Origin of the sequence: Streptomyces sp. CB01881 (assembly GCF_002953255.1) — a bacterium.
Lineage (GTDB): Bacteria > Actinomycetota > Actinomycetes > Streptomycetales > Streptomycetaceae > Kitasatospora.
The window spans coordinates 1653455-1768797 of record NZ_CP026498.1; the positions used below are offsets into that span (position 1 = coordinate 1653455).

Here is a 115343-nt window from a genome sequence, read left to right on the forward strand (position 1 = left end):
AGCGACTCGACCAGGGTGCCGAGCACCCACGGCCCGACCAGCCCCGCGACGGTGGCCACCGAGTGCAGCGCCACCACCGAGGAGAACCCTGCCCGGTGCCGGCGGGCGAGCAGCCCCAGGTAGGCGCGGACGGCGGTCGGGGAGCCGACCGGAAGGGTGGTGGCCGGCCCCTGTTCCCGTTGGACGGGGGGCTTCATGCGGTGCTCCTCGGATGGTCTGGTTGCCGGCGGTGCGGGTGCGGGTTCCGGCGGTGCGGGTGCGGGTGGTGCGGGTTCCGACGGTGCGGGTGGTGCGGGTGGTGCGCCTGCCGCCCGGCCGCAGCGTTCCTCCGCGGTGTCGCCCGGTTCGGGGCACGGCCGTTCGGCTGCCGGTCCGGGTACGGGGTCGGGCCGTTCACACGCCCTCCCCGACCGGGGCCGACTCCTCGTCGCGGGTGACCACGGCGCGGTAGGCGGGCTCGGTGTGCATCAGTTCCCGGTGCCGGCCGGCCGCGGCGGCCCGGCCGTCCTGGAGCAGCACCACCCGGTCCGCCTGGTCGAGCAGCAGCGGGCTGGTCGCGAACACCACGGTGGTACGCCCCTCCCTGTTCTTGCGGAGCCCGGCCGCGATCCGCGACTCGGTGTGCGCGTCGACCGCGCTGGTGGGCTCGTCCAGGACGAGCACCGGCGGGTCGGCCAGCAGCGAGCGGGCCAGCGCCAGCCGCTGGCGCTGTCCGCCGGAGAGCGAGCGGCCGCGCTCGGTGATCCCGGCCCGCATCGGATCACCTCCGCAGTCGGGCGAGCCGTCCACCAGGGCGTCCAGCACGTCCTCCGCGCGGGCGGCGGCCAGCGCCTCGGCGGGCGTGACCCGCCCAGAGGCGGGGACGTCGAGCAGGGCGGCCAGGGTGCCGGAGAGCAGCACCGGCTCCTTGTCGTGGACCAACACCGCCGCCCGCGCCTCGGCCAACGGGACGGCGTCCAGTTCGGTGCCGCCGAGCCGGGCCGACGGCCGCGGCTGCTCGCCGTCGGCCAGCGGGACGTGCCCGCCGAGCCGCTCGGCCAGCTCCCCGGCGAAGTCCGGGTCACCGCACACCACCGCGGTCAGCTCGCCGGCCCGGACGGTCAGCCCGGAGGCCGGGTCGTACAGGTCGGACTGCGCGGGCCTGGTCAGCTCCGCGTCGGGCGTGCCGGTGGTCCGGCTGAGCGAGAGCACCCGGACGGCCCGCCCGGCGGAGACCCGGGCGACGCTCCAGGCGTGCGCGGCCTCGCCGAGGATGCGCAGCGGCGCCGCCAGGAACGCGGTGGCGCCGTAGACGGCGATCAGCGCGCCGATGCCGATCCGCCCGGCAGCGGCCAGGTGGGCGCCATACCACGTGACGCCGACCACGAACAGGCCTGGCAGCAGCACCTGTTGGGCCTGCATCAGCGACCAGATCCGGGCCGAGCGGACGGCGGCGGAACGGACCTTCTGGGAGGCCACCCGGTAGCGGGCGAGGAACAGCTCCTCACCCCCGATGCCGCGCAGCACCCGGAGCCCGGCGACGGTGTCGGCGGCCAGCTCGGTGGCCTTGCCGCCCAGCGCCCGCTGCTCGGTGTAGCGCCGCTCGAACGGGCCGAGCAGCGGCCAGACCGCGGCGGCCAGCACCGGGACGCCGAGCAGCACGACGAGGCCGAGCACCGGCTCGGCGATCAGCACCGCGGTGCTGACGGCCAGCCAGACGATCACCGCGCCGCGGACCCGGGCGACCAGCTCGACGTACCAGCCGATCTTCTCGACGTCGCCGCTGCCGACCGCGACGATCTCGCCGGTGGCGATCCGCCGGGAGAGCCCGGTGCCGAGGTGCGAGGCCTGGCGGGCCACCAGCTGGCGGACCTGGGTCGCGGCGTGGATCCAGTTCCACACCGCCTGCCGGTGCAGCAGGACGGCGCCGAGCGCGGCGACGGCGGAGAGGGCGAGCGCGGCGGCGCCGGCCCGCCAGACGCCGGCGGCATCACCGTCGACGGCGGCCTGGACGCCCAGGCCGAGCGGCACCGGCAGGGCCGCCTGGCAGCCCATCTCCAGCAGTGCCCAGCAGGTGGCGAGCACCTGGCCGCGCCGCTGGCTGCGCTGGAGCCAGCGCAGGAAGGCGAGGGGGGAGGAGAGGTCTGGGCCGCCGGGATCGGCCAGCGGCAGGGTCTTGAGCGGCATGACGCTCCGTTGCGGGTGGGACGGGCGGGTGGCACAGAAGGCGCGGGTCGCGCGCCGATCGGAAGAGCGGGGATGCGGCCGGCATGGTCACGGCCGGGGCTGTTCAGGAGGTCATGGCAGCGAGCCTGCCAACCCGAATGTGACCTACGCAACAGGTTTTCGGCGCCGCGCGCCCCCGCTCACGCCCCTCCCAATCCAGCCGGGGCGCCCGGCCGGACCCCGCGACAGGCCACTGCGTGCGCCGGTACACCGCGCCGGAAAATTCTTTTCCGCTCCGGGAACAAACCCGGCCGCCCCGCCGGTTGCCCCTGTGGAAGCAGATGGACGACCAGGAGGGCACCCCGTCCCGTGAGCAGCATCCCCACCGTCACCCTCAACAACGGCTCGCAGATCCCGCAGCTCGGCTTCGGCGTCTGGCAGGTCCCGGACGCGGAGGCCACCGCGGCCGTCCGCAACGCCATCGGGGCGGGCTACCGCTCGATCGACACCGCGGCCATCTACGAGAACGAGGCCGGCACCGGCCAGGCCGTCGCCGAGGCCCTCGCCGGCGGAGTGGCCCGCGAGGACCTCTACATCACCACGAAGCTGTGGAACTCGGGCACCCGTGACTGGTCCGGCGACCAGGGCCGCGACGCCGTGCTGCGCGAGTTCGACGCCTCGCTCGCCAAGCTCGGCCTCGACTACGTGGACCTCTACCTGATCCACTGGCCGCGCCCGATGCACGGCAGCTACCTCAACGTCTGGAAGGCCTTCGAGCAGCTGCTCGCCGACGGCCGGGTGAAGTCGGTCGGCGTCTCCAACTTCGGCACCCAGCAGCTGACCCGCCTGCTCGACGAGGCCTCGGTCAAGCCGGTGCTGAACCAGGTCGAGCTGCACCCCTACTTCCCGCAGGACGAGCTGCGCGCCTTCCACGCCGAGCACGACATCGCCACCGAGGCCTGGAGCCCGCTGGGCCAGGGCAAGGAGCTGCTCTCCGAGCCGGCCCTGGCGAAGATCGCCGAGAAGCACGGCCGCACCGTCGCCCAGGTGGTGCTCCGCTGGCACCTGCAGAGCGGCATCATCGCGATCCCGAAGTCGGTCACCCCGTCGCGGATCAAGGAGAACCTGGACGTCACCGGCTTCGAGCTGGACGCGGCCGACCTCGCCGCGATCGCGGGCATCGCCACCGGCAAGCGGATCGGTCCGGACCCGCAGGAGTTCGACTGGAACTGACGCGTCCCGGCCCGGGTGTGCCCGGCGACCCCGCCGGGCACACCCGGGCCGGAACCGGGGCCGGCTCGTCGTCCGGGCGCGAAGCGGCCGTCATACCCGGCATGCCCCTCACGCGCGGCACGCCCCTCACACCTGGCGCGGCCGTCAGGGGCGAAACGGCCGTCACACGCGGCGCGGCCGTGACACGCGATGCGGCCACCACCCCCGAAGCAGTCGTCACACACAGGAACGGCCCTCGCACCCGGGCCGGCCGTCAAGCCTGAAGGCCGCTCTCCCTCTGACGGGTCGGCGGCCTTCAGTGCGTTGGCGAATCGTTTTGGCTGGAGCTCAAAGGGCGAAGCCTAGAGCCGACCCGCCTTGGCGATCAGCGCGAGCGCGGGCTCGTGCTCGTGCTCGTCGAGCGGCGACAGCAGCAGCCGCTGGACCTGGGCGACGCCCGCGGCCGAGCGGTGCAGCAGGTCCTGACCCGCCGGCGAGAGCGACAGCAGGTTGCGCCGCCCGTCCGAGGGGTCGCGCCGACGCTGGACCAGGCCGCGCCGGACCAGCCGGCTGACCATCTCGGCCATCGTGGCCTTGTCCAGCGAGGCCAGCTCGCCGACCGTGCGCTGGTCGGCGCCCGGCTCCAGTTCGAGCGCGTCGAGCACCGCGTACTGCGGCGCCGTCAGCTCCGAACCGACGTGCTCCGACCAGAGCTTGGTGTGCACCTGCTGGCTCACCCTGATCAGGTAGCCGATCGCCCGCTGGGCGTCCAGCATCGGCCGCGCGTCGGTGAGGACGGCGACCGCAGCGGGTTCCAGCCTGGCTATCTTGGCCATCACCCGCACGATCTCCAGCTGCTCCTCCGCCGTGAGCGGCTCGAAGAGCGTGCGCTGCACGCGGACCACGCCACCCGTGGCCTCGCGCACCGCCTGTGCGCCGCTCTGCGAGAGAGCGAGCAGTTTGCGCCGGCCGTCGGCCGGGTCGCGGCGTCGCAGCACCAGGCCACGCCGGACCAGCCGGGCGACCATCTCGGCCATCGTGGCCTTGTCCAGCGACGCGCGCTCGCCGACCGTCCGCTGGTCAGCACCCGGTTCGAGGGCGAGGACCAGCAGTACGGCGAACTGCGGAGCCGTGAGATCGGCTCCGACATGTTCTGACCACAGCCTGGTGTGAACCTGCTGTGCAACGCGGATGAGGTGACCGGGCGACTGCTGCAGTCGCGCGGACACGCGGGTCGTCGGGATCTCCCCCAGCACCATGTATCCGTCCCGATGTCACACCCGGTGTGTGTGGGACACCCGGGTGGGGCAGTAACGGCGAGTGGGCGTCCCGCTATGAGGGAGGGCGCTCCAGCCGTGCAGCCGGTGGCTGCTGGCGGACACTATACAAACGGCGGGCCCTCGCTGGCAGGCGGGGGCGGATAGTAGACGCAGGTTCGGCAACATTGGCATATTTACGCGCCGTGCCGACCCGTCAGTAACCCGTTTGCAGGAGAAAGCCGACCGGTCGGTCCTTACCCTCGGTCACCTGCGACTTCCGCCCTGGCCGCGGACCTTACTCGCCGGTAGGGTATGGCCCACCCGGCGGTCCGCCCCGGGGACGGGCCCCCCGGCCCCGCGATCGGCTCCACCCACGGATCCGGTCGCGAGCGAACGACGGACGGACCGGAAGCCGCGAACGGCACCGGACCATCCATCGGGCCGGCACCGGCGAGCATCAGACCGGCACCGGAACAGCATCAGGCCGGCACCGGGCGCTCCCCGGAGCGCCACCCGAGCCACACCCGAGCCAGATCCGAGAGAGACGAGAGCGAGCATGACCGAGCAGACCACCGCCCCCAGGGTCGCCGTCGTCACCGGCGCCGCACGTGGACTGGGCGCCGCCACCGCCGAGCGCCTGGCGGCCGACGGCTACGCCGTCGCCGTCCTCGACCTGGACGAGGCGGCCGGCAAGGACACCGTCGACCGGATCACCGCCGCGGGCGGGCGGGCCGTCGCGGTCGGCGCCGACGTCTCGGACGCCACCCAGGTGCAGGCCGCGGTCGACCGGATCGTGGCCGAGCTCGGCGCCCCGGTCGTCCTCGTCAACAACGCGGGCGTACTCCGCGACAACCTGCTCTTCAAGATGTCCGAGTCCGACTGGGACACGGTCATGAACGTGCACCTGCGCGGCGCCTTCCTGATGACCCGCGCCGTCCAGAAGCACATGGTGGACGCCGGGTTCGGCCGGATCGTCAACCTGTCCTCCTCCTCCGCCCAGGGCAACCGCGGCCAGGCCAACTACTCCGCCGCCAAGGCCGGCCTGCAGGGCTTCACCAAGACGCTGGCCATCGAGCTGGGCAAGTTCGGCGTCACCGCCAACGCCGTCGCCCCCGGATTCATCGCCACCGACATGACCGCCGCCACCGCCGCGCGGGTCGGTATGGAGTTCGAGGACTTCAAGCGCGCCGCCGCCTCGCAGATCCCCGTCCAGCGGGTCGGCCTGCCCGAGGACGTCGCGCACACCATCTCGTTCCTGGCGAGCGAGGGCGCCGGATTCGTCTCCGGCCAGGTGATCTACGTGGCCGGCGGCCCCCTCGACTGAGGCACCGAACCTACACAGGGTTACCACGGAGTGGGAACCGGCCCGGCCGGTCTCCCACTCCGTTCGCTTTACCCGCCCTTTGGAAAAGATTCCTGAAGACTGTACTGATATTCGACGTAAGAATATCGGAAAAACGACCCCGAGCGAGCCGGTTCCGGTCACATAGGCACTTTACCGGAGAATTCCGAATTCCCCGGAGAATGCCGCGGACCTGCTGGGTAGGGTCACCGGCGTGCAAGCGCCGAGTGAATTGCCGGAAAACCTGACCACCCGCCGCGAGCGCCCGCGCCGCACCCCGGGGGACGTCGCCGGAGAGCCCGGCCGGCCCCCGCTGAACCGGCGGCAGGCCGGCCTGCTGGCCGCCACCTTCCTCGGCTACCTGCTGGTGGTGGCCGGTGTGCTGCTCAACAGCGCGCTGGTCGACCTCGACTGGTCGGTGCGGCTGGCCCGCCCGTACGAGCGGTGGCCCAGCCTGGAGCCGCTGCTGGACAACTGGGTGGTGGCCGGCCAGCGGGGCCCGTCCGCCATGGCCGCCTTCGCCTGGCTCGGCTGGCGCGCCCACCGGCTGCGGCGGCTGCGCCCGCTGCTGGTGATGGGCGCCGCCCTGCTGCTGCTCAACGTCACGGTCGGCGGCGTCAAGATCGTCACCGGCCGGCTCGGCCCGCACTACGCGCACTACGTCGGGTCGCCCGAGCTCTTCTCGGGCGGCACCATATTCCCGTCCGGCCACACCGCCAACGCCGTGGTCACCTGGGGCGTGCTCGCCTACCTGGCGGTCCGCTGGCGGCGCACCGGCGCGGTGCTCGCCGCCGCCACCGCCTGCTCGGTCGGGCTCACCACCGTCTACCTGGGCACCCACTGGGTCACCGACGTCCTGGCCGGCTGGGCCGCCGGGCTGCTGGTGCTGCTCTCACTGCCGCTGCTGGAGCCCGTGGTGACCGCCGCCGAGCAGCGGCTGACCGCCCGCCGGGCCCGCCGGCGCGACACCGTGAAGCCCGCCGCCCCACCACCGGCCACCCCTCAACCGGCCCCAGCCCGCTCCGGCAGAGCACGGCCGGGCAGAACACAGCCGGACGCGGCCCGGCCGCACAGAACACGGCCCGACAGGGCACGGCCGGACGCGGCCAGGCCCGCCACTCCGCGGCCGGCCGCTACCCCTCCCAGCTCCGTTCCACCACCCCGTCGCGCACCGCGAGGTTGAGCCGCCCCTCCCGGTGGTCCAAGGTCATCATCGCCCCCGGGGGCAGCACCCGGACCGATGCCCAGCCGTGCTGCCGGGCCAGTTCCTCGGCCCGGTCCACCCGCAGCCCCGCGTAGCCCTCCGCGTCCGCCTCCGTCATGGCCCCTCCCCGCCTCGTTCCCCGGACGTACGCTGGAATCGTAGACCGGAACGCCCGGGTGACCGCGGCGGAAGCAGGGCTTCAGGAGGAGGTGACCGGGCGTGCGCGCCACCACCCCCCGCCGCTGGCGGAGCGGCACCGAACCCGCCACCGCCCGCAGCGATCTCAAGCTGCGCTACCTGCTCGCCCTGACCTTCACCCCGCTGTTCGCCCTCACCACCGTGGCCTTCGCGGTCTGGGCCGCGAACGCCCCGGCCTTCGGTGCCCCCAGCCGGGGCACCCTCACCGGGTTCGCCGTGGCCTGCGGGCTCCTCACCCTGTTCGCCGCCGTCGATCTCGTCATCGTCATCCGGCGCCGCCGGACCGAGCTCTGACGCGGTATCTCCCACAGAGTGGGAAGCCGGCCTGGCCCGGCCTCCCACTCCGCCCGCGAGCGCGGCTCAGCGGTTGCCGACCGCCTGTTTCACCAGCGTGCGGCCGAAGTCCCACATCAGGCCGCTGCCCCGGTGCGCGTCGTCCATCACGTCGGTGAAGGCGTCGACGAACCGGTCGACGTCCCGCTCGGTGATGATCAGCGGCGGGATCAACTTGATCACTTCCAGGTGGTCGCCGGACACCTGGGTGAGGATCCGGTGCCGCTGAAGCAGCGGGACGACCACCATCTGCGCGAACAGCCCCTTGCGCGCCGCCTGGAGCGCCGTCCAGCCGGTCCGCAGCTTGAGCGACTTCGGGCGGCCGAACTCGATGCCGATCATCAGACCGCGGCCCCGGACCTCGGCCAGCAGCTCGTACTTGTCGACGAGCGCGGTCAGCCGCTCCCGGAAGAGGTCACCGACCCGGCGGGCGTTCTCCACCACCTTCTCGTCCCGCATCACCTCCAGGGTCGCGAGCCCGGCCGCCATCGCCTGCGCGTTGGAGCCGAAGCTGGCCGAGTGCACCAGCACCCGGTCCATCGAGGAGTAGACCTTCTCGAAGATCCAGCTCTTGCCGAGGGTCGCCCCGACCGGCACGTAGCCGCCGGAGAGCGCCTTGGCCGCACAGACCAGGTCGGGCAGCACGCCCTCCTCGTGCTGGTAGGCGAAGAACTCGCCGGTCCGGCCGATGCCGGTCTGCACCTCGTCGCAGATCAGCAGCGCCTTGTGCTCGTGCAGCAGCGCCTGCGCCGCGCGCAGCCAGCCCGGCGGCGGCGCCTGCACGCCCTTGCCCTGGATCGGCTCGACGATCAGTGCCGCGACGTCGCCCCGCTTCAGCTCCTTGGCCAGCGCCCCGAGATCGCCGAGCGGGATGGCGGTGTCCGGCAGCAGCGGGTCGAAGCCCTTGCGGAAGCCGCTCTCGCCGTTGACCGAGAGCGAACCGGTGGTCAGCCCGTGGAACGCGTGGTCCGCGTAGAGCACCCGCTTGCGCCCGGTGGCGTAGCGGGCGAACTTCAGCGCCGTCTCGACCGCCTCGGTGCCGCTGTTGCCGAAGAAGACGCGGTCCAGCCCGGGTGCGTGGGCGAGCAGCCGCTCGGCCAGCAGGCCGGGCAGCGGCGAACAGTCGAAGCGGACGAGGTCGGGCAGGTCGAGGTCCATCACCTGCTGGATCGCCGAGCGCACCACCGGATGGTGCCGGCCCAGCGCGAAGATGCCGAAGCCGGCCAGCATGTCGAGGTACTCGTTGCCCTCGGCGTCGTAGAAGTACGGGCCCTGGGCGCGCTCGTAGTACTTGTCGAAGCCGATGGTGTGCAGCATCCGCGGCAGCTGCGGGTTGAGGTAGCGGCTGTGCAGCTCGTAGCGTTCCGCACCGCGTTCGGCGATCAGGGCGGCGAGGTCGAAGCGGGCTCCGGCACGGGCCTCGGTGCCGGCCTCGAAGCGGGCCCCGGTACGGGCGTCGGGTGCGTCTGGGTCAGCCGGCATGGCGCTGGTTCGCTCCTCGGGTCGGTAGCAGGTTCTTGGCGAAGGCGGCGGTCTGGGCGGCGACCCCGGTGCCGGTCAGGCCGGTCTCCTCCAGGATCTCGCCGCGGGCGGCGTGCCCGAGGAACTCCTGCGGCAGGCCGAGCACCCGGACGGGGACGTCCACGTCGGCGTCCCGCAGCGCCTGGGCGACGGCGGCGCCGACACCGCCCGTCCGGCCGTTGTCCTCGACCGTGACGACCAGCCGGTGTGCGGCGGCCAGCGCGGGCAGCGCCGGATCGACCGGCTTGACCCAGCGCGGGTCGACGACGGTCGCGGTGAAGCCCTCGGCGAGCAGCAGTCGCGCCGCGTCCAGCCCGGCGGCCGCGGTCGTGCCGACGGCGACCAGCAGGATCTCGGGCAGCTCCCCGGTGCGCAGCAGCACGTCCACGCCGCCGATCCGCTCGACGGCCGGGACGGCCGGGCCGATGTCGGCCTTCGGGAAGCGCACCACGGTCGGCGCGTCCGCCACCTCCACCGCCTCGCGCAGCTGCGCGCGCAGCTGGTCGGCGTCGCGCGGGGCGGCCAGCCGGAGGCCGGGGACGACCTGGAGGATCGACATGTCCCACATGCCGTTGTGCGAGGCGCCGTCCGGGCCGGTCACCCCGGAGCGGTCCAGCACGAAGGTGACGCCGAGCCGGTGCAGGGCGACGTCCATCAGCACCTGGTCGAAGGCCCGGTTGAGGAAGGTGGCGTACACGGCGACCACCGGGTGCAGCCCGCCGGTGGCCAGCCCGGCCGCGCTGGTGACGGCGTGCTGTTCGGCGATCCCGACGTCGAAGATCCGCTCGGGGTACGCCTTGGCGAACTTGGCCAGTCCCACCGGCTGGAGCATCGCCGCGGTGATCGCCACCACGTCCGGCCGGTCCGCGCCGAGCGCGAGCATCTCGTCGCCGAAGACGGACGTCCAGGAGACGCCGCCGCTGGGCGAGACGGGCAGGCAGGTGTACGGGTCGATCGGCCCCACGGCGTGGAACCGGTCCGCCTCGTCCTGCTCGGCCGGCCGGTAGCCGCGGCCCTTGACGGTCAGGCAGTGCACGATCACCGGCCCGCCGAAGCCGCGCGCCTGCCGCAGGGCCTGCTCCACGGCGGCGAGGTCGTGGCCGTCGATCGGGCCGAGGTACTTCAGCCCGAGGTCCTCGAACATGCCCTGCGGGGCGAAGGCGTCCTTGAACCCCTTCTTGGCGCCGTGCAACGCGTCGAAGATCGGCTGCCCGACCAGCGGGGTGCGCTGGAGCGCCCCCTTGCCGAGGGCGAGGAAGCGCTCGTAGCCCTGGGTGGTGCGCAGCGTGGCGAGGTGGTTGGCGAGGCCACCGATGGTCCTGGCGTACGAGCGCTCGTTGTCGTTGACGACGATGACCAGCGGCCGGTCCCGCGCCTCGGCGATGTTGTTGAGCGCTTCCCAGGCGAGCCCTCCGGTGAGCGCGCCGTCGCCGATGACCGCGACGGTCTGCCGGTCGTGCTGGCCGAGCAGCCGGGCCGCCTTGGCGAGGCCGTCGGCGTAGGAGAGGGCGGTGGAGGCGTGCGAGTTCTCGACCAGGTCGTGTTCGGACTCGGCGCGCGACGGGTAGCCGGAGAGCCCTCCCCTGCTGCGCAGTCCGGAGAAGTCCTGGCGGCCGGTGAGCAGTTTGTGGACGTAGCTCTGGTGGCCGGTGTCCCAGACGATCCGGTCGTAGGGCGAGTCGAAGACCCGGTGCAGGGCGATGGTCAGCTCGACCACGCCGAGGTTCGGGCCGAGGTGGCCGCCGGTCCTGGTGACGGCGTCGATCAGGAACTCGCGGATCTCGTCCGCGAGGAGCGGGAGGTCGGCGGCCGGGAGCTTCCGCAGGTCGGCCGGGGACTTGACGCTGGAGAGCAGTGACATGTGTTCACCTCACGACTCGGAGCGGTGCGGTGGCCCCCCTGGGCGGGACCGCCCGGCACGGGAGGCTGCTCCCGTGCCGGGCGGGGTGCGGTCAGTGGCCGCGGTTGGCGCCGATGGTCTCGGTGACGGCGCGCAGCGACTCCTTGAGGGAGCCCATGGTGGCGAGGACGGCGGTCGGCTCGTAGCCGCAGTGCGCCATGCAGTTGGCGCAGCGGGCGTCCTTGCCGCGGCCGTACTTCGACCAGTCGGTCTTCTCGATCAGCTCGCGGTACGTGGGCACGTACCCGTCGGCCATCAGGTAGCAGGGGCGCTGCCAGCCGAACAGCGAGTAGTTGGGGATGCCCCAGGCGGTGCACTCGAAGTCGACCTTGCCCTCCAGGAAGTCAAGGAAGAGCGGGCTGTGGTTGAGGCGCCAGCGCCGCCGGTTGCCGCCGGCGAAGGTCTTGCGGAAGAGCTCCCTGGTCTGCTCGACGCCGAGGAAGTGCTCCTGGTCGGGGGCCTTCTCGTAGGCGAACGCCGGGGAGATCATCATCTCGTCGACCTTGAGCTCGTCGTTGAGGTAGTCGAGCACGTCGATGATGGTCTGCGGGGTGTCGGTGTTGAAGAAGGTGCTGTTGGTGGTGACCCGGAAGCCCCGCCGCTTGGCCTCCCTGATCGCCTCGACCGCCTCGTCGAAGGTGCCCTCCTTGGCCACCGAGGCGTCGTGCCGCTCGCGCAGCCCGTCGATGTGCACGGTGAAGGTGAAGTAGGGCGAGGGCTTGAACTTGTCCAGCTTCTTGCGCAGCAGCAGCGCGTTGGTGCAGAGGAAGACGTACTTGCGGCGCTCGACGAGCTGCCGGACGATCTCGTCGATCTGCGGGTGCATCAGCGGCTCGCCGCCTGCGATCGAGACCATCGGGGCACCTGACTCCAGCACCGCGCCGACCGCCTGGGCGACCGGCATCCGCTGCTTCAGCACGCCCGCCGGGTGCTGGATCTTGCCGCACCCCTCACAGGCCAGGTTGCAGGCGAAGAGCGGTTCCAGTTCGACGATCAGCGGGAACTTGTCCCGCCGCTTGAGCTTCTGCTGCATGAGATAGGTGCCGACTCGCACGGTCTGGCGCAGCGGCATGGCCATGGCTAGCTCGCCTCCTGAGGGAGCGTCGAGGATGTGGGTTGGTTGGTGCTGCCGGGTGCCGGACGGCTCCGGGCCGGGCGGTGCTGTTCGTGCCAGTCGACCAGTGCGGGCACGGTGGCCCGCAGGGTGCGCCAGGCCCGGACGCCGGCCGGCAGGGTGCCCGGGCGCAGCAGTTCGTGCTCGGGGGTGTCGACCACCACCCGCAGGACGGCCGCGGGCATGGCCGGGCGGAGCTCCTGGAGGGCGGCGAGGACGGCGGCGGCCTCCATGTCGACGGCGAGCGCCCCCTGGAGGTGCAGGGCTCGCCGCTCCAGGCCGCGCACCACGTGGTCGGCGGTGTGGTGCACGCCGGTGTGGGCGGTCAGCCCGCGGACCTTGAGGGCGCGGGTGAGCTCCGGGCCGGAGTCGACCGCGAAGAGGTTCCCCTCGGCATTGCGCACCCCGTCCGCGACGATGACGTCTCCGGGCGCCATCCCCGGTGCGACGGCCGCGCCGAAGCCGGCCACCACGACGGCCCCGTAGCCGCCGGGGGCCGAGGTGAGCAGCCGTCGGACGGCGTGCGAGGCCCTTCGGCGGCCCACGCCGGTGCGCACCAGCACCGGCGGACCGCCGGCCGCGCCGCGCCAGTCCCCTCCGCGCAGGGCCCAGACCTCGGGGCCGAGCGCGCAGAGCACCAGCAGGGGGGCACGGTTCACCGGGGCACCCCGATCGCCGGGGTGCCCGCGGCAGGAGTGGCCTTGCCGGTGGCGGGGCTGCCGTGCAGGTAGCGGCCGAGCGCGGTGACCGGGAAGACCAGCCGGTACAGGTGGTAGTTGATGGAGAAGTCCCACGGGAAGCCCGTCCCGGTGAACTGCGGCTCGTCCCACGTCCCTTCGGGCAGCTGGGTGCGGACCAGCCAGTCGACCCCGCGCTCGACCGCCGGGTTGGCCCGGCCGTCCGGGCCCTCGCCGGCCGCGAGCAGCGCCATCAGCGCCCAGGCGGTCTGCGAGGCGGTGGAGTCGCCGCGCCCGGCCCAGCGGGCCGGGTCCTCGTAGGAGCGCATGTCCTCGCCCCAGCCGCCGTCGGTGTTCTGCCGGTCCTCCAGCCAGCGGACGGCGCGGCGGATCGCGGGGTGCTCGTCCGGCACGCCGGCCGCGACAAGGGCGGGCAGCACCGAGCCGGTGCCGTAGATGTAGTTGGTGCCCCAGCGGCCGAACCAGGAGCCGTCGGCCTCCTGGTTGCGCAGCAGCCACTCCACTCCGCGGCGGGTGCGCGGGTCCCTGCCCTTGCCGACCTCGGCGAGCATCTCCACCACGTGGGCGGTGACGTCCGCGGACGGCGGGTCGACCACCTCGCCGAAGTCGCAGAACGGCAGCTTGTTCGGCAGGGTGCTGGTGTTGTCGACGTCGAAGGCGCCCCAGGCGCCGTTCTTGGACTGCATGCCGAGGTTCCAGCCGACGCCCCGATCGACCGCGCCGGTCACCTTGGCGGGGTCGGGGTGGTCGACCCGGCGGAGTGCGAGCACCACCTCGGCGGTGTCGTCGATGTCGGGGTAGGTGTCGTTCTCGAACTCGAAGGCCCACCCGCCGGGGGCCAGCGAGGGCCGCTGGACGGACCAGTCGCCGCGGCGGGTGATCTCCTCGGCGAGCATCCAGTCGACGGCGGAGACCAGTGCGGGGTGGTCGGCCGGCACGCCGGCGTCGGCCAGCGCGATGGTGGCCAGGCAGGTGTCCCAGACCGGGGACTGGCAGGCCTCCAGCCAGCGCCGGCCGTCCTCGGTGTGCACCGTGAACCGGTCGAAGGAGGAGAGCCCGGCCTGCATCACCGGGTGGTCGAGCTCGTAGCCCTCCAGGTGCAGGGCGATCAGCGAGTAGACCGCGGGCGGCTGGATGCCGCCCCAGCAGCCGTCCGCCTCCTGCCGCTCGACGATCCAGCGGCAGGCCTGGGAGAGGGCGAGCCGGCGCACCGGGCGCAGCGCCCGGTGGTGGTAGGCGTGCAGCACCTTGTCCAGGCGTTCGAAGAGGCCGTCCCAGGTGGTGGCGCGGGCGAGCGGGCGCTCGGGGAAGGGCTGGTCCGGGTCGGTGTGCAGCTCGGTGAGCGGGAAGGGCGCGGGGCGAACCGGGCGGTGGGCCGAGACGATGGTCAGCGGCACGATGGTCTGCCGGGCCCAGCAGCCGAAGGCGTAGATGTTCAGCGGGAGCCACTTGGGCACGAAGATGATCTCGGGCGGCATCTCCGGCAGCCGCTCCCAGGGCCACCAGCCGAAGAGGGCGAGCCAGATCCGGGTGAAGACCCGGGCCGCCGCGATGCCGCCGGCGGACCGCACGTAGCGGGCGGCGGCCGCCATGTGCGGGGCGTTGGGGTCGTCGCCGGCCAGTTTGAGGGCGACGTAGGCCTCGACGGTCGTGGAGAGCTCGGCCGGTCCGCCGTGAAAGGTGGACCAGGTGCCGTCCTCCCGTTGTTGGGAGCGGATCCACTCGGCGGTGGCCTTGGTCTGCTCCTCCGTCCGGATCCCGAGGAACTGTCGGAGCAGTAAGTCCTCGGCGTCCATGGTGACGTTGGTTTCGAGGTCACCCTTCCACCAGCCCTCGGAGCTCTGGAGTGAGAGCAGGTGGGTGGTGGCGCGGGCCAGTGCCTCCTCGGCGGAGGCCGGTCCGTGCTGTTGCTCGTCGGGGTGGTCGGGGTGGTCGGCCGGGCCGTCCGGGTCGGCCCCCGCGGGCTGCCACCGCCCGGCACTCAGCAGCGCCGGGGGGCGGTCGCCCACCGCGACCGGCTCGGAATCGTACTCAGGGTCGAGCCGGCCGTCCGCGGTTGCTGTCAACGTAACGTCACCTCTCTCGTACCACCACGAATTCGGCGAGCGCGACGAAGTGCTCGCGCACCACGTCGGGCATGGGCACCTCGTCCAGGGCGGCGAGGGCAGTCGTGTGCTGGCGGCGGGCCTCCTCCTGTGTCCAGGCGCGGCCTCCGGCCTGCTCGATCAGGGCGGCGCGGGCGGCCAGCTCGGGCTCGCTCTCCTCGCCGCGGCCCTTCGGGTCGGCCAGTTCCTCGGCGAGCCGGCGGGACGCGGCGCCGCCCTCGGCGAGGGCGGCGGCGACCGGCAGGGACTTCTTGCGCTGGCGCAGGTCGCCCCAGTGCGGCTTGCCGGTGACCTCGGTGGCGCCCCAGATGCCGAGCAGGTCGTCCACCGCCTGGAAGGCCAGGCCCAGGTGGTGGCCGTAGCGCTGGAGGGCGTCCGAGACGCGGTCGTCGGCGCCGGCCAGGACGGCGCCGATGGCGGAGGCGGCGGCGAGCAGGGCCGCGGTCTTGCCGCCCTCCATCTCCAGGCACTCGGCGACGGTGACGCTGTCGCGCTGCTCGAAGGCGACGTCCCTGGCCTGCCCGTCGATGAGCCCGCGGGTGGCGGTGGTGAGCAGCCGGACGGCGCGCGCGGCGTCGGCGGCGCTCGCCCCGCCGCTCACACCGGCGTCGAGCAGCACCTCCGTACCGAGTGTCGCCAGGGCGTCGCCGACCAGGATCGCCTGGGCCGGTCCGAAGACCGTCCAGGCGGTGGCCCGGTGCCGTCTGGTCTCGTCACCGTCCATCAGATCATCATGGAGCAGGGAGAAGTTGTGCACCAGTTCAACGGCCACTCCCCCGGGCACACCGGCCTCGGCCGGAGCGCCGACGGCCTGGGCGGAGAGCAGCGCCAGGGCCGGGCGGACGGCCTTGCCGCCGTCCCCGGCGGCGGGCGTGCCGTCCCGGTCGATCCAGCCGAAGTGGTAGGCGGCGACGGTGTCCATCGGTGCGGCCAGGCGCGCGGCGGCGGCCTTCAGCGGCGGGGTGCAGAGCTCGCGGCTGAAGGCGAGCAGCTCCGGCACCGAAACCGGTTCGGCGTGCGCCGTGCCTCCGACGGCAGTGCCGGTGCGTGACTCCACGTGCGTTCCCTCTCCCTGGTGGTGCCGGGCCGCACGGGACGGCCGGGCGCTGGCGATGTCGATGAGACCGGTGCGGACGGCGGGGCCGGCGGCTCTCGCGGGGTCACCGGCGGCGGGGCCCCGCGTCACCTGGGCCACCTCCCGTCGCCGCGGTCCACGGGAAGGTGGGTGCCGGCGGCGGCGAGCGCGGCATCGGCCGCGGCGTGGCCGCTGCGGACGGCGCCCTCCATGGTCGCGGGCCACCCGGTGGCCGTCCACGCGCCGGCCAGCAGCAGGCCGGGGACCTTCGTCCGGGCGGTCGGGCGCAGGGCCGCGGTGCCCGGCGCCGGGTCGAACGTGGCGGTGCGCTCGCGGGTGACGAAGAAGTCCAGTACCCCGGCCCCGCCGGCGGCGGGAAGCAGCCGGGCCAGCTCCGGCAGGTAGCGGCGGCGCAGCTCCGCGACGGGCAGGTCGATCTCGTCCTGGACGGCGGACTGCGAGAGCGCCAGGTACTGGGCGCCGGGGTGGGCCCGGCCCAGCTCGGTGCCGGCCAGGCCGGAGTGCGCGGTGCGGTCGAAGACCCACTGCACCGGCGAGCCGAGCGCGGCGAAGAAGGGGCGGCGCAGCACCTTGCGGTCGTAGACGACGTGCACGTTGAGGATCGGTGCGGTGCCGAAGCCGGCGAGCCGGTCCTGGCCGTCGACGGCGTCCGGCGGCAGCAGGGCGGCCGCGGTGTCCTGGGCGCCGGCCAGCACCACGGTGTCGGCGGTGAGGAGCTCGCCGCCCTCCAGCCGGACGGCGTGCTGCGGGCTGGCGGGCTTGAGCTCGGCGACGCGGGCGCGCAGCAGCACCTTGACCCCGGCGCGCTCCAGCTCGGCGAGCGCCCGGTCGTGGTGGATCGTGCCGAGCGGGACGGCGGCCGTGCCGATGTCGGAGGCCCCCGGGTCGGAGAGCAGGCCGGTCTTGAAGACCATCGCGGCCAGCGCCAGCGACACCTGGTCGGCGCGGGCGTTCAGGGTGGCGACGCCGACGAGGTCCCAGAGGGCGGCGATGGTCCGCGCGTTCTGGCCGTTGCCGCGCAGCCAGTCGCCGAACGAGACGGCGTCCAGTGCCGGGTCGGCGAGGTCGAGGCTCTGGAGGGCCAGTGCGCCGCGGACCACCCGGGCCCGGTCGGCCGGGCCCAGGTGCGGGTAGCGGGCCAGGCTGCCCGCCAGGTGCAGCGGGACGGGCAGGCCGGCCCGGCGGAGCCGGCCGAGCGTGCGCACCGGCGCCCCGGCGGGCCCGGAGACCCCGAGCACCGGGACGTCGAGCCGGTCCTGGAGGTGGACCAGCCGGGCCGCGCCGAGCCGGTCGAGCAGGCCGCGGTAGGCGGTGCAGCAGCGCAGGTAGACGTGCTGGCCGTTGTCGACGGTCAGCTCGCCGCGTTGGAAGGAGAAGGCCAGCCCGCCCAGCCGGGGGCGGCCCTCGACCAGGGTGACCCGGTGGTCGGCCTCGGCCAGCCGCAGCGCGGCGGTGATGCCCGCCAGGCCGCCGCCGACCACAACGGCGGCCGGGCGCGCGGCATCGGCTCGCCCGGTCATCGGCCCTCCCCCTCGTGTCCGGCGCCCGGCCTCGTCCCGGCCGGGGCGCTCGTGGTCGACTTCGTGTCCGTCGCGGTGGACAACACCGGCCCACCCATCAGTGATTCCCCGCTGACACAGCGTGACAGAACTGCCGTGAGAATCAAGAACGCCCCCCGGCGAGCCCGGAAAGGGCGACGTACGCCTTCTCCCAGCCCGGCAGTGAGACCCGGCCGCGCAGGACCGACTCCGGGTCGGCGGCGATCCGGCCGAGCAGCCGGTGGTAGATGCCGGCCATCGCCGCGGTGCAGGCCCGGCTGCGGCGGTCCAGCATCGGCAGCAGCCGCAGGCCCTCCTCGAAGGCCGCCTGGGCCCGCGCGGCCTCGAACGCCACCAGACCGGTGAAGTCCGCGCCGACCGGCGGTTTGGGCAGCGCGAAGCCCTGCTCGCAGCCGAACCGGACGAGGTCCTCGGCGGGCAGGTACGTCCGGCCGTTCAGGGCGTCCTCACGCAGGTCGCGCAGGATGTTGGTGAGCTGGAGGGCCAGGCCCAGGGTGTCGGCGTACTGCGCGCCGCGCTCCGGGTCGTCGCAGCCGTACACGCCGAGCGAGAGCCGGCCGATCGCGCCCGCGACGCAGCGGCAGTAGACCTGGAGCTCCTCGTACGTCTGGTACTCGGCGCCCTTGAGGTCCATCTCGACGCCGTCGATCAGCTCGTCGAAGCCGCCGAGCGGGATCGGGAAGCGCCGGGCGGCGTCCGCCAGGGCGACCTTGATCGGGTCGGTGTCGTCCTCGGCGACCCGTCCGGTGCGGACCTCGTCCAGCAGCTCGCGGGTGCGCAGCAGTGCCTCGGCCTTGCGGTCGGCGGGGAGGTCCCCGTCGCCGATGTCGTCGACCCGGCGGGCCAGGGCGTACAGGGCGGACATGGCCAGCCGCTTCGGCTCCGGCAGCAGGCGGATGCCGTAGCTGAAGTTGCGGGCCTGCAGTCCGGTGACCGCCTCGCAGTACCGGTACGCCGCCATGACCTGTGCCGACGCCAGTGGTGATGCCGCCACTCGGGCGTTCACCTTCCCTTCGCGAAGATTGCCGCCGCCTTCGCTGCGAGGCGGCGCTTGTCCGGCTTCGCCTGCTGGGCGAGCACGTCGTACCCGGCGTCCTCGATGGCTGCCAGGGCCGCGTACCCGCCGGCGGTGAATCCCGCCAGGAGCAGTCGGAGCCTCCCCCGAACCGTACCTACCAATGGCGCGCCGCGGTCGAGCAGGGTGCGGGCCCGAGCGGCCTCGAAGGCGATCAGCTCCCGGACGGCGCCGTCGGCGCTCGGGGCGGCGAGGTCCTCCTCGGTGACGCCGAACCGGGCCAGGTCCTCGGCCGGGAGGTAGATCCGGCCGCAGGCGAGGTCCTCGGCGACGTCCTGGAGGTGCTCGACCACCTGGAGGGCGGTGCAGACGGCGTCGGAGAGTTCGATCCGCTCCGGGGTGGAGACGCCCGCGATGGACAGCACCAGGCGGCCCACCGGGTCGGCGGAGAGCGTGCAGTAGCCGAGCAGGTCCTGGTAGGTGGCGTAGCGGGCGGTGGTCTGGTCCACCCGGTTGGCCTCGATCAGCCGGCGGAACGGCTCCGGGGTCAGCCCGTGCCGGTCCACCAGCGGGACGAGGGGGCGCAGCAAGGGGTGCCTGGGGGCCTCGGCGGTGCCGGGGTGCAGGGCGGCCTCGAACACCCGGTCGAGGTCCCGCTCCAGCCCGTCGAGCAGCGCGAGGCGGAAGGCCGTCTCGGCCGGACCCGGCGGGCCCGGCTGGGCCGAAGGAGTGGTCGCGGGGGCGTCCCCGGGGGTGCCGGGGGGCCGCTCGTCGATCCCGAGCAGGCGGGCGGCGCCGGCCGGGTCGGCCAGGTCGCCGTCGCCGACGTCGTCCACCAGGCGGGCGAAGCCGTAGACGGCCATCAGGTCGCCGCGCCAGGCCGCGGGCAGGAAGAAGGGGGCGACCGGGAAGTTCTCCGCGCTCGCCTTGTCCAGCGTCACCCCCGCTGAACGGTCCACTGGCTCACTACTGGGCTGGGCCGAAGCCGACACTGATGTCACTCCCCCGTTCTACACCGCTCGGTACGACCGGCCCGAGTCGGACACGCGTCCGATACCGGGAGTCCCGTCCGGCACACCACCCCCGCGACTTACAGCCTTGCACCACCGACCGCGCCGGGAAAGAGCGCCCCACCCGGCGCGCGGGGCGCTCACCCGCCCGGCGGCGGGCCACCCGGGGCGCTCCGGGGGTGCGCAGGGGCGCACGAGGGGGGCGCTCCGGCAGCCTCCGGGGCCGTTCACGGGGGCACCACAGGGGCACCACGGGGGGCGGGGCCGGGGAGGCGGGGTCCGGGCCTCCGGAGGGCCGGGGAGACGGCACGGAGCCCGCGGCGCGGGGCAGGGAGGGGCGGGCCGGGCACGACGGAGGGCCGGCGGCCGGGCTGCCCCGGGCCACCGGCCCTCCGTCGCGGGTCAAAAAGGCGCTACGGCCGCTCGCCGCGCTCGTAGCGGCCCACGACCTCGTCGGTCGGGCCGTCCATCACCAGCTCGCCGGCCTCGATCCAGATGGTCCGCTCGCAGACCTCGCGGATCGAGTTGTTGTCGTGGCTGACCAGGAAGACCGTACCGGCGGACCCGCGCAGCTCGTCGATCCGCTTCTTGCTGCGCTGCTGGAACGCCTGGTCGCCGGTGGCCAGCGCCTCGTCGATCAACAGCACGTCGTGGGTCTTCGCCGCCGCGATGGAGAACCGCAGGCGGGCGCCCATGCCGGAGGAGTAGGTGCGCATCGGCAGGGAGATGAAGTCGCCCTTGTCGTTGATGCCGGAGAAGTCGACGATCTCCTGGTAGCGCGCCTTCACCTGGGCGGGCGTCATGCCCATCGCCAGGCAGCCGAGGATGACGTTGCGCTCACCGGTGAGCTCGTTCATCAGGGCCGCGTTGACGCCCAGCAGCGAGGGCTGGCCGTTGGTGTAGATGCCGCCCTTCTCGGTCGGCAGCAGACCGGCGATGGCGGCGAGCATGGTCGACTTGCCCGAGCCGTTGGAGCCGATCAGGCCGATCGCCTCGCCCTTGTAGGCGGTGAAGCTGATGCCCTTGACCGCGTGCACCTCGCGCACGCCGGCGCCGCGCTTGCGGCTGAGGATGCGGCTCACCGCGGAGGTGGCGCTGCCCTTGCCGGAGCCGGCGCCGTGCACCCGGTAGACGATGTGCACGTCGTCGACGACGACGGTGGGTTCGCGGGCCACGTCGGTGTCCTGCACGGCCCGGCCCTTTCGCAGATCGGTGTCAGCCACGGCCGTACTCCTCCTCGGCCTTCCAGAAGAAGACGTATCCGATCACGAACATCGCGATGGCCCAGCCGATGCCGTAGAGCCACTGGTGCGGCGGGAGCACCTGGTGCTGGGGGATGTGCTTGTTGTAGATGACGGGCGCGAAGGCGTGCCGGACCAGGTCCATGTAGACCGACGCCGGGTTGAGCTGCATCACCTTCTGCCAGACCGGCGGCCAGCCGTTGATCTTGTCCTGGATGCTGAACATCACGCCGGACAGGAACATCCAGGCCCGCATCGCGAACGGGATCAGCTGCGAGATGTCGCTGGTCTTGGCACCGATCCGCGCCATGACCAGGGCCACGCCGGTGTTGAACATCGACTGCAGGAGCAGCGCCGGGAGCACCGCCAGCCAGGTCCGGCCCGGGGAGATCCCGCTGGCCAGCACCACACCGACCAGCACCACCATCGAGATCATCAGCTGCTGGAGCTGGATCACGGTGAAGGCGATGGGCAGCGAGGCCCGCGGGAAGTGCAGCGCGCGGATCAGGCCGAGGTTGTCGGAGATCGCCCGGGTGCCGGACTGGACCGCGTTCTGGGTGAACTGGAAGACGAAGACGCCGATGCAGAGCCAGGCGGTGTAGGTTCCGGCCGGGAAGCCGTCCTTGCTCTTCAGGATCACACCGAAGACCAGGTAGAACACCGCGCAGTTGAGCAGCGGGGTCACCACCTGCCAGAGCTGGCCGAGCTTGGCGTCGGTGTACTGGGCCACCAGGCGGGCGGTGGCGAAAGCCCAGATGAAGTGCCGCCGGGCCCAGAGCTGCTTGGTGTAGGCGATGAGGCCCGGCCGTCTGCCGCTCACTGCCAGACCGTACTTGTCCGCAAGCTGCTTGGGGGTCAGGCCCGCGTCTGCCCCCCTCGGGGCTGAGAGGCTGACGGGTTCACTCACTGTCGACACATTCGTCCTTCGCGCGGGATCGGGTCGGGGCGGGCCGGTCGGCGGGGGTCCGCCGGCCTTGCGCCGAGGGGGATCCACTGGGATCACGGGGGGAATCCGGCCGGTGTGTGGCCACCGGCCGCAGCGATCGGCCGACCGCACGGCTGTGCAACCGTGCGGTCGGCCGGCCGTATGGTCATCGGACAGGTCAGATGACCGGTGGCCGGCCCAGCCTGGTCAGTCGCCAAACGGTACGCCATCGCATGGGCCGCCGCGTACCGCAGGGTTCGCGCCAGCCCGCCCGGAACCCGCCCCACCAGGCCTTGAGCGCCTCCGGGGAGGGGCGGCGGGCCAGGGTGAGCAGGAACCAGGTTCCCAGGTAGAGAGGCATGAACAGGGCCGGAAGGTTCCGTCGGGCAAGCCAAACCCTGTTGCGGGCCACGTTGTGGAAGTACGAGGCGTGCCGGGCGGGCGAGGTGGTCGGGTGGTGCAGGACCACGTCCGCCCGGTAGTCGATGGCCCAGCCGGCGTCCAGCGCGCGCCAGGCGAGGTCGGTCTCCTCGTGCGCGTAGAAGAACTCGGCGGGCAGCTGGCCGGCCTGCTCGAACACCGCGCAGCGCACGGCGCTGGCACCGCCCAGGAAGGTGGTCACCCGGGAGGAGCGCAGCGGGTCGCTGGCGCGCAGCCGGGGGACGTGCCGGCGCTGGGTGACACCGGTGTCCGGGTCGGCGATCCGGAAGCTGACGATGCCGAGCTCCGGGTCGCCGGTGAACGCCTCGCGCAGCAGCCGGGCGGAGTCGGTGCCCGGCAGCCGGCCGTCATCGTCCAGGAAGAGGACGGCGTCGACGTCCCGGCCGTCCTTGCCGAACAGCTCGATGCCGACGTTGCGGCCGCCCGGGATGCCGAGGTTCTCCGGCAGCTCGACGGCCCGCACGTCCGCCGGGAGCGCCGGCAGCGGGGCGCCGTTGGCGACCACGGCCAGCTCCACCGCGGGGCCCTCCTGGGCGCGGACGGACTCGATCAGGGCGTTCAGCTCGTCCGGGCGGTTGCCCATGGTGATGATGACCGCGCCCAGCCGGAAGGTGTCGGGGGCGCCCGCCCGGGTGGGCTCCGTCACGGCGCTCACCGGAGCCTGCTGGACAGGACGATGCTCAGCAGGTGCAGCACGGTCTGCAGCATGGCGATCGCGGCCAGGACGACCACCGCGATCCGGGTGAAGAAGAGGCCGCCGTGCACCGCGTCCGCGACGCCCGCGGCGAGGATGAACAGCGAGGCCTCGACCGCGCCGACCAGCCGGTGGAACTTGAGCAGGGACGCCGCCCGGCGGGCCTTGGCCACGCCGGCCGAGCGCGGCACCGAGGCGCTGTCCTCGACCGCCGTCATCCCGCTGCGGGCACGGGCCACGTCGACCAGGTCGGTCTCGGACTTGATCAGGATGGCGCCGAGCGCGGCCAGCGTGCCGAGGAAGGCCCACTCCCAGTGGGAGCCGCCGCCCTCGCGGTGCAGCAGGTCGGTGGCGCGCAGGCCGAGACCGGTCAGCAGCGCCGCCTCGGACATGTAGTGGCCGACCCGGTCCAGGTAGACGCCGGTGAGCGAGGTCTGCCGGCGCCAGCGCGCCACCTCGCCGTCGACGCAGTCCAGCAGCAGGTAGACCTGGATGAGCAGGGCGCCGAGGACCGCACCGGCCAGACCGGGGACGACCAGCGCAGCACCGGCCAGAATGCCGGTGAACATCATCAGGTAGGTCAGGCCGTTGGGCGTGATCGCCGTGACGGTGGAGAGCACGCGGGTGATCCGCAGCGAGATCTTCCGCATGTAGAGGCGGCCGGCCCAGTGCTCGGCGCTGCGGCGCTGGAGCATGCCCTCCGGGTGGATCACCGCGCGCAGCTCCTCGATGGAGGGGCGGCGGGTCAGGTCCACCGGGGCCGGGGAGGAGCCCTTCGTGGAAGGCTCAGCTGTTGACGGCTTGGACATAGTCGGCGTACGCGTCCCTGATTGCGGAAGGGGAGAGGTCGAGGTGTTCAAGGATGGTGAAGCGGCCCGGACGGGTGTTCGGAGCGTAGTGCACCGCCTCGGTGAACTCCGCTTCGGTGAAACCGATCTGAGCTGCGGTCACCGGCAGTCCGTGGCGCGCCAGGCGCTCCACGATCAGGCCGGTCAGCTCCTGTTCGCCCCGCAGGAAGCTGGCGAAGGCCGCCCCGAGGCCGACCTGTTCGCCGTGCTGGGCGGACCGCTTCGGATACAGCACGTCCAGGGCATGCGAGATCTCGTGGCAGGCACCCGAGGAGGGCCGGGTGCTGCCCGCGATGTTCATCGCGATGCCGGACAGTACCAGGGCTTCCGCGAGCGCCGTGAGGAGGTCCTGATCCTGAAGGTTTCCTGGGTGGCGCAGCAGGTTCTCGCCCGCCGAGCGGGCCATCGCCACGGCCAGTCCGTCCACCGGCTCGCCGGTCTCGGCGTGCGACAGCTCCCAGTCGGCGCAGGCCGAGATGTTGGAGACGACGTCGCCGATGCCGGCCGCCACGAAGCGCGGCGGGGCCTGCCGGATCACGTCCAGGTCGACCACGATGCCGATCGGGCCGGGCACGCCGTAGGAGCCCCGGCCGGCGTCGTTGTCGAGGGTCGAGACGGGCGAGCAGATGCCGTCGTGGGCGAGGTTGGTGGCGACCGCGACCAACGGCAGGCCGACCCGGGCGGCGGCGTACTTGGCGGCGTCGATGATCTTGCCGCCGCCGAGGCCGACGATCGCGTCGTAGTGCCCGCCGCGCATCGCCTCGGCCAGCCTGACCGCGCTGTCCAGACTGCCGTCGTCCACGTTGTACCAGTCGGCGCCGGGCAGGGCCGGCTCCAGCCGCTCCCGCAGCACCGCGCCCGAGCCGTTGCTGATCGCCACCGCGATCCGGCCCGAGGCGGACAGCCGCTGGTCGGCGAGGATGCCGCCGAGCGAGTCCAGTGCCCCGGAGCGGATCTCGACGAAGACCGGCGACGGCACCAGCCGGGTCAGTACTGGCACGCGATCTCCCGCGCCTTCGCCAGGTCCTCGTGGTTGTCGACCTCGACCCAGGAGACCTCACCGATCGGCTGCACGTCGATCCGCAGGCCGCGGTCGACCATCTCCTGGTAGCCGTCCTCGTAGTACAGCTGCGGGTCGCGCTCGTAGGTGGCGCGCAGCGCGTCGGTGAGGTCGGCGGCGGCGGCCGGGTTGATCACGGTGACGCCGATGTACTCGCCGGTCGCCTCGGCCGGGTCCATCAGCTTGGTGATGCGGCGCATGCCGGCGGCCGGGTCGACGACGACCTTCATCTCCTCGTCGGCGAGCTTCTTCACCGTGTCGAGGGCGAGCAGGATGCCGGGCTCACGACCCTCGGCGGCCAGCCGGGCGTTGCCCTCCAGCATGGTGCGCTGGACGGAGGCCGGGTGCACGGTGTCGCCGTTGGCGAGCAGCAGGCCCTCCGTGAAGAGCTCGCGGGCGCACCAGAGGGAGTAGGCGTTGTTCCACTCCTCGGCCTTGTCGTTCTCGACCAGGGTGAGCTTGACGCCGTACTTCTGCTCCAGTGCCGCCTTGCGGTCGTACACCGCCTCCTTGCGGTAGCCGACGACGACCGCCGCCTCGCGCAGGCCGACCTCGGCGAAGTTGCCGAGGGTGAGGTCCAGGACGGTCCGCTCCCCGTCGACCGGCACCAGCGCCTTCGGCAGGGTGTCGGTGTACGGGCGCAGCCGGCGGCCGGCGCCGGCTGCCAGAACGAGGCCGATCATGCGGGGGTCTCCTGATCCGTCGTGCTGTGCTGATCCGGGACTGTGCCGGTCCGCGGGGCTGTGCGCTGCCGCCAGCCGTCCGGGTGGCACGCCGATGCCGGTGAGGATGCGGGCACCGTGTCGTATGTGATGGTAGGCGACCGCGGCGACCGGCCCGAACGCGGCCGGGGGCTGCGTCCGGGCCCGCGACGACCGCGGGCGCGGCGCTCGTGGAGAAGCGGTGCCGCCGAGGTGTCGGTTCTCCGTCCGTACACCGCCGATTCGAACACCCGACGAACGAATCCCGAACGGATCTGCTATTCCGGCGCCCATTCCGACGCCAGGAATGGGCCGGGAACGGTCATGATCCGCCCGGTTGTGCGTGGGACCCCTGCGGACCGCCACCCGTACGGCAGACTGGGGCCCGACGCCACCGGTGCTCCCATTGCCCCCGAAAGAGGCCTCATGCCCCAGAGTCTGCCGACCAACCCGACGCACTTCACCTCCGAGATCGACACCGGTCTCGACGTGGAGACCGACGTGACGGCCGACGCGACGTCCACCCCCGGGGCCGCGGCCGGGGCGTCCGCGGGGACCGGGATCCTGCTGGAGCTCGTCGACGACGAGGGCGTCACGATCGGCACCGCCGAGAAGCTCTGGGCCCACCAGCAGCCGGGCCGGCTGCACCGGGCGTTCTCCGTGTTCCTCTTCGACCGGCAGGGCCGGCTGCTGCTGCAGCGCCGCGCCCTGGGCAAGTACCACTCCCCCGGCGTCTGGTCGAACACCTGCTGCGGCCACCCGTACCCCGACGAGGCCCCGTTCGTCGCCGCCGCCCGGCGCACCGCGGAGGAGCTGGGCGTCGCACCGGCACTGCTGTGCGAGGCCGGCACCGTCCGGTACGACCTGCCGGACGAGGCCTCCGGCCTGATCGAGCGGGAGTGGAACCACCTGTTCGTCGGCCTGGTCACCGCACCGGCCGAGCCGGACCCGGAGGAGGTGGACGACGTCGCCTTCGTCACCGCGCAGGAGCTGCGGGAGCTCCAGGCGGAGCGGCCGTTCTCGGTCTGGTTCCAGACGGTCTTCGAGGCGGCGCTGCCCGGTATCCGCGAGATCGCCGGCCGGGACTGGTAGCCCGGCCGGGACCGGTAGCCGGTCGGGACCGGTAGCCAGCCGGGTGTCCGCCCGGCGCTACTGCGCGTCCTTCCGGGGGATGGGCAGCGAGGCCCAGATGACCTTGCCGCCCTCCCCCGTCCGCTCCACGTCACAGACTCCGCCGGCCTGCAGCGTCACGCTCTTCACCAGCAGCAGCCCGCGCCCGCCGGTCCGCCCGGTGTCCGTCTCCAGCGCCTTCGGCCGGTACGGGTCACCGTCCTCGACCGACACCCGCACCCAGCCGCCGCGGACCGTCAGTTCGGTGGTCACCTCCGGCGAGAGCTCGGCGGCGTGCGTCACGGCGTTGCTCACCAGCTCGGAGACGATCAGCAGGACGTCGTCCACCAGCTCCTGGTAGCGCACCCCGGCCATGCCCTGGGCCAGCAGCCGGTCCCGCACCGCGTGCCTGGTCCGGGGCACCGAGGCCTCCGCCGCCGGCACCGCGAACCGCCACACCCCCTCGGCCGGCCCGGCCGCCACCCGTCTCGGTCCGGCCTCCGCCGCCCCGCTGATCTGCTCCAGCTCCACGTCCAGCCGCCCTTCGTCCGCGACCCCGGGAATCAGGCGTTCCGCTCATGGCGCCCTCGGTCCACAGAGGCTAGGAGAGCCGCCCCCGGGACCGCGGCAGCGTCGACAACTTGGCCGTGTCGGATCACTCCCGGCCGATTCCGACCGCTGACCGGTCGCAACTCGATCGCTTCTCGCCCCCTGAAGCACCGCTTCGCTCACCCTCGCGATCCATCCCTGCCACCCCGGCGATCCCCACCGGGGAAACGCAGGTGAGAAGCACTCCAGAACCCTGGTAATGTTCTCTCTGTCGCCGAGGGGGCGAGAGAAAAACCCCCGAAGCACACACCCTGTCCGGGTGGCGGAATGGCAGACGCGCTAGCTTGAGGTGCTAGTGCCCTTTATCGGGCGTGGGGGTTCAAGTCCCCCCTCGGACACCAGCGATTCCCCGCGGGAACTCGAAAGAGCTCCCGCGGGGAATTTCTTTTTTCCCCCGATGGCGTCGGCGACGCGCGCCCGGGAGTTCTCCGCGTACGCCCGGGGAGTTCCGGGGGAGTTCTGGGGAAGTTCTGCGCGCACACCCAGGGGGACTCTCCGCGCCTGCCCGGGGATCTCCGCGCTCGCCCGTGGAAGGCATACGCCCCCCTCGGCGCTCCGCATGGCCGCTGACCTGCGGACATGCGGATTCGATAATCGGACACGAGATGGCAACGATCGAACGATCTGAGCTTTAACTGAGGCTTTGGTCCGATTTCGCACCATAGTCTGCTGTGCGTTTGTCCGGGCCCTATGCCAGGGTCCCGGACCCGGACAAGAGGTCCGGACCCGGACGAGAGGTCCGGAGCCGGACGAGAAGCCCGACGAGACCCCGACGAGACAGAGGACCGATACGTTGAGCGCGCCTGAGCCGACGACGGCATCCCATCAGCACTACCGCCGCTCGCTCGGCACCATCAGCCTGACGGCTGTCGGGCTGGGCTCGATCATCGGGTCGGGGTGGCTGTTCGGCGCGGAGCGGGCGGCCAGGCTCGCCGGCCCGGCGTCCATCGTCGCCTGGGTGATCGGCGCGGCCGTGGCGCTCACCATCGCACTGACCTACAGCGAGCTGGGCTCGATGTTCCCCAAGGCCGGCGGGATGGTGCGGTACGGGCAGTACTCGCACGGCTCGCTGGCGGGCTACCTCGCCGCCTGGGCCAACTGGATCGCGATCGTCTCGGTGATCCCGGGCGAGGCGACCGCCTCGGTGCAGTACATGAGCTCCTGGCACTTCGGCTGGGCGAAGGGCCTGTACGACGGACAGGAGCTGACCCTCAGCGGGGTCGCACTGGCCAGCGTGCTGCTGGTCGGGTACTTCGCGCTGAACTGGTTCGCGATCACGCTGTTCGCCAAGACCAACACCGCGATCACCGTCTTCAAGCTCGTCGTCCCGACGCTGACCGCAGGCGCCCTGCTGCTGGCGCACTTCGACACCGCCCACTTCACCGACCACGGCGGCTTCGCCCCGAACGGCTGGAGCGCGGTGTTCACCGCCGTCGCCGTCTCCGGCATCGTCTGGGCGTTCAACGGGTTCCAGTCCCCGCTCAACCTGGCCGGCGAGGCGCGCAACCCCGGCAAGTCGCTGCCCAAGGCGGTCATCAGCTCGATCCTGATCGCCCTGGTGATCTACGTCGCGCTGCAGATCGCCTTCCTCGGCGCCGTCCCGACCGCCGACCTGTCGGGCGGCTGGAGCGGCCTCGGCTACACCTCCCCGCTGGCCGACCTGTCGATCGCCTGGGGAATGAACTGGCTGGCCCTGCTGCTCTACGCGGACGCCTTCGTCTCCCCCAGCGGCACCGGCATGATCTACGCCGCCACGACCTCGCGCATGATCCACGGCGTGCAGGAGAACGGCCACCTGCCCAAGCTCTTCGGCCGGGTGGACCCCAAGACCGGCATCCCGCGCCCCGCGCTGCTGCTCAACCTGCTGATCGCCTTCCTCTTCCTCGCCGTCTTCCGCGGCTGGGGCTCGCTCGCCGAGATCGTCTCGGTCGCCACCGTGATCTCGTACATCACCGGCCCCGTCGCCGTGATGGCGCTGCGCCGCCTGGCTCCCGAGCTGCCGCGCCCCGTCCGGCTGCGCGCGATGCCGGTGATCGCCCCCGTCGCCATGGTCTTCGGCTCCCTGGTGCTCTACTGGGCCCGCTGGCCGCTGACCGGCAAGGTCATCCTGCTGATGGCCGCCGGCCTGCCGATCTGGGCCTGGTACGAGCTGCGCAAGCCGTGGGCCGAGCTCAAGCCGCACCTGCGGGCCGGCGCCTGGATGATCGCCTACCTCTTCGTGATGGCCGCCGTGTCCTGGGCCGGGTCCACCGACTTCGGCGGCCAGGGCTACCTGCCGGAGGGCTGGGACCTGCTGGTCGTCGCCGCGATCGGCCTGGCCTTCTACCACTGGGGCGTCGCCAGCGCCTGGGCCAACCCGTCCCTCGCCGCCGTCAAGCACGAGCTGGCCGCCGACGCCACGGCCGACGAGACGACCACCGTCCCCCAGCAGGGCGGCGAGCCCTCGCGGGTCTGAGGCTGCCGACATCCACTGTGCACAGTGCCGGCCGGGTTCACCCGGCCGGCACCGCTCTTGGCAGGCGCGGCGACGCGGGCCTGAGAACACCCGCACCACACTTTGCAAAGTGCCGGTCGAGACCACTCGGCCGGCACTTTGTCGCACCGGCGCGTTCTCCCACCGGTTGCAAGCAGGGTGGGGTCGGCCAGGCCATTCGGGTCGCCGAGGCCGCCCGGTGCTCAGGCCGGGCCGGCCTGAGGTGTGGCTGTCAGGGTGCGGCCCGGGCGGGCGAGGCGGGCGGCGAGGCCGAGGTGCAGCAGGGCGAGCAGGGTTCCGCCCGCGGCCATGCCGGGGTTGTGGGCGGAGACGCCGATGGCCGCGTCGGCCGCCTGGACCACGCCCGAGACCAGGAGCAGCGGGCCGAGGCCGCGGCCCGTCCGGCTGATCAGCAACTGGTGCAGCACGGCGGCGCCGAGCGGGAGGGCGCGGGCCGCGTACGCCTGGGCGTAGAGCTCGGCGAGCGGGCCCGCCGGAGCGGCGGAGCCGGGCAGGGCCAGCTCCGGGGAGACCAGGCCGATGACACTGGAGGCCATGGAGAGCGTGGCGCCGGCCGCATTGGCGATCACCAGGGCGCGCATGCCCCGGCCGGTGGCCGAGACGGAGGAGGGGGCGAAGGAGGGGACGGAGCGACGCAACATCGAATCGGACCTCGAATCATTCGATCCTTGAATGGTTTCCGCATGCTAGCGTTCCATGCGTGAACGATGTCAACCCCTCTCCACTGACGGCCTCCGTCGTCTTCCGGCTCGGCACGCTCGGCAGCGTCGTCACGGCGCGGTTCACCGAGGCGCTGGCCGTGCTCGGGCTCAAGCCCAAGCACGTCGGCCTGATGGTTGCGCTGGAGTCCGGCGCACCGCCGTCCCAACTGGAGCTGGCACGGACCATGGCGGTCGCGCCCAGCCTGGTGGTCTCACTGGCCGACCACCTGGAGCAGATCGGCGCACTCGACCGCGTCCGGGACCCGGCGGACCGGCGGCGGCAGGTGCTCGCGCTCACGGACGCCGGGCGGGCCCTGCTCGCCGACTGCACGGCGCTCGCGCACCGGCTGGACGCGGAGCTCACCGCCTCGCTGGACGGGCCCGAGCGGGAGGCGCTGCGGCGCGCGCTCGGAGTGCTCGGCGCGGAGGCGGGCCTGCCGACGCAGGACTGAGCTCGGCGCCCGGGACGTGCCGGAACGCCGAAAGCCGCGCAGCCCGGGAGGCTGCGCGGCTTTCGGCGCCGATACGTGCGGGGTGGGTGTCAGCCCCGGCGGGCGCGGCGGATGGCGGAGGTGACCACGGGCGGGAGGAGGTCCCCCGCGACGCGCTTGGCCACGTTGGTCGGGCGGCGGCGCTCGGCGGCGCGGGCCCGGCGGACGGCGAGGTCGTCGGCGGCCTCCTCCTGGACGCGCAGCGCCTCGCGGCGGGCCTCCTCGACCTCGCGACGGCCGGCTTCGGCGGCGAGCCGGTCGTAGTGCCGCGAAGGACGGAACGGCGCGATGCCCTCGGAGCCGCCGCCGAGCCGCAGCACCTGCTGCCCGTTCAGGCTCTCCGTGGAGAGGTGACAGCCCTCGGCCAGGCCCACCCGGTCCAGCAAATCGCGCTGGGCGGGCTCGGGGTCGCCCCAGGTGCCGTAGAACTTGCACTCGGTGAGCACGATCGGCTTGAGGCCGTGGTTGAACACCGCCTCCCAGGTGGCGGCGGCGACACCGGGGGTGTGGGCGGAGCGGTAGTCGTCCATCACCACGACGCCCTGCGGCTCAAGCGCCACCCGGGCCACCTGGAGGTCGCCCACCACGTGCTCGTACAGGTGCGAGGCGTCTATGTGGATGAAGCGGAAGGCGCCCGCCGGGACCCGGCCGCCGGCCAGCGTGGAGGTGGGCGCCTGGATGATCTCCGGCAGCGACTTGTGGAAGGAGAGGTAGTTGGACTCGAACGCGGACCGGGTCAGCGTCTTGCGGTAGGACATGTCCATCTCGGCGGCGTTCTCGTCGTCGGGAGCGTCCGAGTCGAACAGGTCGCAGACCGTGAACGTCTCGGCGGGCTGCAGGTGGCCGCCGATCACGATCGCGCTGCGCCCCAGGTAGGCACCCATCTCCATCAGGTCCCCGGTGATCCCCGCCTTCTCCTGGCGGGCGAGGAACCACTCGAAGAGGTGGCGGTCGTGGTCCCAGAACCAGCCGGGGACGTCATCGAGCACAGCAGGCTCGGCGGGCCGGTGCTGCTCGGCGCTCAACGCGGCGTCGCTCACGAGGTTGCTCCTTACACGCTACGGACGACCATGGGGAACGTTCCCCGGGCACGGAAACGCTGGGGGGAGGCGGAGGCCTCCCTCCCATCATCCGGAGCAGCCGTCGGCCCGGCACGGCGAGAACCCGCTCGGTCTCGTTGCCAACGGTGGTCCCGCGCGCCCGATTGCGCTGCAATCTACCTCCCGCCGGGCGGAGTTGAGGAGGCTTTGCGCCGAAAAATTCGCGGCGCCCGTGCGGGCCGCAAGCGGAGGCGCGGCGCCCGGAGCGGCGCGGCGACGACCGGCCTGTGCGGCGGTCAGGGCCGGGGGCCGCACGGGAATCCGGCGCGGCCCGCCCGGCGACGAGCGCCACCGGGGGCGCCCGGGCACCCGGTTCGACGGCGGGGCGCCCCGCCCGGTTCCGACCCTTGCGCCGGGCGGTCCCGGCGGCCTTGACTGGCCTTCTGACGAGCATTGCTCAACCCGGTCAATGGGCCGATCGGACGATCGGCCGTTCGGACGAGAGGACCAACGGTGCAGCAGGACGCGACGTACGACGTCCCGTACGCGGAGCACGGTGACCAGTACATCGACGGCGCTTGGCGGCCCGCCCTGGACAGCGGGTCGATCCCGGTGCTGAACCCGGCCACCGAGCAGGTGCTCGCCACCGTCCCGGCCGGCGGCGCGGCCGACGTCGACGCGGCCGTGGCCGCCGCCCGGAGGGCCGCCCGGGCCTGGGCCGCCACCACCCGCGAGGAGCGGCTGGCGCTGCTCACCCGGCTCCGGGACGGCCTGGCCGGGGCCCAGGAGGAGATCGCCGCCACGGTGGTCGCCGAACTCGGCGCGCCGGTCGGCTTCGCCACCGCCGTGCACGCGGGCCTGCCGCTGGCGGTCGCCGGCTCCTACCTGCCGCTGCTCGCCGACCACCCGTTCGAGGAGCGGATCGGGAACTCGGTGGTGCTCGCCGAGCCGGCCGGGGTGGTCGCGGCGATCACGCCGTGGAACTACCCGCTGCACCAGATCGTGGCCAAGGTGGTGCCGGCACTGGCCGCCGGCTGCCCGGTCGTCCTCAAGCCGGCCGAGGACACCCCGCTGGTGGCCCGGCTGTTCGCCCGGCTGGTCCACGAGGCGGGCTTCCCGGCCGGGGTGTTCAACCTGGTGACCGGCGCCGGCCCGGTGGCGGGCGCGGCACTGGCCGCCCACCCGGGGGTGGACGTGATCTCGTTCACCGGCTCCACCGCCGTCGGGCAGACGGTCGCGGAGACGGCCGGGCGCGGGATCAAGCGGGTGGCGCTGGAGCTGGGCGGCAAGTCCGCCAACGTGGTGCTGCCCGGTGCCGACCTGGCCCGGGCCGTCGCCGTCAACGTGGCCAACGTCTTCGCCAACTCCGGCCAGACGTGCAGCGCCTGGACCAGGCTGCTGGTGCACGAGGACCAGTACGAGGAGGCGGTGGCACTCGCCGCGAAGGCCGCCGCCAAGTACCTCCCGGGTGATCCGACGGACCCGCAGACCCGGGTCGGGCCGCTGGTCAACGCGCGCCAACGGGAGCGGGTCCGCGGCTACGTCACCGGCGCGCTCGCCGAGGGCGCCCGCCTGGTCGTCGGCGGTGCGGAGGCCCCGGACGGCCTCGACACCGGCTTCTACGTGCTGCCGACCGTGCTCGCCGACGTCACCGCCGACATGACGGTGGCCCAGGAGGAGGTCTTCGGGCCGGTGCTGGCCGTCCTCGCCTACCGCGACGAGGACCACGCCGCCGAACTCGCCAACGCCACCCCGTACGGGCTGGCCGGCGGCGTCTGGGCGGCCGACACCGCCACCGCCGCCGCGTTCGCCCGCCGGCTCGACGCCGGCCAGGTCGACCTCAACGGCGGCCGCTTCAACCCGCTGGCGCCGTTCGGCGGTTACAAGAACTCCGGCCTCGGCCGCGAGCTGGGCCGGCACGGCCTGGAGGAGTTCCTGCAGTACAAGTCGCTGCAGTATTGAGCCCGTTGGGGACACCCGGCCGGCCGGGCCCCACCGGGAAGCCCGACCGTACGGGCGAGGGCCCGGGCGCACGGCCGAGGAAGCCCGACCGTACGGGCGAGGGGGCCCGGGTCGGCCGGGCCCCCTCGGGTGAGCGTCAGGCCAGGTCCACGCCCGGGTAGAGCGGGAAGCCGGCGAGGAGGTCGGCGGCGCGCTTGGCGACGCCCTCGCTCAGGGCGGCGTCCAGGGTGTACTGGGCCTTGGAGGGGGCGCCGCCGGAGGTGGTGACGGGCGTGGTGCCGCGCAGCACGGTGTCGATGAGGGCGGCGACCTCGTCCATCTCGGCGGTGCCGAGGCCACGAGTGGTGAGCGCGGGGGTGCCGAGGCGGACGCCGGAGGTGTACCAGGCCCCGTTCGGGTCCTGCGGCACGGAGTTGCGGTTGGTGACGATGCCGGAGTCCAGCAGCGCGGCCTCGGCCTGGCGGCCGGTCAGGCCGTAGCCGGAGACGTCGGCGAGGACGAGGTGGTTGTCGGTGCCGCCGGTGACCAGCGTGCCGCCGCGCCGCAGCAGGCCCTCGGCCAGCGCCTGCGCGTTGTCGACGACCTGGCGGGCGTACGCCTGGAACTCGGGGCGCCGGGCCTCGGCGAAGGCGACCGCCTTGGCGGCCATCACGTGGGAGAGCGGGCCGCCGAGCACCAGCGGGCAGCCGCGGTCGACGTGCTCGGCCAGCTCGGAGGTGCAGAGCACCATGCCGCCGCGGGGGCCGCGCAGGGACTTGTGGGTGGTGGTGGTGACGATGTCGGCGTGCGGCACCGGGTCGAAGTCGCCGGTCAGCACCTTGCCCGCGACCAGGCCGGCGAAGTGCGCCATGTCGACCATCAGGGTCGCGCCGACCTCGTCCGCGATCTCGCGCATCTTGCGGAAGTTGACCAGCCGCGGGTAGGCCGAGTAGCCGGCCACCAGGATCAGCGGGCGGAACTCGCGGGCGGTCTCGCGCAGCGCGTCGTAGTCGATCAGGCCGGTGGCCGGGTCGGTGCCGTAGCTGCGCTGCTCGAACATCTTGCCGGAGATGTTGGGCCGGAAGCCGTGGGTGAGGTGGCCGCCGGCGTCCAGGGACATGCCGAGCATCCGCTGGTTGCCGAGGTCGTGGCGCAGCTCGGCCCAGTCCTGCTCGGTGAGGTCGTTGACGTTGCGGACACCGGCGCGCTGGAGCGCCGGGCTCTCGACCCGCTGGGAGAGGACGGCCCAGAAGGCGGTCAGGTTGGCGTCGATGCCGGAGTGCGGCTGGACGTAGGCGTGGTCGGCGCCGAAGAGGGCGCGCGCGTGCTCGGCGGCGATGGTCTCGACGGTGTCGACGTTGCGGCAGCCGGCGTAGAAGCGGCGGCCGGCGGTGCCCTCGGCGTACTTGTCGCTGAGCCAGTTGCCCATGGTGAGCAGGACGGCCGGGGAGGCGTAGTTCTCGCTGGCGATCAGCTTGAGCGAGGCGCGCTGGTCCTCGATCTCCTGGCCGATGGCGGCGGCGATCCGCGGCTCGACCTCGCGGACGGAGTCCAGGGCGCTGCGGAAGGCGGTGTTGGCGGTTGCGCTGGCAGTCGTGTGCGGGGCCAAGGCGGTCTCCTCGTGACGAGTTCGGACGGCCCAGGCGCTCGGCAACTTTGACGTGAGGATCCACGGAGCCGCTTCCCGATGGTTGATTCCATCCGTGCGCGCCAGTCGCGGCTCACCGGGATCGTACCAACACCGGACGGGGTGTGGCGGAGATCTCAGAATGCGGGACAAACCCTGACTTTGCCCCACTATGTCCGTTCTTCTGCAACGACAGCATTGCGGCGGAATGAAGCCGTCACATTTCCCGAAACACTGCGCATGAGTTCGGGCCGGAATGATTTGCGGAAGTCCGGCGATGTCCGGTCTGATGGCGCTCGGCCGTCCACCGGGAAACCCCCGGAGGACGGTCCGGAAATGCACACCAGCGCACCCTCACCCACAGGGCGGCGGAGAATTCGGGGAGTACGCCTCTCATGGCAGTGGTCGAGACAGCCGCAGAGCCGGCCGGGGCAACGCGCCCGGCCGCACCCGCCCCGCAGGGCCTCCTGCGCCGGATCCGCCGCGACCGGGTCGGAACCGCCGCCCTCGCCGTCGTCCTGCTCTTCCTCCTGCTCGCGCTCGCCGCGCCGCTGATCGCCGCCCTGTACGGCAGGAACCCGGTCGAGCACTACGGCCAGAACACGCCCGGCCTGCTCGGCGACGGCGGACTACCGATCGCCCCGAACGGCGGGATCTCCGGCGACTTCTGGTTCGGCCTGGAGCCCGGGCTCGGCCGGGACGTCCTCACCCAGCTGCTCTACGGCATCCGCACCTCGCTGCTGATCGCCTTCGCCGCCGCAACCGTCACCACCACCCTCGGGGTGCTGGCCGGCGTCGCGGTGGGCTACCTCGGCGGGATCACCGACCGGCTCTTCGGCTTCCTCTCCAACGTCCTGCTGGCCTTTCCGACGCTGCTCCTGCTGCTCGCGCTCAGCCCGGTCATCCAGTCCCGGCTGGTCGGCCCGGGCCGTGCGGAACCCGAGTGGATGCAGTTCCTGGTGCTGATCCTGGTGTTCTCCGCATTCGGCTGGATTCCGCTCGCGCTTTCCCTGCGCGCCTCCGTCCGGTCACTTCGGGAAAGGGATTTCGTGCAGTCCGCACGGGCCCTCGGCGCGAGCGGTTTCCATATCGTTTTCCGCGAACTCCTGCCGAATGTCCGGGCGCAGCTGCTGGTGCACGCCACGATGGCGGTGCCGACGTTCGTCGCCACCGAGGCGGTGCTCTCGTTCCTCGGGGTCGGCATCAACGAGCCCGTCCCGGACTGGGGCCGGATGATCGCCCGCGGCTCCGAGGTCTTCCAGGCCGACCCGACGTACATGTTCTTCCCGGGTGTGGCACTGCTGCTGTTCGTGCTCGCCTTCAACCTGCTCGGCGACGCCGTCCGGGACGCGTTGGACCCGCGCGCCACCCGCTGACCCTTCGCCGTCCCGTCCTCCCCCTCCCCTTCCTTTCCCCCGCCCTTTCACCCAACCGCCCCGTGTCCCGGGGCAAGGAGAGATTCGCCATGCGCTGGATCAAACCGTCCCTCGCCGTCGTCGCCACCGCGCTGCTGGCGACCTCCTGCTCGGCCGGCGCGGGCTCCACCTCCGGCCCGGGCGCCGCCACCAAGGACACCTCGCCGCTGACCGCCGCGCTCGGCACCGAGAAGGAGAGCGCCGGCCCGGCCCCCGCCGTCCCCGGCGCCCGCCCGGGCGGCACGGTGAACGTCTACAACACCACCGACTTCCGCCACCTCGACCCGCAGAAGGTCTACGCGGGCGCCGCGTACAACACCTCGCTGCTCTGGGGCCGCCAGCTGACCCAGTACCAGGTGGTGGACGGCAAGGCCAGGCTGGTCGGCGATCTCGCCACCGACACCGGCACCTCCACCGACGGCGGCCGCACCTGGACGTACCGGCTCAAGGAGGGCGTGAGCTGGGAGGACGGCCAGCCGATCACCTCCCAGCAGGTCAAGTACGGCATCGAGCGCAGCTTCGGCAAGGGCTACGAGGTCGGCCCGCCGTACTGGCCGCAGTGGCTCACCGGCGAGGCCAGCTACGACGACGCCCGGAAGAAGTACGGCGGCCCGCAGGACGGCGACCTCGCCGCGATCGGGACGCCGGACGAGCGCACCATCGTCTTCCACTTCCCGCAGCCGCAGGCCGACGTGCCGTACATGGCCGCGCAGTCCTCCTCCTCGCCTGTGCGCCAGGACAAGGACACCGGGACGGAGTACGACCGGCTGCCGTTCGCCAGCGGCCCGTACCGGATCGCCGAGCACGTCCAGAACACCCGGCTGGTGCTGGAGCGCAACCCGCACTGGAAGGCGGCGACCGACCCGATCCGCAGCCAGTACCCGGAGAGGTTCGTCTTCACCTTCGGCAAGGAGGCGCTCAACATCAACCAGGAGATCCTCTCCGGCCGCGACGGCGGCGCCGACGCCACCACGGTGTCCACGCAGCTCTCCCCCGAGCTCTACCAGACCGTGGACACCGACCCGAAGGCCAAGGAGCTGGTGGTCTCCGGCCGGCAGGGTGCCTTCGTCACCCAGCTGATGATCAACAACGAGCGGGTGCCGGACGTCGAGGTCCGCAAGGCGCTCCACCTCGCCTACCCCCGCCAGCAGGCCCGCCAGGTCCAGGGCGGTACCCGGGTCGGTGAGCTCGCGACCACGCTCAGCTCGCCCGCGCTGGTCGACTGGCAGAAGTACGACCTGTACCCCGCGAAGCCGGAGGGGGATCCGGAGGCGGCCAGGGCCGCCCTCGCCAAGGCCAAGCAGCCGCCCGCCCCGCTCACCTACGCGTACGCCAACACGCCGGTCGGGCAGCGCGTGGCCCAGGTGCTGGTCGAGGGCTTCGGCAAGGCCGGCATCACCATCGTGCCCAAGCCGATCGACCCCAAGGCGCTGCTGGACGAGGCACACCGCGCCGACTCCCCGTACGACCTGTTCGAGGAGACCTCCTCGGTCGACTGGCCGACCCCGTCCACGCTGATCCCGTTCTCCTTCGACGGCCGTGCCAACAGCGACCTCAACGCCGCCCGCTACCGCAACGGCGAGGTGGACAAGGAGATCGACCGGATCAACCAGATCGGCGAGCCGCGCGCCAAGGCCAAGGAGCTGTACGGGCTGGAGCAGACCGTCATGAAGGACGTGCCGGTGCTGCCCTTCGCCTACCCGAACATGAACCAGCTGCGGGGCGCCAACGTCGGCGGCGCGTTCGTCCACCCGATCTACGGGTCGGTGAGCCTCTCCTGGCTGTACCTGAAGTCCTGAACCTGAAGTTCTGACCCCGACTTCCTGACCCCGGGGTCCTGATCCCCGAGGCCCCGACCCCGGGGCCCGACGCCCCGAAGTCCCTTGGCGGCCCCTCCTGTTGCCCGCAGGCGGGGCCGCCACCCCGACGCACCCTGATTCGGACCGGCCATGCTCTCCTTCGCCCTGCGGCGGACCCTCCAGGCCCTCGCCGTCCTGGTCGCAGTCTCCGCCGCCGCCTTCGCCCTCTTCTACGCCGCCCCCGCCGACCCGGCCCGTGCCGCCTGCAGCCCGCGCTGCGACTCCGGCCAGGTCGCGTCGGTCCGCCAGAGCATGGGCCTGGACCAGCCGCTGCTCACCCAGTACACCGACTACCTCGCCGGAGTGGTCGCCGGGCGCGACGTCAACGACGTGGACGGCTCGGTGATCCACTGCGATGCGCCCTGCCTCGGCTACTCCTACCGGCTGCACCAGCCCGTCACCGAGGCGCTGGTCGACCACCTGCCGGTCACCTTCTCGCTGACCGCCGGCGCACTCGCCGTGCTGGTGCTGCTCGGCCTCGGCACCGGCTTCGCCTCCGCGCTGCGCCACGGGACCCGGACGGACCGGCTGCTCTCCGGCTTCACCCTGGTCGGCGCCAGTGTGCAGATCTACTTCCTCGGCTACGTCGCCCAGTGGGCGCTGGTCTACACCACAGGACTGCTGCCGCTGCCCTCCTACACCCCGCCGGCCAAGGACCCGGCCGCCTGGGCGGGCGGGATGCTGCTGCCCTGGCTCGTCCTCGGATTCGTCAACTCGGCGGTCTTCGCGCGCCTTTCGCGGTCCCAGCTGCTGGAGACGATGAACGAGGAGTACGTCCGGACCGCACGCGGCAAGGGCCTCGGCCGGCTGCGCGCCCACCTCAAATACACCTCCCGCGGCGCCGCCGGACCGCTGGTGCAGCTGCTCGGCCTGGAGGCCGGCGCGCTGCTCGGCGGCGCGGTGATCACCGAGACCGTGTTCGGGCTGAACGGCGTCGGGCGGTTCGCCGCCGACGCCGTCGAGGGGCAGGACCTGCCGGCGGTGGTCGGCGCGGTGCTGCTGGCCGCCTGCTTCGTGGTGCTCTTCGTGGCACTGGCCGACCTGGTGGTGGCCTGGCTCGACCCGCGCATCCGCCTCGGCTGACCCGCCCCCCGGCCCCGTCGGCCCACCACAGCCCCCTGACGGCCGTCCTGCCCAGCCGTCCTGCCCTGCCGTCCTGCCGCCCCCGCCGCCCGCACCGGCCGCACCGGCCGCACCAGCCCCGACTGGAGCTCACCATGACACCCGTGCTCAGCGTCCGCGACCTGTCCGTCACCTTCGCCGACCCGCGCGGCGGCGCACCCGTGCACGCCGTCCGCGGCCTCTCCTTCGACCTGGCCCGTGGTGAGGTCCTCGGCCTGGTGGGCGAGTCCGGCTCCGGCAAGTCCGCGACCGGACTCGCCGTCCTCGGCCTGCACGACCCGCGCACCACCACCGTCACCGGCTCGATCCGGCTGGCGGCGCCAGGGCCGGGGCCCTCGGAAGCCGGGCGGGGGCCGTCGGAATCCGGGCGGGGGCCGGGCGGGCAGGAGCTCGTCGGCGCGGACGAGTCCGTGCTGCGCGAGGTGCGCGGCGGCCGGGTCGCCCTGGTCTTCCAGGACGCGCTCACCTCGCTCAGCCCGTTCCACGGCGTGGGCGCGCAGCTGGCCGAGATGTACCGGCTGCACCACCCCGGCGCCGGCCGCGGCGAGGCCCGGCGGCGGGCCGCCGCGATGCTGGACCGGGTCGGCATCCCGGCCGCCCGGGTCCGCGACTACCCGCACCAGTTCTCCGGGGGCATGCGCCAGCGGGTGATGATCGCGATGGCCCTGATGAACGAAGCCGACGTCCTCATCGCCGACGAGCCCACCACCGCGCTCGACGCCCGCGTCCAGCGGCAGGTGCTCGACCTGCTGGGCGAGTTGCAGCGCGAACACGGCACGGCGGTCCTGCTGGTCAGCCACGACCTGGGCGTGGTCGCCGGGACGACCGACCGGACGCTGGTGCTGCGCGACGGGAGGCGGGTGGAGTCCGCACCCACGACCTCGCTCCTGGCCGCGCCGCAACACCCGTACACCCGGGCCCTGGTGGGCGCCGCCCTCACCCGGGAGAGCGTCCCGGGAACGCCGCTGCCGACGATTGACGACCCGTCACCCTCCTTCGCCTTCCGGGACCGGACGGCTCCGCCGGCGGACCGGTGGCTGGTCGAGGCCGAGGACCTCGCCGTCCGCTTCCCCGGCCGGCGGCGGTTCCCCGGGCGGCCCGGCGAACCCGTCCGGGCGGTGGAGGGCGTCACCCTGCGGATCGCCCCCGGCGAGACCCTGGGCCTGGTCGGGGAGTCCGGCTCCGGCAAGTCCACCACCTCCCGCGTGCTGGCCGGCCTCCAGCCCGCCACCGCCGGCCGGATCCGGTACGGCGGCGTCGACATCACCACCCCCGACCGGGCCCTGCGGCGGCGGCTCAGCCGCGAGGTCCAGCTCGTCTTCCAGGACCCGTACGCCTCGCTCAACCCCCGCCGCACCGTCGCCCAGACGCTCGACACGCCGCTGCGCCTGCACACCGCGCTCTCCGCCGAAGGGCGACGCGAGCGGTCCGCCGAGCTGCTGGAGCAGGTCGGCCTGTCCGCCGGCCACCTCGACCGCTACCCGCACGAGTTCTCCGGCGGCCAGCGCCAGCGGATCGGCATCGCCCGCGCGCTCGCCCCGTCACCCCGGCTGATCATCGCGGACGAGCCGGTCTCCGCACTGGACGTCTCGGTACAGGCCCAGGTGCTCAATCTGCTGATGGAGCTGCGCGAACGGCTCGGCGTCGCCTTCCTCTTCGTCTCGCACGACCTCGCGGTGGTCCGGCACTTCTGCGACCGGGTCGCCGTGATGCACCGCGGGCGCCTGGTGGAGTCCACCGACCGCGACCGGCTGTTCGCCGCCCCGCACACCGACTACACCCGGGAGCTGCTGGCCGCCGCGCACTGAGGGTGTGTCGCCGCCTCCCTCCGGGCCGCTGCGCATACGATCGGCTACCGACAGTGAGCGCCTCAGTCCCAGAGAAGGGGTTCCCGATGACCCTCGTCCGCCAAGCCGCCACCCTGATCCAGCTGTTGGGCCGCCTCCACCCCGAGGCCCTGGACGGCATCCGCCCGCACCTGCCCGTCCTCGGCCCCACCCGCCACGTCCACCTGGCCACCAGCGGCCAGGCCGCCCCGCTCAACCCGCAACCGCTCCCGCCCGGGGCGCCCGAACTGCGGCTCGCCGTCTCCGGCACCGTCAACGCGGTGGCCAACACGGCCATCACCGCCCGCCTCTCCGGCGGCGACGTGCGCGCCATCCTCGGCGAGGTCGGCGACGACTGGTGCGGGACGGGACACCAGGTCAAGATCCCCTGGCCCAAGCACTGGCCACTCCCCTGGCCCCCCGGCGAGCCCTACCCGATCGACCCCGACTACGCCACGCCCGCCGTCCAGGCCCAGGCCGCCCTCGGGTTCGAGGCCTACGCCGGCAGCATCGCCGACAAGGAACTCGGTGCGGCCTTCAGCGAGTTGGCCGAGCGACTCGCCGACGCGGCGATCCGGAACGCGGGCTGACCCGGAGCGCCGACGAGGACACCTGGTCCCGGCCCGCCACCTGAGTGGCGGGCCGGACTCATCCTGCGGCGCCGGAGGGAACGGGCGTCGTGAGGTGGCGGCGTGGACCCGACAGGGCCCGGATCACCCCACGGCCCTCCTCCGGCTTCCAGTCCACCGGGTCGGTGGCGAGCAGCGCGTACACGTCCATGTCGCGCCGCTCGCCGCCGACCGTCTGCCACTGACGCAGCCGGCCCTCACGGCGGAAACCCGCCTGCTCGGCGGTGCGGACCGAACCGGTGTTCCACGGCTCGATGTACAGCTCCGGCCGGGCCAGCCGCAGCTCCTCGAACGCCCAGCGGGACACCGCCCGCAGGCCGTTCCCGGCCACCCCGCGACCACGCGCCGACCCGGCCGTCCAGTAGCCGAGCGAGGCCCTGCCGTCCTCCTTCGGCCAGAGACCGAGGAAGCCGACGGACCGCTGCTCCGCCGCGTCCACGATCACGAACGGGTAGCCGGTGCCGCGGCCCGCAACGCCGACGGGCGGATCGTCACCGCGCTCAACGCGTTTCACTTCACCGGCGGGCCCTGTGCCGAACTCGTGCTCATCGGTGCCGCCGCCGGGCAGGGCGCCTACGACCTCACCGCCATCGTCGCCGTGGCCGACCGGGGCCGCGGGGAGACCGGCACAGCCGGGGAAACAGGGGGCGCCGTTCGCAGCCTCCCCGTCCTCGACCTGCTCCCCGAGGCCTACGTGTGGGCGGTCCACCGGCCGGGGGAGACGTAGCAGGTCACCCCGCCCGTACCCTGAGCCCGCACCCGGTTCGGCCGGGCGCCGGCAAACCCGTGTTCCGCCACGCCACGGCCGGTGGACGCGCTACCGTGCCGATGACGAGGGAGATCACCGACCTATGGGGGCACGTTGTCCGACGAACTGCTGATGGCAAAGATCAACCACGGGTTCGACCACCTCGACGCCGACGGCGACGGACTGCTGACCGAGCGGGACCACGTACTGATGGGGCACTCGGTGGCCCGCTCGCTCGGACACGCCGAGGGCTCGGAGGCCGAGGCCTGGATCGTCCGCGCCTACCTCACGATCTGGCACGACCTGCACCTGGCCCACCTGCCGATCGGCACGGAGGCGATCACCCGCGAGCAGTTCACCGCATCCACCGCGTCGCTCGCCGACGACCCGGAGGCCGCCCGGGCCAGCCTCGGGGCGCTGGCCGAGGCCTTCCTGGCCGTGGCCGACACCAGCAGGAGCGGCACGGTGGACGCGGGCGAGTTCTTCGTCTTCCAGCGCGGCCACTTCGCCGGCCTCTCCCGCGACGACGCCGACGAGGCCTTCCGCCGGCTCGACCTGGACGGCGACGGCAGGCTGTCGGCCGCCGAGTTCACCAACGCGATCATCGAGTACTGGACCAGCCGCGAACCGGAGGCTCCCGGCAACTGGTGGACGGGCCGGGCCTCGTTCGTGTAGCCGCCGGGCGTGCGGGGCCCGCCCCGTCCTCAGTCGGCCGCCGCGGCCGGGAAGTCGCGCAGGGTCCGGACGTCGCGGGTCAGCAGCAACGGCACGCAGGAGAACAGGCTGACCCGCCGCCACCAGCCAGAGCCCGGGCGCAGACCGATCGTCGAGCCGAGGAGCCCCCTGGCCGCCGCGCCGATCGGGAGCGTGCCCCAGATGACGAAGCGGACCGAGGCGTTCATCCGGGCCTGCATGGCCGTCGGGGTGACGGCCTGGCGAAGGCCGACCTGGGCGATGTTGTAGACCGTGATGCCGCAGGCGGTGATCCCGGCGGCCCCGGCCAGGGCGGGGACGGCACGATCCGGGGTCGCCGTGGCGAGCAACAGCACGCCCAGCCCCGGCAGGCACTTGGCCGCGACCAGCAGCCGCCCGAGACCGAACAGCCGGATCAGGCGGCCGGTGAGCAGGGCGCCGATCAGGGCGCCGATCAGGGCGCCGATCAGGGCGCAGACGTTGCCGACGGTCAGCGCGAGGCCGAGCCGGCCCGGGGAGAGCCCCAGGTCACGCAGGGCGAAGGCGGGCAGCAGGGCGCTCAGCGCGCCGCCCGGGCCGGCCAGGTTGCCGATCGCGGTGGCGAGGGCGAGCACCGGGAACACGAAGAAGCTGATCTGGGTGCCGAACTGGCTGACCGTGTGCGCGGACCAGAGCGCGGGCGAGAGAGGGGCGCAGGAGATGCGCAGGGCGTACGGGACGTGCGGGGCGGGAGGGACAGGAACGACAGGAGGCGACACGAGACGACAGACGAAGGAAGGTGACGCTCCGCACGTACACAACATCAGCCAGTTACGGTCGGCCGGGATTGGCCCCGCCCGGCCCGGGTAATCCGGGTACGCTCCGGTCGCACGTGGCGGCCGGGCACACCGCCGGGAGGGCCGGTCCGGCGCTGTGCCGACCGTACCGACCGGCCCCCTTGAGGAGCCCCCATGCCGACCCTGGTCGAAACCGGCTACGGACCGGTGTCCGGGACCACCGAGAACGGGATCACCCGCTTCCTCGGCATCCCCTACGCCGCCGCCCCCGGCAGCGAGGCCAACCGGTTCGGGCCGCCGGCCCCGCCGGAACCCTGGGACGAGGTACGGGAGGCCACCGCGTACGGGCCGACCCCGCCCAAGCCCCCGATCAAGGGGCAGCTGGGCGAGCTGATGCCCGATCCGGTGATCGAGGGCGACGGCTGGCTGAGCGTCAACGTCTGGACCCCCGAGACCGAGGGCCGGGATCCGCTGCCGGTCATGGTCTGGATCCACGGGGGCGGCTTCACGACCGGCTCGTCCGCGGTGACCGCCTACGACGGCGCCACCTTCGCCCGCGACGGCGTCGTCTGCGTCACGCTCAACTACCGCCTCGGGGTGGAGGGCTTCGCCTACATCGAGGGCGCTCCGGCCCCGGCCAACCGCGGGTTGCTCGACCAGCTGTTCGCGCTGGAGTGGGTACGCGACAACATCGCGAACTTCGGCGGCGATCCGGACAACGTCACACTGTTCGGCGAGTCCGCCGGCGCGATGAGCGTGCTCGCCCTGATGTCGGCCGGTGTGGACCTCTTCCACAAGGCGATCGTCCAGAGCGGCACCGCCCACCTCGGCCAGACCGTTGCCGACGCCTCGCTGGTCGTCAAGGCCGTTGCCGACCGGCTCGGTGTCACCCCCGACTTCGCGGGCCTGTCCACCGTGGCGCCCGGCGACCTCATCGAGGCCCAGAGCCAGGTCGGCGACGACGTCGCCGCCGGCGCCGACGCGGCCAAGTACGGCGAGAGCACCGTCGCCGCCTGCGGCATGGCCTTCATGCCGGTGATCGACGGCGGGCTGCTGTCCGCCACGCCGTTCGAGGCCATCGCCCGCGGTGCCGGGGGGAACATCCCGCTGCTGATCGGCACCACCACCGAGGAGTTCCGGCTCTTCGTGATCCCGACCCCGATGGTCTACTGGCCGGATGCCGAGGCCTTCCGCGCCCGCGCCGAGGTCTACGGCGTCCCGGCCGGCTTCTACGACCAGTACGCGAAGGGCGGTACGGACGTCTACCCGCGCCGCACACCCTCCGGGATCGCCTGCGCCGTCCTGACCGACCGGCTGGTCCGCATCCCGACCTACCGGATCGCCGAGGCCCGCGAGAGCGGGGGCGGCGCGGCGCCCACGTACGTCTTCGAGTTCGGCTGGCGCTCCCCGACGGAGCCGAACACCCTCCGGGTCAGCCTCGGCGCGTGCCACAGCCTGGAGATCCCCTTCGTCTGGGACACCCTCGCCAACCCCGAGAGCCGGAAGTTCACCGGCCCCAACCCGCCGCAGGAGCTCGCCGCCGAACTCCACTCCCGCTGGATCGAGTTCGCCAGGACGGGCCGGCTCGCCGGCTGGGCCGCGTACGACACCGGCGACCGCCCGGTGATGACCTTCCACCGGGACAACGCGCCCCGGAACGAGGTCGTCAACGACCCCCGTGGCGCCGAGCGCAAGCTGTGGGAGGGCGTACTCGACCCCGCCTGACACCGACGCGCCTGCGACACCGCGCGCGGCCCGTCCGGGGTGGCGGGCCGCGCGGGAGGCGACGGAGCAGTCGGGGCGCCGACGCTGCTGCGGCCGGTCCCTCCCGTCGCGGCCGGCGCCGGACCGGGGTGCCCGCTGCACGGGGTGCCCGCCCCGCGAGGTGTCCACCGCATAGGGTGTCCGGCATGCTGATCTGGATCAACGGGCCCTTCGGCGGCGGGAAGACGCAGACGGCCCACGAGTTGCTGCGCAGGCTGCCCGGGAGCGTGATCTGCGACCCGGAGCAGGTCGGGTTCGGCCTGCACCGGATGACGCCGAGGCCACTGCGCGGCGACTTCCAGGACCTCCCGGCCTGGCGGCAGGGCGTGTTCGAGGTGCTCGACCGCACGCTCACCACCCACCGGGGCACGGTGCTCGTGCCGATGACCGTGGTCGAACCGGTCTACTTCGCCGAGACGGTCGGGCGCTTGCGCGAACGCGGCCATGACGTACGGCACTTCGCACTGCTGGCGGAGCGCGAGGAGGTGTTGCGGCGGCTCCGGGAGCGCGGCCTCGGGCACGCCGTGCGGCTGGTCGCCGGCAAGGACGCGCCGCTGCGCCGCGAGAGCTTCGCCGTCTCGAAGCTCGACCACTGCCTGGAGCGGCTGCGCGGAACGGAGTTCGGCGAGCACCTGCACACCGACCACCTCACCGTCGCCCGGGTCGCCGACCGGATCGCCGCCTCCGTGGGGCTGACGCTCGCACCGAACACGGACGGCGAGCTGCGCGGCCGGCTGCGGCGGGCCTGGACCGGTGTCCGACACATCCGGTTCGACTGACGGGCGGACGGACAGAGGGACGGACTGCCGAACAGGCGGACTGGTGGACTGGTGGGCCCGCCCACCGGCGTCCCCGGCGGCCGGCGCCGCCGGGCAGATGACGATGATGGGTGCAACCGTCACACCGTTGGGAGCCCGCCCGTGCCCTTTCTCTACGTCGTCGTCTGCGCCTCCGGACTCGCCCCCGAGACCGGCCGGCTGATCTCGGCCGCCCAGGCCGAGGGTTGGGAAGTCGGCGTCGTCGCCACCCCGCACGCGCTCGGCTTCATCGACGAGGCAGCCGTCGCCGCCCGGACCGGCTACCCGATCCGCTCGGCGTGGCGGAAGCCGGGCGAGCCGAAGCCGCTGCCGCCGCCGGACGCCATCGTCGTGGCACCCGCCACCTTCAACACCGTCAACAAGTGGGCCGCCGGGATCTCCGACACGCTCGCCCTCGGCATCCTCTGCGAGGCGTACGGGCTCGGCGTGCCGACGGCCGTCCGGCCGGTGCTCAGCGCGGCGCAGGCCGCCCACCCCGCGTACGCCGAGAGCCTGGCGCGACTGCGGTCGATGGGCGTGCTGGTCCGCGAGGACGGCGACCTCACGGCCGTGCTCGACGCGGTGCGGCCGGTACTGCGGGCCCGGCCCGGCGCCGAGCAGGGCGCCGAACCCGGCACCGGGCCGGGGCCCGCGGAAGGGTGAACGGTCAGTCCAGGGGGACGATCCGCTCGACCATCGTGTCGATCAGGGCCGTGAGCCCGTCCTCGCCCAACACCCCGGGCAGCGTGAGGTGTTCGATGAGCAGCCCGGTCATCGCGAGATAGAGGACGACCACCGTCTCGCGGTCGCCGGGGAAGCCCTCGCCCAGGTGGTAGGCGATGTTGGCCTCCAGCTGCTCGCGGATCGTGCCGGTGAGCTGGTCGCGCACGCCGGGCCGACGGGTGGCCTCCAGCCGCAGTTCGAGCATGGCCAGGTAGCCGGCCCGTTCGGCGGTGATCCGCCGCAGCAGGTCGTGCATCAGCGCGGTGACCAGGGCGCGGTCGCGCGGGGCGCGGAGCAGCTCGGCGAGGACGGCCGGGTCGGGGGTCAGGCGGTGGTGGATGTGGCGGGCGACCCGGTTGAGCAGGTCGTCGCGGTTGGCGAAGTAGTTGGACGCGGTTCCGGCCGGCACGCCCGCCTGGGCGTCGACCGCGCGGAATGTGAGGCCGCGGGCGCCCTCGCGGGCCAGAACGTCGATGGCGGCGTCGGTGAGGGCGGTGCGGCGGGCGGGGTTCTGGGCCATGACTCTGATCCTCTTTCAGGAAAACTCTTGCAACCACTACACCCGGAGTACTATAACTGTCGTTGTTCAAGGCGCAGAGCCTTCGACCGACCAACCCCAAGGACGTGAATGCGCAAGCTCACCTACTTCGTCGGCGCCTCCATCGACGGCTTCATCGCCGCACCCGACGGCGGTTTCGACTTCCTCATGCCGTACGTCGAGGGCGAGTTCCTGGAGCACCTCACCACCGAGTACGCCGACACCCTGCCCACGCCGGGCCGCGCGGCCTTCGGTGTCGCGGACGTGCCCGTCTCCCGCTTCGACACCGTCCTGATGGGCCGCGGCACCTACGCCGTGGGGCTGCCCCTCGGCCTCACCAACCCGTACGCCCACCTGCGGCAGATCGTCTTCTCCCGCACGCTGACCAGCCCCGACCCGGCGGTCGAGGTCACCGGCGAGGACCCGCTCACCCTGGTGCGCAAGCTCAAGCAGGAGGACGGGCTCGGCATCTGGCTCTGCGGCGGCGCCGAGCTGGCCGGTCAGCTGCTGCCGGAGGTCGACGAGCTGATCGTCAAGCAGGCCCCGGTCGTGGCCGGCCAAGGCGTCCCGCTCTTCCGCGCCGACTTCGCGCCGCACGGCTTCACCCTGGCCGACTGCCGCCCGTTCGAGAACGGCATCGTCGTCCTCACCTACGCGAAGCGGACCGGGCCGGCCGCCGGCTGACGCTCACCACCAGACAGACGCCCCCGACCACGATCGCCCCACCCAGCAGGGTGGGGCCGGTCAACGGCTCGGCCAGGACCAGCCAGCCCAGCAGGACCGCGACCACCGGGTTCACGTAGGCGTAGGTGGCGACCAGGGTCAGCGGGGCGGACTGCAACAGCCAGGCGTACGCGGTGAAGCCGACCAGCGAGCCGACCACCACCAGGTACCCGAGTGCCAGCCAGGACCGCCCGGAGAAGGCGTGCACGTCCAGCCCGTGCTGCTCGCCGCGCGCCAGTCCGATCAGCACGTTGCCCAGGCCGCCCACGAGCATCTGGTAGGCGCTCCCGGCGAAGACGTTGCCCGGCATCGGGATCCGCTTGGCAGCGAACGAGCCCGCCGCCCAGGTCAGCGTCCCGCCGATGACCGCGATCACCCCGGCCGGCGGGATGTCCCCGCTGATCGCGGGCGCGGACAGCACTGCCAGGCCCGCCAGTCCGAGCAGCACGCCCGACAGCTCGACCGGCTTCGGGCGGTCCCCGCCCGCCGCGGTGAGCAGCACCATCCAGAGCGGGACGACCGCCACCAGCAGTGCGGCCAGGCCGGACGGGATGGAGTTCTCGCCCAGCACCACCAGTCCGTTGCCGCCGGTCAGCAGCAGCACGCCGACCAGCGCGGAGGAGCCCAGCTGCCGGACGTTCACCCGGAGCCCGGCCCGCCCCTGGCGGAACAGCACGAAGCCGGCCAGCAGCAGTCCGGCGAAGATGAAGCGCGCCCCGGCGGAGAGGAACGAGGGCATCGTCTCCAGCGCGATCCGGATCGCGAGGTAGGTCGAGCCCCACACCACGTACACCACGCCCAGCGCCACCCACACCGCCCCGCCCAGCCGCGCCGACGGGGCCACCGCATCGGCGGGCGTCGCGGCCGACATGGTGGAGGAGGGCTGGGCGGCCTTCCGCGAGACGGGAGCTGTCATGGGTGTCCCCCTTGGACGGTGCTGGCGGTTCACCCGCCATGACAGCGCATCAGCGGGTCCGCGCGCCAGTGGGTATCACCAGGCGATCGCCGCAGGCGTTACGGTGGGCGCCCCTCGGCCGGTGGAACGGCGCCGGGCCGCCGCGGCCGCTGCCACGACGGCCGGGGACGACCGACCACCGACCGCCGACGACCGCCGACGACCCCGACCACCGACGGATGTCGGATTCCAGGAGGTGCCCAGTGCCCGCCGAACCAGCCGACGGCCCCGCCGACGACGACGCCGACGACGACGCGCTGCCGTTCTTCGTCTACGGCACGCTCCGCACCGGCGGCCACAACCACGCCTTCCACCTCGCCGGGCGCTGCGCCGACGTCCGGCCCGCGGTGCTCCCCGGCGCCGCACTGCACGACGGCCCCGGCTTCCCGTTCGCCGTGCCGGACGCGACGCCCGGACGCCAGGTCGTCGGCGAGCTGATCACCGTGCGCCCCGGCGCGTACGGCCCCGCACTCGCCGCGCTCGACCTGCTGGAGGACTGCCGGGCGGACGGCACCGGCGAGTACGTGCGACAACGGCTGACCGTCCGGACGGCGGGCGGCGGGACGCGCGAGGCCTGGGTCTACCTGGCCGGCCCCGCCGTCGCCGCCCGCCTGCGCGCCCACCCGGCACTCATCCCGTCCGGGGACTGGGTGCACCGGCAGCGGCGAGGACCCGCCGACGGGCCCTGAGCACGGCGGGGCGCCGGGACACCGGTGCGGCGGGGCGCCGGGACACCGGTGCGGAGAGCCGTGAGGACATCGGCCCGGAGGGTCGTGAGGACACCGGAGGGCAGGAGCACCGGCACACCGGCGGACGGCGATATGTCGACACCGCGCCGCTGCGCCGGGGCGCCGCCCGCAGGACGCCGCCCCGGTCCCGCCGGGCGTGCACCCTGGCCAGGAGCCCGCCGCGTACCGCCAGGTAGGCTGCGGCTGCCCGCACGGACGACCGGCGGACTGGCGGTCGTCCACCGCCGCGCGGGCACCGAACCACGCCTTGCCGACCAACGAGGAGCCTCCCGGTGCCCGAGCTGCCACCCCCGATCACCGTCGTCGGGATCGGGGCCGACGGTTGGTCCGGCCTGGCCGGCACCTCGCGGGCGGCCCTGCGCGAGGCCGAGGTGGTGATCGGCGGGCCGCGCCAGCTCGCCCTGCTCCCCGCCGACGAGGTCGCCGCCGCACGGGTGCCCTGGCCGTCCCCGCTGCGCCCGGCCGTCCCCGGGCTGCTCGCCGAACACGCCGGCCGCCGGGTCGCGGTGCTGGCCAGCGGCGACCCGATGTTCTACGGCATCGGCCGCACCCTCGCCGAGGCCCTCACCGGAACGCCCGCCGGGACCCCGACCGGGGCGCCCGCCGAAGACCCCGCCGCCGACCTCGCCGGATCCGCCGACGCCGGGCGCCTGCGCGTGCTGCCGCACCCCTCCTCCGTCTCCTACGCCTGCGCCCGGCTCGGCTGGCCCCTGGAGACCACCGAGGTGGTGAGCCTGGTCGGCCGCCCCCTCGACACCCTGGCGCTCGCCCTGCACCCCGGCCGCCGGCTGCTCGTCCTCAGCGCCGGCGCCGCGACACCCTCAGCCGTCGCCGCGCTGCTCACCGCCCGCGGCTTCGGCGCCGCCCGGCTCCGGGTGCTGGAACAGCTCGGCGGCCCCGGCGAACGGCACCTGGAGGGCCCGGCGGACGGCTGGCCGCACCCGGCCGGCGACCCGCTCAACGTCATCGCGGCCGAGCTCGGCCCCGGCCCGCGGACCTCGCTCGTCCCTGGCCTGCCGGACGACGCGTACGAGAGCGACGGCCAGCTGACCAAGCGCCACGTCCGCGCCGCCACCCTCGCCACCCTCGCCCCCGCGCCCGGCGAACTGCTCTGGGACATCGGCGGCGGCTCCGGCTCGATCGCGATCGAGTGGCTGCGCGCGCACCGCGAGAACCGGGCCGTCACCGTCGAGCGCGACCCCGTCCGGGCCGCCCGCATCTCCCGCAACGCCGCCGCACTCGGCGTGCCCCGGCTGGACGTGGTCACCGGAGCGGCGCCCGCCGCGCTGGCCGGACTCCCGGTCCCCGACGCGGTGTTCATCGGCGGCGGCCTCACCGCGCCCGGCCTGCTGGACACCTGCTGGGCGGCGCTGCCGCCGGGCGGCCGGCTGGTCGCCAACACCGTGACCCTGGAGTCCGAGGCCCTGCTCACCGAGTGGTACCGGCGGCACGGCGGCGAACTGCTGCGCCTGGCCGTCGCCCACGCCGTCCCGGTCGGCGGCTTCACCGGCTGGCGCCAGGCGATGCCGGTCACCCAGTGGTCCGCCGTCAAACCCCCCGCCGAAGCCGCCAGGCCCACCACCGCCGCCCTCGTCGAACAGGAACCCTCGTGACCGTCCACTTCATCGGAGCCGGCCCGGGCGCCGCCGACCTGATCACCCTGCGCGGCGCGCGCATCCTGGCCCGCGCCGAGGTCTGCCTCTACGCCGGCAGCCTGGTGCCGCGCGAGCTGCTGGACGAGTGCCCGCCCGGCGCCCGGCTGGTCGACACCGCCCGGCTCACCCTGGACCAGATCGTCGCCGAGCTGGTCGCCGCGCACGAGGCCGGCCAGGACGTGGCCCGGCTGCACTCCGGCGACCCGTCCGTGTTCAGCGCCGTCGCCGAGCAGATGCGCCGCCTCGACGCGGCCGGTGTCCCGTACGAGGTCGTCCCGGGCGTCCCCGCCTTCGCCGCCGCCGCGGCCGCGCTCAAGCGGGAGCTGACCGTGCCGACCGTCGGCCAGACCGTCATCCTCACCCGGATCGCCAAGCGCGCCACCCCGATGCCCGAGGGCGAGGACCTCGCCACCCTCGGCCGCAGCGGCGCCCTGCTGGTGCTGCACCTGGCCGCCGGATACGTGGACGACGTCGTCGAGCAGTTGCTCCCGCACTACGGCGCCGACTGCCCGGCCGCGGTGGTGGCGATGGCCAGCCGCCCGGACGAGCTGGTGCTGCGCGGCACCGTCGGCACCATCGCCGGGCAGCTCAAGGCCTCGGGCGTGGCCCGCACCGCAGTGATCATCGTGGGCCGGACGCTGGCCGCCGAGCAGTTCCGCGACAGCCACCTCTACTCGGCGGACCGCGAGCGCCCGCACGAGCCCTGCGGGGCCTGATGGCGCACGTCCTGGTCCTCGGCGGGACGACGGAGGCGCGGACCCTGGCGGCCGCCCTGGCCGGCCGCCCGGGCCTGCGGGTCACCAGCTCGCTGGCCGGGCGGGTCGCCGAGCCGCGGCTGCCGGCGGGCGAGGTCCGGATCGGCGGCTTCGGCGGGCCCGACGGGCTCGCCGCCTGGCTGCGCGACCACGAGGTCGACGCCTTCGTGGACGCCACCCACCCTTTCGCGGCCGTGATGTCGCGCAACGCCGCCCTCGCCGCCGCCGCGACCGGCGTTCCGCTGCTGGCACTGCGCCGCCCCGGCTGGACACCGGTCGACGGGGACCGCTGGCACCCGGTCGCCTCGCTGGACGAGGCGGCCGCCGCGCTGCCCGCCCTGGGCCGCCGGGTCTTCCTCACCACCGGCCGGCAGGGCATCGGCTCCTTCGCCCACCTCGACGGCCTGCACTTCCTGGCCCGCTCGGTCGACCCGCCCGAGCCCCCGGTGCCCGCGGCCCTCGACGTCCTGCTCGACCGCGGCCCGTTCACCCTGGACGGCGAGCGGGCGCTGCTGCGCGAGCACCGGATCGACGTGGTGGTCACCAAGGACAGCGGCGGCGCCGCCACCGCCCCCAAGCTGACCGCCGCCCGCGAACTCGGCCTGCCGGTCGTGGTCGTGGAACGCCCGCCGCTGCCGGCCGGCGTGCCGGCGGCCGGGTCGGTACCGGCGGCGCTGGACTGGCTGGCCGGGTACGGCACCGCCCCTCGGTGATTCCGCGGTGCCGCGCGCCCGGCGCTGCCATCATGGGGCGATGGACAGCAACCAGCGCACCCCGACCCTGCAGACCGCCGACGAACGCGCCACCCTGGTCAGCTTCCTGGACTTCCAGCGCGACACGCTCGCGATGAAGTGCGCCGGCCTGAGCACCGAGCAGCTCCGCAGCCGTGTCCTCCAGCCCTCCGGGCTCTCGCTGCTCGGGCTGGTCCGCCACCTCGCCGAGGTGGAGCGCGGCTGGTTCCGCAACGTCTTCGACGACGAGGGGCGCCCCGGCTTCTGGAAGCACCCGGACGGCAGCTTCGCGGAGTTCGACGTGGAGACCGCCGACCCGGACGAGGCCTTCGCCGTCTGGCGCGGCGAGTGCGACCACGCGCGGGAACTCGTCGCCGCGGCCGAGTCGTTGGACGTTACCGGACACCACGGCGAGGAGGCGTTCTCGCTCCGCTGGATCCTCACCCACATGATCGAGGAGTACGCCCGCCACAACGGCCACGCCGACCTGCTGCGCGAGCACCTCGACGGCGAGACCGGGGAGTAGCCGGTCGCCCAGGCCCTGGTCGAGCTCGGCCACGAGGCCGGTCCCGCCGTCGGGTTGGTCCGCGAGCGGCGCTCGCCGTTCGCACTCGACAACCCGCTGTTCGTGGAGTACCTGACCACCGGGCTGGACGCCGCACGACTACTGGCCGGCCTCGACGGGTGAGGCCGGCCGGCAGTGTGACGATCCGTCAGATGTCGCGGAAGGTCTCGATCTGGGCGCCGATCGAGTTGAGGCGCTCGGCGAGGTCCTCGTAGCCGCGGTTGATGACGTAGACGTTGCGCAGCACCGAGGTGCCCTTGGCGGCGAGCATCGCGAGCAGGATGACGACCGCCGGGCGCAGGGCCGGCGGGCACACCATCTCGGCGGCGCGCCAGCGGGTCGGGCCCTGGACGAGGACGCGGTGCGGGTCGAGGAGCTTGATGTCCGCGCCGAGCCGGGTGAGTTCGGTGAGGTAGATGGCGCGGTTGTCGTAGACCCAGTCGTGGATCATCGTGGTGCCGTGGGCGGCCGCGGCGATCGCGGCGAAGAACGGCACGTTGTCGATGTTGATGCCGGGGAACGGCATCGGGTGGATGGTGTCGATCGGCGCGGTCAGCTTGGAGGGCCGGACGGTGAGGTCGACCAGCCGGGTGTAGCCGTTGTGGGCCCGGTACTCGGGGGTGCGGTCGTAGTCGAGGCCCATCCCCTCCAGCACCGCGAGCTCGATCTCCAGGAACTCGATCGGCACCCGGCGGATCGTCAGCTCGGAGGAGGTGACGACGGCGGCGGCGAGCAGGCTCATCGCCTCGACCGGGTCCTCGGCGGGCGTGTAGTCGACGTCGCAGGTGATCTCGGGAACGCCGTGCACGGTGAGGGTGGTGGTGCCGATGCCCTCGATCTTCACGCCCAGCCGCTCCAGGAAGAAGCAGAGGTCCTGGACCATGTAGTTGGGGGAGGCGTTGCGGATGACGCTGACGCCGTCGTGCCGGGCGGCGGCGAGCAGGGCGTTCTCGGTGACGGTGTCGCCGCGCTCGGTCAGCACGATGGGCCGGTCCATCGGCGCGCCGGGCTGCACGGAGGCGTGGTAGGCGCCGGCGGTGGTGGCGACCTCCAGGCCGAAGCGGCGCAGCGCGGTGAGGTGCGGCTGGACGGTGCGGGTGCCGAGGTCGCAGCCGCCGGCGTACGGGATGGCGAAGCGGTCGGCGCGGTGCATCAGCGGGCCGAGGAACATCAGCACGCTGCGGGTGCGGCGGGCGGCCTCGACGTCCATGGCGGCCAGGTCGAGTTCGGCGGGCGGGGTGAGTTCGAGGTCCCGGCCGTCGTTGGTCCAGCGGCTCTTGACGCCGATGCTGGTGAGCACTTCGAGGATGCGGTAGACCTCTTCGATCCGGGCGACCTGGCGGATCGTGGTGCGGCCGGTGGTCAGCAGCGAGGCGCAGAGGATCGCCACGCAGGCGTTCTTGCTGCTGCGGACGTCGATCGCGCCGGAGAGGCGGGTGCCGCCGGCGACCCGCAGGTGCATCGGGCCGGCGTAGCCGAGGGAGACGATCTCGCTGTCGAGCGCCTCGCCGATGCGGGCGATCATCTCAAGGCTGACGTTCTGCTTGCCCTGTTCGATGCGGTTGACCGCGCTCTGGCTGGTGCCGAGGGCTTCGCCGAGCTGAGCCTGGGACCAACCACGGTGCTGACGCGCGGTACGGATGAGGGTGCCGATACGGGTGAGGTAGTCGCCTGTCACCCGGCAGACCATATCTCATGGTTGAGATAGCACCAGAACCTGGCCCGCACCTTGCACCACTTTTGTCCGATTCTCACCTCGTATGGGCGTCAGATCTTCACATCACAGCAACGGTTCAGGCCTGTTCCGGCCCGGCCGGCTCCGCACGGCCGACGATGGTGCCGGCCCGGTCGATGCAGATGACGTCCACCGCGACCGGTGAGCCGACCAGCACGCCGAGCGCGGTGGCGCGGGCCGCCTCGGCGACCAGGTCGCCGAGCGGGACCCCGGCCGCACGGCAGAGCTGGATCGCCTCCAGCGCCGTGTTGGCCGCCGCCACCGCGTCCGCCAGCTCCGGGCCCGCGCCACCCGTACGGGCCAGCCCGGCCAGGTACCCCTTGTCCACCTGGGAGCGCGCCGAGTGCAGGTCGAGGTGGCCGGCGGCGAGCTTGGAGAGCTTGGCGAAGCCGCCCGCGATGGTCAGGCGCGGCACCGGGTGGCGCTTGAGGTACTTGAGCACGGCCCCGGCGAAGTCGCCCATGTCGAGCAGTGCGTCCTCGGGCAGGCCGTGCACGGCGACGGCGACCTTCTCCGAGGTCGAGCCGGTGCAGCCGGCGACGTGGGTCCGCCCGGCGGCCCGGGCGACGTCCACCCCGCGCCGGATGGAGTCGATCCAGGCGGAACAGGAGTAGGGGACGACGATGCCGGTCGTACCGAGGATGGAGAGGCCCCCGAGGATGCCGAGCCGCGGGTTCCAGGTGGAACGGGCGATCTCCTCCCCGTGGTCGACGGAGATCTCCACCACGACGTCCCCGTCACCGCCGAACTCGGCCGCCACCTCGGCGACCGCGTCGCGGATCATCTGCCGGGGCACCGGGTTGATGGCCGGCTCGCCGACGCCGAGCGGCAGCCCCGCCTTGGTGACCGTACCGACCCCGGGCCCGGCCCGGAACACCACACCGCTGCCGGGCTCCCCCGCCCATACCGTCGAGCGGATCAGCGCGCCGTGCGTGACGTCCGGGTCGTCCCCGGCGTCCTTGACCACCGCGGCCATCGCCCGCCGCGCGGCCGGCCCGGCCTGCGCGTTCGGCCCGGCCGACGCGTTCGCCGCCACACCCGCCGCACCCGGCCCGCCCGCCAACTCCTCCGCGGCCAGGGCGAATCCGGGCTGCTGCCCCTTCGGGAGCGTGATCACCACCGGGTCCGGGAACGCCCCCGTCAGCAGCGCCTGGTACGCCGCCTTGGTCGCCGCCGTGGCGCAGGCGCCGGTCGTCCACCCGTGCCGCAGGCCGCTGCTCTTCAGCTGCCCGGCCCGACCTCCGACCTCACCCACGACCGCTCCCTGCTCCGCACTCCCGCTCCTGGACGCCCCCATCCTCCCCCGCCCGTCAGCCGGCGGCCCACCCGCCCTGCCGGAGCGGGAGGCCGGCCGGCCGGACCGGCTTCCCGCTCCGCGCGGGTTCACGCCTCCGGGTAGCGGCGGGGGGTCCAGACGACCTCGGTGGCGTTGCCGCGCTCGACGGCCTGGGTCTGCGAGGAGCCGATGAGCAGGATCGTGCGCATGTCGACCTGGGTCGGGTCGAGGTCGGCGAGGCGGACGGTCCGGACGCGTTCGGTCGGACCGCCGACGTCGCGGGCCATCACCACCGGGGTCTCCGGCGCGCGGTACTCCAGCAGGAGGTCGCGGGCCAGGCCGACCTGGGTGGTGCGGGACTGCGAGCCCGGGTTGTAGAGGGCGAGCACGAGGTCGGCCTCGGCGGCGAGGCGCAGGCGCTTGGCGACCACGTCCCAGGGCTTGAGCCGGTCGGAGAGCGAGACCACGGCGTAGTCGTGGCCGAGCGGGGCGCCGGCGCGGGAGGCGGCGGCGTGCGCAGCGGTCATACCGGGGACGATCCGGACCGGCACGTCGCGGTACGCCTCCTCGCAGGCCACCTCCAGCACGGCGGTGGCCATCGCGAAGACGCCCGGGTCACCGGAGGAGACGACCGCGACCCGGTGGCCGCGGCGGGCCAGGTCGAGGGCGAACTCCGCGCGCTCGGACTCCACCTTGTTGTCGGAGCCGTGCCGCTGCTGGCCGGGGCGGACGGGCACCCGGTCCAGGTAGGTGGTGTAGCCGACCAGGTCGGTGGCGGCGGCGAGCGCGCCGCGCGCCTCGGGGGTGAGCCAGAGCGGCCCGGCCGGGCCGGTGCCGATCACGGTGACGCTTCCCGCGCCGCCGGCCGCCGGCACGGCCGGCTCCAGCGGCGCGACCTTGCTGGGCAGCACCGCGACGGAGAAGTAGGGGACGGTCTGCGCGTCCACCTCGGCCAGCGGCGCGATGCGCTCGCCGTCCATGAAGGCGCGCTCGACGTACTGGGCGTCGTCCAGCCGGCCGGCCCGCTCCAGTGCGCGGCGCACGGCCGGGAAGGTGCGGCCCAGCTTCATGATCACGGCGGAGTCGGCCGAGGCGATCCGCGCGGTGAGCTCCTCCTCCGGCAGCGTGCCGGGGATGACGGTGAGCGTCTCCTCCGCCTCGGTGAGCGGCTGCCCCAGCCGGGCGGCGGCGGCGCTGACCGACGTCACGCCGGGGACCACCTCGGTCGGGTAGCGGTGCGCGAGGCGCTTGTGCATGTGCTGGTAGGAGCCGTAGAAGAACGGGTCCCCCTCGGCGAGGACGACGACGTCACGGCCGGCGTCCAGGTGGGCGGCCAGCCGGGCGGCGGCCTCCTGGTAGAAGTCGTCGAGCGCGCCGCGGTAGCCGCCGGGGTGGTCGGTGGTCTCGACCGTGACCGGGTAGACCAGCTTCTCCTCGATCTGACCGCCCGTCAGGTACCGCTCGGCGATGGACCGTGCGATCGAGCGGCCGTGCCGGGCGCTGTGATAGGCCACCACGTCGGCCTTGCCGATGAGTTCGGCGGCGCGGACGGTGACCAGGGACGGGTCGCCGGGGCCCAGGCCGACCCCGTAGAGCCGGCCGGTCTGCTGAGTGTCCGTCACTCTTCCTCACTCGCAATCGCGTTGACGGCGGCCGCGGCGATCGCGCTGCCGCCGCGCCGGCCGCGCACCACCAGGTGCTCCAGGCCGGACGGGTGCACGGCCAGGGCCTCCTTGGACTCGGCGGCACCGATGAAGCCGACCGGGACGCCGATCACCGCGGCCGGGCGCGGTGCGCCCGCCTCGATCATCTCCAGCAGCCGGAACAGCGAGGTCGGCGCGTTGCCGACGGCGACCACCGCGCCCTCCAGCCTGGGCAGCCAGAGCTCCATGGCGGCGGCGCTGCGGGTGTTGCCCATCTTCCGGGCCAGTTCGGGCACCGACGGGTCGGTGAGGGTACAGATCACCTCGTTGTCGGCGGGCAGCCGCTTGCGGGTGACGCCGCTGGCGACCATGTTCACGTCGCAGAGGATCGGCGCCCCCGCGTTCAGGGCCGCGCGGGCGGAGGCGACCGCGCCCGGCGAGTACACCAGGTCCTCGACCAGGTCGGTCATGCCGCAGGCGTGGATCATCCGCACCGCGACCTGGGCCACGTCGGCGGGCAGGGCGGCGAGGTCGGCCTCGGCCCGGATGGTGGCAAAGGACTGGCGGTAGATGGACGCGCCGTCCTTCTCGTACTCGATCACTTCGTGGTCCTCCGGGCCTCGGCGACCGCCTCGGCCATCTCCTCGTTCGTCACGTCCACGGTGGCGGCGTCCACCGTCACCCGGTAGCCCTGCCCGGTGGCGAGCACGTCCACCCACGCCCCGGCCGGGTGGCCGCAGCGCCGCTCGCAACCGGACCAGTGCACCCGCAGCCCGCCGCCCGGCACCGGCGCGAGATCCAACGCCCGGGCCGCGTCCGTACGGACGTCGGCCAGGGACTTGGCACAGCCCGGCAGTCCGGTGCAGGCGCTCGCGCCGTCCCAGGCGGTGCCGGGCGCCGTGCGGAAGCCGGCCGCCGCCAGCGCGGGCAGCCGGTCGGCCGCCGCCCCGGGCAGGACGACGCCGCGCCAGGGGGTCAGCCGCAGCTCCCCCGCCGACGCCCCGGCCAGCGCGCGCCACTGGGCGGCGGTGGCCCGGCCGAAGCGCAGGCCGACGGAGAGCCCGCCGGGCAGCGCACCGAGCGGCGGGGGCGTACCGGGCAGGTCGGGCAGCGGGGCGGCGCCGGGTTCCAGCAGGTCGGGCACGTCGCGCAGGTGCCAGGCCTTCCGGCCGCTCGCACGCAGCGCGTCCAGGAACTCCCGGGCGGCGTCCAGTGCGGCGTCCACCGCCCCGGCGGCCGGGACGACGCGCGCGGTGGCGGCCCGGCCGAGGCGCAGCAGCACCGTGCCGTCCGCACGTCCCGAGCCGGGGCCCGCGCCCTCCGCACCGGCGCGCGGAGCGCCGTCCGCGCCCCTGCCCGCGCCCGCGGCCGGGTCCGTCCCCGGGCCGGCGGCCGAGCCTGCGATCAATGTCACATCGGCGTCGAGCGCGGCGACGTCGCCCCGCCCGTCGTCCAGCGCGAAGAGGAACTTGCCGGAGAGCCCGGTGGCCCAGCCGCTCGCGCAGAGCCCGGCGTCCAGCTCGCGCGCCCAGGCCCGGACGTCGGGCCGGCCGTCGGCGGGGCCGGCCGACGGGCCCGGCGAGGCCACGATGTTGCGGACCCGCTCGTGCGTCTCGGAGGGCAGCAGTCCGGCGGCGCGCAGCCGCCCGGCCAGCTCCTGCCCGCAGTCCGAAGCCAGGCCGCGCAGTTGGACGTTGCCGCGTGAGGTGGTCTCCAGCGCGCCGTCGCCCAGCGCCTCGGCGGCCTCGGCCAGCACCAGCGCCTGACGGTCCGTCAGCAGACCGCCGGGCAGGCGGACCCGGGCCAGGGCGCCGTCGTCGGCGGTGTGCAGACGAAGGGCCCCCGGGCAGGCGTCCGCGCGCCCCCGGTCGGGCACCGCGGCGCCCGGCGTGGTGGCGTCGGGTGTCGGTGGCATGGCCGCGAGCATACAGATGATCCGATCGCTTGCCTCCGTACGCCGGGTCACACTCCCCGCCGCCCCACCGGGGCACTCCCCCAGGTCAGCCGCACCCCGTACGATGCTGCCGGGCGGCCCTCGCGGACCGCCCGCACGCCAGCGACGGCGCAGGGGAGGAAACCGGTGCAAGCCCGGTGCGGTCCCGCCACTGTGACCACGGTTCACCGGAGTTCCGGAGACCGTGGGAGCCAGGAACTCCTGCCGTCCTCCACCGGCCCGGGGCGCGGACCCCGAGGAAGGCTCCACGCCATGCGCCCCCGCAGTTCTGTGCCCATGCCCGCCATCGAGGCCGGGAGGGCCTTCGCATGATCCTGCTGCTGTCGACGTCCGACACCGACCTGCTCAGTGCCCGTGCCTCCGAGGGGCCGGTCCGCTACCGCCTCGGCAACCCGGCCCGGCTCTCGTCCGACGACCTGCCCGCCCTGGTCGAGGGCACCGACCTGGTCGTGGTCCGCCTGCTCGGCGGGCGCCGCGCCTGGCAGGAGGGCCTGGACGCGCTGCTGGCCGGCCCCCGCCCGGTGATCGTGCTGACCGGCGAGCAGGCGCCCGACGCCCAGCTGATGGAGCTGTCCACCGTGCCCGCCGGCATCGCCGCCGAGGCGCACGCCTACCTCGCCCACGGCGGCGCGGCCAACCTCGCCGAGCTCGGCGCGTTCCTCTCCGACACCGTGCTGCTCACCGGCCACGGCTTCGCCCCGCCGGCCTCCGCCCCCGCCTGGGGCCCGCTGGTCCGCGAGGCCCGGACGACCGACGGCCCGACCGTCGCCGTGCTCTACTACCGCGCCCACCACATGAGCGGGAACACCGCCTTCGTCGAGACGCTGTGCCGCGCGGTCGAGGACCAGGGCGCGCAGGCCCGGGCGTACTACTGCGCCTCGCTGCGCGGCGCCGAGCCCGAGCTGCTGGCCGCACTCGGCGAGGCCGACGCGATCGTCACGACCGTGCTCGCCGCGGGCGGCACCCGCCCGGCCGACGCGCAGGCCGGCGGCGACGAGGAGGCCTGGGACGCGGGCGCGCTGGCCGCGCTGGACCGGCCGATCCTGCAGGCGCTCTGCCTGACCTGGTCGCGCGCCCAGTGGGAGGCCAGCGACGACGGCCTCTCCCCGCTGGACACCGCCACCCAGATCGCCGTGCCCGAGTTCGACGGCCGCCTGATCTCCGTCCCGTTCTCCTTCAAGGAGCTGGACGAGGACGGCCTCACCGTCTACGCCGCCGACCCCGAGCGCGCCGCCCGGGTCGCCGGCACCGCCGTCAAGCACGCCCGGCTGCGGCACATCCCGGCCGCCGAGCGCCGGCTCGCCCTCGTCCTGTCCGCGTACCCGACCAAGCACGCCCGGGTCGGCAACGCCGTCGGCCTGGACACCCCGGCGAGCGCGATGCGCCTGCTGGAGCGCCTGCGCGCCGAGGGCATGGACCTCGGCACCGACCTGCCCGGCCTGGACACCGCGGCGCAGGACCAGCACGAGGGCGACGCCCTGATCCATGCCCTGATCGCGGCCGGCGGCTACGACCAGGACTGGCTCACCGAGGAGCAGCTCGCCCGCAACCCGGTCCGCATCCCCGCGGCCGACTACCGCCGCTGGTACGCCACGCTGCCCGAGGCGCTGCGCACGCAGGTCGAGGAGCACTGGGGCCCGGCCCCCGGCGAGCTCTACGTCGACCGCTCGCAGAACCCGGACGGCGACATCGTGCTGGCCGCGATCCGCTCCGGGAACCTGCTCGTCCTGATCCAGCCGCCGCGCGGCTTCGGCGAGAACCCGGTCGCGATCTACCACGACCCCGACCTCCCGCCGTCCCACCACTACCTGGCCGCCTACCGCTGGATCGCGGCCGCGCAGGCCGACGGCGGCTTCGGCGCCGACGCGGTGATCCACCTCGGCAAGCACGGCAACCTGGAGTGGCTGCCCGGCAAGACCGCCGCGCTCTCCGCCGAGTGCGGCCCGGACGCCGTCCTCGGCGACCTGCCGCTGGTCTACCCGTTCCTGGTCAACGACCCGGGCGAGGGCACCCAGGCCAAGCGCCGCGCCCACGCCACCCTGGTCGACCACCTGGTGCCGCCGATGGCCCGCGCCGACTCCTACGGCGACATCGCGCGCCTGGAGCAGCTGCTGGACGAGCACTCCAACATCGCCGCGATGGACCCGGCCAAGCTGCCCGCCATCCGCGCCCAGATCTGGACGCTGATCCAGGCCGCCAAGCTGGACCACGACCTCGGCCTCGACGAGCGCCCCGAGGACGACGGCTTCGACGACTTCCTCCTGCACGTCGACGGCTGGCTCTGCGAGATCAAGGACGCCCAGATCCGCGACGGCCTGCACGTCCTCGGCCAGGCGCCGAGCGGGACCGACCGGGTCAACATCGTGCTCGCCATCCTGCGCGCCCGGCAGATCTGGGGCGGCGTCAGCGCCCTGCCCGGGCTGCGCGAGGCGCTCGGCCTGGACGAGGCCGCGCTGAGCCTGGGCGCCACCGACGCCGCCGAGGCGCAGGCGCGCGCCCTGGTCGAGGCGATGGAGGCCGAGGACTGGGCGGTCGAGGCGGTCGAGAAGGTCGCCGCCGGGCTGCCGGAGGCCGTCCACGAGGTGCTGGCCTTCGCCGCGACCCAGGTCGTCCCGCGCCTCGCCGCCACCACCGACGAGCTGGACGCCGTGCTGCACGCGCTCGGCGGCGGCTTCGTCCCGGCCGGGCCGTCCGGCTCGCCGCTGCGCGGCCTGGTCAACGTGCTGCCGACCGGCCGCAACTTCTACTCCGTCGACCCGAAGGCCGTGCCCAGCAAGCTCGCCTGGGAGACCGGCCAGGCGCTCGCCGCCTCGCTGGTCGAGCGCTACACCGCCGACAACGACGGCGCCTTCCCGCCCTCGGTCGGGCTCTCGCTCTGGGGCACCAGCGCGATGCGCACCGCCGGCGACGACATCGCCGAGGCCTTCGCCCTGCTCGGCGTCCGCCCGGTCTGGGACGACGCCTCGCGCCGGGTCACCGGCCTGGAGGCGGTCTCCCTGGAGGAGCTGGGCCGCCCGCGCATCGACGTCACCCTGCGCATCTCCGGCTTCTTCCGCGACGCCTTCCCGCACGTGGTCGCCCTGCTGGACGACGCGGTGCGCCTGGCCGCCGCCCAGGAGGAGACCGCCGAGCAGAACTTCGTCCGCGCGCACGTCCAGGCCGACCTGGCCGTCCACGGCGACGAGCGCAAGGCCACCGTCCGGGTCTTCGGCTCCCGCCCCGGAACGTACGGCGCCGGACTGCTCCAGCTGATCGACAGCCGCGACTGGCGCACCGACGCCGACCTCGCCGAGGTGTACACGGTGTGGGGCGGCTACGCGTACGGGCGCGGCCTGGACGGGCGGCCGGCCCGTGAGGAGATGGAGACCGCGTACAAGCGGATCACCGTCGCCGCGAAGAACACCGACACGCGCGAGCACGACATCGCCGACTCGGACGACTACTTCCAGTACCACGGCGGCATGGTCGCCACCGTCCGCGCGCTCACCGGCAAGGCGCCGACCGCCTACATCGGCGACTCCACCCGCCCGGAGACGGTCCGCACCCGCACCCTCACCGAGGAGGCCGCCCGGGTCTTCCGCGCCCGCGTGGTCAACCCGCGCTGGATCGAGGCGATGCGCCGCCACGGCTACAAGGGCGCCTTCGAGATGGCCGCCACCGTCGACTACCTCTTCGGCTACGACGCCACGACGGGTGTGGTCGCGGACTGGATGTACGAGAAGCTCACCCAGGAGTACGTCCTCGACCCGGTCAACCGCGAGTTCCTGGCCGGCGCCAACCCGTGGGCGCTGCACGGCATCAGCGAGCGCCTGCTGGAGGCGGCCGAGCGCGGCCTCTGGGAGCAGCCCGACCCCCGGCTGATCGAGGAGCTCCAGGCCGCCTTCCTGGAGACCGAGGGCGACCTGGAGGGCGACGAGGGCTGACGACCGGCCCCGTGCGGCCGCCGTCCCCGTTCCGGGGGCGGCGGCCGCACGCGTGAGCGCCGACGGCATTCCCCCCGCCGACGGCGTGCCCGTCGCGTGCGGCGTGCCCGCCACCGGCTGCCTTCCCGCTACCGGTGGCGTTTCGCTTGCCGGTGACGTTTCCTCGCCGGCGGAATTTCCATCGCCCGTTCGGGTGACGCGAATACTGGTGGCATTCCCCGGCCAAGCGGACAATACGGGGCATGTCGCGCCGCCTCGCCCTCAGCCCGCCCGCCCTCGGGACATCCGCCGGCCAGGACCAGGACGTCCATGCCCACCGGTACCGGGCACGGGTGGCCGCGCTGGCGGCCGGGGCGCTGCCGGTGCTCGCCTTTCCGGCGCCCGGGCTCGCCCCGCTGGCGTGGGTCGCGCTGGTGCCGGGCCTGCTGCTGATGCAGCGGGCGCCCGGGGGGCGGGAGGCGGCGGTGCGGGGGTGGTGGTTCGGCGCCGGGTTCATCCTCACGGCGATGTACTGGCTGATCCCGTCGATCGGGCCGGCGCTGCCGGTGCTCGCGGTGCTGTTCGGGGCGTTGCAGGCTGGGGTGGGGTACGCCGTGTGGCGGCTGCTGCACCCGCCGCTGACCACACGCCGGGCGCTCTCGGCCCTGGTGGTCGTCCCCGCGGTCTGGCTGACCACCGAGTACGCGCGGTCCTGGCACGCGCTCGGCGGGCCGTGGGCGCTGCTCGGCGCGACCCAGTGGCAGCACCCGGCTGTCCTGGCGCTGGCCTCGGCGGGCGGGATCTGGCTGGTCAGCGCCGCCGTCGCGGCCGTCAACACCGGGGTGCTGATCGTGCTGACCGCCACCGGCCGGCGCCCGCGCGCCGTGGCGGCACTGGCCACCGTGCTGGTGCTGGCGGCCGGCCCGGTGCTGTTCTCGCTGCGCGCCGCGCCCGTCCGGGACGGGGCGGTGACCGTCGCGCTGGTCCAGCCCGGGATCGTCGAGGATCCGCAGGCCCGGTTCGAGGCGAGCGCCGCCGCGACCGCCGCGCTCGACGGGCGGCCTGTCGACCTGGTCGTCTGGGGCGAGTCCAGCACCACCGCCGACCTCGACCGCGATCCGGCCTCGCTGGCCCGGCTGCGCCAGCTCGCCGCGGTCACCGGCGCCGAGGTCCTGGCCGGCGAGGACGCCCGCAAGGCGGACGGGCGGATCTCCAAGGACGCCGTCCTCGTCTCCCCGGCCGGCATCGTCGACCGCTACCGCAAGATCCGGCTGGTGCCGTTCGGCGAGTACATCCCGCTGCGGCCGCTGCTCGGCTGGATCGCGGGCGTCAGCCGGGCGGCCGGCGAGAACCGGGCGCCGGGAACGGCGTTCCACGTCCTCCCGGTCACCGACCGCGGAGGCGCGCCGCTGCCGGTCGGGGCGCTGATCTGCTTCGAGTCGGCCTTCCCCGACATGTCCCGCACGGCCGCCCGGGACGGCGCCCGGGTGCTGGTCTACCAGTCCTCGACCTCGACCTTCCAGCGCACCTGGGCACCCGAGCAGCACGTCTCGCTGGCCGCGATCCGCGCCGCGGAGTCCGGCCGGCCGTCCGTCCAGGCCTCGCTCACCGGCGTCTCGGCCGCGTTCGACGCCCAGGGCCGGGAACTGGCCCGGCTCGGCACCGACCGCACCGGTGCACTGACCGTGCGCCTGCCGCTGACCGGGCCGACCGAGCTGACCTGGTACGACCGCGTGGGCGACGTGGTGCCGGCGGTGGCGCTGCTGGTCACGGCAGGTGCGGCGGTGACGGCGGTGACGGCGTCGCGCCGGCGCACCCGGACCGGCCTGCGTGACCCGGACCGCCCGGCCTGACTCCGACCTACCGGCGCGACCCGAACCGCCGGCGCGACCCGGACCTGCCGGCGCGCCCCGGACGGACCGACCCGCCCCGGGGCTCAGCCCTCCCCGGAGTCCTGGTAGATGCCGAACGCCGCCCCCAGCGGGTCGCGCAGCACGGCGATCCGGCGGCCGCCCGGCATCGAGACCGGTGCCATCAGGACGCCCGCGCCGAGGTTGCCGGCCCGGAACGCGGTCACCTCCGCGTCCGCGACGGCGAAGTACGGCAGCCAGTGCGGCGGCACCTGCGGCGGGAAGCCGTCGTCCATCGTCAGCATGCCGCCGAAGTCCTCGTCGGCCAGGCCCCACTGGGTGTACCGGTCGGCCGGGCGGACCGTCCAGCCGAACACCGCCGGGTAGAACGCCCGGGCGCCCTCCGGGTCGCGGGTCAGCAGCTCCACCCACCCCAGCGCGCCCGGGTCGTTGAGCACCTCGGCGCCGGTCAGCCGGTTCGCCTGCCAGAGCCCGAACACCGCTCCCGACGGGTCCGCCGCGATCACGAACCGGCCGAAGTCCAGCGCCTCCATCGGCGCGACGATGATGCTCCCGCCCGCCCCGGTGATCAGGTCGGCGGTGGCGTCGGCGTCGGTGACGGCGAAGGAGATGCTCCAGGCCGTCGGCTGGCCCTCCCCGTAGAGTGGGGCGATCGACGCGGCGATCGCGCCGTCCAGCCTCATGAAGGTGTAGCCGCCGGCCTCCGGCCGTTCGTCGCGCTCCGGCTGCCAGCCGAAGAGTTCACCGTAGAACCGCTTGGCCGCCTCCGGGTCCGCGCTGCCGTGCTCCACCCAGCAGGGCCCGCCCGTGGTCACCTTGTTCTGCTTCATCTCGCCCTGCTCTCAGCCGATTTCGAGGATCAGTTTGCCGTGCGCGTGCCCCGACTCGACGAGGGCCAGCGCCTCCGCGGCGTGGGCCAGCGGATGGCGGCCGGTGATGTGCACGTCCAGTTCGCCGGCGGCCACCAGGGCGGCCAGTCCGGCGAGCGTCGCCGGGGTGGTGGAGCGGGTGATGAAGCGGCCGCCCAGCTCCGCGGCGGTGGCCGGGTCGACGGTGGAGACCAGCTTCGAGCGGTCGGACAGGGTCGCGGCGGCGGCGCGCAGGTCGTCCCCGCCGACGAGGTCGAGAATGCCGTCCACCCCGTCCGGTGCGACCGCCCTGATCCGCTCGGCCACACCGTCGCCGTAGCGCACCTGCACCGCGCCCAGCGACTCCACGTACCCGCGGTTGGCGTCGCCCGCCGTTCCCACCACCCGGATTCCGCGGCTGCGGGCGATCTGCGCGGCGACGCTGCCCACGCCGCCCGCGATGCCGAGGATCAGCAGCGTCTGCCCCGAGCCCACCCCGACGTCGCGGACCCCGTCGTCGGCCGTCGCCGCCGCCACCGGCAGCGTCGCCGCCTCGGCGAATCCGACGGCCCCGGGCTTGACGGCACTCATCGACGCCAGCAGCAGCGTCTGCTCGGCGAAGGCCCCGGCCGCCGCGACGCCGAACACCTCGTCCCCCGGCGTGAACCCCGTGACGCCCGGCCCGATCCGCTCGACCACCCCCGCGGCCTCCTGCCCCATGACAGCCGGCAGCTCGCGGTCCTTCCCGAGCCACCCGCGGCGGACCTTCCAGTCCACCGGGTTCACCCCGGCCACCCGTACCGTGATCCCCAGCTGCCCCGGTCCCGGCTCCAGCACCGGCCGGTCCAGGAACTCCTGATTCTCCGGCCCGCCGTACTCGACGAACCCGAACGCCTTGGCCATCCTCGATCCACTCCTTCGCCGCGGCCCCTGCGCGGGGCCCTGCCGGGCCTCCTCCCCCGCCCCAGCATGCGGGCCGGGCCGGGGCACGGCCCGCCGGTGCTGCGCCGAACGGACGCGTGGCGGCGCCGGCGGCCCGCGGACCGGCGGCCGACGGGCTTCACCGTCCGCCAGCGGCCCGCCGTGCGCGTCCGGGGGACGTCCTGCCGGGACCGCCCGCCCCGCTCCCGCCGCTCACCCCCGGCTGTGGTCGCCCGTCCGGCCGTCGAGCAGTTCGCGGAGGATGTCCATGTGCCCGGCGTGACGGGCGGTCTCGGTGGCCATGTGGATGAGGACCCAGCGCAGCGACACCTCATCGCCGAACCAGGCCCGCCCGAGGTCGTCCAGCTCCAGATCCTCGACCACCAGGTCGGCGGCCGCACGGGCGCGGGCGTAGAAGGTGAGGACGTCGGCGGTGGACTCGTCCGGCCGGATCCGCAGGTCGGACTCCTCGTCCTCGTCCAGGTCGAACGGCAGCGGACCGGTCTCGCGGCCGAACGTCTCGCAGAACCAGCCGAGTTCGGCGCCGCCGAGGTGCTTCACCAGGCCCAGCAGGGACGTCCCGGACGGGGTCATCGGCCGCCGGAGCTGCTCGTCGTCGAGCCCTTCGAGCTTCCAGAGCACCGCGTCACGGTGCCGGTCGAGAGCCGTGAACAGGCTTTCCTTCTCCGCCCCTTGGAAGGGCACGCGCTTCATCATGCGCGGACCATAACAGCCCGCCGTTCCGGTGGGGGTGGCCAACTCCCCACCGGAACGGCCTGGTTCACCGTGCAGTGCGCTCCACCTGGATCCAGAGCTGAGCCTCCGCCTCGCCCGCGGGCAGGAAGCGGGTGCGCAGGATCTCCGGGCCCGGGCGGGTCTCGTACGGGTTGGAGGGGAACCACTGGGTGTAGACGTCCCGCCACATCTCCTGGAGGGCCTTCGGGAAGGTCCCGGCGTTGGAGAAGACGGCCCAGGTGCCGGCCGGCACCTCGCGCACGTCCAGGCCGTCCGGGACCACCGCGTCCGTACCGGCCACCACCGCGTGGTAGTAGTCGAGTTCGACGCCCTCCTCACGGCTGTCCGAGAAGAACTCGGTGATCGAGAGGATCCCCTCCGGCTCCTGGTCCGAGAGGGCCGAGATCCGGTCGACGGCCTCCTGGCCGAGCCCCCTGATGAACTCGGCGATGGCCGGGTTCACCCCCTCGTGAACCAGCGGGACCCGGGCCCGCCGTCCGACGATCCGGAACGCGGGCTTCTCGACGATGCGGTATTCCATACTGCTGCTCCCTTCGATGACGAGTCGGAAGGACATCCGGGGCTGGGACTTCAGCGCCGCACCCTCACGGCGGGCCTCCCCGGGCCCGACGCCGTGCATCGCCCGGAACGCCCGGGCGAACGCCTCCCCCGAGGTGTAGCCGTACCGGACCGCCACATCGAGCAACGTCCGCTCGCCGGCGAGCACTTCGGCCCCGGCGATGGTGAGCCGACGGCGCCGCACGTACTCCGACAGCGGCATGCCGGCCAGTGCGGAGAACATCCGCCGGAAGTGGTACTCCGACGTCATCGCGATCCGCGCCAGCTCGGCCACATCGACGGACGCGCCCGCGGACCCGTCGGCCGACGGGCCGACCGACGCGCCCAGGCACTCCTCGATGTGCTCCATCGCCCGGTTGAGGTGCTCCAGCATCCCTGCCCCCGTCCTTCCTCTTACTGATCACCACCGTAGGAAGGACCCAGCCTGCCGCACCCGACATCCTGTGCCCGCTCCGGTCGGGTGCCGCGCGGTGACCGCCTCCGAGGCGGCGGCCGAGCCGACGACCGGGTCGGCGGAGGCGAATCCGTTTGACCGCGTGGCACGTCAGGCCCCAGTGTTCCGACCCGGACGTCCGCCCACCGCGGGGGGACCGTCAGGGAGGGAACCCGAAAGCCGATGCCGCACAACGACACCGAACCCGCCACAACCACCGAGACCGCACCCGGGACCGAGGCCGGCACCAGCACCGGTACCGGCTCCGACAACGACACCGGCACCAACAGCGGCACCAGCACCGCGACCGCCTCCGGCGCCGAAACGGCCGCCGAGCGCCTGCGGGCGCGGTGGGCGGAGCCGGCGGCGGCGGTGCCGCCCTGGTACCGGCGGGTGTCGCGGCGGACGTGGAAGGTGTCGGGGAGCGTGGTCGCGGCGCTGGCGGCCTTCGGCGTGCTGGCCACCGTGTTCGGGCCGGACGACCCGGTGCGCTACCGGCTGGACGCGCCGCAGAGTATCGGCGAGCTGACCCGGGAGTCGGACTCCTCCGGCGCGTACGCCGCCCAGGACGCGGAGATCTTCCCGAACACCCTCGGCTACATCCGGTTCCACGAGCACTTCGTCGCCGGGTACCGCCGGCCGGGCTCCACCGGGACGGACTTCCTCGTCATCGGCGCCACCGGCACGTTCGCCAGCCCGGTCCGCGAGCTGGACGACCTGCTCGGCGGGGTGGATCCGGTGCTCGGACCGGCCCGGATCGGCGCCACCTCACCGCAGGCCTCCCCCAGCGGGTACACCGTCTTCCCGTCCGGCCCGCTCGGCGGCTTCCTCAAGTGCACCGTGCAGGACAACGGGCACAAGGACGCCATCGCCGTCTGCGCCTGGGCCGACGCCACCACCGTCGGCAGCGTCACCGACTACTCCCAGGACGCCGGCAGCCTCGACCTCACCGCGCTCGCCGAGCGCACCCGGGCCATCCGCGCCGCGATGACCAGCCGCGTCGACGGGTGACACCCGGCCCGCCCCAGCCCCGGAAGGACGGCACATGGCCCTCGACTTCGACCTCGAACTCACCGCACCCGTCACGGCCGGACAGCTTGCCGCCGCCGTCTGGCCCGCGGCCGGCCCGCTGCTGCCCGCCGGCCGCTTCACGCCCGGGGACCTGCTGGCGGACGGTGTCCTGACCGTCCGGGAGACATGGCTGAAGGTGGTCGAGTCCCGGCCGGTGGCGTACTGGCAGCCGACCCTGGACGGCCTGCCGTTCACGGCGGCCGCCGGGCTGGCGCTGCGGCTCGGCAAGTTCACCGACCTCTCCGCCCAGCAGGACGACATGACCGGTCTCGCCGCCGCCGTCCTGGCCCGGGTCCCGGCGGATGCGGACGCGGCGCTGCACTTCCAGTCCGAGGTGGTCTGGCTGGTGCGCCGCGGCGGCGTGCTGAGCCTGAGCGAGCGGTCCGACCTCTGGACCCCGCGCCGGCTGGCCGCCTTCCCCGGGCCGTACGCCCGCGCCGCCCACACCCTCGACGGAGTGTGACGCGCGGGAACACCCGCGTCCTCCGTGGTGTTGCGAGCCTGCGCCACCGCAGCGTCGCCCCGATCGGCCGCCTGCCACCCGACGCCCGGCACCCGTCACCCGTCACCCGTCACCCGTCACCGAACGGTGAGCCGGCGCCCCGGGCGCCCGGACGGCAGTTGTTCAAATTGGAACGACCTAGTACGGTCGACAACCGACCACCCCATCGCAATCGGAGGGCCCGTCCATGCCGCAGCCCGTCACGTCGCAGCCCGGCACCGCCACGGTGCGCTCCCGGGTGCGCATCCCGCTGACCTTCCCGGACGGCTACCGCGCCGAGGCCGAGGTCTTCACCTTCCACGGCCTGGCCGACGGCGCCGAGCACCTGGCGCTCGCCTTCGGCGCAGTGGCGCAGGGCCGGACTACGGACGGCGGGACGCCGCTGGTGCGGCTGCACTCGGAGTGCCTGACGGGCGACGTGTTCGGCTCGGACCGCTGCGACTGCGGCCCGCAGCTGCGCGAGTCGGTCGAGCGGATCGCCGAGGCCGGCGGCTACCTGCTCTACCTGCGCCAGGAGGGCCGGGGCATCGGCCTCTACAACAAGCTGGACGCCTACGCCCTCCAGGACTCCGGCCTGGACACCTACGACGCCAACACCGCGCTCGGCCTGCCCGAGGACGGCCGCGACTACACCGCCGCCGCCCAGATGCTCGGCGCACTCGGCGTCACCGGCGTCGACCTGCTCAGCAACAACCCGGACAAGGCGGCGCAGCTGGCCGCGCTCGGCATCACGGTCGAGCAGCGGGTGCCGACCGGCGTGCACCTGAACGACAGCAACGTGCGGTACCTGCGGGCGAAGGTGGAGCGGACCGGGCACTCGATCGAGCTCTCCCGGCTCGTGGGCTGAGCCGGCGGCGCCCGTCCGGCACACCCGGCTCCCACCGCCCCGGCACCGGCCACGGCCCGCCGGCACGGCACGGCCTGCCGCGGCCCGTCGGCCGGAAACATCGGCCAGACACGTCGGTCCGGCACCGCGGAGTGGCTCCGCGGTGCCGGACCGATGGTGCCGGACCGGTGGGGTCAGTGCTGCCAGACCCGCACGTAGTCGACCTGCATGTCGCCCGGGACGGAGGTCGGACCCGGGGTGTAGACCGCGTTGTTGAGGATCAGGTACATCGGCGAGGAGGTGACGCCGCTGGTGATCTGACCGACCTTCACCCCGTCGTAGTAGTAGGTCACCGAGCCCGGCTGCCAGTCGGCGCCGAAGGTGTGCCAACCGCTGTAGTTGCCCGAGGCGCAGCCGCCGGGGCCGCCGGACGGGGAGTGGAAGTGGTAGCAGGCCTGACCGCTCAGGCCCTCCATCACGTCCAGCTCACCGTCAGCCGGCCAGTTCTGGCCGTCGGTCCAGAAGGCCGGCCAGTTGGCGACCTGCGAACCGGCCGCGGGCAGGTAGATCCGGGACTCGAACGCGCCGTAGGTGAACTGGGCCTTGCCGTTGGTGTTGACCAGCCCCGAGGTGTACGCGAAGTTCTTGCCGTTCACCGTGGCCGGCTTCTGGGCGGCCGTCAGGTGCAGGCTCCCGCCGCTCTCGGACACCTGGGACGGGGCGTAGGCGGCGGACTCGTCGCTGTTCACCGGAGGCGTCGTGCAGGTGGCGCAGCCGAACCAGTTGGGGTTCCACTTCGAGCTGTCGAGCGAGCTGCCGTTGAACTCGTCGGCGAACACCGGACGCCAGCTGCCGGGGATGCCGAGCGGAGCGGCCGAGGAACCGGACGGCTGAGTGGGCGACGCGGTGGCGGACGGCGACGACGGCGACGCGGTGGCCGACGGGGACGCGGTCGGCGAAGCAGTGGCCGACGGGGACGCGGTCGGCGTCGCGGTCGGCGTCGAGGTCGGCGTCGAGGTCGGCGTCGAGGTCGGCGTCGGCGCCGGAGTCGGCGCCGGAGTCGGGGCGGTGCCCGAGGTGAAGGCGCCGACCGGGGCCAGGTTGTGCCAGCTGTTGTTGATCTTGTACGCCACGAAGTACGTGTACTTGCCCGCCGGGAAGACGCGGCCCTGCGGGGTGAACGTCCGCTGCGCCGTGGTCAGGGTGGCCGGGGCGGCGCCGCCGAAGTCGTAGTTCGCGCCGTCGGCGGAGCGGACGGCGATGGTCAGGGCCTGCACCGCGGTCCGCTTGGTGGCGTGCAGCTTGGCGGTGGCGGTGACCGGGGCGCCGGCGCCGGGAGCGGTCGGCGTGACCGACAGCGAGTCGACCACGACCGGCTCGGCCGGGGTGGTCGGCGCGGCCCAGGCGGCCACGCTGGTTCCGCTGGCGGCGAGGGCGAGTGCGAGGACGGCGAGCCGGCGTCTGCCGCTGAACGGGCTGCGGCGGGTCTTCGAGTGCTTGGGCATGTGTGGGAGGACCTTTCGTTCCCCCCCGGCTGTGGACCCGCAGCAGCCTGGACGAGGACGCGGTCCGTACGCAAGCCCGATGCCGCGGCCGGAACCGCGGCATCGATCGTGCACATTCCTAAAACTCCTGGTGGGACGGCCCCTCAAGGTGTCGGGACCGGCCGTCTGTGATATGAGGCACAGGGGCCGGTTCGGCGGCCGGTCAACGCCGTACGGCCGTGGCGATGGCCGTGGCGATCGACCGGCTGATCGTCCGGGCCGCGAAGCCGGTGCCGCAGACGAAACGCATCATCGGCCCGAAGGTGTCGGCGGCGGCCAGGCCGGTGAAGTAGAGCCCGGGTACGGAGGACTCGAAGCCCGGGGAGAGCCGGGGAGCGCCCCCGTTCCGGCGGGCCAGCGCCCGGCGCAGTCCCGGCTCCAGCAGGTCGAGTCGCTCGACGTCCACCCGGTAGCCGGTGGCCACCAGGACCTGGTCGGCCTCCAGGGTGTCGGTCGGGCCCCTCAGCCGGAGCCGCGCCCGGCCGCGGACCTCCTCGGCCGAGACCACCTCGTGCCCGGTGAGCTGCGGGAACCGGCCGAGCGTCCGCTCGCGCAGCCACCATGCCCCGGACGGCCCGAGCACCGTCCGGACCAGGTCCGCCCTGGTGCGGTCCGGCAGGTACCGGAAGGCCTGGGGGGCCCGGCTGAACGCGGTGAACGACCAGCCCGGCCCCAGCGGCGAGGCCGGCTTCGCCAGCCGCACCGGCCACGGCCGGTCGCCCGGCCGGTCGGAGTCGGGCGGGTCGCCGAAGAGCAGGTGCCCGGTCCTCGCGACCAGGACCGGTTCGGAGCCCGCCTCGTGCATCAGCGTGGCGCTCTCCAGCGCCGACTGCCCGGCCCCGATCACCGCCACCCGCTGGCCGGCGAACTTCGCCAGGTCCGCGTGCTCCGAGGTGTGCGAGGCGAGGCCGGCCGCGACCAGCGGCCTCAGCTCGGCGGGAATCCTCGCGTAGGGCGGGAAGCCGTTGGCCAGGACCACCGTCCGGGCGGTGAACGACTCCCCGGTGTCCAGGGAGAGCCGGAAGCCGTGCGGCGCCGGCTCGATCAGGGTCACGGCGGCACGCTCCACCTCGGGGACGCACCGCTGCTGGAACCAGTCGCCGTAGCGGACGAACTCGTCGAGCGGCACCGCGTACCGGTCGCCCACCCACGCGCGGCGTTCGGCCGCGCGGAAGTCGTTCAGACCGTGGCGGCCCCCGGGGTCGCAGATCGAGGAGGCCCGGGGGGTGGACTTCAGGAACATCCCCACCGGCATCCGCGCCCTCCAGCTGCCCATCGGCACGCCGAGGACACGTACGGCCACGCCCCTCGCCTTCAGGTGGGCCGCGACTGACAACCCGTATGGCCCGGCCCCCACGACCGCAACGGGAACTGGACTGGGAGAGATCATGTCGAACCTCCGGGAGTGAGACGAGCGGCGATCCCGTGCCGCACGTGGTCGGCCACGCGCCGTGTCCCCTGGCCGCCGAAGCGGACCGCCATGGCGGCGGCGGGTGCGAGGTCGTCGCCGCAGAGCCAGGCACGCTCGGTCGACCGGCGCGGCCGCAGATCGGGCAGCGGTCGCCGTTCGCGCCAGACCGTGACCGCGGCGGAGAGCGCGTCCAGCTGCCCGACCCCGTAGAAGCGGTTCAGCTGGGGCGCACGCGGGACCGGGCGGCCGGTGAGCGAGAGGTGCAGGGCACGGACGACGTCCAGGCCGTTCTCGGTCTCGAACAACCGGAACTGGGCGCCGGTGCGGGGGTTGAAGTCGAGGAGCTTGTACCTTCCGTCGCGCAGGTCCAGCCGCCAGTCCAGGTCGGCGATGCCGCCGTAGCCGATCGCCCGGCACAGTCCGGCGGCCAGCTCGGCGAGTTCGGGGTTGGGCAGTGCGACGGCCCGGGTGGTGAATCCGCCCGCGGGCGGGTAGGAGCGCAGCTTGCGCCCGGTGAAGACGGCGAGCGGTTCGCCTCCGGGGCCGCAGCACAGGTGGGTGATCCAGTCCTCGGAGCGTTCCGGCGGCAGGTACTCCTGGGCCAGGACCGAGAACCGGGCGTCCGTCGGGCAGTTGGCCAGCAGCTCCCGCTCGTCGTGCACGATCGTGGTGTTCGGGACGACGGGGCGGCTGAGCCGGGTGAACGGCTCCAGGTTCTTCAGCACCAGCGGGTAGCCGCAGGTCCAGGCGGCCTTCAGCAGCTCGTCGTGGTCGCCCGGAGCGACGGTGACGGGTGCCGGGACGCCGTGCTTCTCGCAGATCGCGTGCATGGCGCCCTTGTTGGCCAGTCGCCGCGGGAGCCCGGCGGGCACCGGGGGCAGGACGAAGTACGGGGCGAGCTCCTCGGCGTGCTCGGCGAGCAGGACGGCGGCCTCGTCGTCGGTGGGCAGGGCGATGCACCGGCGGCCGATCGCCCGGCCGACGCCCTGGACGGCCGAGAGCAGCTCGTCGGTGCCCTCGCGCCCGGTGGTGGGCCGGACGAAGGCGCGCGTCAGGTAGCGGGAGAGCGCCGTCGGGGTGAGGCGGTCCTCGACCATCGCGTGGACGGGTACCCCGGCGCGGCCCAGCGACCGCACGACGCCGACCGGACCGTGCGCCAGCGGATACCTCCCCACCTTGACGAGCAGGACTGCGGTCTCCCGGTCCAGGTCCGGCCTGGCCCGGTTGGCGTGACGGGCGCGGTTCATGGTGTCGCACCTCCTCTGATCGTGCGTTTCAGTGCTGCCACACGGCGACCCAGTCGACCTGCACCTGCGTCTTGTCGACGCCGGGCGGGGGCGACTGCTGGTAGCCCACGGCAAGGTTGAGGATCAGTTCCATCGGGGTGGTCGGGATCGCGGCCGGGTCGGTCACCTGGAAGACCTGGACGCCGTCGACGTACCAGGTGACGGCGTCCGGCTCCCAGTCGAGACCGAAGACGTGGTAGCCGAGGGAGTAGTCCAGCGGCCCGTGGGCGTAGTGGGCGTCGATGTCGGTGCCGTCGGGGGCCTCGGCGTGCAGGTTGAGGTCGGCGTACTGGTTGCTGTTGATGAACTCGACGGTGTCCAGCTCCGGCAGCCCGCCCCGGGTGTTGGCGGAGAGCAGCCAGAACGCCGGGAACATGCCGAGCGGCTGGTCGGTGGTCCTGAGGGCGGCGGCGAAGTACCCGTAGGTGAAGGTGTGCCGCGGGGCGCCGTCCCAGCTGTCGCGGCCCGTGGAGACCATCCCGGAGGTCCAGGGGTAGGTCTTCCCGTCGCTGCCCTGGGTGGGTTGGCGTTGGGCGGTGAGCGTGAGCGCGCCGTCCGCCACCGAGACCCGGCCCGGGAGGTACCACTCGTCCTCGTGGTTGCCGGTGTTGCTGCAGCCGCGGACGTTCCAGTCGTAGCAGGTGGTCCACTTGGAGCCGTCCAGTGCGGTGCCGTTGAAGTCGTCCCGGAAGACCTCGTGCCACGGGCCGGTCCCGGGCGGCTGGTCCGCCCCGACCGGCGGCAGGACGGCGGTCGGGCTCGTGGACGCCGCGGTCGGGGGGTGCAGCGCCGCCGCGCCGACGCCGGCGCCGTTGGCCGCGCCGCAGGCGGCGACCAGGAGCAGCGTTCCGGCCGCCGACAGCAGCCGCCACCGGACCGTGGACCGGGCGGACGGCCGGCGCGGGCGCCGGAAGCGGCGGGCGGGCCCGCCGGAGACGGGTGCGGGGGCGGCGGGGAGACGGCGCGGAAGCAGCGTCAGCAGGGTGGTGAGCACGGCGAGGGCCAGGACGGTCCGGCCGACCGTGAAGGAGTGTCTGAGGAACAGCGCCTCCGCCGCCAGCATCGTCAGCGCCAGGCTCAGCGTCACGGTCAGCGCGGCGGCGCTCAGTCGGCCGGGCCCCCGCTCGCGCCAGGACGGGCCCGGCCGGGCCCAGGCCACGGCCGCCGCGCCCGGACCGGCGAGCAGGAAGATGCCGGCGGCGACGGCCCGCAGCGGGTTCCCGGCCGGGAGCAGCAGGGCGGCGAGGGCGATCCAGCCCGACAGTGCGGGCAGCACGCGCGGCAGGGTCCACGGGCGGACGGTCATGGCGTCCTCCCTGCGGCCGGGGCCGTTGCGGCGTTCGCGCCGCCGGGCGGGACGTACTGGTAGACGACGGCGTCCTCGTTGGAGAACACCTGCCGCAGGTCGGGCGAGCTCGCCGCGGCGGCCGCGAAGGCCCTGGTGGCGGTGGCCGGCAGCAGCCCGGTCAGCTCGCACTCGGCGATCTGGGCCCGGGTCAGGATCACGTAGCTCGGTCCGCCGGCCACGTTCGGGCGTTCCAGCGCCATCCGCAGGACGTCGCCGGGGTTGACGGCCAGGCGCTGGAGGTCCTCGCCGGCGGCGTCGCCGAGGACGAGCCGGTCGTGGTCGTCGTAGCGCATCTCGCCTCCCGGCTCGTTGGCGGTGAGCGAGACGACCCGGGAGCCGGGCGGGGTGGTGGCGACGTACCGGAGCGCGGCGGCCTCCTGCGGGGTGAAGTAGTTCATGCTCTCCTTGCCGAAGTAGCCGAAGAGCAGGCCGGCGAGCAGGCCGAGCAGGACGACGGCGGTGGCACCGGTCCGCACCAGGCCGACGGGGCGGGCGGCCGGGGGCGCGGACGACGGGCCGGACGACGGACCTGACGACGGGCCGGGCGGCCTGGCGGCGCGCGGGCTCCACAGCAGGGTCGCGGCGAGGAAGGCGGCGGCGGGAAGGGCGAACAGGTAGGCCCGGAAGAGCATCTCCCCGTCGTAGGCGTTGGCCAGCAGCAGCGCGAGCGGCGCCACCAGCAGGGGCACCAGGCCGACCCGGCGCACCCAGCGGTGGCGGACCAGGGCGGCCAGGGCGAGCAGGAAGACGGCCGCGGTCAGGCACCGGTCGGCCCAGGAGGTCATGACCTGGCCGGGGGCGGCCTGCCCCAGCCGGGCGAGGCCGGCCACCGCGTTGTGGTCCGGCGAGCCCAGGGCGGTGACCAGGCTGGTCAGGTGTTCCGACACGAACGGCCGGGCCACGGTGGCGTCCCAGAGCACGGTCAGCCCGGCCGCCACGGCCAGGACCGGCAGGACGGTTCGCCGGTTGCGGCGGCCCAGCGCCAGCAGGGCCATGCTCACGGTCAGCATGATCGGGGTCAGCTGGTGCGAGGAGACGATCGCGGCGATCAGCACCACGACCAGCGCGAACGGCGCCGCCCGCCAGCCACCGCGGGCCGATGCGTCGTCCGCCGCCGACAGGGCCAGGGCTCCGGGCGGGCCCGGCCTGTGGTCCCGGGGTTCGCGTGCGTCCGCCGCGAGCGAGCGCGCCACCGCCAGCCGGCGCATGACCAGCGCGATCACGGTGAGGGACAGCACGTAGGCGAAGGCCTGCGGGGAGAAGTAGTCCTGACCGACCCAGGCGGTCGCGAAGTAGAGCCAGACCCCGCCCCAGACCAGCCGGTGGTCGGTGGTGATGCTCCGGTACAGCATCAGCAGCGGGCCGACCAGCAGGAGGTTGGTGATCAGCGGGTACCAGGAGGCGTAGCCCAGGACGGAGTCCAGGCCGGTGGCGCGCAGGATCACCGCGTGGAGCTCGAAGAAGCCGGGCCACTGGTTGTAGACGTCCAGCTTGCCCGCTCCCGGCACCGTCCCGCCGTGGCGCAGCATGGCGTCGACGATCGCGACGTGCTTCCAGGCCCAGGCGTACCGCAGGGTCGGGTAGAGCAGGCTGGGCGTCGCGTGGATCACCAGGATCAGCGCCAGGACGTAGGCGGCGGGCCAGCGGTGACGGATCCGCGGGGCGCGCAGCGCGGTGACGAAGCCGAGGGTGAGCAGGCCCAGTGCGGCGAAGTAGGCCGGCGGCAGGGCCTGGAGCAGGCCGAGGTCGCCCATCCGGGAGAGCTCCACCCGGGAGAGGGCCAGCAGCCAGAGCACCAGGGCCGCCGGCAGCGCACTCCGGACGACCCAGCCGGACCAGCCGGCCTCGGCGAGGGCCGCTCGGAGCTCGCGGGTCCGCTGAGCCGTGGTGCGGTGGGTGGTTGAACGGTGGGCCGGTGTCCGCGGGTCGGGTCGAACGTCTTCACGTTCCAGGGCGTCGGTCACTGTGATCACTCCTGACCGCGAGTCCTCGGTGACCCGCCGACCGGGCTGCCGAGGGCCGCGCGCAGGCGGCGGTAGGCCCGCCACACCCGGGTGGCGGCGCTCTCTTGGAAGGGCGCGGTCGGGGCGCCCTGGCGCTTCGTCCAGTCGTCGAACACCTGCGGCGGCGTGTCGGCGCGGACCATCAGGCGGGAGATCCGCAGCGGGTCGTCGGCCGGGGAGCTGAAGGCGTTCCCTACGGCGGCCGCGGAGGTGTAGCCGGCCTGTGCGACCTTGCGGCGGACCTCCGCGCCGGAGTACCCGTGCGGGTAGGCGAAGGAGGCGACCTCGTGGCCGAGGATGTCCTCCAGGGCCGTCTTGCAGCTGGCGATCTCGTCGGTCAGCCGACGGCCGTAGACGGTGTCCATGGGGACGTGGGTCCGGGAGTGGGCGCCGATCTCGATGCCCAGCGCGTCGAGGTTGCCGATCTGGCGCCAGTTCAGCATGGGGGCCGGCGGCAGCAGGCTGCCGGTGCCCTGCCCGCCGGGCGGGTGGATGGCACCGGTGGTGATGTAGAGCGTGGCGGGCAGGCCCTGGTCCGAGAGGATCGGGGCGACCGTCCAGTAGAAGTCGGCGTAGCCGTCGTCGAAGGTCAGGACCGCGGCGCCGGGCGGCAGCGGCGGACCGCCGCGCAGGGCGGCGACCAGCCGGCGCAGCGGCACCAGCGACAGGCCGCTGTCCTTGATCCGGTCCAGCTGCTCGCGGAACACGGCGGGCGTGACGGTGTACGGCGCGAGCCAGGACGGCGGGTCGTCCGAGACCGAGTGGTAGAGGAAGACGGGTATCGCACTCATGGCCCGTCCCTGGTCGGCCGGCCCCCGGCGGGCCGGGCCTTGGCGGGCTCGGCACCGGCGGTCCGGTCACGGGCGGCCGGACGGACCGCGCCGGTCCGGCGGGGCGCGGTCCGTGCGGCCCAGCCGCCGACCAACCCGGTGAGGTAGCCGACGGCGGTCAGGATGACGCCGGCGCAGAGCGCCGCCGCCCTGGCGGGCCGGCGCCGCCGCAGGCTGTCCAGCAGCGCGGCGGGCACGGTGTGCCGCAGGTAGGCGCGTTCGCTGGCGAGGCCGGCGGCGGCGCCGTCGTGCCGCACCACCGCGGCCTTGGAACGGCCCTCGGCGAAGCAGCGTGCGGCGAAGTAGGTGAAGGTGGTGCGGGCCGGCGGCACCCGGTGGAGGACCGCCGCGGCCGGCTCGTAGCGCAGCACGGCGCCGGGGTGGCGGGCGGCGAGGCGGATGCAGAGCTCCGTCTCCTCGCAGCCGAGCGGACGCCGGCCGACCCGGCCGAGGTCGGTCCGGAAGCCACCTGCGTCCAGTGCCTCGGCACGCCGGAAGGACATGTTGGCGCCGATGAAGTTGCGCACCCCGGCCGGCCGGCTCGGCAGTCCCCGGTAGGAACAGCCGACCACCCAGTCGAACTCGGGCGGGAACCAGTCCGGGCGGCCGCTCAGCCACCAGGGCCTGACGTGGCCGCCGACGCCGAGCACCGCGGGTGCCCGGTAGCCGGCCAGGAGCCGCTCGGTCCAGGCGGGGTCGGCGGTGGCGTCGTCGTCGAGGAAGGCGATCAGCTCGCTGTGGGCCGCGGCCAGGGCGGTGTTGCGGGCGCCCGAGAGACCGCGCCGCTGCCGGCTGGGGAGGATCCGCGCGTCGGCCGACAGGTGTTCCCGGGCGAGGTGCAGCAGCTCGGGGCAGTGGTCGACGACGAGCAGCACCTCGGCGGGCGGGTGGTGCTGGCCGCGCACGGAGGCGACGGCGGCGCACAGGTCGTCCCAGCGGTCGACGGTGTAGGCGCAGATCACGACGGTCAGGCTCGGTGTACGGCCGTCGGCGGCGCGTCCGGGAGTCCGGTCGTCGGCCGGGCCGGAGGGCTGGTCAGTGGTCATGGTCCTGGGCTCCTTCCATGGCACTCAGCCAGCGCCGGAGGACGATCAGCAGTGCCGCCGCCATCGTGTACTCGGAGATCACCCAGGCGAGGCCGACGCCGATCAGTCCGTGGCGCGGCAGCAGCAGGGCGACCAGGGTGATGATCATCGTGGCGGAGGCCATCCGCACCCCGACCATCCAGGGCAGCGAGCGGCGGACCCGGGCCACCTGGATGACCACGTTGGTCACCGCGATCGGCAGCGCGCACAGGGCGAGCAGCCGCAGCACCGCCGTGCTGTGCTCGGCGTACTCGGGGCCGAACACGCCCAGGATCCGGCGCGCACCGATCTCGATCACCAGCACGGCGCCGACCAGCAGCAGACCGGTGTGGCGCAGCATGCGCCGGGCGTACTCGGCGAGCCGCTTCGGGTCGCGGGCGCCCTCGACCACCAGCGAGTGGCCCATGCTGAACGTCGCGACGAAGAGGGTGGAGGCGATGACGAAGGCGAGCGAGTAGTAGGCGCTGCCCTCCGGGCCGAGCTGGGCGAGCACGATCAGGGGGACGGCGCTGTAGCTCGCGAAGCTGAAGAGGTTGCCGAGGTAGTCGGCGCCGGCCCAGCGCAGGACCCGTTGGGGCGGTTCGGCGTCGGCGTCGCCGGCCGCCTCGTGGTCCGGCACGGCGCGCCGGAACAGCACCACGTTGGCCAGCGCGATCGCGACGACCATGGCCACCGCCCAGGCGACCAGGATGCCGGTGCCGACGGCCAGGGCCGCGCAGCCGGCGAGCAGCAGTGACTTGGCGACCGCGAAGACGGCGTTCTCGCCGAGGACCCAGCCGGTCCTGCGGGTGCCGGTGAGCGCGCCGTCCTGGAGCACGAAGACCGCGTAGCCGGCGGTGGCCGCGACGAACGCGACCGCGAGCACCGGCGAGTGCAGGAAGCCGAGGTTGGGGGCGACCACCGGGACCAGCAGCAGGAAGCCGACCGCGACCGCGGCGCTGCAACCGGTGCTGATCGCGTAGCACCGCAGCACCAGGTGCCTGGTGTGCCGGCCGGCGGCGGGGACGAAGCGCACCAGGGCGTCCCCGAGGTTGAGGCTGCCGAGCGTGGCCAGGAACATCGCGGCCGACAGGGCCGCGTAGCTGCGCCCCACGGCCTCGACGCTGTAGTAGTGGGTGGCGAGGATCCAGAAGAACGCGCCGAGTCCGGCCGCGACGATCGAACTCGCCGCCAGTACATGGCCGTTGTGCATCAGGGAGTCGGCGCGCAGGCTCTGGGCAGCCGCTCTGACGCGGGCCCGCAGCAGGACCGGGTACGAGCACTCGCAGGGCAGTGCCACCGGGCAGGAGCACGGCCGTGCGGTCTCCGCCCGCCGCTTGGAGCGCGTGTGGTCGAGGATGGACATCACGGCCTCACCGAGGTGTCGGCCCGGCGTTGCAACCGGACGCTGCGCAGGTAGCAGACCGGCCCGTAGAGCAGGCCGAGGAGTTCGAGCCGCCCGAGGTGGACCATCAGCGGGTCGCGGCGGCCGGCGGCCGGGTTGCCCCGGCGCAGGGTCTGCCGGACCCCGTGCGGCACCCGGGCGAGCAGGGCGGCCAGCAGGCGCGGCTGCCGGCGGGTGGCTGCGGCCAGATAGGCGCCGAAGCCGACGCCGAAGCCGAAGACCTGGGTGGTCAGCGCCTCCATGGAACGGCGGTGCGGGTGCCACACCAGCGCGTCCGGCCGGTACACGACCGTGTGGCCGGAGGTCAGGACCTGGAGGAAGGAGAGGAGGTCCTCTCCTCCGCGTGCCGGGGTGCCGGTGCTGGTCGCGGGGTCGAAGCCGCCCAGCGAGCGGAGCAGGCCGGTGCGGAAGGCCATGTTGGCCCCGGTGCCGAGCCGGCCGGTGGCGAAGGGGAAGAGCGGGTCGTCGGACGGTTCGCCGAGGGACCAGCTGCGGACGGTGAAGCCCTTGGCGTAGCCGCAGTACCGTTCCAGCGCGATCTGCGCCCGGGTGTCCAGCTCGGCGGGCAGCACCAGGCCGGTCACGCAGCCCACCTGCGGGTCCGAACGGAACCCGTCGACCAGGGCGGCCACCCAGCCCTCGTCGATCAGGAGGTCGTCGTCGGCGAAGGCGCAGATCTCTCCGCGCGCGACGGCGAGGCCGCGGTTGCGGGCACGGGCCAGGCCGGGCACCGGCTCGCGCAGGTACCGGACCCGGCCGGGGTAGCGGAGCGCGACGAGCAGCTCGGTGGCCCGGTCGGAGGGGGCGTTGTCGACCACGATCACCTCGACGTGCCGGTAGGTGCCGGCCAGGAGGGCGTCCAGGGAGCGCGGCAGCAGGTCGACGCGGTTGTGCGTGCACACGACGACGCTCACGAGCGGGGCGTGGGCCGGCGGTTCCGGCCGTACCGCGGTCCGTGCACGCGGGTCCAGTTGGCGGGCCGCCGCGGCGGCCAGGGCGTGGCAGAGTGCGGCCGGGTCGCCGGACGCGGCCTCGGCGGTCACCAGGCCGAGGGGCTGTCCGCCGCGGCGGATCAGGGCCAGCACCCGGCCGTTCGGGGCGAACACCTCGCCCCGGCCGGGCCGGTGCAGTTCGTCCGGGCGTTCGAGATCCAGCTCGGCGACCTCGACGGGCGCGGGTGGCAGGGCGATCGGGGTGGTCATGGCAGCCGACCTCCAGCCCTGGGATGGCGTTGTTGCCAGACGGTGAACAGGTAGCAGAACGGGCCGTACAGCAGCCCTCGGCGCTCCAGCCTGCGCAGGCCCCGCAGGATGTCGACGTCGGCCGGCCCGGGCCGGGTGCCGACCCGGTGGCTGACGTGCCACCGCCAGACGCCGTAGGGCAGTCGCCGGACGAGCTCGGCGAGCAGGCTCGGCCGGTGGGACACCGCCGCCGCCAGGTACGCGCCGAACCCGACCCCGAACCCGCGGATCTGGTGGGCCAGCGCCTCCATGGTCCGCCGGTGCCGGTGCCAGACGAGCGCGTCGGGCTGGTAGGCCACGGTGTACCCCGCGGCCAGGACCTGCTGGAAGGAGAGCAGGTCCTCCCCGCCGCGCGAGGGCGTCCCGGTGCCGGTGGCCGGGTCGAAGCCGCCGAGGGCCCGGAGCACCGCGGTGCGGAAGGCCATGTTGGCCCCCATCCCGAACCTGCCGACGGAGAACTGGACCAGCGGGTCGTCCACGGAGCCTCGGAGCGACCAGCTCCGGGCCTCGAAGCCCCGGCCGGGAGCGCAGTACTGCTCCACGACGAGCTGTGCCTTGGTGTCGAGCTCCGCGGGCAGCACCAGGCCGGTCACGCAGGCGATCCGGTCGTCCGACTGGAACGCCTCCACCAGGGCGTTCACCCAGCGGGAGTCGGGGATGGCGTCGTCGTCCGTGAAGGCGCAGAGCTCACCGCGCGCGGCCGCGAGACCGCGGTTGCGGGCCCGGGACAGGCCGGGCAGGGGCTCCCTCACGTACCGGATCCGGTCACCGTAACGCGTGCGGACCAGCTTCTCCGTGGCGTCGTCCCTGGGGGCGTTGTCCACCAGGATCACCTCGACGAGGGGCGGGCCGATCCGCACCAGTGAGTCCAGGCAGCGCGGCAGCATCTCGTCCCGGTCCCGGGTGCAGACGATCACGGAGACCGTCGGCCGGCCCGCAGGCACCCGGGCGCGGCCGACCCGACCGGGACGCGCCGCGGGTGTCGCGGTGGACAGGGCGGGAACACACAGTTCCCGGTGAGCGGCATCGACCAGCGCCCGGCGCAGCGCGGCGCTGTCGCCTGCTGTTCCGGTGGCCGTGACCAAGCCGAGCGGGTGTCCGTGCAGCCGCACCAACGCCAACACGCGGCCGTCCGGGTCTGCGGCACCGAGACCTCCGGGGGAGCGCAGCTCGCCCGGTTCGTCCAGGTCCAGGTCGACGACACGGACGGGGGTGTAGAGCGAGTCGCGGGCGGCGGGGCGCGGGCAGGCAGCTGCGGTGCGCCGGTCGGGGCCATTCATCATCGCTCCTCCGCGGGGGCGGCCGCCGAGGCCCGGGCGCCGGGACGCTCGGAGATCAGGGTCCTCAGCACCCGGCGGCCGTCGGAGACGGCGTGGAGGTGCGAGCGACCGCTGCGGCGGGGGAGTTCCAGGCTCGGCACTTCGGCGATCCGCAGTCCGGAGCGCAGCGCGTGCGCGATCATCTCGGCCTCGATCTCGAAGCCGGTGGAGCGCAGGTCGAGAGCGTCCAGGAAGGAACGGCGGAAGGCGCAGTAGCCGTAGCACAGGTCGGTGAGGCTCGCGTCGTACAGGCGGTTCACGACGGCGAGCAGGGCGCGGTTGCCGAGCGAGCGGATCTTGGTGAGGTCCAGCGAGCCGCCGCCGGCGATGCACCGCGATCCCTTGACGAAGTCGAAGCCGTGGTCGAGGAAGTGCAGGAAGTGCGGGATCTCGCCGGGCCACATCGAGCCGTCGGCGTCCATCATGACGATGTACTCGCCGGAGGCGGCGGCGAAGCCGGTGCGCAGGGCGTTGCCCTTGCCCGGGCCGCGCTGCTGGACGCTGCGGACGGTCGGCAGGCAGTGCCGGGCCATCGGGACGGTGGCGTCGTCGGACGAGCCGTCGACCAGGATGACCTCGTCGACGCAGCGCGGGATCTGCTCGAACACCCAGGGGATGTTGCGGGCCTCGTTCTGGGCGGGCACGACCAGCGTGACGGCGTGCTTGCTGGCGACACCGTCCCCGGCCCGGCGCATCGGCCGCCGGGCGGCGACCCGGTCCTCGGCGCGGCGTTGCGGCCGGCCGTCCTGGTTCGGGTACGGGACGACGTTGGGGGGCATGGTGGTGCTCATCGAGGACGGCCTCTCGGGGGGAGGCGGCGGGCGGGCGCCGGGCACGGCGCGGCCCCTGATGTGACGGGGCGGGCCCGGTGCGCGACGGAGGCGCGGGGCGGGCGGGGCCCCGGAGGGAAGTCCCCGGACGGGGACTGCCGAAACGGCGGAGAGCGGGTCGGGCGGCCGGGTGAGGGGTGCGCCGCCGGCTCTCACGGGCGCCGAAGCGCCGGTCTGTCGAACTGGCCGAATGTGCTTCCCGCACCGGGGTGCGGGGTGTGCCAGGGCCTCATCGTGCCCAGGTGACCGGCGTCACGTCAAGAGGTTTGCGGGAATTGAGTTCTTATGCCGGATTCGGAATGAATTGCCCGATGCGGCCGGAGGCCCCGCCACGTCCCCGCACAACGGCCGCGCCCGGTCCGCCGACCAGGGCCGCGGCCGCCGGCCGTCAGCCGTCAGCCGTCAGCCGTCAGCCGCCGACCGGGCGGCCCTCCGGCTCCTCGGCGATCCGGCGGGCGATCTCGGCCGGCCGCACCGGCCGCCCGAAGTGCCAGCCCTGCGCCCAGTCGCAGCCGATGGTGCGCAGCCGTTCGGCGTCCCGCCGGGTCTCCACGCCCTCGGCGGTGACGGTCAGGCCGAGTGCGTGCGCCATCGACACCAGGCCGCTGACGATCCGCCAGCCGGTCTCCTCGTCCTTGGCCGGGTCGTGCAGGTCACCGACGAACGAGCCCGCGATCTTCAGGCCCGAGACCGGAAGGTCGCGCAGGTAGGCCAGGTTGGACCAGCCGGTGCCGAAGTCGTCCACGGCGAGCGAGACGCCCTGGTCGACCAGCCCGTGCAGGGTACGCAGCGCCTCGTCCTCGGGGCCGACCACGGTGGACTCGGTGATCTCCAGCTGGAGCCGGGCCGGGTCCAGGCCGGTGGATTCGAGGATCCGGCCGAGGTCGGTGACGAGGGCGGCGCTGCGGGCCTGACGGACCGCCAGGTTGACGTTCAGCTGCGGCGCGTCGTCGCCGAACCGCTTGATCCAGTCGGCCGCCTGGCCGCAGGCCTGCTCCAGCACCCAGCGGCCGAGCGGCATGATCAGGCCGGTCTCCTCGGCGGTGGTGACGAACTCGTCCGGCCCGAGCACGCCGAGCTGCGGGTGGCGCCAGCGCACCAGCGCCTCCACCGCGGCCAGCCGGCCGTCGGCCAGCGCGTACAGCGGCTGGTAGTCGATGAAGAACTCGCCGCGGTCGAGTGCGGCCGGCATCCGGACGGACACGGCGTACCGGCTGACCGCGCGGGCGTTCTCCTTGGGGTCGAAGAGCGTCCAGCGGCCGCGGCCGGCCTCCTTGGCCCGGTACAGCGTCAGGTCCGCCGCGCGGACGGCGGCGCCCGGGGTCGTCGTCGAGACACGCCGCTCCAGCACGCCCACGCTGGCGCCGACGGCGAGCTTGTGATCGCCGATCAGGACCGGCCCGGCCAGCGCCTTCAGCACGGTCTTGGCGGCGGCGACGGCCTCCTGCTCGCCCCGGCAGTTCTCCAGCAGGACGACGAACTCGTCGCCGCCGAGCCGGGCGACCAGGTGGCCGAGCGGGGTCAGGGCCGCCTTGAGCCGGGCGGCGACGGCGGAGAGCAGCTGGTCGCCGGTGTCGTGGCCGAGGCTGTCGTTGACCACCTTGAAGCCGTCGAGGTCGACGTAGCAGAGGCCGAACCGGGCGCCCGGGTCCGGCTCCTCGAACAGCTTCTCCAGCCGCTCGAAGAACGCCGCCCGGTTGGGCAGGCCGGTCAGCGGGTCGTGGGTGGCCTGGTGGCGCAGCCGCTCCTGGAGCCGGTACCGGTCGGTGATGTCCTCCAGCATCGCCACCTGGTACTGCGGCCGGCCGTCGTCGTCACGGATCAGCGAGACCGTCAGGTGGGTCCAGACCACCTCGCCGTCCTGCCGGTAGTACGGCTTGTCGACCTGGAAGTAGTCCCGTTTGCCGCTGATCAGCTCCTCGTAGGCCTCCCAGACGCCCGGGGTGTCCTCGGGGTGCACGAGGTCGCCGACCCGGCGGCCCTGCATGTCCTCCGGCGCGGCCCCGAACAGCTCCTGGAGCGCCTTGTTGACGGCCAGGATGTTGCCGTCGGTGTCGCCGATGCCGATGCCGATCGCCGCGCTCTCGAACAGCGCGCGGAACCGTGCCTCGGACGCGCGCAGCGCCCGCTCGGCCTCCTTGCGGGCCAGGTCGGCGGCGGTGCGGATGGCCTCCTGCTCGCGCAGGGTGCGCTCGCGCAGCGCGGCCGCCCAGCCGGCCGCGAAGGCCCCGCAGAGCGCGGGCCCGCGGTCGTCGGTGACCGGCTGCTCCTGGAGCAGCTCCACCGCGCGGGCCAGCACCACCGGGTCCGTGAAATGGGCGTCGACGAGCGCCGCGCCGGCCTGGGAGGCCAGGTGCGGCTCGAACGGCTCGTCCTGCTGGGCACGGTGCAGCAGCGCGGCGGTCCGGGAGACCAGCCGGCCGAGCAGACCGGGGTGGACCGCCGTGCCGTGGTCGCCGGAGAGCAGCCGCGCCCAGTCCTCGTGGAACTGTTCGGCGCTGCCCGACACCGGCGAATCACTCACGGGCGGAACCCCACGCCCGCCACCCCGGTCATCCGCTCGGGGTGCTGGCCGACGGCCTCCGGCTGGTCGGGCCGCCACTGCGGCAGGTAGACGACGCCGGGCTCGACCAGCTCGAAGCCGGCGAACATCGTGGTGATCTGCTCGTGCGTGCGCATGGTCAGCGGGGTGGGCGTCATCCGGTAGAGCTTCTGGTGGTTCTCGGCCTGGTCCGGGCGGCCCTCCAGGGAGGCGTGCGAGAGGACCAGCGCGCTGCCCGGCGGGAGGGCGTCGTGCAGCACCTCGACCAGCTTCCACGGGTCCTCGGAGTCGCTGACGAAGTGCAGGACGGCGACCAGCAGCACGGCCACCGGCTCGCCGGCCGCGAGCAGCTTGCGCACCTCCGGGCGGGCCAGCAGGTCGTCGACGTCCCGCAGGTCGGCCTGGACGACGTCGCTCTTCGGGTCGTCCTGCAGCAGCAGCCGGCTGTGTGCGGCGGCCACCGGGTCGCGGTCGATGTAGACGACCTCGGCCTCGGGGTGGATCGCCCGGGCGATCTCGTGCACGGCGCCGAAGGTGGGGATGCCGGAGCCGATGTCCAGGAAGCGGGTGATGCCCCGTTCTTCGGCGACGAACTGCACGGCGCGGCGCAGGAAGGCCCGGTTGGAGCGCATGATCTGGGGCAGCTCCGGCCAGAGGGCGATCGCCTTGCGGGCCATCTCGCGGTCCACCTCGAAGTTGTGCGAACCACCGAGGTAGTAGTCGTAGACCCGAGCGGCGTTCGGTTTGTCCAGGTCCGTGCCCTCCGGTACCCAGTTCGGTCGCCGCATCCTAGGGACTCCTTCACTCCGGTTCCGGGAAGCCAGCTGTCTTAAGGGACGGCTGCGACTGATGAGACTACAAGCACAAAAGATCCTCCCTTGCACGCCGAACGGGTGCAAGCGGAGTTCTCCCATCCTGCCGGAGTCTCCGGTTCCGCTCGACGGGGGCCGGGGCCCGCCGGGGTACGGCGGGGTCCGGCCGGAGCTGCCGCCCCCCGTCGCCGCCGGGGTGCGGCGCCTCGTCCTGCCGGACGGGCGGCGACGGCCGAGAATGGGGTGATGGCCGGACGCATCGAGGACTACGCCCTGATCGGCGACCTGCAGACCGCCGCCCTGGTGGGCCGGGACGGATCGGTCGACTGGCTCTGCCTGCCCCGGTTCGACTCCCCCAGCTGCTTCGCGGGCCTGCTCGGCAACCGGCAGCACGGCGCCTGGCGGCTCGCCCCCGTCGGCGCCACGCGGTGCTCCTCCCGCCGCTACCTCGACGACAGCCTCGTCCTGGAGAGCGAGTGGCACACGCCCGGCGGCACGGTGCGGATCACCGACTTCATGCCCCAGCGCGGGCAGGGCGCCCGCACCCCGCAACTGATCCGGATCGTCGAGGGCGTCGAGGGCACCGTCGCGGTCCGCAGCGAACTGCGGCTGCGGTTCAACTACGGCCGGATCGAGCCCTGGGTCCGCCGCACCGGCCGCCACCGGGTCGCCGTCGCCGGGCCGGACTCCGCCTGGCTGCGCGTCCCGCCCGGGGTGCACACCTACGGCGTGGACGGCATCACCGCCTCCGACTTCACCGTCACCGCCGGCCACCGCGTCGCCTTCCTGCTCACCTGGCAGCCCTCCCACCTGCCCACCACCCCGCGGACCGACCCCGAGGAGGCCCTGCTCACCACCCTGCGCGACTGGCAGCGCTGGGCGTCCGGCTGCCGCTACCGCGGCGAGTGGCGGGACGCCGTGCTGCGCTCGCTGATCACCCTCAAGGCGCTCGCCTACGCCCCCACCGGCGGCATCGTCGCCGCACCGACCGCCTCGCTGCCCGAACGGATCGGCGGGATGCGCAACTGGGACTACCGGTTCTGCTGGCTGCGCGACTCCTCGATGACCCTCTCCGCCCTGCTCCGCGGCGGCTTCCGCGAGGAGGCGACCGCCTGGCGCCGCTGGCTGCTGCGCGCCATCGCCGGCGACCCCGGCGACCTCCAGACCGTCTACGGCGTCGCCGGCGAACGCGTCCTCGGCGAGACCGTCGCCGAGTGGCTGCCCGGGTACGAGGACTCCCGGCCGGTCCGGTTCGGCAACGCCGCCGTCGACCAGCTCCAACTCGACGTCTACGGCGAGGTGGTGGACACCCTGCACCTCGCCCTGCTGGCCGGCCTGCCGATGGAGCGGCACGTCTGGATCCTGCTGCGGACCCTGATGGAGTATCTGGAACACCACTGGCGCGAACCCGACGAGGGCCTCTGGGAGGTCCGCGGCGGGCGGCGGCACTTCGTCCACTCCAAGGTGATGTCCTGGGTCGCCGCCGACCGCGCCGTCCGCCTCGCCGAGGCCACCGGCCTGCCCGCGCCCGTCGACCGCTGGCGGGCCATGCGCGACGCCGTCCACGCCGACGTCTGCGAGCACGGCTACGACCGGCGGCGCGGCGTCTTCGTGCAGCACTACGGCGGGCAGGGGCTGGACGCGGCCACGCTGTTCGTGGTCAAGAGCGGTTTCCTGCCGCCGGACGACCCGCGGGTGGTCCGGACCGTGGACGCCGTCCGGGAGGGCCTCGACCACGGCGGCCTCGTCCGCCGCTACCAGGCCCACCAGCGCACCGACGGCCTTCCCGGCGGCGAGGGCGCCTTCCTGGCCTGCTCCTTCTGGCTCGCCGACGCACTGGCCGCCACCGGGCGGCGGGCCGAGGCACACGAACTCTTCACCCGGGTGGTCGGGCTCGCCAACGACCTCGGCCTGCTCTCCGAGCAGTGGGACCCGCGCGCCCGCCGTCAACTCGGCAACACCCCGCAGGCGTTCAGTCACGTCGCACTGGTCAACACGGCGTTCACGCTGGCCGAACCGGAGTAGCGCACGCGGCGGGCCGCGGCGGCGCGCGGCGGGCGCGCCCACCCGTCGCGGGCGGGTACCGTTCGGCGGATGGACCCGAACCACTACCGGTTCCGCGGCGTCTGGCGGCTGCCCGCGCCGCCCGCCGCCGTGTACGCGGCACTGGAGGACGTCCGGAGCTACCCGCTCTGGTGGCCCGAGATCCGCACCGCCCGGGAGACCGGCCCGGGCTGCGGCGAGGTGGTGGCGCGCGCGCTGCTGCCCTACCGGCTGGTCATCGGCCTGGAGACGGTGCGGTGCGACCCGGCGGCCGGGGTGCTGGAGGCCGCCATGCACGGCGACCTCACCGGCTGGTCCCGCTGGACCGTCACCCCGGACGGCACCGGCAGCCAGGTGGTCTTCGAGGAGGACACCAGGCCGGCCAAGCCCCTGCTGCGCCGTCTCGCCCTCCCCCTGCACCCGGTCTTCCGCGCCAACCACGCCGCGATGATGTGGCGCGGCCGGCGGGGGCTGGCGGGGTACCTGACGGCGGACGGCTGACGGACGACGGACCGGCCCCAGCGGCCGGTCCGCCGCGGGTCCGCGCGTGCCCCGGGGTCACCGCTGCGGCAGGACGCGCCGGGCCGTCTCCAGGGCCCCGGCAGGTGGCCGGTCACCGAGTGGAGGTCGGCCTCGGGCGCGGCGCGCTCCCGCAGGCCGGCAGGTGTCCGGCGGCGCAGTGCGCGTGAGCGGCGGCTCCGGTCGCCCCCGGCCGTCAGCGGCGGAAGAGCCACGGCCGCAGCAGCCGGGTCACCACCGGCAGCGCCGCGTACGTCATCAGCGCGCTGATCAGCGGTGCGGTGACGAGCGGCCGGACCGCCGTCGGCAGGCCCGAGAGGTGCGGGGCGATCAACAGGGCCGAGGTGACGACGATCGGGGCGATCGCGAGCGTCGAGGCGACCGCCATCTTCCAGCGCACGGGCGGGCGTCCCTTCGACGCGGCCGCCTTGGTGGTCGCGAACCAGCCCTCCATGCCGAGGATCTCGTGCCGGTGCACCTCGTGGTGGTGCCCGTCCGCCACGGCGAAGCAGGCCGCCCGCGCCGGGGACGCCTGCCAGGAACGGAACGCCTCGCCGTCGCGGAAGTGCAGCAGCAGGTGCCAGGGGTCGTCCGGCCCGGCCGGCCGCAGCAGCCCGGTGCCGAGGTTGCCCTCGTGCGCCGCGGCCGCGGCCAGGATGTCCTTCGCCCAGACCTCGAAGGCCTCCTCGTACCCCGGCTCCACCCGGCGGGCCACGAAGAGGGTGACCTCCTCGTCCTGTCCGCTGCCGGCCATCGTGTCGCGCGTCGTCGTCGCCATCGGTCTCCCCGTCCTGCCCGAAACGCCGTACCAAGGGCGCAGCGTACGGCGTGCGCCCGCGCTTGCGCGCCCCCGTCCAGCGGGCGGCCGGACGGCCGGACGGCCGGTCATCGTCCAGTCGGCCACCGGCTCCGGGCGGCCCGGTCCGGCGGGATCCGCACGGCACGCCCTACCGTGGCTGCGGACGTCTTCGCCCGCCGCCGTACCGGGAGGCCCCTGCCGTGACCGCCCCACCCGAGGACTTCGGCTTCGGCCGGCCCTTCGACCGCGCCGGCACCGGCAGCAGCAAGTGGGCCCGGGCGGCCGGCCCGCCCGGCGCAGTGATCCCCATGGGCCTCGCCGACATGGACCTGCCCGGGCCGCCCGCCGTCGCCCGCGCGCTGGCGCAGCGGGCCCGGCACCGGGCGTTCGGGTACACCGTCTGCGATCCGTCCGGGCGGTCACTGGTGGCGCGGTGGTACCGGGAGCGGCACGGCGTGACGGTGGACCCGGCCTGGGTGATGCTGCTGCCCTTCGGCCCGCGGACCGCCGTGCGGCTGCTGCTGGAGGCGGTGCGCCCGGCCGGTCCGGTGCTGTTCCCGACACCCGAGTGGGGCGGCTTCGCCCAGCTCTGCCGGGCCGCCGGGCTGCCCTACGAGGAGGTGCCGCTGGAGCGGGACGGCGCCGGGTACCGGCTGCCGGTGGCCGGGCTGGCGCCGCACAGGGGCGGGGCGGTGCTGCTGAGCAGTCCGCACAACCCGTCGGGGCGGGTCTGGACCGGGGCCGAGGTCCGCACGCTCGCCGGGGCGGTGGCGGAGGCCGGCGCGGTGCTGGTCTCGGACGAGGTGCACGGCGACCTCACCCACCCGGGCCACCGGCATCCGGTGGCCGTGGCCGAGGCAGGCCCGTACCGGGAGCGGACCGTCACGCTCAACTCGGTCGGCAAGACCTTCAACACCTCCGGCCTGCCGAGCTGCTTCGCGCTCGTCCCGGACGGCGCGCTGCGCGAGCGGCTCACCGCGGTGATGGCCGGGTTCGGCTTCTGGGAGGGCGGGCTGCTGGAGCAGGAGGTGCAGCAGGCGGCGCTGCGGCACGGCGGCCCGTGGCTGGACGCGCTGCTGGCGCACCTGGCGAGCGCGCGGGACCGGCTGACCGGCCTGCTCGGCGGCGCCGTCCTGTCCGCACCCGAGGCCTCGTACCTGCTCTGGGTGGACGCCGCCGCGCTCGGCCTGCCGCCGGCCGGGGCGCGGGCGGCGCTGCTGGAGCGGTGCGGCCTGGAGGCCTCCGACGGGGCGGACTTCGGGCCCGGCGGGCGCGGCGCGCTGCGGCTCGACTACGCGTTGCCGGGCCCGGTCCTGGAGGCTGTCCTGGAACGGCTGGCACGGCTCCGCTGAGCCTTCGGGGGCTTCCGGGGAGGGGCCTCCGGGAAGGCCGCCCCGAGGCTTCCAGGAGGCTTCGAGGAGGCCTCCGGGCGGACCGGGAAAGGCCTCGCACGGGGCCCCGGAAAGGCCGGAATCACCCGATTGCACCACCTCTGACCTGCGACGACATCTCTTCACGAGATGTTTGCGGAGCGCCTTCGCATGGTCCGTAGCAGACTGGGCAGGGTAGACCGGGCCGCAATCGTGATCCCGAGGATGGTGAGTCCGGTGATACCCGTTCGCCCGACCAGCCCGACCGCCCGACCGACCACCGACCCGCCCCCGGACGGGGTGACGCCGCTGACCGAGTCGGCCGCGCGCAGCCACATGGCCGGGGTCTGTTTCAAGATCGGGCCTCCCCGGCTGGTCGGCGTCGAGGTCGAGTGGTTCGTCCACGACGACCGATGTCCCGCCAGCCCCGTCCTACCGGAGCGGCTTCACGCCGCACTGGACGCACTGCCGATCGGCGGCCCCGACGGGATGTCGCTCCCCTCGGGAGCCCGCCTCACCCTCGAACCCGGCGGACAGGTCGAGCTCAGCTCCCCGCCCGCCGACAGCCTCACCGCCTGCGTCGACGACACCCGACGCGACCTCGCCGCCCTGCGGGCCGCCTTCGCCGCCCAGGGCCTGCGCCTCACCGGCACCGGGACCGATCCCCTGGCCCGTCCGCGGGAGATGGTGCTGGATCACCCCCGTTACCTGGCGATGGAACGGTTCTTCAACTCGGCCGGGCCCTGGGGCCGGATCATGATGACCGGCACCGCCTCCGTCCAGGTCTGCCTGGACGCGGGCGCCGCGGACGGCCCGCACGCGCTGGACCGGCGCTGGCGCCTCGCCCACCGGCTCGGCCCGGTGCTGGTCGCCGCCTTCGCCAACTCCCCGCTGCTGGACGGCAAACCGACCGGTCACCGGTCCACCCGCCAGACCGTCTGGTCCCGGATGGACCCCACCCGCACGCTCGCCCCGGGCCCCGACCACGGAGATCCGCGCGAGGCCTGGGCCCGGTACGTGCTGGACGCCGAGGTGCTCTGCATCCGCCGCCCCGACGGGCTGCCCTGGACCGCGCCGGCCGGGCTGACCTTCGCCGACTGGCTGCGCGGCGCCGGCGAGCGCCCGCCCACCCTGGCCGACCTGGACTACCACCGCACCACGCTGTTCCCGCCGGTCCGCCCGCGCGGCCACCTGGAGCTGCGGATGATCGACGCCCAGCCCGGCGACGGCTGGATCGTCCCCGCCGCCCTGGTCACCGCGCTGCTGGACGACCCGGTGGCCGCCGAGGCCGCGCTCGCCGCACTGGAGCCGCTGGAGCGCGCCGACGGCCCGCGCCCGCCGCGCAGCGACGCCTGGCGCCGGGCCGCCACCCTGGCCGTCGCCGACCCCGGGCTGCGCCGCGCCACCCTCGCCTGCTTCGCCGCCGCCGACGCCGCGCTGGGCCGCCTGCCCGGTGCCGAGCGGCTGCGCACCGCCGTCGCCCAGTACGCCGAGCGCTATCCCGCGCGCGGCCGCTGCCCGGCCGACGACCAGCTGGACGCGCTGCGCTCCGGCGCCCGACGCACTCCCCTGGAGGAGGCCGCACCATGATCGACGACGCCCGCCCGACCGGCGCCCCCGGCGCAGGCCCCGACGCCCGCCCGCCGCTGGAGACGCCGGCCTCGCTGGAGGCGCTGCGCGAGACGATCGCCGCCGAGCTGCTGGCCGCCCGCGCCCGCACCGCCGCGCTCACCGACTGCGTCGAGGACCGCGACCTGACCGCCCAGCACTCGCCGTTGATGTCCCCGCTGGTGTGGGACCTCGCGCACATCGGCAACCAGGAGGAACTCTGGCTGCTGCGCAACGTCGGCCACCGGGACCCGATGCACCCGGAGATCGACCCGCTCTACGACGCGTTCGAACACCCGCGCGCCGAACGCCCCAGCCTGCCGCTGCTGCCGCCGCACGAGGCCCGCGCGTACGCGCACGAGGTGCGCGGCCGGGTGCTCGACCTGCTGGGCGAAAGCCCACTGGAGGGCGCACCGCTGCTGGACGCCGGCTTCGCCTTCGGCATGATCGCCCAGCACGAACAGCAGCACGACGAGACGATGCTGATCACCCATCAGCTCCGTGCGGGCGAGCCCGCACTGGCCGCTCCCCCGCCGCCGCCCGCCCCGGCGGACGCGGCCGCCCTGCCGGCCGACGTGCTGGTCCCGGCGGGCCCGTTCACCATGGGCACCGACACCGAGCCGTGGGCCCTGGACAACGAGCGCCCGGCCCACCGGGTCGAGCTGCCCGCCTTCCGGCTGGACACCACGCCCGTCACCAACGGCGCCTACCTGCGGTTCATCGCCGACGGCGGGTACGACGACCCGCACTGGTGGACCCCCGAGGGGTGGGACCACCGCCGGAGCGCCCGGCTCAGCGCCCCGCTGTTCTGGCGCCACGAGGACGGCCAGTGGCTCCGCCGCCGGTTCGGCGTGCTGGAGCCCGTGCCCCTCGACGAACCGGTGCTGCACGTCAGCTGGTACGAGGCCGACGCGTACGCGCGATGGGCGGGGCGGCGACTGCCGACCGAGGCCGAGTGGGAGAAGGCCGCCCGGTACGACCCGGCCACCGACCGCTCCCGCCGCTACCCGTGGGGGGACGCCCCGCCCGCGCCCGGGAACGCCAACCTCGGCCAGCGCCACCTCCGCCCGGCCCCGGCCGGCAGCTACCCGGACGGCGAATCACCCTACGGGGTACGGCAGTTGATGGGTGACGTGTGGGAGTGGACGGCCAGTGACTTCCGCCCCTACCCGGGATTCCGGGCCTGGCCGTACAAGGAGTACTCGGAGGTCTTCTTCGGCCCCGAGTACAAGGTGCTGCGCGGCGGCTGCTTCGCCGTCGCGCCGGTCGCCTGCCGGGGCACCTTCCGCAACTGGGACTACCCGATCCGGCGGCAGATCTTCGCCGGGTTCCGCACCGCCGCCGACGTGGAGACCGACTGATGTGCCGTCACCTCGCCTACCTGGGCGAGCCGTTGGCGCCGCAGGAGCTGCTGGTGGAGCCCCCGTTCGGGCTCTACCGGCAGTCCTGGGCGCCCCGGGCGCAGCAGTACGGCACGGTCAACGCGGACGGCTTCGGCCTCGGCTGGTACGCGGACGGCGACGAGGTGCCGGCCCGCCACCGGCGGGCCGGGCCGGTCTGGGCGGACGCCACGTTCGCCGACCTCGCCCGGGTGATCCGCACCCGGGCGCTGCTGGCGGCCGTCCGCTCGGCCACCCAGGGCTGCGCGGCGGGCGAGGAGGCGGCCGCGCCGTTCGCCGCGGAGCGCTGGCTGTTCAGCCACAACGGCGCGGTGGCGGGCTGGCCCGCGAAGCTCGACGCCCTGGCCGGGCTGCTGCCGCCGTCCGAACTGCTGGAGCTGGTGGCGCGCACCGACTCCGCACTCGTCTGGGGCCTGGCGCTGCACCGGTTGCGGGCGGGCGCCGGCCTCGGTGAGGCACTGGCCGGCACCGTCGCGGACGTGGCCGCGCACACCACCGCGCGGCTCAACCTGCTGCTCACGGACGGCCGCGCGCTCGCCGCGACCGCCTGGGGTGACACCCTGCACCACCGGACGCTGCCCGGGCTCGGCGTGGTGGTGGCCTCCGAGCCGTACGACGACCACCCGGACTGGACGGCCGTGCCGGACGCCTCGCTGCTCCTGGCCGGCCCGGACGGCGTCACCGTCCGGCCGCTCGGCACCGTCCGGCCACTCTGAGCACCCACCTCCCCCACCGCTCTTCCTTCACCTTTTGAACCGAGGACCCGTCTGCCATGAGCACCTTTGACCTCACCCGACTGCTGCCCGCCGACCACTTCAGCACCGCGTTGCGGCACGACGTGCAGCACGGTCTGACCTCCGAACCGAAGTGGCTGCCGCCGAAGTGGTTCTACGACGCCCGGGGCAGCGAGCTGTTCGAGGAGATCACCCGACTGCCCGAGTACTACCCGACCCGCGCCGAGCGGGCGATCCTCACCGCCCGGGCCGGCGAGATCGCCGCCGCCACCCGGGCCCGCACCCTGGTCGAGCTGGGCTCGGGCTCCTCCGAGAAGACCCGGCTGCTGCTGGACGCCCTGCGCGACCTCGGCACGCTGCACACCTACGTCCCGGTGGACGTCAGCGAGAGCGCGCTGACCGCCGCCGGCGGGGCGCTCGCCGGGGAGTACCCGGAGCTGGCGGTGCACGGCGTGCTGGCCGACTTCACCGCCCGGCTCGGCCTGCCCCCGGACGGCGGCCCGCGCCTGGTCGCCTTCCTCGGCGGCACCCTCGGCAACCTGCTCCCCGCCGAGCGGGCCGCCTTCCTGCGCGGCCTGCGCGCCGCGCTCGACCCGGGCGACTTCCTGCTGCTCGGCACCGACCTGGTGAAGGACCCGGGCATGCTGGTCGCCGCCTACGACGACGCGGCCGGGGTGACCGCCGAGTTCAACCGGAACGTGCTCAACGTGCTGAACCGCGAACTGTCCGCCGACTTCGACCCGGACGCGTTCGAGCACGTGGCGCTCTGGGACCCGGAGCAGGAGTGGATCGAGATGCGGCTGCGCTCGCTGCGCACCCAGACCGTGAAGATCCCGGCGCTCGACCTGCCCGTCCACTTCGAGGCGGGCGAGGAGCTGCGCACCGAGGTGTCGGCGAAGTTCCGCCGGGAGCGGGTCGCCGGGGAGCTGGCGGCGGCCGGCCTGCGGCTCGCCCACTGGTGGACGGACGACGAGGGGCGATTCGGGCTGTCGCTGGCCTCCCCTCGGGTTTGACAATTCACTTTACTAATAGAGAAAGGGACTTGGCGGGCATCCCACGTACAACACTTGAACATTGACGGGTTACGATCGCGGCTACCAAGCTCAGCGTTGAGTACCAGGAGTCAAGATCGTGAGCGTCACCCAGAAGCCCACGGAGCCGACGGAGCCGACGGCGGCGGAGGCCCGATCCTCCGACCGCCTCGGCTTCGTCGTCTTCATCACCGCCGCCGCGGCCCTCGGCGGGTTCCTGTTCGGCTACGACAGCTCCGTGATCAACGGCGCCGTCTCCGGCATCCAGGAGAAGTTCGGCGTCGGCGACGGCGTGACCGGCCTGATCGTCTCCTCGGCGCTGCTCGGTTCGGCGGTCGGCGCCGCGCTGGCCGGCCGGTTCGCCGACCGCTACGGCCGGATCAAGGTGATGAAGGCGGGCGCGCTGCTCTTCGCGGTGAGCGCGGTCGGCTCGATGCTGCCCTTCTCCGCCTGGGACCTCGCCTGCTGGCGGGTCCTCGGCGGAGCGGCCATCGGCATCGCCTCGGTGATCGCCCCGACCTACATCGCCGAGGTCGCGCCGACCAAGTACCGCGGGCGCCTGGCCTCCTTCCAGCAGGCCGCGATCGTGCTCGGCATCGCGATCTCCCAGCTGGTCAACTGGGTGCTGGCGGACGCCGCGGGCGGCGACACTCGCGGCCGGCTGCTCGGGCTGGAGGCCTGGCAGTGGATGCTCGGCATCTGCGTGCTGCCCGCCGCCCTCTACTTCGTACTCTCCTCGATGATCCCCGAGTCGCCGCGCTACCTGATCGCGGCCGGCCGCCTGGACGAGGCCCGCGCCGTGCTCGCCGAGGTCGAGGGCCGGGGCGCCGACACCGACGCCCGGATCACCGAGATCCAGGGCCTGATCGACTCCGACCACCGCCCGCGCTTCCGCGACCTGCTCGGCGGGCGCTTCGGCCTGCTGCCGATCGTCTGGGTCGGGATCGGCCTCTCGGTCTTCCAGCAGCTGGTCGGCATCAACGTGATCTTCTACTACTCGTCGATCCTCTGGCAGTCGGTCGGCATCGACCAGAGCAACTCGCTGCTGATCAGCTTCATCGGCTCGGTCATCAACATCCTCGGCACCGTGGTCGCGATCCTGCTGGTCGACCGGATCGGCCGCAAGCCGCTCGCCCTGATCGGCTCGGCCGGCATGGCCGTCGCACTGGCCGCCTGCGGCTGGGCGTTCTCCTCCGCCACCGGCAGCGGCGACAACGTGACCCTCCCCGACCTCCAGGGCACCGTGGCGCTGGTCGCCGCCAACGCGTTCGTGCTCTTCTTCGCGATGTCCTGGGGCGTGGTGGTCTGGGTGATGCTCGGCGAGATGTTCCCCAACCGGATCCGCGCCGCCGCGCTCTCCGTCGCCGCCTCCGCCCAGTGGATCGCCAACTGGGCGATCACCGTCTCGTTCCCCTCGCTCTCGCGCTGGAACCTCTCGGCGACCTACCTCGTCTACGCCGCGTTCGCGGCGCTGTCCCTCCTCTTCGTGGCACGGTTCATGAAGGAGACGAAGGGCATCCGGCTGGAGGACATGGGCTGATCCGACCGTCGGACCTTCGGACCTTCGGCCCCCGCACCCTAGCGCCCCCGGCGCGGGTGCGGGGGCCGAATCGTTCACTCTCTGCGGCGGGGCGGACACCTCCGGTACTCCTGGTGGCCAGGAGGGATGTGTCCTTGATCTTCAACCGGCTTCGCACCCGCAGCGCCCGCAGGACCGTGGCAGCGCCTGCCACCGGCTGCCCGTACGCCCACACGCACCCCGCGCCCGAACCCGCCGGGCCGGCGCCCGCCGAGGGCACCGGACACCCCGCCGGCCGGCTGACCGACCACGTCACCGGCCCGCTCACCCGCCACGCCGGGCCTCCCGAGGACCCGCAGCTCCGGGAGGCTCCGGGGTTCCAGGAGGTTCCGGGGCTCCGGGGGGCTCCGGGGTTCCGGGATGCTCCCGGACCGGCCTCCGGGCCGTCCGCGGACGGCCCCACCGGCGCCGCCCGCAGCACTGGTTCGGGTTCCGGTTCCGGCCACTTCACCGATCCGGCGGAGGCCGAGGCGTTCGTCCGGCAGTTCCACCACGAGCAGCCCGCCGCCGGCGGCCCGGCCGAGCGGCTGCGGGCCGTCCTGGACGAGATCGACCGCACCGGCACCTACGAGCACACGCCCGCCGAGCTGGCCTACGGGGCGAAGCTGGCCTGGCGCAACGCGGCCCGCTGCATCGGCCGGCTGTACTGGCGCAGCCTGGTCGTCCGCGACCTGCGGCACCTCGGCTCAGCCGACGACATCGCCACCGAGTGCTTCGAGCACCTGCGGGTGGCCGGCAACGGCGGCCGGATCCGCCCGGTGATCTCGGTGTTCGCCCCCGACCGCCCCGGCCGTCCGGCCGCCCGGATCCTCAACCAGCAGCTGGTCCGCTACGCCGGCCACCCCGGCGCGAACGGCACCTGGACCGGCGACCCGGCCGGCGCCCGGCTCGCCGCCCGGGCCCGGGACCTCGGCTGGAAGTGCGGCGAGGAACCCTTCGAGGTGCTGCCGCTGCTGGTCCAGGAGCGGCCCGGAGAACGCCCCGAGTGGTACGAGCTGCCGGACGACACCACGCTTGAGGTCGACCTCGTCCACCCCGACCACGCCTGGTTCGCCGACCTCGGCCTGCGTTGGTACGCGGTACCGGCGATCAGCGACATGACGCTGGAGATCGGCGGCGTCCGCTACCCCACCGCACCGTTCAACGGCTGGTACATGGGCACCGAGATCGGCGCCCGCAACCTCGCCGACGCCGACCGGTACGACATGCTGGCCACCGTCGCCGAACGGCTCGGCCTGGACACCTCCAACGACCGCACGCTCTGGCGCGACCGGGCGCTGGTGGAGCTCAACGTGGCGGTGCTGCACTCGTTCCAGGAGGCCGGGGTGACCATGGCCGACCACCACACCGAGTCCGGGCGGTTCCTCAAGCACGTCGCCCAGGAGAAGCGGCTCGGCCGGCCGACCCCCGCCGACTGGAGCTGGATCGTGCCACCGGTCTCCGGTGGGCTGACCCCCGTCTACCACCGGTACTACGACCCGGTCGACCCCTCGCTGCGGCCGGCCTTCGTGGCGCGCGAGCCCTGGTGACCCGCCCTGGCCCTGCGTGGCACGGGGGCGGGCCGCGCACGGGGCCAGGGGCGCACGGGGCCAGGGGCGCACGGGGCCAGGGGTGCACGGGGCCGGCCGCACGGGGGCGGGCCGCGCAGGTCCAGGGATGCACGGGGCCGGTGGCGCGGGGCCGGTGGCGCGGGGTCAGGGGCGCGGGACGGTGCGCTCGTACCGTAGGAGCAACCCGTCGAGGAGCGCTTCGAGCCCGGTCTCGAACGCCCCCTCGTCGATCGCGCTCCGGTGCTCGGCCAGCCGGTGGGCCTCGCCGAGGTGCGGGTAGTCGGCGGCGTCGTACACGCCGGCGTCCTCGGGGAAGCCCGCCGCGAACGAGGCCAGCGCCGAGCCGGCGACGAAGTACCGCATCAGTGCGCCGATCCGGGTGGCCTGCCCGCGCGGCCAGCCCGCCTCGACCAGGCAGCCGAAGACGGCATCGGCCAGCCGCAGGGCGTTCGGCCGGCGCCCGGGGCCCTGGGCGAGCACGGGAACGATGTTGGGGTGCGCGGCGAGGGCGGCCCGGTAGGAACGCGCCCAGTCGCGCAGCGCCGCCGGCCAGGGCGCGTCCCGCCCGAACATCGACAGGTCGACCTCGCCCATCACGCTGTCCACCACCGCGTCCAACAGCTCGTCCTTGGTGGCGAAGTGGTTGTAGAGCGACGGCCCGCTGACCGACAGCTCGGTGGCGAGGCGGCGGGTGGAGAGCGCGGCGAGGCCCTCGGCGTCGATGAGCTGGAGCGCGGCCGTGACGATGCGCTCGCGGCTGAGCAGGGGGGTGCGCGGGCGGGCCATCGTCGCGGTTCCTCCGGTCGGGTCGGCGGGTTCGAGTGGGTGGGTGCGGGTCGGTCGGTGCGTTCGGGTCGGTCGGTGCGGGTGAGTGCGTTCGGGTGAGTGCGTTCGGGTGGGTGGGGACCGATTCTGGCAGGCGCCTCTTCCCAGTGCGGCCCGGTCGGGGCTACAGTCCCCCCATAAAACTTGCAGCGCTAGTTTAACGGGGTCCCGATGAACCTGGAGCTCTCCGAGGAGCAGGCCGCCCTCCGTGACCTGGCGGCCGCCTTCACCGACCGCGAGATCGTCCCGTACGCCGCCGAGTGGGACCGCGCCGAGTCCGTCGACCGCGCGATCATCGGCAAGCTCGGCAAGCTGGGCCTGCTCGGCCTCACCCTCCCCGAGCAGTACGGCGGCAGCGGCGGCGACCACCTCGCCTACTGCCTGGCCCTGGAGGAGCTGGGCCGGGGCGACTCCGCCGTGCGCGGCATCGTCTCCGTCTCCCTCGGCCTGGTCGCCAAGTCGGTCAACGGCTACGGCAGCGAGGAACAGAAGCAGCACTGGCTGCCCCGGCTCACCTCCGGCGAGGCGCTCGGCTGCTTCGCGCTCACCGAGCCCGGCACCGGCTCCGACGCCGCCAACCTCACCACCCGCGCGGTCCGGGACGGCGGGGACTGGCTGATCAGCGGCGCCAAGACCTTCATCACCAACGGGACCTGGGCCGACGTCGCCCTCGTCTTCGCCCGGACGGGCGGCCCGGGGCACAAGGGCATCACCGCCTTCCTCGTCCCCACCGACCTGCCCGGGTTCACCCGCACCGAGATCCACGGCAAGCTCGGCCTGCGCGGCCAGGCCACCGCCGAGCTCGCCTTCGACGCCGTCCGGGTGCCCGACTCCGCGCGGCTCGGCGAGCCCGGCAAGGGGTTCACCGTGGCGATGGCCGCACTCGCCAAGGGCCGGATGTCGGTCGCCGCCGGCTGCGTCGGCATCGCCCGGGCCTGCCTGGACGCCGCCGTCCGGTACGCGGGCGAGCGCGAGCAGTTCGGCAAGCCGATCGCCTCGCACCAGCTGGTGCAGGAGCTGCTCGCCGACATCGCCGTGGACGTCGAGGCCTCCCGGCTGCTCACCTGGAAGGTCGCCGACCACATCGACCGCGGCCTGCCGTTCGCCGCCGAGTCCTCCGTCGCCAAGCTCTACGCGAGCGAGGCCGCCGTCCGGGCCGCCAACAACGCTCTCCAGGTCTTCGGCGGCTACGGGTTCATCGACGAGTACCCGGTCGGCAAGTACCTGCGCGACGCGCGGGTGATGACCCTCTACGAGGGCACCAGCCAGATCCACAAGCTGCTGATCGGACGCGCGCTCACCGGCGTCAACGCGTTCTGAGCCCTGCCCCTTCCGTTCCGCTGTCCCCTTTGTTCCCGTTGTTCCCGTTGTTCTCGTTCTTCTCGTTGTTCCCGTTCTTCCCGCTGTTCCCGCTGCCCCGTCATTCCCGCTGTTCCCGCTGATAAGGAGCCCGACGACGTGCGTCCTGTCTACTTCGCCGCAGCCCGCCGCACACCCATCGGCCGGCTGCGCGGAGCGCTCGCCACGGTCCGCCCCGACGACCTCTCGGCCACCGTGCTGCGCGCCCTGCTCGCCGACGTACCCGCCCTCGACCCGGCCCGGATCGACGACGTCTACTGGGGCGCCGCCAACCAGGCCGGTGAGGACAACCGCAACGCCGCCCGGATGGCCGTCCTGCTGGCCGGCCTGCCCGACACCGTGCCCGGCGCCACCGTCAACCGGCTCTGCGCCTCCGGCCTGGAGGCCGTCACCATGGCCGCCCGGGCGATCGGATCGGGCGAGGCCGACGTGGTGCTGGCCGGCGGCTGCGAGTCGATGACCCGCGCCCCCTTCGTCCTCCCCCGCCCCGACGAGGCGCTGCCGCACAAGATCGAGACCTACGACACCCGGCTCGGCTGGCGCCTCACCAACCCCCGGATGGCCGACCTGCACGGCGTCCTCTCCATGGGCGAGACCGCGGAGGAGGTCGCCACCCGGTACGGCATCACCCGTGAGCGGCAGGACGCCTTCGCACTCCGCAGCCACCAGCGCGCCGCCGCCGCCCGCAAGGACGGCCACTTCGACGCCGAGCTGGTCCCGGTCGAGCGGCCGGACGGGGTGACGGTCGGCCAGGACGAGAGCATCCGCGAGGACACCAGCCTGGAGAAGCTGGCCCGGCTGAAGCCCGCCTTCCGGGCGGGGGGCACGGTGACGGCGGGCAACGCCTCGCCGATGAACGACGGCGCGGCCGGCCTGGTGCTGGTCAGCGAGGAGGCGCTCGGCGACCTCGGCCTCCAGCCGCTCGGCCGGTACGTCGCCGGCGCCTCGGCCGGGGTGCACCCGGACGTGATGGGCGTCGGCCCGGTGCCGGCCACCCGCAAGGTGCTCGGCCGGGCCGGCTGGTCGCTCGACTCGCTGGAGGAGGCCGAGCTGAACGAGGCCTTCGCCGCCCAGGTGCTCGCCTCCATGGACCAGTTGGGCATCGATCCGGAGCTGGTCAACCCGGCGGGCGGCGCCATCGCACTGGGCCACCCGTTGGGCGGCTCCGGCGCCCGCATCCTCACCACCCTGCTGCACCGCATGCGCCGCAGCGGCGCCCGCCGCGGCCTGGCCACCATGTGCGTGGGCGTGGGCCAGGGCACCGCCGTCCTCGTCGAATCGGCCTGACGGCCGACGACGGCCGACGACGGCCGTCGTCCGTCGGCCACTCCCCCCCAGTTCTTCACCGCTTCATCGAAGGAGTTGCTGTGACTCGTTTCGCAGGCAAGGTCGCCGTCGTCACCGGCGCGGCGCAGGGCATCGGTGCGGCCACCGCGCGGCTGCTGGCGGAGGAGGGGGCGGCCGTCGCGGTCGTCGACCTGACCGCCGAACGCGCCGCCGGCACGGTCGAGGAGATCACCGCCAAGGGCGGCACCGCCCGCGCGTACGGCTGTGACGTGGCCGACTACGACGCGGTGGAGGCCGTGTTCGCCCAGGTGGCGCAGGACCTCGGCGGGGTGCACATCCTGGTGAACAACGCCGGGATCACCCGGGACAACCTGTTCTTCAAGATGCCCAAGTCCGACTGGGACGCGGTGCTGACGGTCAACCTGACCAGTGCCTACAACTGCAGCCACGTCGCGCAGAAGTACATGACGGCGCAGAAGTACGGAAAGATCGTCTCGCTCAGCTCGCGCTCCGCGCTCGGCAACCGGGGCCAGGCGAACTACGCGGCCGCCAAGGCCGGCATCCAGGGGCTGACCGCCACCCTGGCGATCGAGCTGGGCCCGTTCAACATCAACGTCAACGCCGTCGCCCCCGGCTACATCGCCACCGCGATGACCGCCGCCACCGCCGAGCGGGTCGGCGCCACGGCGGAGGACCACCAGACGGAGGTCGCCGCCCGGACGCCGCTGCGGCGGGTCGGCCAGCCCGAGGAGATCGCCTCGGTGGTCGCCTTCCTGGCCAGCGAGGACGCCTCGTACGTGAGCGGGCAGACGCTGTACGTCAACGGTGGGGCGCGCTGACCGGTTACTGACGTTTCATCAGTTGGCCGTCCCCGGTGGTGGGTTACCTTCGCCTGGGACGGCCTTTACCTTTTCTGGTGGCCAGGCGTGACCATGCCGGCAGTGCGAAATGACTATGGCATGATCATGTGGCACTCGATGGGATGGCCGGACCGACCCGACCGGACCAGGTCGGGCCCTGCGTCCCAAGGAGTCCCATGGGCAGCCCCGCCACCCTCCGCCGCGCCCTGGCCCTGCTCGCCGCCGGGGCAACCGCCCTCACCGCCGGCACGCTCTCCGTCCCGGCCGTGAGCGCCACGGCCTCCGGCAGCCTGGCCGGCGTGCACGTCCGCCCCGCCTCCGCCGGGCACATCAGCGCCACCGGGCGCTCCGCGCCACTGCCCACCTCGCAGTGCGTCAGCCAGATCGGCATCAACTGCTACTCCCCGCTCCAGTACCGGACCGCCTACAACCTCGACCCGCTGTACAAGGAGGGCATCACCGGCAAGGGCCGCACCATCGTCATCGTCGACTCCTTCGGCTCGCCGACCATCCAGCACGACCTGGAGGTCTTCGACAAGCAGTGGGGCATCCCCGACACCCAGGTCGAGGTCGTCAAGTGGGGCAACGTCCCGCCGTTCGACCCCACCAACGCCGACCACACCGGCTGGGCGGGCGAGACCACCCTCGACGTCGAGTACGCCCACGCCGTCGCCCCCGACGCGCACATCATCCTGGTCGAGACCGGCGTCGCGGAGACCGAGGGCACCACCGGCCTGCCCGAGATGATGGACGCCGAGAAGGCCATCATCAAGTCCGGCAAGGCCGACGTGATCTCGCAGAGCTTCGGCGCCACCGAGAACACCTTCCCCGGCTTCGACAAGGGCGACTTCAAGTCGCTCACCGACCTGCGCTACGCCTTCAAGGAGGCCGCCGCCCACGACGTCACCGTGCTCAGCGCCTCCGGCGACAACGGCGCGACCGACGCCCAGGAGAACGGCCAGGACCTGTACCCGTACAAGGTCAACTCCTGGCCCTCCAGCGACCCGCTGGTCACCTCCATCGGCGGCACCCAGCTCAGCCTGGACGACGCGGGCAAGCGCACCGCGCCCGACAAGGTCTGGCACGACAAGTACGGCGCGGGCGGCGGCGGCGTCTCCGGCGTCTTCGACCGCCCGTGGTACCAGGCCGGCGTGGCCGGGGTCACCGGCAACCACCGCGGCACGCCCGACATCAGCATGAGCGCGGCCGTGGACGGCGGCGCCTGGACGTACGAGTCCTACGACCCCACCTCGGTCGGCTGGCACCTCACCGGCGGCACCAGCGAGGCGACCCCGATCTTCTCGGGCATCGTCGCCCTCGCCGACCAGCTCGCCGGCCACCGCCTCGGCCAGCTCAACTGGCGCCTCTACGGCCTCAACCTGCTCCCGCAGCAGTGGAGCGGCCTGGTCGACGTGACGGCCGGGGACAACTCCTGGGACAAGGTGACGGGCTACCAGGCCACCAAGGGCTACGACCTCGCCAGCGGCCTCGGCACCATCGACGGCAACAGGTTCGTCCGCGCCCTCGCGGGTCGCTGACCCCAGCACACCCCCGGTGGGGGAGCCGGCCCGCCCGGCTCCCCCACCACCCGGCCCGCGCCCGTGGCGCGTGGACGCCGTCGACGAGGCGCGGAGCCGCGCGGCCGGGTCTCCGCCGGGCGGTCCTCCCGGTCGGGATCAGGGCGCGGGCGCGGGCCACGGGACGTCGGTGGCCACTGCGGCGGTGTAGTCGATGCCCGGGACGGAGAACCCGTACAGGCGCTGGACCTCGGCGTGGAACCAGTCGAGGTCGGCGAGGCCGGCGATGGTGCCGGTCGTGGCGGCCTCCCAGCGCTCGGCCACCGCGGCCTGGACGTCGTCGGAGAGTTCCCACCTGTCCAGGCGGACCCGGCCTTCGTCGTCCAGGGCGAGCGGGGCGGCACCGGTGAGCTGGTCCCACAGGGCGGCGAGCTGACGCACCGGCGGGACCATCTCCTCCCCGAGGACGCCGCGCAGCAGGCCGGTGTACAGGGCGATGCCGGGGATCGCGGTGGAGGACTGCGTGACGGCGGCGCCGTTGACGGACGTCACGGCACGCCCGCCCACCGTCCCGGCGAGCCGCTCGTTCAGGGTGCGGGCGGTGGCCTCCAGGTGGGCCTTGGCCGCGCCGATGGTGCCCTGCCGGTAGATCGCCGCCGTCAGCGACGACCCGATGTACGACAGCGCGGCGGTGGTGAAGCCCTCTCCGAGCAGTCCCCGGCCGGCCAGGTGGTCGATCCAGCGCTCCCAGTCCGCACCGCCCATCACGGCCACGGTCTGCTCCACGTCGTCGCCCTCGGCCGGCCCGGTCTCGACCTCGCGGACCTCGGGAACGCCCCGGTCGTCGAAGACGAGGGTCTTGGTGCGGTTCGCCCGGCCGATCGGCTTGAGGACGGAGGCGTACGTGGTGCCGGTGCCGGGGTCGGTACGCCGGGGCGCGGCCACCGAGTAGACCAGGTGGTCCAGCCTGCCGCCGAAGCGCTTCTCGATGAGGTCGGCGACCTGGTCCTTCATCGCGTCGGAGAATGCGTCGCCGTTGAGGAAGACCAGATCCCGCCCGGCGGCCCGGGCGATGTCGGCGGTGGCGGCGGTGCGGTACCAGCCGGCCGTGGCGGTACGCCGTTCGGTGGGGGCCTTCTCGAAGGAGACCATGATGCCGCGGATGCCGGCGCGCTTGAGTCCCGCGAGCGTGGCCGCCAGACCGTATCCGGCCGAGGAGCCGATGATCAGCGCCACCGGCCCGGAACCCTCCGGCACGCCGTCGGGGTCGGGGCACGCCTGCCACATGTCGGCCACCAGCCGCTCGCAGCCGGCCGGGTGGGAGTCCAGGAAGAGGAAGCCCCGGTTGCGGGGGATGAGAACGCGCTCGCTCACGACTGCAGTCCTTGGGTCGACGGGTCCGAAGACGGGGCGACCGGCCGGGCCGCCACGTGCTGCAAGTCTGCGAGAGGACGGGCACGTGCCGTGGGCCCGCCAGGAACAATGATCATGGCCCGATCTTGGAGTGTTTCCACCAGTCACGGCGGAGCCGGACGCGGCCGCGTCCGGGCTGCGACGGGCCCCGTCCGGCCCTTCGCCCGCACTCCCGGTCCACGTTCCTGATCCCTTGCCGGGCATGACGAACCGGCACCGCCCGCACTGGAGGTCGGCCTGGCCGACTTCCAGTGCAGGGGCGGGAGGGGCGGGAGGAGTGAGCAGGGCAGGAGGGGCGAGCAGGGCGGGAGGGTCAGCCGGCGTCGGCGGCCAGGTGGGCGAGGTGGCGTTCTGCGGCGCGGAGCTTGCGGCCGTCGGGGCCGGGGAGGTAGGCGCGCAGTTCGATGATCTCGGGGGCGATGCGGATGGCCTCCGCGCGGTCCGGGATCGCCCGCCAGCAGGCCTCGGCGTTGGTGGCGGCCTGCTGGGTCTCCGGGTGGTCCGGGCCCTGGGAGCGGAGCAGGGTCAGCGCGACCTCGCGGTAGATGTCCGCCGCCTCGATCGTCTTCCCGGCCAGGCGGCACACGTGGGCACGGACCTGACGGACTTGCAGGACCGGTTCGGAGACGGCGCCGTGCTCGGCGATCGCCTCCAGTTCGAGGGCGAAGGCGAGGTCGGTGGCGGCGGTGTGGTCCCCGGCGTCGGCGCTGCGGACGATCCGGCCGATCACCTCGCGGTAGTCCGCGCGGGGCTTCGAGGCGCCCGCTTCGGGGGCCTCGGACGCGGGGGCCTCGGACGCGGCGGTCTCGGACGCGGCGGTCTCGGACGCGGCGGTCTCGGACGCGGCGGCGTCGGACTCAGGGGTCTCGGGCGCGGCGGCCTCGGGCTCGACGCGAGCGGGGTCGACGGGGGCCGGCGCCTCAGCCTCGGGCACCACGTCCCTGGGCGCCTCAACCTCCGGCACCGCAGTCTCCGGCGCCTCAACCGCCTGCACCGCGTCCGTCGGCGTGTGCTTGTCGAGGGTGACGACGCCGCCCGAGGTGGGGCGCCAGGCGTAGGCCTTGAGCAGGTCGACGGGGTGGGCCGGGGGCGGGGGTGTGGGCGGGACGCCGGGCTTGAGGAGGTGCACCGGGCCGTCGGACGGCGGCACGGGCGCGGCAGCCGGTACGCCGGCCGGTGCCGCCGCGGCAAAGGTGGCCGCGGCGGGCTTGTCCAGCGTGACGGCGGGCCGCGGTGCCGGGACGGCATCGCGCGGAACGGCGTCCCGCGCCCCCTCGTCGTGCTCGGCCGGCGGGCGGGGCAGCACGGCGGCCGGGCGCGGGCCCTCGTACGGGGTGGCGTCGACGACCGGGCCGTCCGTACGGCGGGCCGTGTTGCGGAAGAACGGACGGTTCGGCGCGTGCGTGGCGAGGATGACGACGTCCGGGCGCAGCACCGAGTACACCTGCTGGCGCAGCTGTTCGGGGGCGAGGACGGTGTCCGCGCCCGGGCGGCCGCCGTGCAGGGCCTCGATCAGCGCGCGGGTGAAGGTGCCGATCTGCTCCGGGTCGGGGCTGACCACGGCCCAGAGCGGGAGGCCGTCGGTGAGCGGGGAGACGGTCCCCTGGAGGAACGGCAGGGCGTTCTGGTCGGCGCTCAGGTCCGCGATCACCAGGGTCTGCCACTCGGCCGGCCGGTGCCGCAGTTCGCCGGCGATGGACTGCCAGGCGAGGCCGTCCTGCCGGACGCTGCCGGGCTTGGAGTCGCGCAGGGTGAGGTGGAGCTGGCCGCCGCGCTTGTCGGCGAGCAGGTGGCCGCCGAGGTGGACGAGCAGCGGTCCGGGGTGCCGGGCGGCGGCCCGGAGATGGGCGAGCACGGTGTGCGGGTCGCTGGCCGCGGGGAGGTGGACGGCGTCCACCGCGTCGGCCGCGAGCAGGACCTGTGGGGAGACGGCGGCGAGCATCGCGGACAGTACGGGCGCCTGGACCGGTCCGCCGCGCCCCCAGGTACGGCGGCCGGAGTTGCCGTAGCCGCCCTCGACGACCAGGATGCGCCCGCGCGGCGCCGTCCCGAGGCCGCCCGGGCCGACGGGGACTCCGTGGGCGGGAGTGGTTCCCGGGAGCGGGACGGTGAACGGCAGCGGCGTCGCCGACGGCGGCGGGGCCACGACGGACAGACCGGTGACGGTCCATCCGGTCGGTGGCGCCGGCGGGGCCGCCGGAGCCTGGACGGATACCGACCCCTGGCCGGGCGCCGACCCCTGAACGGGTACCGACCCCTGGACGGGTGCCGGAGCCTGGACGGGTGCCGGAGCCTGCGCGGGCGGCTCGTACAGCGCGGCCGGTCCCGGCGGGTGCTCCTCGTACGGGTTGCGCGCAGGGCCCGGCGGCACGGCGTCCCAGGGCCCCGTGTCGGCCACGGGATCGGGACTGCCGGGGACAGCCGTCGTCTCCGCCATCTCTGGTCACCGCCCCGCCCCGCCGCCCAGCGGCGTCTGACTTCCTGCCCCGTGATGCCGACCACCACGTCCGTCTGCGCCACCCTACGAGATCCCGGCACGCCCGAGCCAGGCCGGGGCGGTGATCAAGGCCCGGCCGGCGTCGCGCGCGCTCCGCGCCGCCCGTCGGCCGGTGGCCCCGGCACCGTCGGCCGTCCCCGCCCGGCACCGCGTCAGGCGGTGTCCGCCCCGCCGGCGCCGTCCGCCGACGCCGGTCGGCGAGGGGCCAACGGGTCTTCCTGCCGGGCCAGTTGCCCACGGTGCTCGTCCGCCCAGGCGCCGAGGCCGAGCAGGGCCGTGTGCAGTGAGCGGCCGAGGCCGGTCAGTGCGTACTCGACCCGGTACGGCGGCCGGGTGTGCGCGGTGCGGCCGACGACCCGGACGGCCCGGACGGCTCGGGCGGCTCGGGCGGCTCGGGCCGCGACGCGCCCGCCGAACGGAGCAGGAGGCAGCCGTGACGGCCCGGGCCGCCGGTGCACCGCACACCGACGACTGGAGAGGCGTCACGCTCCCGACAGGAGGTCGCGGAGCAGGGCGACGGTGTCGGCGTCGAGGTTGCGGCCGGTGCGGCGGCTGAGGGCGTCGAGGCGGTTGACGGCGCGGACGAGTTGGTCGCGGGCGCCGGCCGAGGCGTAGGCGTAGAAGAGGTCACGGTGCAGGAGTTCGACGTCCGGGGCGACGGCGAGGCCGCGGAAGACGGCGGCCTCGGCGCTGCGGTGGTCGCCGTACTGGAGGCGGCGGGCGGCGAGTTCGTGGGCGGTGTCGACGATCGCGGCGATCATGTCCTGCCGTTCGGCCTCGGCCCAGCCGTAGGCGGCGGGCGGGGCCTCGGCGAACGGGGCGCCTCGGACGAGGGCGAGGGCGTGGGCGAGGGCCGCGTCGGCGGTGGCGCTGGTGCTGCGCATGCCGCGGCGGTAGAGGCTGCGGAACTCGTCCCAGTCGCAGGTGACGGTCGGGGCGAAGGTGTAGCCGTCGGGGGTGTCGGTGGGCAGGAAGGCCCGGCCCTCGGCCGAGCTGCCGAACCAGGCCGCCAGGTCGGCGAGTTTGCCCGGCAGCGGGCTCTTGGCGTCGGCGGCGGTGGGGTGCGGGTCGAGGTGGGCGGCGCCGGGGTGGAGGTCGTGGTCGAGGGCGTTGTGGTCGGCGCCGGGTCGCAGGGCGAGGTAGGCGGCGAGTTCGGTGAGCCGGGGCAGGACGGCCGGTTCGGCGGTGCCGGCGGCGCCGGCGACGTCGACCGGGCCGAGCAGCCTGATCCGGGGGGCGTTGCGGGTGGCGTGGGCTTCCGGGGAGCGGAGGATGGCGAGCAGGTCGTCGCTGTCACTGCGGCCGGGGGCGGTGCGGGCCGACGGCGCGGCGGGGCCGCCGTCCTGCTGCGGTGACGGCTCGGGGGCCGGCTGCGGGCGGGCGGGTGTGCGCGGGTCGACGCCGGTGGGCGCGGGTGCGGGGTCGTGCGTCGGCACCGGCTCGGGGACCGGCGACGCAGCGCGCCCGGGGGCGGGTTCCGGAGCGGGCTCGGGCAAGGGCTCGGGCGAGGGCTCGGCGGGCTGCACGGGCCGGACGGGCTGCACCGGGACGACCACGTCGGCCCCGGACGGGAGCCGGAGGTTCTGGGTGGTCTCGTCCAGGTCCTCCTCCCCCTCGCCTCCCGTTCCCGGCTCCGCTCCCGCACCGGCTCCGGTGCCCGAACCTGCATGCAGCCCCAGGCCGTTGGCCAGGAAGCGCGCACCCGGGCCGCCCGGACCGCCCGGGCTCCCCGAGGCGCCCGAAGCACCCGGGCCGGCCGCGGCACCGGCGGAACCGGCTGCACCGGCTGTTCCGGCGGCGGGCGCAGCCGGGTCGGTGCCCGCGAACGGGCTGACGCCGGTGCCGATGACCCGGGCGAGCAGACGCGGGCCGGCCGCGCCGGGGCCGCCGCCGTCGCGCTCGCCCGGACCGGCCCCGACCGCCGCCAGGACCGGGACGGGGGCCGGGAGTTCCGCCGGTTCGAGGTCGATGCCGGGACCGTCGAGGGTCCAGGCCGGGGCGGGGTACTGGGTGGTGTCGTCGGCGGCCCGGAGCAGTTCGGCGACCTGCTCGTACTGCCCGCCGGTGAGGCGCTGGAGCTCCAGGGTGAGGTGCAGGCCGGGGATGGTGGCCTGGCCGGTGCTGGGCAGGGTCCAGCGGGCGACCGGGCCGGTGCCGCGCTCGGGCGCGCGGGTGATCACGGCGACGCAGGTCCGCGGGCGGGCGTCGAGCAGGCGGCCGAGTTCGGCGGGGATGTCGCCGCCCGGCTGGTGGGCGCAGAGCACGATCTCCGGGATCCAGGACTCGTCGGCCTGGCCGCGGCTGCGCGCGTCCCGGGGGCTGGCGGCCTCCGCGGCGACCAGGGTGGCGCGGGCCTTGGCCGTG

The 115343-nt window shown here is 74.0% G+C and carries 96 protein-coding genes, 1 tRNA gene, 1 pseudogene and 2 riboswitches (2 of these 100 running past the window's edge); of the genes and pseudogenes, 43 read left to right on the forward strand and 55 right to left on the reverse strand.

Annotation, left to right across the window (positions count from 1 at the left end):
* Together C2142_RS07220 and C2142_RS07225 are read right to left on the reverse strand one after the other, a co-directional pair.
* On the reverse strand, positions 1 to 197 hold the 5' end (the start) of the coding sequence (locus C2142_RS07220; protein WP_148641613.1) for an ABC transporter ATP-binding protein. The gene continues 1576 nt to the left of window position 1, outside the view; the window shows 197 of its 1773 coding nt (coding positions 1-197); the start codon lies at positions 195 to 197; the stop codon falls past the left edge of the window.
* 196 nt (positions 198 to 393) lie between these two features.
* Complete coding sequence (locus C2142_RS07225) at positions 394 to 2166, reverse strand: ABC transporter ATP-binding protein (RefSeq protein WP_148641614.1); 1773 nt, start codon at positions 2164 to 2166, stop codon at positions 394 to 396.
* Positions 2167 to 2514: 348 nt separating this feature from the next.
* Here C2142_RS07225 and C2142_RS07230 point away from each other — a divergent pair, with 348 nt between their 5' ends.
* Positions 2515 to 3378 (forward strand): aldo/keto reductase, encoded by an 864-nt coding sequence (locus tag C2142_RS07230; RefSeq protein ID WP_148642252.1) that lies wholly within the window; start codon positions 2515 to 2517, stop codon positions 3376 to 3378.
* 341 nt (positions 3379 to 3719) lie between these two features.
* On the opposite strand, the gene C2142_RS39500 is transcribed toward C2142_RS07230, so the two are convergent.
* Positions 3720 to 4586, reverse strand: coding sequence for a MarR family winged helix-turn-helix transcriptional regulator (locus C2142_RS39500; protein ID WP_241002428.1), 867 nt, complete (start codon positions 4584 to 4586; stop codon positions 3720 to 3722).
* A 586-nt stretch (positions 4587 to 5172) separates the two neighbouring features.
* On the opposite strand from C2142_RS39500, the gene fabG (C2142_RS07245) reads away from it, so the two are divergent.
* Both fabG (C2142_RS07245) and C2142_RS07250 read left to right on the forward strand, forming a co-directional pair.
* Complete coding sequence (gene fabG, locus C2142_RS07245; RefSeq protein WP_148641615.1) at positions 5173 to 5940, forward strand: 3-oxoacyl-ACP reductase FabG; 768 nt, start codon at positions 5173 to 5175, stop codon at positions 5938 to 5940.
* A 331-nt stretch (positions 5941 to 6271) separates the two neighbouring features.
* Positions 6272 to 7141, forward strand: coding sequence for a phosphatase PAP2 family protein (locus C2142_RS07250; protein ID WP_148642254.1), 870 nt, complete (start codon positions 6272 to 6274; stop codon positions 7139 to 7141).
* Here C2142_RS07250 and C2142_RS07255 read toward each other — a convergent pair.
* Entirely contained in the window at positions 7092 to 7280 is a 189-nt protein-coding gene (locus tag C2142_RS07255; RefSeq protein ID WP_148641616.1) for an I78 family peptidase inhibitor, read from the reverse strand. The genes C2142_RS07250 and C2142_RS07255 overlap by 50 nt on opposite strands.
* 101 nt (positions 7281 to 7381) lie before the next feature.
* On the opposite strand from C2142_RS07255, the gene C2142_RS07260 reads away from it, so the two are divergent.
* A complete protein-coding gene (locus C2142_RS07260; protein ID WP_148641617.1) occupies positions 7382 to 7654 on the forward strand; it encodes a DUF6343 family protein in 273 nt (90 codons plus the stop codon).
* A gap of 66 nt (positions 7655 to 7720) precedes the next feature.
* On the opposite strand, the gene C2142_RS07265 is transcribed toward C2142_RS07260, so the two are convergent.
* From C2142_RS07265 to C2142_RS07335, 15 genes are all read right to left on the reverse strand, one after another.
* Entirely contained in the window at positions 7721 to 9175 is a 1455-nt protein-coding gene (locus C2142_RS07265; protein WP_148641618.1) for an aspartate aminotransferase family protein, read from the reverse strand.
* Positions 9165 to 11075 (reverse strand): 1-deoxy-D-xylulose-5-phosphate synthase, encoded by a 1911-nt coding sequence (gene dxs, locus C2142_RS07270; protein ID WP_148641619.1) that lies wholly within the window; start codon positions 11073 to 11075, stop codon positions 9165 to 9167. The genes C2142_RS07265 and dxs overlap by 11 nt, the downstream gene beginning before the upstream one ends.
* A 91-nt stretch (positions 11076 to 11166) precedes the next feature.
* Entirely contained in the window at positions 11167 to 12192 is a 1026-nt protein-coding gene (gene hpnH, locus C2142_RS07275) for an adenosyl-hopene transferase HpnH (protein ID WP_148641620.1), read from the reverse strand.
* A gap of 2 nt (positions 12193 to 12194) precedes the next feature.
* Complete coding sequence (locus C2142_RS07280) at positions 12195 to 12887, reverse strand: 1-hydroxy-2-methyl-2-butenyl 4-diphosphate reductase (RefSeq protein ID WP_148641621.1); 693 nt, start codon at positions 12885 to 12887, stop codon at positions 12195 to 12197.
* The gene (shc, locus tag C2142_RS07285) at positions 12884 to 14992 is read right to left on the reverse strand and encodes a squalene--hopene cyclase (protein ID WP_241002429.1); all 2109 of its coding nucleotides are present in this window, start codon (positions 14990 to 14992) and stop codon (positions 12884 to 12886) included. The genes C2142_RS07280 and shc overlap by 4 nt, the downstream gene beginning before the upstream one ends.
* A 7-nt stretch (positions 14993 to 14999) precedes the next feature.
* The gene (locus C2142_RS07290) at positions 15000 to 16031 is read right to left on the reverse strand and encodes a polyprenyl synthetase family protein (protein WP_241003134.1); all 1032 of its coding nucleotides are present in this window, start codon (positions 16029 to 16031) and stop codon (positions 15000 to 15002) included.
* A gap of 182 nt (positions 16032 to 16213) precedes the next feature.
* Positions 16214 to 17647, reverse strand: coding sequence for a hydroxysqualene dehydroxylase HpnE (gene hpnE, locus C2142_RS07295; RefSeq protein ID WP_148641622.1), 1434 nt, complete (start codon positions 17645 to 17647; stop codon positions 16214 to 16216).
* A gap of 142 nt (positions 17648 to 17789) precedes the next feature.
* The gene (gene hpnD, locus C2142_RS07300; protein ID WP_148642257.1) at positions 17790 to 18647 is read right to left on the reverse strand and encodes a presqualene diphosphate synthase HpnD; all 858 of its coding nucleotides are present in this window, start codon (positions 18645 to 18647) and stop codon (positions 17790 to 17792) included.
* 41 nt (positions 18648 to 18688) lie between these two features.
* Positions 18689 to 19660, reverse strand: a complete 972-nt coding sequence (gene hpnC / locus C2142_RS07305; protein WP_148641623.1) for a squalene synthase HpnC — start codon at positions 19658 to 19660, stop codon at positions 18689 to 18691.
* 464 nt (positions 19661 to 20124) lie between these two features.
* Positions 20125 to 20934 (reverse strand): ABC transporter ATP-binding protein, encoded by an 810-nt coding sequence (locus C2142_RS07310; RefSeq protein WP_241002430.1) that lies wholly within the window; start codon positions 20932 to 20934, stop codon positions 20125 to 20127.
* Complete coding sequence (locus C2142_RS07315) at positions 20927 to 21868, reverse strand: ABC transporter permease (RefSeq protein WP_148641624.1); 942 nt, start codon at positions 21866 to 21868, stop codon at positions 20927 to 20929. Before C2142_RS07315 ends, C2142_RS07310 begins: the two co-directional genes overlap by 8 nt.
* A 187-nt stretch (positions 21869 to 22055) precedes the next feature.
* Positions 22056 to 22901 (reverse strand): glycosyltransferase, encoded by an 846-nt coding sequence (locus C2142_RS07320; RefSeq protein WP_148642259.1) that lies wholly within the window; start codon positions 22899 to 22901, stop codon positions 22056 to 22058.
* 68 nt (positions 22902 to 22969) lie between these two features.
* Positions 22970 to 23707: a CDP-alcohol phosphatidyltransferase family protein gene (locus C2142_RS07325; RefSeq protein WP_174315619.1), complete on the reverse strand. Its 738-nt coding sequence runs from the start codon at positions 23705 to 23707 to the stop codon at positions 22970 to 22972.
* Between the two features lie 91 nt (positions 23708 to 23798).
* Complete coding sequence (locus tag C2142_RS07330; RefSeq protein WP_148641626.1) at positions 23799 to 24860, reverse strand: iron-containing alcohol dehydrogenase family protein; 1062 nt, start codon at positions 24858 to 24860, stop codon at positions 23799 to 23801.
* Complete coding sequence (locus tag C2142_RS07335) at positions 24848 to 25603, reverse strand: phosphocholine cytidylyltransferase family protein (RefSeq protein ID WP_148641627.1); 756 nt, start codon at positions 25601 to 25603, stop codon at positions 24848 to 24850. Before C2142_RS07335 ends, C2142_RS07330 begins: the two co-directional genes overlap by 13 nt.
* A gap of 444 nt (positions 25604 to 26047) precedes the next feature.
* Here C2142_RS07335 and idi point away from each other — a divergent pair, with 444 nt between their 5' ends.
* Positions 26048 to 26713, forward strand: coding sequence for an isopentenyl-diphosphate Delta-isomerase (gene idi / locus C2142_RS07340; RefSeq protein ID WP_148641628.1), 666 nt, complete (start codon positions 26048 to 26050; stop codon positions 26711 to 26713).
* Positions 26714 to 26770: 57 nt separating this feature from the next.
* Here idi and C2142_RS07345 read toward each other — a convergent pair whose 3' ends face one another.
* The gene (locus C2142_RS07345) at positions 26771 to 27256 is read right to left on the reverse strand and encodes an ATP-binding protein (protein WP_241003135.1); all 486 of its coding nucleotides are present in this window, start codon (positions 27254 to 27256) and stop codon (positions 26771 to 26773) included.
* Between the two features lie 337 nt (positions 27257 to 27593).
* On the opposite strand from C2142_RS07345, the gene C2142_RS07350 reads away from it, so the two are divergent.
* Both C2142_RS07350 and C2142_RS07355 read left to right on the forward strand, forming a co-directional pair.
* Positions 27594 to 27681, forward strand: a tRNA-Leu gene (locus tag C2142_RS07350).
* 452 nt (positions 27682 to 28133) lie between these two features.
* Positions 28134 to 29795 carry an APC family permease gene (locus tag C2142_RS07355; protein ID WP_148641629.1) on the forward strand — a complete coding sequence of 554 codons (1662 nt, stop codon included), beginning with the start codon at positions 28134 to 28136 and terminating at the stop codon, positions 29793 to 29795.
* A 221-nt stretch (positions 29796 to 30016) separates the two neighbouring features.
* Here C2142_RS07355 and C2142_RS07360 read toward each other — a convergent pair whose 3' ends face one another.
* On the reverse strand, positions 30017 to 30475 hold the full coding sequence (locus C2142_RS07360) for a hypothetical protein (RefSeq protein WP_148641630.1): 459 nt from the start codon (positions 30473 to 30475) through the stop codon (positions 30017 to 30019).
* A gap of 59 nt (positions 30476 to 30534) precedes the next feature.
* Between C2142_RS07360 and C2142_RS07365 the strand changes: the two genes are divergently transcribed.
* Positions 30535 to 30987 (forward strand): MarR family winged helix-turn-helix transcriptional regulator, encoded by a 453-nt coding sequence (locus C2142_RS07365; RefSeq protein ID WP_148641631.1) that lies wholly within the window; start codon positions 30535 to 30537, stop codon positions 30985 to 30987.
* 89 nt (positions 30988 to 31076) lie between these two features.
* Here C2142_RS07365 and C2142_RS07370 read toward each other — a convergent pair whose 3' ends face one another.
* Entirely contained in the window at positions 31077 to 32066 is a 990-nt protein-coding gene (locus tag C2142_RS07370) for a class I SAM-dependent methyltransferase (RefSeq protein WP_241002431.1), read from the reverse strand.
* 513 nt (positions 32067 to 32579) lie between these two features.
* Here C2142_RS07370 and C2142_RS07375 point away from each other — a divergent pair.
* On the forward strand, positions 32580 to 34028 hold the full coding sequence (locus C2142_RS07375; RefSeq protein WP_148641632.1) for an aldehyde dehydrogenase family protein: 1449 nt from the start codon (positions 32580 to 32582) through the stop codon (positions 34026 to 34028).
* 136 nt (positions 34029 to 34164) lie between these two features.
* Here C2142_RS07375 and C2142_RS07380 read toward each other — a convergent pair whose 3' ends face one another.
* Positions 34165 to 35616, reverse strand: coding sequence for a glycine hydroxymethyltransferase (locus tag C2142_RS07380; RefSeq protein WP_148641633.1), 1452 nt, complete (start codon positions 35614 to 35616; stop codon positions 34165 to 34167).
* Between the two features lie 21 nt (positions 35617 to 35637).
* Positions 35638 to 35735, reverse strand: a riboswitch (ZMP/ZTP riboswitch).
* A 294-nt stretch (positions 35736 to 36029) separates the two neighbouring features.
* Between C2142_RS07380 and C2142_RS07385 the strand changes: the two genes are divergently transcribed.
* The 5 genes from C2142_RS07385 (at position 36030) to C2142_RS07405 (ending at position 42446) form a co-directional block, all read left to right on the forward strand.
* A complete protein-coding gene (locus tag C2142_RS07385; RefSeq protein ID WP_148641634.1) occupies positions 36030 to 37010 on the forward strand; it encodes an ABC transporter permease in 981 nt (326 codons plus the stop codon).
* A gap of 89 nt (positions 37011 to 37099) precedes the next feature.
* Positions 37100 to 38848, forward strand: coding sequence for an ABC transporter substrate-binding protein (locus tag C2142_RS07390; RefSeq protein ID WP_148641635.1), 1749 nt, complete (start codon positions 37100 to 37102; stop codon positions 38846 to 38848).
* Between the two features lie 150 nt (positions 38849 to 38998).
* Positions 38999 to 39991: an ABC transporter permease gene (locus C2142_RS07395; RefSeq protein WP_148641636.1), complete on the forward strand. Its 993-nt coding sequence runs from the start codon at positions 38999 to 39001 to the stop codon at positions 39989 to 39991.
* 134 nt (positions 39992 to 40125) lie between these two features.
* Positions 40126 to 41838, forward strand: coding sequence for an ABC transporter ATP-binding protein (locus C2142_RS07400; RefSeq protein WP_148641637.1), 1713 nt, complete (start codon positions 40126 to 40128; stop codon positions 41836 to 41838).
* Between the two features lie 86 nt (positions 41839 to 41924).
* Positions 41925 to 42446, forward strand: a complete 522-nt coding sequence (locus tag C2142_RS07405; protein ID WP_148641638.1) for a hypothetical protein — start codon at positions 41925 to 41927, stop codon at positions 42444 to 42446.
* Between the two features lie 58 nt (positions 42447 to 42504).
* Here C2142_RS07405 and C2142_RS07410 read toward each other — a convergent pair whose 3' ends face one another.
* Positions 42505 to 42999, reverse strand: coding sequence for a GNAT family protein (locus tag C2142_RS07410; protein WP_241002432.1), 495 nt, complete (start codon positions 42997 to 42999; stop codon positions 42505 to 42507).
* On the opposite strand from C2142_RS07410, the pseudogene C2142_RS07415 reads away from it, so the two are divergent.
* Together C2142_RS07415 and C2142_RS07420 are read left to right on the forward strand one after the other, a co-directional pair.
* Positions 42946 to 43212, forward strand: a pseudogene (locus C2142_RS07415) (cytidine deaminase); the annotation flags it as partial. The gene C2142_RS07410 and the pseudogene C2142_RS07415 sit on opposite strands and share 54 nt — an antisense overlap.
* Positions 43213 to 43365: 153 nt before the next feature.
* A complete protein-coding gene (locus C2142_RS07420; RefSeq protein WP_241002433.1) occupies positions 43366 to 43908 on the forward strand; it encodes an EF-hand domain-containing protein in 543 nt (180 codons plus the stop codon).
* Positions 43909 to 43937: 29 nt separating this feature from the next.
* On the opposite strand, the gene C2142_RS07425 is transcribed toward C2142_RS07420, so the two are convergent.
* Positions 43938 to 44684, reverse strand: a complete 747-nt coding sequence (locus C2142_RS07425; protein ID WP_148641641.1) for an MFS transporter — start codon at positions 44682 to 44684, stop codon at positions 43938 to 43940.
* A gap of 192 nt (positions 44685 to 44876) precedes the next feature.
* On the opposite strand from C2142_RS07425, the gene C2142_RS07430 reads away from it, so the two are divergent.
* The 3 genes from C2142_RS07430 to C2142_RS07440 all read left to right on the forward strand — a co-directional run bounded on the left by C2142_RS07430 (position 44877) and on the right by C2142_RS07440 (position 47926).
* Entirely contained in the window at positions 44877 to 46427 is a 1551-nt protein-coding gene (locus C2142_RS07430) for a carboxylesterase family protein (RefSeq protein ID WP_148641642.1), read from the forward strand.
* Between the two features lie 185 nt (positions 46428 to 46612).
* Positions 46613 to 47245, forward strand: coding sequence for an AAA family ATPase (locus C2142_RS07435; protein WP_148641643.1), 633 nt, complete (start codon positions 46613 to 46615; stop codon positions 47243 to 47245).
* Between the two features lie 141 nt (positions 47246 to 47386).
* Entirely contained in the window at positions 47387 to 47926 is a 540-nt protein-coding gene (locus tag C2142_RS07440) for a flavoprotein (RefSeq protein WP_148641644.1), read from the forward strand.
* 4 nt (positions 47927 to 47930) lie between these two features.
* Here the strand turns inward: C2142_RS07440 and C2142_RS07445 are convergent, their stop codons facing one another.
* The gene (locus tag C2142_RS07445; protein WP_148641645.1) at positions 47931 to 48506 is read right to left on the reverse strand and encodes a TetR family transcriptional regulator; all 576 of its coding nucleotides are present in this window, start codon (positions 48504 to 48506) and stop codon (positions 47931 to 47933) included.
* A 108-nt stretch (positions 48507 to 48614) separates the two neighbouring features.
* On the opposite strand from C2142_RS07445, the gene C2142_RS07450 reads away from it, so the two are divergent.
* Positions 48615 to 49208: a dihydrofolate reductase family protein gene (locus C2142_RS07450; RefSeq protein ID WP_148641646.1), complete on the forward strand. Its 594-nt coding sequence runs from the start codon at positions 48615 to 48617 to the stop codon at positions 49206 to 49208.
* Here C2142_RS07450 and C2142_RS07455 read toward each other — a convergent pair.
* Positions 49171 to 50163 carry an EamA family transporter gene (locus C2142_RS07455; protein WP_346766366.1) on the reverse strand — a complete coding sequence of 331 codons (993 nt, stop codon included), beginning with the start codon at positions 50161 to 50163 and terminating at the stop codon, positions 49171 to 49173. The two genes, C2142_RS07450 and C2142_RS07455, sit on opposite strands and share 38 nt — an antisense overlap.
* A 242-nt stretch (positions 50164 to 50405) precedes the next feature.
* Here C2142_RS07455 and C2142_RS07460 point away from each other — a divergent pair, with 242 nt between their 5' ends.
* The 5 genes from C2142_RS07460 to C2142_RS07480 all read left to right on the forward strand — a co-directional run bounded on the left by C2142_RS07460 (position 50406) and on the right by C2142_RS07480 (position 54618).
* A complete protein-coding gene (locus C2142_RS07460; protein WP_241002434.1) occupies positions 50406 to 50891 on the forward strand; it encodes a gamma-glutamylcyclotransferase family protein in 486 nt (161 codons plus the stop codon).
* 332 nt (positions 50892 to 51223) lie between these two features.
* The gene (gene cbiT / locus C2142_RS07465) at positions 51224 to 52564 is read left to right on the forward strand and encodes a precorrin-6Y C5,15-methyltransferase (decarboxylating) subunit CbiT (RefSeq protein WP_148641648.1); all 1341 of its coding nucleotides are present in this window, start codon (positions 51224 to 51226) and stop codon (positions 52562 to 52564) included.
* Positions 52561 to 53322 carry a precorrin-4 C(11)-methyltransferase gene (cobM, locus tag C2142_RS07470; protein ID WP_148641649.1) on the forward strand — a complete coding sequence of 254 codons (762 nt, stop codon included), beginning with the start codon at positions 52561 to 52563 and terminating at the stop codon, positions 53320 to 53322. Before cbiT ends, cobM begins: the two co-directional genes overlap by 4 nt.
* On the forward strand, positions 53322 to 54074 hold the full coding sequence (locus tag C2142_RS07475; protein ID WP_148641650.1) for a cobalt-precorrin-6A reductase: 753 nt from the start codon (positions 53322 to 53324) through the stop codon (positions 54072 to 54074). The genes cobM and C2142_RS07475 overlap by 1 nt, the downstream gene beginning before the upstream one ends.
* Before the next feature lie 40 nt (positions 54075 to 54114).
* The gene (locus tag C2142_RS07480) at positions 54115 to 54618 is read left to right on the forward strand and encodes a DinB family protein (protein WP_148641651.1); all 504 of its coding nucleotides are present in this window, start codon (positions 54115 to 54117) and stop codon (positions 54616 to 54618) included.
* A gap of 187 nt (positions 54619 to 54805) precedes the next feature.
* Here C2142_RS07480 and C2142_RS07485 read toward each other — a convergent pair whose 3' ends face one another.
* The 5 genes from C2142_RS07485 to C2142_RS07505 form a co-directional block, all read right to left on the reverse strand.
* Entirely contained in the window at positions 54806 to 56335 is a 1530-nt protein-coding gene (locus C2142_RS07485) for a UDP-N-acetylglucosamine 1-carboxyvinyltransferase (protein WP_148641652.1), read from the reverse strand.
* Between the two features lie 115 nt (positions 56336 to 56450).
* Positions 56451 to 57647, reverse strand: a complete 1197-nt coding sequence (locus tag C2142_RS07490; RefSeq protein ID WP_241002435.1) for a cobalt-precorrin-5B (C(1))-methyltransferase — start codon at positions 57645 to 57647, stop codon at positions 56451 to 56453.
* Positions 57648 to 57775: 128 nt separating this feature from the next.
* Positions 57776 to 59290: a precorrin-2 C(20)-methyltransferase gene (locus C2142_RS07495; protein WP_148641654.1), complete on the reverse strand. Its 1515-nt coding sequence runs from the start codon at positions 59288 to 59290 to the stop codon at positions 57776 to 57778.
* Positions 59287 to 59913, reverse strand: a complete 627-nt coding sequence (locus C2142_RS07500) for a precorrin-8X methylmutase (protein ID WP_148641655.1) — start codon at positions 59911 to 59913, stop codon at positions 59287 to 59289. Before C2142_RS07500 ends, C2142_RS07495 begins: the two co-directional genes overlap by 4 nt.
* A complete protein-coding gene (locus C2142_RS07505; RefSeq protein ID WP_241002436.1) occupies positions 59910 to 61226 on the reverse strand; it encodes a hypothetical protein in 1317 nt (438 codons plus the stop codon). Before C2142_RS07505 ends, C2142_RS07500 begins: the two co-directional genes overlap by 4 nt.
* Positions 61227 to 61381: 155 nt before the next feature.
* Positions 61382 to 61466, forward strand: a riboswitch (cobalamin riboswitch).
* A 107-nt stretch (positions 61467 to 61573) separates the two neighbouring features.
* On the opposite strand from C2142_RS07505, the gene cobN reads away from it, so the two are divergent.
* Both cobN and lnt read left to right on the forward strand, forming a co-directional pair.
* On the forward strand, positions 61574 to 65188 hold the full coding sequence (gene cobN / locus C2142_RS07510) for a cobaltochelatase subunit CobN (RefSeq protein WP_148641657.1): 3615 nt from the start codon (positions 61574 to 61576) through the stop codon (positions 65186 to 65188).
* Positions 65189 to 65430: 242 nt separating this feature from the next.
* Positions 65431 to 67020, forward strand: coding sequence for an apolipoprotein N-acyltransferase (lnt, locus tag C2142_RS07515; RefSeq protein WP_148641658.1), 1590 nt, complete (start codon positions 65431 to 65433; stop codon positions 67018 to 67020).
* A gap of 83 nt (positions 67021 to 67103) precedes the next feature.
* Here lnt and C2142_RS07520 read toward each other — a convergent pair whose 3' ends face one another.
* The 4 genes from C2142_RS07520 to C2142_RS07535 form a co-directional block, all read right to left on the reverse strand.
* A complete protein-coding gene (locus tag C2142_RS07520; protein ID WP_148641659.1) occupies positions 67104 to 67868 on the reverse strand; it encodes a VOC family protein in 765 nt (254 codons plus the stop codon).
* A gap of 12 nt (positions 67869 to 67880) precedes the next feature.
* Positions 67881 to 68789, reverse strand: coding sequence for an NADP-dependent oxidoreductase (locus C2142_RS07525; protein WP_148641660.1), 909 nt, complete (start codon positions 68787 to 68789; stop codon positions 67881 to 67883).
* Between the two features lie 231 nt (positions 68790 to 69020).
* Positions 69021 to 69524, reverse strand: a complete 504-nt coding sequence (locus C2142_RS07530; RefSeq protein ID WP_148641661.1) for a DinB family protein — start codon at positions 69522 to 69524, stop codon at positions 69021 to 69023.
* 64 nt (positions 69525 to 69588) lie between these two features.
* Positions 69589 to 70494, reverse strand: coding sequence for a GyrI-like domain-containing protein (locus C2142_RS07535; RefSeq protein WP_148641662.1), 906 nt, complete (start codon positions 70492 to 70494; stop codon positions 69589 to 69591).
* Between the two features lie 243 nt (positions 70495 to 70737).
* Between C2142_RS07535 and C2142_RS07540 the strand changes: the two genes are divergently transcribed.
* The 3 genes from C2142_RS07540 (at position 70738) to ribA (ending at position 72974) form a co-directional block, all read left to right on the forward strand.
* Positions 70738 to 71565 carry a hypothetical protein gene (locus tag C2142_RS07540; RefSeq protein WP_148641663.1) on the forward strand — a complete coding sequence of 276 codons (828 nt, stop codon included), beginning with the start codon at positions 70738 to 70740 and terminating at the stop codon, positions 71563 to 71565.
* Between the two features lie 34 nt (positions 71566 to 71599).
* The gene (locus C2142_RS07545) at positions 71600 to 72088 is read left to right on the forward strand and encodes a SitI3 family protein (RefSeq protein WP_148641664.1); all 489 of its coding nucleotides are present in this window, start codon (positions 71600 to 71602) and stop codon (positions 72086 to 72088) included.
* A gap of 226 nt (positions 72089 to 72314) precedes the next feature.
* Positions 72315 to 72974: a GTP cyclohydrolase II gene (ribA, locus tag C2142_RS07550; protein ID WP_148641665.1), complete on the forward strand. Its 660-nt coding sequence runs from the start codon at positions 72315 to 72317 to the stop codon at positions 72972 to 72974.
* 173 nt (positions 72975 to 73147) lie between these two features.
* Here the strand turns inward: ribA and C2142_RS07555 are convergent, their stop codons facing one another.
* From C2142_RS07555 to C2142_RS07615, 13 genes are all read right to left on the reverse strand, one after another.
* Positions 73148 to 74458, reverse strand: a complete 1311-nt coding sequence (locus C2142_RS07555) for a glycoside hydrolase family 16 protein (protein WP_148641666.1) — start codon at positions 74456 to 74458, stop codon at positions 73148 to 73150.
* 202 nt (positions 74459 to 74660) lie between these two features.
* Positions 74661 to 75887 (reverse strand): NAD(P)-binding domain-containing protein, encoded by a 1227-nt coding sequence (locus C2142_RS07560; RefSeq protein ID WP_148641667.1) that lies wholly within the window; start codon positions 75885 to 75887, stop codon positions 74661 to 74663.
* Complete coding sequence (locus C2142_RS07565; RefSeq protein ID WP_148641668.1) at positions 75884 to 77155, reverse strand: ATP-grasp domain-containing protein; 1272 nt, start codon at positions 77153 to 77155, stop codon at positions 75884 to 75886. Before C2142_RS07565 ends, C2142_RS07560 begins: the two co-directional genes overlap by 4 nt.
* A gap of 28 nt (positions 77156 to 77183) precedes the next feature.
* Complete coding sequence (locus tag C2142_RS07570) at positions 77184 to 78500, reverse strand: glycoside hydrolase family 16 protein (protein WP_148641669.1); 1317 nt, start codon at positions 78498 to 78500, stop codon at positions 77184 to 77186.
* Positions 78497 to 80506, reverse strand: coding sequence for a glycosyltransferase (locus tag C2142_RS07575; protein WP_148641670.1), 2010 nt, complete (start codon positions 80504 to 80506; stop codon positions 78497 to 78499). Before C2142_RS07575 ends, C2142_RS07570 begins: the two co-directional genes overlap by 4 nt.
* 5 nt (positions 80507 to 80511) lie before the next feature.
* Positions 80512 to 81336 (reverse strand): polysaccharide deacetylase family protein, encoded by an 825-nt coding sequence (locus C2142_RS07580; protein WP_148641671.1) that lies wholly within the window; start codon positions 81334 to 81336, stop codon positions 80512 to 80514.
* The gene (locus C2142_RS07585; RefSeq protein WP_148641672.1) at positions 81333 to 82421 is read right to left on the reverse strand and encodes a glycosyltransferase family 2 protein; all 1089 of its coding nucleotides are present in this window, start codon (positions 82419 to 82421) and stop codon (positions 81333 to 81335) included. The genes C2142_RS07580 and C2142_RS07585 overlap by 4 nt, the downstream gene beginning before the upstream one ends.
* Positions 82411 to 83805 carry an MATE family efflux transporter gene (locus C2142_RS07590; RefSeq protein WP_148641673.1) on the reverse strand — a complete coding sequence of 465 codons (1395 nt, stop codon included), beginning with the start codon at positions 83803 to 83805 and terminating at the stop codon, positions 82411 to 82413. The genes C2142_RS07585 and C2142_RS07590 overlap by 11 nt, the downstream gene beginning before the upstream one ends.
* Positions 83805 to 85046, reverse strand: a complete 1242-nt coding sequence (locus C2142_RS07595) for a glycosyltransferase family 2 protein (protein ID WP_148641674.1) — start codon at positions 85044 to 85046, stop codon at positions 83805 to 83807. Before C2142_RS07595 ends, C2142_RS07590 begins: the two co-directional genes overlap by 1 nt.
* A complete protein-coding gene (locus C2142_RS07600; protein ID WP_148641675.1) occupies positions 85043 to 86368 on the reverse strand; it encodes a glycosyltransferase in 1326 nt (441 codons plus the stop codon). The genes C2142_RS07595 and C2142_RS07600 overlap by 4 nt, the downstream gene beginning before the upstream one ends.
* On the reverse strand, positions 86365 to 87195 hold the full coding sequence (locus tag C2142_RS07605; protein WP_241002437.1) for a glycosyltransferase family 2 protein: 831 nt from the start codon (positions 87193 to 87195) through the stop codon (positions 86365 to 86367). Before C2142_RS07605 ends, C2142_RS07600 begins: the two co-directional genes overlap by 4 nt.
* Before the next feature lie 448 nt (positions 87196 to 87643).
* Entirely contained in the window at positions 87644 to 89758 is a 2115-nt protein-coding gene (locus tag C2142_RS07610) for an EAL domain-containing protein (RefSeq protein ID WP_148641676.1), read from the reverse strand.
* Entirely contained in the window at positions 89755 to 90564 is an 810-nt protein-coding gene (locus C2142_RS07615) for an SAM-dependent methyltransferase (protein WP_148641677.1), read from the reverse strand. The genes C2142_RS07610 and C2142_RS07615 overlap by 4 nt, the downstream gene beginning before the upstream one ends.
* A 270-nt stretch (positions 90565 to 90834) precedes the next feature.
* Between C2142_RS07615 and C2142_RS07620 the strand changes: the two genes are divergently transcribed.
* Both C2142_RS07620 and C2142_RS07625 read left to right on the forward strand, forming a co-directional pair.
* Positions 90835 to 92613: a glycoside hydrolase family 15 protein gene (locus C2142_RS07620; protein ID WP_148641678.1), complete on the forward strand. Its 1779-nt coding sequence runs from the start codon at positions 90835 to 90837 to the stop codon at positions 92611 to 92613.
* A gap of 69 nt (positions 92614 to 92682) precedes the next feature.
* Entirely contained in the window at positions 92683 to 93132 is a 450-nt protein-coding gene (locus C2142_RS07625) for an SRPBCC family protein (RefSeq protein ID WP_148641679.1), read from the forward strand.
* 214 nt (positions 93133 to 93346) lie between these two features.
* Here C2142_RS07625 and C2142_RS07630 read toward each other — a convergent pair whose 3' ends face one another.
* Complete coding sequence (locus C2142_RS07630) at positions 93347 to 93928, reverse strand: antibiotic biosynthesis monooxygenase (protein ID WP_148641680.1); 582 nt, start codon at positions 93926 to 93928, stop codon at positions 93347 to 93349.
* Positions 93929 to 94149: 221 nt separating this feature from the next.
* Here C2142_RS07630 and C2142_RS07635 point away from each other — a divergent pair, with 221 nt between their 5' ends.
* The 7 genes from C2142_RS07635 (at position 94150) to C2142_RS07665 (ending at position 103200) form a co-directional block, all read left to right on the forward strand.
* Positions 94150 to 95301, forward strand: a complete 1152-nt coding sequence (locus C2142_RS07635) for an aminotransferase class I/II-fold pyridoxal phosphate-dependent enzyme (protein ID WP_148641681.1) — start codon at positions 94150 to 94152, stop codon at positions 95299 to 95301.
* Positions 95302 to 95655: 354 nt separating this feature from the next.
* Positions 95656 to 96909: an ergothioneine biosynthesis glutamate--cysteine ligase EgtA gene (gene egtA / locus C2142_RS07640; protein ID WP_241003136.1), complete on the forward strand. Its 1254-nt coding sequence runs from the start codon at positions 95656 to 95658 to the stop codon at positions 96907 to 96909.
* Positions 96906 to 98288 (forward strand): ergothioneine biosynthesis protein EgtB, encoded by a 1383-nt coding sequence (gene egtB, locus C2142_RS07645; RefSeq protein WP_148641683.1) that lies wholly within the window; start codon positions 96906 to 96908, stop codon positions 98286 to 98288. Before egtA ends, egtB begins: the two co-directional genes overlap by 4 nt.
* The gene (egtC, locus tag C2142_RS07650; RefSeq protein ID WP_148641684.1) at positions 98288 to 99043 is read left to right on the forward strand and encodes an ergothioneine biosynthesis protein EgtC; all 756 of its coding nucleotides are present in this window, start codon (positions 98288 to 98290) and stop codon (positions 99041 to 99043) included. The genes egtB and egtC overlap by 1 nt, the downstream gene beginning before the upstream one ends.
* A gap of 56 nt (positions 99044 to 99099) precedes the next feature.
* Complete coding sequence (egtD, locus tag C2142_RS07655) at positions 99100 to 100074, forward strand: L-histidine N(alpha)-methyltransferase (protein WP_148641685.1); 975 nt, start codon at positions 99100 to 99102, stop codon at positions 100072 to 100074.
* 118 nt (positions 100075 to 100192) lie between these two features.
* On the forward strand, positions 100193 to 101632 hold the full coding sequence (locus tag C2142_RS07660; protein WP_174315598.1) for a sugar porter family MFS transporter: 1440 nt from the start codon (positions 100193 to 100195) through the stop codon (positions 101630 to 101632).
* Positions 101633 to 101760: 128 nt separating this feature from the next.
* Complete coding sequence (locus C2142_RS07665; RefSeq protein ID WP_241002438.1) at positions 101761 to 103200, forward strand: nitric oxide synthase oxygenase; 1440 nt, start codon at positions 101761 to 101763, stop codon at positions 103198 to 103200.
* A 165-nt stretch (positions 103201 to 103365) separates the two neighbouring features.
* On the opposite strand, the gene C2142_RS07670 is transcribed toward C2142_RS07665, so the two are convergent.
* Positions 103366 to 104007, reverse strand: coding sequence for a TetR/AcrR family transcriptional regulator C-terminal domain-containing protein (locus C2142_RS07670; protein ID WP_148641687.1), 642 nt, complete (start codon positions 104005 to 104007; stop codon positions 103366 to 103368).
* Positions 104008 to 104217: 210 nt separating this feature from the next.
* On the opposite strand from C2142_RS07670, the gene C2142_RS07675 reads away from it, so the two are divergent.
* The 4 genes from C2142_RS07675 (at position 104218) to C2142_RS07690 (ending at position 109090) form a co-directional block, all read left to right on the forward strand.
* Entirely contained in the window at positions 104218 to 105366 is a 1149-nt protein-coding gene (locus C2142_RS07675; RefSeq protein WP_148641688.1) for an acyl-CoA dehydrogenase family protein, read from the forward strand.
* Between the two features lie 138 nt (positions 105367 to 105504).
* The gene (locus tag C2142_RS07680) at positions 105505 to 106692 is read left to right on the forward strand and encodes a thiolase family protein (RefSeq protein ID WP_148641689.1); all 1188 of its coding nucleotides are present in this window, start codon (positions 105505 to 105507) and stop codon (positions 106690 to 106692) included.
* 80 nt (positions 106693 to 106772) lie between these two features.
* Positions 106773 to 107531, forward strand: coding sequence for a 3-oxoacyl-ACP reductase FabG (fabG, locus tag C2142_RS07685; RefSeq protein WP_148641690.1), 759 nt, complete (start codon positions 106773 to 106775; stop codon positions 107529 to 107531).
* Between the two features lie 197 nt (positions 107532 to 107728).
* The gene (locus C2142_RS07690) at positions 107729 to 109090 is read left to right on the forward strand and encodes a S53 family peptidase (protein WP_148641691.1); all 1362 of its coding nucleotides are present in this window, start codon (positions 107729 to 107731) and stop codon (positions 109088 to 109090) included.
* Between the two features lie 138 nt (positions 109091 to 109228).
* Here C2142_RS07690 and fabV read toward each other — a convergent pair whose 3' ends face one another.
* The 4 genes from fabV to C2142_RS41465 form a co-directional block, all read right to left on the reverse strand.
* Positions 109229 to 110443 (reverse strand): enoyl-[acyl-carrier-protein] reductase FabV, encoded by a 1215-nt coding sequence (gene fabV / locus C2142_RS07695; protein ID WP_148641692.1) that lies wholly within the window; start codon positions 110441 to 110443, stop codon positions 109229 to 109231.
* A gap of 352 nt (positions 110444 to 110795) precedes the next feature.
* On the reverse strand, positions 110796 to 112880 hold the full coding sequence (locus C2142_RS07700) for a hypothetical protein (RefSeq protein WP_148641693.1): 2085 nt from the start codon (positions 112878 to 112880) through the stop codon (positions 110796 to 110798).
* 251 nt (positions 112881 to 113131) lie between these two features.
* The gene (locus C2142_RS07705) at positions 113132 to 113437 is read right to left on the reverse strand and encodes a winged helix-turn-helix transcriptional regulator (protein ID WP_148641694.1); all 306 of its coding nucleotides are present in this window, start codon (positions 113435 to 113437) and stop codon (positions 113132 to 113134) included.
* Positions 113438 to 113461: 24 nt separating this feature from the next.
* Positions 113462 to 115343, reverse strand: the final stretch of a protein-coding gene (locus C2142_RS41465; protein WP_148641695.1) for a LysM peptidoglycan-binding domain-containing protein. It continues 1982 nt past the right edge of the window; only the last 1882 of its 3864 coding nucleotides appear in the window; its start codon lies beyond the right edge, outside the window — the gene reads right to left on this strand; it ends in the stop codon at positions 113462 to 113464.

Excerpts from the sequence above, each read along its gene's own strand:
- idi (WP_148641628.1), top strand. The coding sequence starts at position 26,048 with ATGCCCCAGAGTCTGCCGACCAACCCGACGCACTTCACCTCCGAGATC.
- C2142_RS07555 (WP_148641666.1), bottom strand. The coding sequence starts at position 74,458 with ATGCCCAAGCACTCGAAGACCCGCCGCAGCCCGTTCAGCGGCAGACGC.
- C2142_RS07580 (WP_148641671.1), bottom strand. The coding sequence starts at position 81,336 with ATGAGTGCGATACCCGTCTTCCTCTACCACTCGGTCTCGGACGACCCG.
- hpnH (WP_148641620.1), bottom strand. The coding sequence starts at position 12,192 with ATGGCCATGCCGCTGCGCCAGACCGTGCGAGTCGGCACCTATCTCATG.
- egtA (WP_241003136.1), top strand. The coding sequence starts at position 95,656 with ATGGCCGGGGTCTGTTTCAAGATCGGGCCTCCCCGGCTGGTCGGCGTC.
- hpnD (WP_148642257.1), bottom strand. The coding sequence starts at position 18,647 with ATGGCGGCGTACCGGTACTGCGAGGCGGTCACCGGACTGCAGGCCCGC.
- C2142_RS07420 (WP_241002433.1), top strand. The coding sequence starts at position 43,366 with ATGGCAAAGATCAACCACGGGTTCGACCACCTCGACGCCGACGGCGAC.
- C2142_RS07395 (WP_148641636.1), top strand. The coding sequence starts at position 38,999 with ATGCTCTCCTTCGCCCTGCGGCGGACCCTCCAGGCCCTCGCCGTCCTG.
- C2142_RS07675 (WP_148641688.1), top strand. The coding sequence starts at position 104,218 with ATGAACCTGGAGCTCTCCGAGGAGCAGGCCGCCCTCCGTGACCTGGCG.
- C2142_RS07540 (WP_148641663.1), top strand. The coding sequence starts at position 70,738 with ATGCCGCACAACGACACCGAACCCGCCACAACCACCGAGACCGCACCC.
- egtC (WP_148641684.1), top strand. The coding sequence starts at position 98,288 with ATGTGCCGTCACCTCGCCTACCTGGGCGAGCCGTTGGCGCCGCAGGAG.
- C2142_RS07430 (WP_148641642.1), top strand. The coding sequence starts at position 44,877 with ATGCCGACCCTGGTCGAAACCGGCTACGGACCGGTGTCCGGGACCACC.
- C2142_RS07595 (WP_148641674.1), bottom strand. The coding sequence starts at position 85,046 with ATGACCACCCCGATCGCCCTGCCACCCGCGCCCGTCGAGGTCGCCGAG.
- C2142_RS07445 (WP_148641645.1), bottom strand. The coding sequence starts at position 48,506 with ATGGCCCAGAACCCCGCCCGCCGCACCGCCCTCACCGACGCCGCCATC.
- C2142_RS07455 (WP_346766366.1), bottom strand. The coding sequence starts at position 50,163 with ATGACAGCTCCCGTCTCGCGGAAGGCCGCCCAGCCCTCCTCCACCATG.
- C2142_RS07605 (WP_241002437.1), bottom strand. The coding sequence starts at position 87,195 with ATGAGCACCACCATGCCCCCCAACGTCGTCCCGTACCCGAACCAGGAC.
- C2142_RS07560 (WP_148641667.1), bottom strand. The coding sequence starts at position 75,887 with ATGATCTCTCCCAGTCCAGTTCCCGTTGCGGTCGTGGGGGCCGGGCCA.
- C2142_RS07670 (WP_148641687.1), bottom strand. The coding sequence starts at position 104,007 with ATGGCCCGCCCGCGCACCCCCCTGCTCAGCCGCGAGCGCATCGTCACG.
- C2142_RS07525 (WP_148641660.1), bottom strand. The coding sequence starts at position 68,789 with ATGGCCAAGGCGTTCGGGTTCGTCGAGTACGGCGGGCCGGAGAATCAG.
- ribA (WP_148641665.1), top strand. The coding sequence starts at position 72,315 with ATGCCGCAGCCCGTCACGTCGCAGCCCGGCACCGCCACGGTGCGCTCC.
- C2142_RS07400 (WP_148641637.1), top strand. The coding sequence starts at position 40,126 with ATGACACCCGTGCTCAGCGTCCGCGACCTGTCCGTCACCTTCGCCGAC.
- C2142_RS07360 (WP_148641630.1), bottom strand. The coding sequence starts at position 30,475 with ATGTTGCGTCGCTCCGTCCCCTCCTTCGCCCCCTCCTCCGTCTCGGCC.
- C2142_RS07255 (WP_148641616.1), bottom strand. The coding sequence starts at position 7,280 with ATGACGGAGGCGGACGCGGAGGGCTACGCGGGGCTGCGGGTGGACCGG.
- cobN (WP_148641657.1), top strand. The coding sequence starts at position 61,574 with ATGATCCTGCTGCTGTCGACGTCCGACACCGACCTGCTCAGTGCCCGT.
- C2142_RS07335 (WP_148641627.1), bottom strand. The coding sequence starts at position 25,603 with ATGATCGGCCTCGTTCTGGCAGCCGGCGCCGGCCGCCGGCTGCGCCCG.
- dxs (WP_148641619.1), bottom strand. The coding sequence starts at position 11,075 with ATGTCACTGCTCTCCAGCGTCAAGTCCCCGGCCGACCTGCGGAAGCTC.
- fabG (WP_148641615.1), top strand. The coding sequence starts at position 5,173 with ATGACCGAGCAGACCACCGCCCCCAGGGTCGCCGTCGTCACCGGCGCC.
- C2142_RS07570 (WP_148641669.1), bottom strand. The coding sequence starts at position 78,500 with ATGACCGTCCGCCCGTGGACCCTGCCGCGCGTGCTGCCCGCACTGTCG.
- C2142_RS07690 (WP_148641691.1), top strand. The coding sequence starts at position 107,729 with ATGGGCAGCCCCGCCACCCTCCGCCGCGCCCTGGCCCTGCTCGCCGCC.
- C2142_RS07520 (WP_148641659.1), bottom strand. The coding sequence starts at position 67,868 with ATGAAGCAGAACAAGGTGACCACGGGCGGGCCCTGCTGGGTGGAGCAC.
- C2142_RS07615 (WP_148641677.1), bottom strand. The coding sequence starts at position 90,564 with ATGCGGCGACCGAACTGGGTACCGGAGGGCACGGACCTGGACAAACCG.
- C2142_RS07590 (WP_148641673.1), bottom strand. The coding sequence starts at position 83,805 with ATGTCCATCCTCGACCACACGCGCTCCAAGCGGCGGGCGGAGACCGCA.
- egtB (WP_148641683.1), top strand. The coding sequence starts at position 96,906 with ATGATCGACGACGCCCGCCCGACCGGCGCCCCCGGCGCAGGCCCCGAC.
- C2142_RS07630 (WP_148641680.1), bottom strand. The coding sequence starts at position 93,928 with ATGGCGACGACGACGCGCGACACGATGGCCGGCAGCGGACAGGACGAG.
- C2142_RS07565 (WP_148641668.1), bottom strand. The coding sequence starts at position 77,155 with ATGAACCGCGCCCGTCACGCCAACCGGGCCAGGCCGGACCTGGACCGG.
- C2142_RS07545 (WP_148641664.1), top strand. The coding sequence starts at position 71,600 with ATGGCCCTCGACTTCGACCTCGAACTCACCGCACCCGTCACGGCCGGA.
- C2142_RS07505 (WP_241002436.1), bottom strand. The coding sequence starts at position 61,226 with ATGCCACCGACACCCGACGCCACCACGCCGGGCGCCGCGGTGCCCGAC.
- C2142_RS07320 (WP_148642259.1), bottom strand. The coding sequence starts at position 22,901 with ATGGGCAACCGCCCGGACGAGCTGAACGCCCTGATCGAGTCCGTCCGC.
- C2142_RS07600 (WP_148641675.1), bottom strand. The coding sequence starts at position 86,368 with ATGATGAATGGCCCCGACCGGCGCACCGCAGCTGCCTGCCCGCGCCCC.
- C2142_RS07480 (WP_148641651.1), top strand. The coding sequence starts at position 54,115 with ATGGACAGCAACCAGCGCACCCCGACCCTGCAGACCGCCGACGAACGC.
- C2142_RS07265 (WP_148641618.1), bottom strand. The coding sequence starts at position 9,175 with ATGCCGGCTGACCCAGACGCACCCGACGCCCGTACCGGGGCCCGCTTC.
- C2142_RS07385 (WP_148641634.1), top strand. The coding sequence starts at position 36,030 with ATGGCAGTGGTCGAGACAGCCGCAGAGCCGGCCGGGGCAACGCGCCCG.
- egtD (WP_148641685.1), top strand. The coding sequence starts at position 99,100 with ATGAGCACCTTTGACCTCACCCGACTGCTGCCCGCCGACCACTTCAGC.
- C2142_RS07535 (WP_148641662.1), bottom strand. The coding sequence starts at position 70,494 with ATGCTGGAGCACCTCAACCGGGCGATGGAGCACATCGAGGAGTGCCTG.
- C2142_RS07530 (WP_148641661.1), bottom strand. The coding sequence starts at position 69,524 with ATGATGAAGCGCGTGCCCTTCCAAGGGGCGGAGAAGGAAAGCCTGTTC.
- C2142_RS07585 (WP_148641672.1), bottom strand. The coding sequence starts at position 82,421 with ATGACCACTGACCAGCCCTCCGGCCCGGCCGACGACCGGACTCCCGGA.
- C2142_RS07475 (WP_148641650.1), top strand. The coding sequence starts at position 53,322 with ATGGCGCACGTCCTGGTCCTCGGCGGGACGACGGAGGCGCGGACCCTG.
- C2142_RS07325 (WP_174315619.1), bottom strand. The coding sequence starts at position 23,707 with ATGCTCCAGCGCCGCAGCGCCGAGCACTGGGCCGGCCGCCTCTACATG.
- C2142_RS07405 (WP_148641638.1), top strand. The coding sequence starts at position 41,925 with ATGACCCTCGTCCGCCAAGCCGCCACCCTGATCCAGCTGTTGGGCCGC.
- C2142_RS07625 (WP_148641679.1), top strand. The coding sequence starts at position 92,683 with ATGGACCCGAACCACTACCGGTTCCGCGGCGTCTGGCGGCTGCCCGCG.
- hpnE (WP_148641622.1), bottom strand. The coding sequence starts at position 17,647 with ATGACCGGGCGAGCCGATGCCGCGCGCCCGGCCGCCGTTGTGGTCGGC.
- C2142_RS07225 (WP_148641614.1), bottom strand. The coding sequence starts at position 2,166 with ATGCCGCTCAAGACCCTGCCGCTGGCCGATCCCGGCGGCCCAGACCTC.
- C2142_RS07620 (WP_148641678.1), top strand. The coding sequence starts at position 90,835 with ATGGCCGGACGCATCGAGGACTACGCCCTGATCGGCGACCTGCAGACC.
- lnt (WP_148641658.1), top strand. The coding sequence starts at position 65,431 with ATGTCGCGCCGCCTCGCCCTCAGCCCGCCCGCCCTCGGGACATCCGCC.
- C2142_RS07450 (WP_148641646.1), top strand. The coding sequence starts at position 48,615 with ATGCGCAAGCTCACCTACTTCGTCGGCGCCTCCATCGACGGCTTCATC.
- C2142_RS07390 (WP_148641635.1), top strand. The coding sequence starts at position 37,100 with ATGCGCTGGATCAAACCGTCCCTCGCCGTCGTCGCCACCGCGCTGCTG.
- C2142_RS07435 (WP_148641643.1), top strand. The coding sequence starts at position 46,613 with ATGCTGATCTGGATCAACGGGCCCTTCGGCGGCGGGAAGACGCAGACG.